General features: G+C 55.7%; 110 protein-coding genes, 2 tRNA genes and 5 pseudogenes (2 of these 117 only partly in view). 91 read left to right on the top strand and 26 right to left on the bottom strand.

Annotation, left to right across the window (positions count from 1 at the left end):
- The 11 genes from arcA to ACP7E3_RS12075 form a co-directional block, all read left to right on the top strand.
- Positions 1 to 748, top strand: partial view of an arginine deiminase gene (arcA, locus tag ACP7E3_RS12125; protein ID WP_017847148.1) — the 3' portion only. It extends 509 nt beyond the left edge of the window; only the last 748 of its 1,257 coding nucleotides appear in the window; its start codon lies off the left edge, out of view; its stop codon occupies positions 746 to 748.
- A 69-nt stretch (positions 749 to 817) separates the two neighbouring features.
- A complete protein-coding gene (locus ACP7E3_RS12120) occupies positions 818 to 1,828 on the top strand; it encodes an ornithine carbamoyltransferase (protein ID WP_017847147.1) in 1,011 nt (336 codons plus the stop codon).
- 185 nt (positions 1,829 to 2,013) lie between these two features.
- Entirely contained in the window at positions 2,014 to 2,943 is a 930-nt protein-coding gene (gene arcC / locus ACP7E3_RS12115; RefSeq protein WP_017847146.1) for a carbamate kinase, read from the top strand.
- A gap of 18 nt (positions 2,944 to 2,961) precedes the next feature.
- Complete coding sequence (locus tag ACP7E3_RS12110; protein ID WP_046382264.1) at positions 2,962 to 3,324, top strand: DUF5064 family protein; 363 nt, start codon at positions 2,962 to 2,964, stop codon at positions 3,322 to 3,324.
- 119 nt (positions 3,325 to 3,443) lie between these two features.
- Positions 3,444 to 4,952 (top strand): sigma-54-dependent transcriptional regulator, encoded by a 1,509-nt coding sequence (locus tag ACP7E3_RS12105; RefSeq protein ID WP_017847144.1) that lies wholly within the window; start codon positions 3,444 to 3,446, stop codon positions 4,950 to 4,952.
- 413 nt (positions 4,953 to 5,365) lie between these two features.
- Positions 5,366 to 5,749: a glycine cleavage system protein GcvH gene (gene gcvH / locus ACP7E3_RS12100; RefSeq protein ID WP_046490087.1), complete on the top strand. Its 384-nt coding sequence runs from the start codon at positions 5,366 to 5,368 to the stop codon at positions 5,747 to 5,749.
- 10 nt (positions 5,750 to 5,759) lie between these two features.
- Positions 5,760 to 8,600, top strand: coding sequence for an aminomethyl-transferring glycine dehydrogenase (gcvP, locus tag ACP7E3_RS12095; protein ID WP_169883607.1), 2,841 nt, complete (start codon positions 5,760 to 5,762; stop codon positions 8,598 to 8,600).
- A 165-nt stretch (positions 8,601 to 8,765) separates the two neighbouring features.
- Entirely contained in the window at positions 8,766 to 10,142 is a 1,377-nt protein-coding gene (locus tag ACP7E3_RS12090) for an L-serine ammonia-lyase (RefSeq protein ID WP_017847141.1), read from the top strand.
- 39 nt (positions 10,143 to 10,181) lie between these two features.
- A complete protein-coding gene (gcvT, locus tag ACP7E3_RS12085; protein ID WP_017847140.1) occupies positions 10,182 to 11,306 on the top strand; it encodes a glycine cleavage system aminomethyltransferase GcvT in 1,125 nt (374 codons plus the stop codon).
- 389 nt (positions 11,307 to 11,695) lie between these two features.
- A complete protein-coding gene (locus ACP7E3_RS12080; RefSeq protein WP_017847139.1) occupies positions 11,696 to 11,911 on the top strand; it encodes a cold-shock protein in 216 nt (71 codons plus the stop codon).
- Positions 11,912 to 12,016: 105 nt separating this feature from the next.
- On the top strand, positions 12,017 to 12,505 hold the full coding sequence (locus ACP7E3_RS12075) for an RDD family protein (RefSeq protein ID WP_017847138.1): 489 nt from the start codon (positions 12,017 to 12,019) through the stop codon (positions 12,503 to 12,505).
- 63 nt (positions 12,506 to 12,568) lie between these two features.
- Here the strand turns inward: ACP7E3_RS12075 and nadA are convergent, their stop codons facing one another.
- Both nadA and ACP7E3_RS12065 read right to left on the bottom strand, forming a co-directional pair.
- Positions 12,569 to 13,627: a quinolinate synthase NadA gene (gene nadA / locus ACP7E3_RS12070; protein ID WP_017847137.1), complete on the bottom strand. Its 1,059-nt coding sequence runs from the start codon at positions 13,625 to 13,627 to the stop codon at positions 12,569 to 12,571.
- A gap of 241 nt (positions 13,628 to 13,868) precedes the next feature.
- Positions 13,869 to 14,651, bottom strand: coding sequence for a hypothetical protein (locus ACP7E3_RS12065; RefSeq protein ID WP_426123243.1), 783 nt, complete (start codon positions 14,649 to 14,651; stop codon positions 13,869 to 13,871).
- 487 nt (positions 14,652 to 15,138) lie between these two features.
- Between ACP7E3_RS12065 and ACP7E3_RS12060 the strand changes: the two genes are divergently transcribed.
- The 63 genes from ACP7E3_RS12060 to ACP7E3_RS11750 all read left to right on the top strand — a co-directional run bounded on the left by ACP7E3_RS12060 (position 15,139) and on the right by ACP7E3_RS11750 (position 75,378).
- Positions 15,139 to 17,139, top strand: coding sequence for a hybrid sensor histidine kinase/response regulator (locus tag ACP7E3_RS12060; RefSeq protein ID WP_241561604.1), 2,001 nt, complete (start codon positions 15,139 to 15,141; stop codon positions 17,137 to 17,139).
- Positions 17,140 to 17,444: 305 nt separating this feature from the next.
- A complete protein-coding gene (locus ACP7E3_RS12055; RefSeq protein ID WP_056791357.1) occupies positions 17,445 to 18,305 on the top strand; it encodes a ParA family protein in 861 nt (286 codons plus the stop codon).
- A 1-nt stretch (position 18,306) separates the two neighbouring features.
- Positions 18,307 to 19,065 carry a hypothetical protein gene (locus tag ACP7E3_RS12050; RefSeq protein ID WP_056791353.1) on the top strand — a complete coding sequence of 253 codons (759 nt, stop codon included), beginning with the start codon at positions 18,307 to 18,309 and terminating at the stop codon, positions 19,063 to 19,065.
- Complete coding sequence (locus tag ACP7E3_RS12045) at positions 19,065 to 19,763, top strand: DUF2786 domain-containing protein (protein WP_056791350.1); 699 nt, start codon at positions 19,065 to 19,067, stop codon at positions 19,761 to 19,763. The genes ACP7E3_RS12050 and ACP7E3_RS12045 overlap by 1 nt, the downstream gene beginning before the upstream one ends.
- A complete protein-coding gene (locus ACP7E3_RS12040) occupies positions 19,760 to 20,479 on the top strand; it encodes an HNH endonuclease signature motif containing protein (RefSeq protein WP_056791347.1) in 720 nt (239 codons plus the stop codon). The genes ACP7E3_RS12045 and ACP7E3_RS12040 overlap by 4 nt, the downstream gene beginning before the upstream one ends.
- The gene (locus ACP7E3_RS12035; protein WP_056791344.1) at positions 20,463 to 20,681 is read left to right on the top strand and encodes a hypothetical protein; all 219 of its coding nucleotides are present in this window, start codon (positions 20,463 to 20,465) and stop codon (positions 20,679 to 20,681) included. The genes ACP7E3_RS12040 and ACP7E3_RS12035 overlap by 17 nt, the downstream gene beginning before the upstream one ends.
- The gene (gene dnaB / locus ACP7E3_RS12030) at positions 20,678 to 22,027 is read left to right on the top strand and encodes a replicative DNA helicase (RefSeq protein WP_020303016.1); all 1,350 of its coding nucleotides are present in this window, start codon (positions 20,678 to 20,680) and stop codon (positions 22,025 to 22,027) included. The genes ACP7E3_RS12035 and dnaB overlap by 4 nt, the downstream gene beginning before the upstream one ends.
- Positions 22,028 to 22,189: 162 nt before the next feature.
- The gene (locus tag ACP7E3_RS12025) at positions 22,190 to 22,711 is read left to right on the top strand and encodes a hypothetical protein (protein ID WP_056791341.1); all 522 of its coding nucleotides are present in this window, start codon (positions 22,190 to 22,192) and stop codon (positions 22,709 to 22,711) included.
- Positions 22,708 to 22,947, top strand: coding sequence for a type II toxin-antitoxin system HicA family toxin (locus ACP7E3_RS12020; RefSeq protein WP_082587753.1), 240 nt, complete (start codon positions 22,708 to 22,710; stop codon positions 22,945 to 22,947). The genes ACP7E3_RS12025 and ACP7E3_RS12020 overlap by 4 nt, the downstream gene beginning before the upstream one ends.
- Positions 22,947 to 23,948: a nucleoid-associated protein YejK gene (yejK, locus tag ACP7E3_RS12015; RefSeq protein ID WP_056791339.1), complete on the top strand. Its 1,002-nt coding sequence runs from the start codon at positions 22,947 to 22,949 to the stop codon at positions 23,946 to 23,948. The genes ACP7E3_RS12020 and yejK overlap by 1 nt, the downstream gene beginning before the upstream one ends.
- A 34-nt stretch (positions 23,949 to 23,982) precedes the next feature.
- The gene (locus ACP7E3_RS12010) at positions 23,983 to 24,219 is read left to right on the top strand and encodes an Arc family DNA-binding protein (protein WP_056791336.1); all 237 of its coding nucleotides are present in this window, start codon (positions 23,983 to 23,985) and stop codon (positions 24,217 to 24,219) included.
- The gene (locus ACP7E3_RS12005; protein WP_056791333.1) at positions 24,216 to 25,982 is read left to right on the top strand and encodes a ParB family protein; all 1,767 of its coding nucleotides are present in this window, start codon (positions 24,216 to 24,218) and stop codon (positions 25,980 to 25,982) included. The genes ACP7E3_RS12010 and ACP7E3_RS12005 overlap by 4 nt, the downstream gene beginning before the upstream one ends.
- 27 nt (positions 25,983 to 26,009) lie before the next feature.
- Positions 26,010 to 26,717: a DUF2857 domain-containing protein gene (locus ACP7E3_RS12000; RefSeq protein ID WP_056791329.1), complete on the top strand. Its 708-nt coding sequence runs from the start codon at positions 26,010 to 26,012 to the stop codon at positions 26,715 to 26,717.
- Complete coding sequence (locus ACP7E3_RS11995) at positions 26,714 to 28,024, top strand: STY4528 family pathogenicity island replication protein (protein ID WP_020303009.1); 1,311 nt, start codon at positions 26,714 to 26,716, stop codon at positions 28,022 to 28,024. Before ACP7E3_RS12000 ends, ACP7E3_RS11995 begins: the two co-directional genes overlap by 4 nt.
- Positions 28,021 to 28,890, top strand: coding sequence for a hypothetical protein (locus ACP7E3_RS11990; protein ID WP_146015252.1), 870 nt, complete (start codon positions 28,021 to 28,023; stop codon positions 28,888 to 28,890). Before ACP7E3_RS11995 ends, ACP7E3_RS11990 begins: the two co-directional genes overlap by 4 nt.
- Before the next feature lie 7 nt (positions 28,891 to 28,897).
- Positions 28,898 to 29,623: a PFL_4669 family integrating conjugative element protein gene (locus ACP7E3_RS11985; protein WP_056791325.1), complete on the top strand. Its 726-nt coding sequence runs from the start codon at positions 28,898 to 28,900 to the stop codon at positions 29,621 to 29,623.
- 5 nt (positions 29,624 to 29,628) lie between these two features.
- Positions 29,629 to 30,168 carry a DUF3158 family protein gene (locus tag ACP7E3_RS11980; RefSeq protein WP_056791646.1) on the top strand — a complete coding sequence of 180 codons (540 nt, stop codon included), beginning with the start codon at positions 29,629 to 29,631 and terminating at the stop codon, positions 30,166 to 30,168.
- Between the two features lie 15 nt (positions 30,169 to 30,183).
- Positions 30,184 to 30,639, top strand: a complete 456-nt coding sequence (locus ACP7E3_RS11975; protein ID WP_056791322.1) for a single-stranded DNA-binding protein — start codon at positions 30,184 to 30,186, stop codon at positions 30,637 to 30,639.
- A 103-nt stretch (positions 30,640 to 30,742) separates the two neighbouring features.
- Positions 30,743 to 31,186, top strand: coding sequence for a hypothetical protein (locus ACP7E3_RS11970; protein ID WP_056791318.1), 444 nt, complete (start codon positions 30,743 to 30,745; stop codon positions 31,184 to 31,186).
- Between the two features lie 60 nt (positions 31,187 to 31,246).
- Positions 31,247 to 31,444: a CrpP family ICE-associated protein gene (locus ACP7E3_RS11965; RefSeq protein ID WP_073451677.1), complete on the top strand. Its 198-nt coding sequence runs from the start codon at positions 31,247 to 31,249 to the stop codon at positions 31,442 to 31,444.
- Between the two features lie 97 nt (positions 31,445 to 31,541).
- The gene (topA, locus tag ACP7E3_RS11960) at positions 31,542 to 33,446 is read left to right on the top strand and encodes a type I DNA topoisomerase (RefSeq protein ID WP_056791315.1); all 1,905 of its coding nucleotides are present in this window, start codon (positions 31,542 to 31,544) and stop codon (positions 33,444 to 33,446) included.
- Positions 33,447 to 33,554: 108 nt separating this feature from the next.
- Complete coding sequence (locus tag ACP7E3_RS11955) at positions 33,555 to 35,435, top strand: hypothetical protein (protein WP_056791312.1); 1,881 nt, start codon at positions 33,555 to 33,557, stop codon at positions 35,433 to 35,435.
- Positions 35,432 to 37,387 (top strand): DEAD/DEAH box helicase, encoded by a 1,956-nt coding sequence (locus ACP7E3_RS11950; protein ID WP_056791309.1) that lies wholly within the window; start codon positions 35,432 to 35,434, stop codon positions 37,385 to 37,387. The genes ACP7E3_RS11955 and ACP7E3_RS11950 overlap by 4 nt, the downstream gene beginning before the upstream one ends.
- A 165-nt stretch (positions 37,388 to 37,552) precedes the next feature.
- Positions 37,553 to 38,695: a TcpQ domain-containing protein gene (locus ACP7E3_RS11945; RefSeq protein WP_056791304.1), complete on the top strand. Its 1,143-nt coding sequence runs from the start codon at positions 37,553 to 37,555 to the stop codon at positions 38,693 to 38,695.
- Entirely contained in the window at positions 38,695 to 40,503 is a 1,809-nt protein-coding gene (locus tag ACP7E3_RS11940; RefSeq protein ID WP_056791301.1) for a PilN family type IVB pilus formation outer membrane protein, read from the top strand. The genes ACP7E3_RS11945 and ACP7E3_RS11940 overlap by 1 nt, the downstream gene beginning before the upstream one ends.
- A 3-nt stretch (positions 40,504 to 40,506) precedes the next feature.
- Positions 40,507 to 41,838, top strand: a complete 1,332-nt coding sequence (gene pilO2 / locus ACP7E3_RS11935; RefSeq protein WP_056791298.1) for a type 4b pilus protein PilO2 — start codon at positions 40,507 to 40,509, stop codon at positions 41,836 to 41,838.
- A complete protein-coding gene (gene pilP, locus ACP7E3_RS11930) occupies positions 41,828 to 42,397 on the top strand; it encodes a type IV pilus biogenesis protein PilP (protein ID WP_073451680.1) in 570 nt (189 codons plus the stop codon). The genes pilO2 and pilP overlap by 11 nt, the downstream gene beginning before the upstream one ends.
- A 12-nt stretch (positions 42,398 to 42,409) precedes the next feature.
- Positions 42,410 to 43,969, top strand: a complete 1,560-nt coding sequence (locus ACP7E3_RS11925) for a GspE/PulE family protein (protein ID WP_056791293.1) — start codon at positions 42,410 to 42,412, stop codon at positions 43,967 to 43,969.
- Positions 43,959 to 45,101, top strand: coding sequence for a type II secretion system F family protein (locus ACP7E3_RS11920; protein WP_056791290.1), 1,143 nt, complete (start codon positions 43,959 to 43,961; stop codon positions 45,099 to 45,101). Before ACP7E3_RS11925 ends, ACP7E3_RS11920 begins: the two co-directional genes overlap by 11 nt.
- A gap of 20 nt (positions 45,102 to 45,121) precedes the next feature.
- Complete coding sequence (locus tag ACP7E3_RS11915) at positions 45,122 to 45,637, top strand: type 4 pilus major pilin (RefSeq protein ID WP_032905001.1); 516 nt, start codon at positions 45,122 to 45,124, stop codon at positions 45,635 to 45,637.
- A gap of 10 nt (positions 45,638 to 45,647) precedes the next feature.
- Positions 45,648 to 46,589 carry an ATPase, T2SS/T4P/T4SS family gene (locus ACP7E3_RS11910; RefSeq protein ID WP_056791287.1) on the top strand — a complete coding sequence of 314 codons (942 nt, stop codon included), beginning with the start codon at positions 45,648 to 45,650 and terminating at the stop codon, positions 46,587 to 46,589.
- A complete protein-coding gene (gene pilV, locus ACP7E3_RS11905) occupies positions 46,579 to 47,895 on the top strand; it encodes a shufflon system plasmid conjugative transfer pilus tip adhesin PilV (RefSeq protein WP_426123184.1) in 1,317 nt (438 codons plus the stop codon). The genes ACP7E3_RS11910 and pilV overlap by 11 nt, the downstream gene beginning before the upstream one ends.
- Positions 47,896 to 48,306: 411 nt before the next feature.
- Positions 48,307 to 48,747 carry a type IV pilus biogenesis protein PilM gene (pilM, locus tag ACP7E3_RS11900; RefSeq protein WP_073451684.1) on the top strand — a complete coding sequence of 147 codons (441 nt, stop codon included), beginning with the start codon at positions 48,307 to 48,309 and terminating at the stop codon, positions 48,745 to 48,747.
- A gap of 927 nt (positions 48,748 to 49,674) precedes the next feature.
- Entirely contained in the window at positions 49,675 to 49,980 is a 306-nt protein-coding gene (locus ACP7E3_RS11895; protein WP_073451686.1) for a hypothetical protein, read from the top strand.
- 304 nt (positions 49,981 to 50,284) lie between these two features.
- Positions 50,285 to 50,551, top strand: a complete 267-nt coding sequence (locus ACP7E3_RS11890) for a hypothetical protein (protein ID WP_056791280.1) — start codon at positions 50,285 to 50,287, stop codon at positions 50,549 to 50,551.
- Between the two features lie 97 nt (positions 50,552 to 50,648).
- Positions 50,649 to 51,155, top strand: a complete 507-nt coding sequence (locus ACP7E3_RS11885; protein ID WP_056791276.1) for an STY4534 family ICE replication protein — start codon at positions 50,649 to 50,651, stop codon at positions 51,153 to 51,155.
- A gap of 96 nt (positions 51,156 to 51,251) precedes the next feature.
- Entirely contained in the window at positions 51,252 to 51,569 is a 318-nt protein-coding gene (locus ACP7E3_RS11880; protein WP_056791271.1) for a hypothetical protein, read from the top strand.
- A gap of 110 nt (positions 51,570 to 51,679) precedes the next feature.
- Positions 51,680 to 52,015 (top strand): hypothetical protein, encoded by a 336-nt coding sequence (locus ACP7E3_RS11875; RefSeq protein ID WP_020302986.1) that lies wholly within the window; start codon positions 51,680 to 51,682, stop codon positions 52,013 to 52,015.
- A gap of 104 nt (positions 52,016 to 52,119) precedes the next feature.
- On the top strand, positions 52,120 to 52,773 hold the full coding sequence (locus ACP7E3_RS11870) for a DUF3275 family protein (protein WP_056791267.1): 654 nt from the start codon (positions 52,120 to 52,122) through the stop codon (positions 52,771 to 52,773).
- The gene (locus ACP7E3_RS11865) at positions 52,770 to 53,033 is read left to right on the top strand and encodes a hypothetical protein (RefSeq protein ID WP_056791264.1); all 264 of its coding nucleotides are present in this window, start codon (positions 52,770 to 52,772) and stop codon (positions 53,031 to 53,033) included. Before ACP7E3_RS11870 ends, ACP7E3_RS11865 begins: the two co-directional genes overlap by 4 nt.
- Before the next feature lie 77 nt (positions 53,034 to 53,110).
- The gene (locus ACP7E3_RS11860) at positions 53,111 to 53,716 is read left to right on the top strand and encodes a hypothetical protein (RefSeq protein WP_056791261.1); all 606 of its coding nucleotides are present in this window, start codon (positions 53,111 to 53,113) and stop codon (positions 53,714 to 53,716) included.
- Positions 53,717 to 53,738: 22 nt separating this feature from the next.
- Positions 53,739 to 55,196: a DUF6094 domain-containing protein gene (locus ACP7E3_RS11855; protein WP_020302982.1), complete on the top strand. Its 1,458-nt coding sequence runs from the start codon at positions 53,739 to 53,741 to the stop codon at positions 55,194 to 55,196.
- A gap of 101 nt (positions 55,197 to 55,297) precedes the next feature.
- Positions 55,298 to 57,538, top strand: coding sequence for a DEAD/DEAH box helicase (locus ACP7E3_RS11850; protein WP_056791258.1), 2,241 nt, complete (start codon positions 55,298 to 55,300; stop codon positions 57,536 to 57,538).
- Positions 57,539 to 57,699: 161 nt separating this feature from the next.
- Positions 57,700 to 58,410 (top strand): hypothetical protein, encoded by a 711-nt coding sequence (locus tag ACP7E3_RS11845; RefSeq protein ID WP_056791255.1) that lies wholly within the window; start codon positions 57,700 to 57,702, stop codon positions 58,408 to 58,410.
- Positions 58,411 to 58,450: 40 nt separating this feature from the next.
- Complete coding sequence (locus tag ACP7E3_RS11840; protein ID WP_056791643.1) at positions 58,451 to 59,200, top strand: TIGR03759 family integrating conjugative element protein; 750 nt, start codon at positions 58,451 to 58,453, stop codon at positions 59,198 to 59,200.
- Complete coding sequence (locus ACP7E3_RS11835) at positions 59,185 to 59,742, top strand: lytic transglycosylase (protein WP_056791252.1); 558 nt, start codon at positions 59,185 to 59,187, stop codon at positions 59,740 to 59,742. The genes ACP7E3_RS11840 and ACP7E3_RS11835 overlap by 16 nt, the downstream gene beginning before the upstream one ends.
- Entirely contained in the window at positions 59,739 to 60,242 is a 504-nt protein-coding gene (locus tag ACP7E3_RS11830; RefSeq protein WP_073451690.1) for an integrating conjugative element protein, read from the top strand. Before ACP7E3_RS11835 ends, ACP7E3_RS11830 begins: the two co-directional genes overlap by 4 nt.
- A 264-nt stretch (positions 60,243 to 60,506) precedes the next feature.
- On the top strand, positions 60,507 to 62,741 hold the full coding sequence (traD, locus tag ACP7E3_RS11825) for a type IV conjugative transfer system coupling protein TraD (RefSeq protein ID WP_056791246.1): 2,235 nt from the start codon (positions 60,507 to 60,509) through the stop codon (positions 62,739 to 62,741).
- 17 nt (positions 62,742 to 62,758) lie between these two features.
- Complete coding sequence (locus ACP7E3_RS11820) at positions 62,759 to 63,514, top strand: TIGR03747 family integrating conjugative element membrane protein (protein WP_056791243.1); 756 nt, start codon at positions 62,759 to 62,761, stop codon at positions 63,512 to 63,514.
- 9 nt (positions 63,515 to 63,523) lie between these two features.
- Positions 63,524 to 65,029, top strand: a complete 1,506-nt coding sequence (locus tag ACP7E3_RS11815) for a UvrD-helicase domain-containing protein (protein ID WP_056791239.1) — start codon at positions 63,524 to 63,526, stop codon at positions 65,027 to 65,029.
- Between the two features lie 164 nt (positions 65,030 to 65,193).
- Positions 65,194 to 65,508: a hypothetical protein gene (locus ACP7E3_RS11810; protein WP_056791236.1), complete on the top strand. Its 315-nt coding sequence runs from the start codon at positions 65,194 to 65,196 to the stop codon at positions 65,506 to 65,508.
- Positions 65,509 to 65,671: 163 nt separating this feature from the next.
- The gene (locus ACP7E3_RS11805) at positions 65,672 to 65,971 is read left to right on the top strand and encodes an RAQPRD family integrative conjugative element protein (RefSeq protein WP_232925741.1); all 300 of its coding nucleotides are present in this window, start codon (positions 65,672 to 65,674) and stop codon (positions 65,969 to 65,971) included.
- The gene (locus ACP7E3_RS11800; protein ID WP_056791233.1) at positions 65,968 to 66,207 is read left to right on the top strand and encodes a TIGR03758 family integrating conjugative element protein; all 240 of its coding nucleotides are present in this window, start codon (positions 65,968 to 65,970) and stop codon (positions 66,205 to 66,207) included. Before ACP7E3_RS11805 ends, ACP7E3_RS11800 begins: the two co-directional genes overlap by 4 nt.
- Positions 66,208 to 66,224: 17 nt before the next feature.
- A complete protein-coding gene (locus ACP7E3_RS11795; protein WP_056791230.1) occupies positions 66,225 to 66,563 on the top strand; it encodes a TIGR03745 family integrating conjugative element membrane protein in 339 nt (112 codons plus the stop codon).
- A gap of 12 nt (positions 66,564 to 66,575) precedes the next feature.
- A complete protein-coding gene (locus ACP7E3_RS11790; RefSeq protein ID WP_056791228.1) occupies positions 66,576 to 66,956 on the top strand; it encodes a TIGR03750 family conjugal transfer protein in 381 nt (126 codons plus the stop codon).
- The gene (locus ACP7E3_RS11785; RefSeq protein ID WP_056791225.1) at positions 66,953 to 67,606 is read left to right on the top strand and encodes a PFL_4703 family integrating conjugative element protein; all 654 of its coding nucleotides are present in this window, start codon (positions 66,953 to 66,955) and stop codon (positions 67,604 to 67,606) included. Before ACP7E3_RS11790 ends, ACP7E3_RS11785 begins: the two co-directional genes overlap by 4 nt.
- Positions 67,606 to 68,499, top strand: coding sequence for a TIGR03749 family integrating conjugative element protein (locus ACP7E3_RS11780; RefSeq protein WP_093235602.1), 894 nt, complete (start codon positions 67,606 to 67,608; stop codon positions 68,497 to 68,499). Before ACP7E3_RS11785 ends, ACP7E3_RS11780 begins: the two co-directional genes overlap by 1 nt.
- Positions 68,489 to 69,979, top strand: a complete 1,491-nt coding sequence (locus ACP7E3_RS11775) for a TIGR03752 family integrating conjugative element protein (protein ID WP_056791222.1) — start codon at positions 68,489 to 68,491, stop codon at positions 69,977 to 69,979. Before ACP7E3_RS11780 ends, ACP7E3_RS11775 begins: the two co-directional genes overlap by 11 nt.
- Complete coding sequence (locus ACP7E3_RS11770) at positions 69,957 to 70,400, top strand: TIGR03751 family conjugal transfer lipoprotein (protein WP_050513954.1); 444 nt, start codon at positions 69,957 to 69,959, stop codon at positions 70,398 to 70,400. The genes ACP7E3_RS11775 and ACP7E3_RS11770 overlap by 23 nt, the downstream gene beginning before the upstream one ends.
- Positions 70,400 to 73,363, top strand: coding sequence for a conjugative transfer ATPase (locus tag ACP7E3_RS11765; RefSeq protein WP_056791219.1), 2,964 nt, complete (start codon positions 70,400 to 70,402; stop codon positions 73,361 to 73,363). The genes ACP7E3_RS11770 and ACP7E3_RS11765 overlap by 1 nt, the downstream gene beginning before the upstream one ends.
- Positions 73,360 to 73,659 carry a hypothetical protein gene (locus ACP7E3_RS11760; protein ID WP_044275376.1) on the top strand — a complete coding sequence of 100 codons (300 nt, stop codon included), beginning with the start codon at positions 73,360 to 73,362 and terminating at the stop codon, positions 73,657 to 73,659. The genes ACP7E3_RS11765 and ACP7E3_RS11760 overlap by 4 nt, the downstream gene beginning before the upstream one ends.
- The gene (locus ACP7E3_RS11755; protein ID WP_044275375.1) at positions 73,659 to 74,291 is read left to right on the top strand and encodes a DsbA family protein; all 633 of its coding nucleotides are present in this window, start codon (positions 73,659 to 73,661) and stop codon (positions 74,289 to 74,291) included. Before ACP7E3_RS11760 ends, ACP7E3_RS11755 begins: the two co-directional genes overlap by 1 nt.
- A gap of 397 nt (positions 74,292 to 74,688) precedes the next feature.
- On the top strand, positions 74,689 to 75,378 hold the full coding sequence (locus ACP7E3_RS11750) for a hypothetical protein (RefSeq protein WP_052439838.1): 690 nt from the start codon (positions 74,689 to 74,691) through the stop codon (positions 75,376 to 75,378).
- A gap of 3 nt (positions 75,379 to 75,381) precedes the next feature.
- Here the strand turns inward: ACP7E3_RS11750 and ACP7E3_RS11745 are convergent.
- From ACP7E3_RS11745 to ACP7E3_RS11715, 7 genes and pseudogenes are all read right to left on the bottom strand, one after another.
- Positions 75,382 to 75,809: pseudogene (locus tag ACP7E3_RS11745) on the bottom strand (SOS response-associated peptidase family protein); the annotation flags it as partial.
- A 31-nt stretch (positions 75,810 to 75,840) separates the two neighbouring features.
- Positions 75,841 to 76,983, bottom strand: coding sequence for a nucleoside phosphorylase (locus tag ACP7E3_RS11740; RefSeq protein WP_044275373.1), 1,143 nt, complete (start codon positions 76,981 to 76,983; stop codon positions 75,841 to 75,843).
- Positions 76,980 to 77,429: a histidine kinase gene (locus tag ACP7E3_RS11735; RefSeq protein ID WP_044275371.1), complete on the bottom strand. Its 450-nt coding sequence runs from the start codon at positions 77,427 to 77,429 to the stop codon at positions 76,980 to 76,982. The genes ACP7E3_RS11740 and ACP7E3_RS11735 overlap by 4 nt, the downstream gene beginning before the upstream one ends.
- 131 nt (positions 77,430 to 77,560) lie before the next feature.
- A complete protein-coding gene (locus tag ACP7E3_RS11730; protein ID WP_426123173.1) occupies positions 77,561 to 78,523 on the bottom strand; it encodes an IS30-like element ISPpu17 family transposase in 963 nt (320 codons plus the stop codon).
- 91 nt (positions 78,524 to 78,614) lie between these two features.
- Positions 78,615 to 79,079, bottom strand: coding sequence for a hypothetical protein (locus ACP7E3_RS11725; RefSeq protein WP_426123171.1), 465 nt, complete (start codon positions 79,077 to 79,079; stop codon positions 78,615 to 78,617).
- Positions 79,080 to 79,179: 100 nt separating this feature from the next.
- Complete coding sequence (locus ACP7E3_RS11720; protein ID WP_010465834.1) at positions 79,180 to 82,209, bottom strand: Tn3 family transposase; 3,030 nt, start codon at positions 82,207 to 82,209, stop codon at positions 79,180 to 79,182.
- On the bottom strand, positions 82,193 to 82,795 hold the full coding sequence (locus ACP7E3_RS11715; protein ID WP_010465829.1) for a recombinase family protein: 603 nt from the start codon (positions 82,793 to 82,795) through the stop codon (positions 82,193 to 82,195). Before ACP7E3_RS11715 ends, ACP7E3_RS11720 begins: the two co-directional genes overlap by 17 nt.
- A gap of 191 nt (positions 82,796 to 82,986) precedes the next feature.
- Here ACP7E3_RS11715 and ACP7E3_RS11710 point away from each other — a divergent pair, with 191 nt between their 5' ends.
- From ACP7E3_RS11710 to ACP7E3_RS11685, 6 genes and pseudogenes are all read left to right on the top strand, one after another.
- Positions 82,987 to 83,364, top strand: a complete 378-nt coding sequence (locus ACP7E3_RS11710; protein ID WP_426123167.1) for a type II toxin-antitoxin system RelE/ParE family toxin — start codon at positions 82,987 to 82,989, stop codon at positions 83,362 to 83,364.
- Complete coding sequence (locus ACP7E3_RS11705) at positions 83,345 to 83,680, top strand: helix-turn-helix domain-containing protein (protein WP_001172026.1); 336 nt, start codon at positions 83,345 to 83,347, stop codon at positions 83,678 to 83,680. The genes ACP7E3_RS11710 and ACP7E3_RS11705 overlap by 20 nt, the downstream gene beginning before the upstream one ends.
- Positions 83,681 to 83,694: 14 nt before the next feature.
- On the top strand, positions 83,695 to 84,030 hold the full coding sequence (locus ACP7E3_RS11700) for a hypothetical protein (RefSeq protein WP_020303034.1): 336 nt from the start codon (positions 83,695 to 83,697) through the stop codon (positions 84,028 to 84,030).
- 23 nt (positions 84,031 to 84,053) lie between these two features.
- Positions 84,054 to 84,380 (top strand): hypothetical protein, encoded by a 327-nt coding sequence (locus ACP7E3_RS11695; RefSeq protein ID WP_000091614.1) that lies wholly within the window; start codon positions 84,054 to 84,056, stop codon positions 84,378 to 84,380.
- Positions 84,377 to 84,757 (top strand): hypothetical protein, encoded by a 381-nt coding sequence (locus ACP7E3_RS11690; RefSeq protein ID WP_001054412.1) that lies wholly within the window; start codon positions 84,377 to 84,379, stop codon positions 84,755 to 84,757. The genes ACP7E3_RS11695 and ACP7E3_RS11690 overlap by 4 nt, the downstream gene beginning before the upstream one ends.
- A 117-nt stretch (positions 84,758 to 84,874) precedes the next feature.
- Positions 84,875 to 86,154, top strand: a pseudogene (locus ACP7E3_RS11685) (HD-GYP domain-containing protein).
- 2,856 nt (positions 86,155 to 89,010) lie between these two features.
- On the opposite strand, the gene ACP7E3_RS11680 reads toward ACP7E3_RS11685, so the two are convergent.
- The 3 genes and pseudogenes from ACP7E3_RS11680 to umuC form a co-directional block, all read right to left on the bottom strand.
- Positions 89,011 to 89,208 carry a hypothetical protein gene (locus ACP7E3_RS11680; RefSeq protein WP_044275367.1) on the bottom strand — a complete coding sequence of 66 codons (198 nt, stop codon included), beginning with the start codon at positions 89,206 to 89,208 and terminating at the stop codon, positions 89,011 to 89,013.
- Between the two features lie 53 nt (positions 89,209 to 89,261).
- Complete coding sequence (locus ACP7E3_RS11675; RefSeq protein ID WP_044275365.1) at positions 89,262 to 89,897, bottom strand: SOS response-associated peptidase; 636 nt, start codon at positions 89,895 to 89,897, stop codon at positions 89,262 to 89,264.
- Between the two features lie 26 nt (positions 89,898 to 89,923).
- Positions 89,924 to 91,090, bottom strand: a pseudogene (umuC, locus tag ACP7E3_RS11670) (translesion error-prone DNA polymerase V subunit UmuC); the annotation flags it as partial.
- 448 nt (positions 91,091 to 91,538) lie between these two features.
- On the opposite strand from umuC, the gene ACP7E3_RS11665 reads away from it, so the two are divergent.
- Genes ACP7E3_RS11665 through ACP7E3_RS11650 form a run of 4 tightly spaced genes read left to right on the top strand, consistent with a single transcriptional unit; the run spans position 91,539 to position 95,259 of the window.
- The gene (locus tag ACP7E3_RS11665; protein ID WP_028692951.1) at positions 91,539 to 93,026 is read left to right on the top strand and encodes a SulP family inorganic anion transporter; all 1,488 of its coding nucleotides are present in this window, start codon (positions 91,539 to 91,541) and stop codon (positions 93,024 to 93,026) included.
- A gap of 14 nt (positions 93,027 to 93,040) precedes the next feature.
- Entirely contained in the window at positions 93,041 to 93,892 is an 852-nt protein-coding gene (locus ACP7E3_RS11660; RefSeq protein WP_028692952.1) for a universal stress protein, read from the top strand.
- A gap of 5 nt (positions 93,893 to 93,897) precedes the next feature.
- A complete protein-coding gene (locus tag ACP7E3_RS11655) occupies positions 93,898 to 94,251 on the top strand; it encodes a TraR/DksA family transcriptional regulator (protein ID WP_028692953.1) in 354 nt (117 codons plus the stop codon).
- Positions 94,252 to 94,296: 45 nt separating this feature from the next.
- Complete coding sequence (locus ACP7E3_RS11650) at positions 94,297 to 95,259, top strand: SdiA-regulated domain-containing protein (protein ID WP_028692954.1); 963 nt, start codon at positions 94,297 to 94,299, stop codon at positions 95,257 to 95,259.
- Positions 95,260 to 95,348: 89 nt separating this feature from the next.
- Here ACP7E3_RS11650 and ACP7E3_RS11645 read toward each other — a convergent pair whose 3' ends face one another.
- From ACP7E3_RS11645 to ACP7E3_RS11620, 6 genes and pseudogenes are all read right to left on the bottom strand, one after another.
- The gene (locus ACP7E3_RS11645) at positions 95,349 to 95,765 is read right to left on the bottom strand and encodes a TetR family transcriptional regulator (protein WP_079384160.1); all 417 of its coding nucleotides are present in this window, start codon (positions 95,763 to 95,765) and stop codon (positions 95,349 to 95,351) included.
- Positions 95,758 to 97,497, bottom strand: a complete 1,740-nt coding sequence (locus ACP7E3_RS11640) for a tyrosine-type recombinase/integrase (protein ID WP_223271185.1) — start codon at positions 97,495 to 97,497, stop codon at positions 95,758 to 95,760. Before ACP7E3_RS11640 ends, ACP7E3_RS11645 begins: the two co-directional genes overlap by 8 nt.
- 98 nt (positions 97,498 to 97,595) lie before the next feature.
- Positions 97,596 to 99,203 carry a hypothetical protein gene (locus ACP7E3_RS11635; protein ID WP_070087031.1) on the bottom strand — a complete coding sequence of 536 codons (1,608 nt, stop codon included), beginning with the start codon at positions 99,201 to 99,203 and terminating at the stop codon, positions 97,596 to 97,598.
- A 10-nt stretch (positions 99,204 to 99,213) separates the two neighbouring features.
- Positions 99,214 to 100,371 carry a tyrosine-type recombinase/integrase gene (locus ACP7E3_RS11630; RefSeq protein ID WP_028692960.1) on the bottom strand — a complete coding sequence of 386 codons (1,158 nt, stop codon included), beginning with the start codon at positions 100,369 to 100,371 and terminating at the stop codon, positions 99,214 to 99,216.
- Between the two features lie 119 nt (positions 100,372 to 100,490).
- Positions 100,491 to 100,628 (bottom strand): annotated as a pseudogene (locus tag ACP7E3_RS11625) (hypothetical protein); the annotation flags it as partial.
- Positions 100,625 to 101,059: a LexA family protein gene (locus tag ACP7E3_RS11620; RefSeq protein ID WP_044275361.1), complete on the bottom strand. Its 435-nt coding sequence runs from the start codon at positions 101,057 to 101,059 to the stop codon at positions 100,625 to 100,627. The gene ACP7E3_RS11620 and the pseudogene ACP7E3_RS11625, both read right to left, overlap by 4 nt.
- A 249-nt stretch (positions 101,060 to 101,308) precedes the next feature.
- Between ACP7E3_RS11620 and ACP7E3_RS11615 the strand changes: the two genes are divergently transcribed.
- From ACP7E3_RS11615 to ACP7E3_RS11595, 5 genes and pseudogenes are all read left to right on the top strand, one after another.
- Complete coding sequence (locus ACP7E3_RS11615; protein WP_056791637.1) at positions 101,309 to 101,689, top strand: TIGR03757 family integrating conjugative element protein; 381 nt, start codon at positions 101,309 to 101,311, stop codon at positions 101,687 to 101,689.
- Complete coding sequence (locus ACP7E3_RS11610; RefSeq protein ID WP_056791179.1) at positions 101,686 to 102,627, top strand: TIGR03756 family integrating conjugative element protein; 942 nt, start codon at positions 101,686 to 101,688, stop codon at positions 102,625 to 102,627. Before ACP7E3_RS11615 ends, ACP7E3_RS11610 begins: the two co-directional genes overlap by 4 nt.
- Positions 102,628 to 102,649: 22 nt before the next feature.
- Positions 102,650 to 104,008, top strand: a pseudogene (locus ACP7E3_RS11605) (integrating conjugative element protein).
- A 13-nt stretch (positions 104,009 to 104,021) separates the two neighbouring features.
- Positions 104,022 to 104,390 carry a hypothetical protein gene (locus tag ACP7E3_RS11600; protein ID WP_056791174.1) on the top strand — a complete coding sequence of 123 codons (369 nt, stop codon included), beginning with the start codon at positions 104,022 to 104,024 and terminating at the stop codon, positions 104,388 to 104,390.
- Positions 104,387 to 105,898, top strand: coding sequence for a conjugal transfer protein TraG N-terminal domain-containing protein (locus ACP7E3_RS11595; RefSeq protein ID WP_056791171.1), 1,512 nt, complete (start codon positions 104,387 to 104,389; stop codon positions 105,896 to 105,898). The genes ACP7E3_RS11600 and ACP7E3_RS11595 overlap by 4 nt, the downstream gene beginning before the upstream one ends.
- Before the next feature lie 65 nt (positions 105,899 to 105,963).
- Here the strand turns inward: ACP7E3_RS11595 and ACP7E3_RS11590 are convergent, their stop codons facing one another.
- Positions 105,964 to 106,317 carry a hypothetical protein gene (locus tag ACP7E3_RS11590; RefSeq protein WP_102643151.1) on the bottom strand — a complete coding sequence of 118 codons (354 nt, stop codon included), beginning with the start codon at positions 106,315 to 106,317 and terminating at the stop codon, positions 105,964 to 105,966.
- Positions 106,318 to 106,771: 454 nt separating this feature from the next.
- Here ACP7E3_RS11590 and mobH point away from each other — a divergent pair, with 454 nt between their 5' ends.
- Both mobH and ACP7E3_RS11580 read left to right on the top strand, forming a co-directional pair.
- Positions 106,772 to 108,655, top strand: a complete 1,884-nt coding sequence (gene mobH / locus ACP7E3_RS11585) for a MobH family relaxase (RefSeq protein ID WP_102643157.1) — start codon at positions 106,772 to 106,774, stop codon at positions 108,653 to 108,655.
- Complete coding sequence (locus ACP7E3_RS11580; protein ID WP_056791165.1) at positions 108,652 to 109,929, top strand: site-specific integrase; 1,278 nt, start codon at positions 108,652 to 108,654, stop codon at positions 109,927 to 109,929. Before mobH ends, ACP7E3_RS11580 begins: the two co-directional genes overlap by 4 nt.
- Positions 109,930 to 110,098: 169 nt before the next feature.
- Here ACP7E3_RS11580 and ACP7E3_RS11575 read toward each other — a convergent pair.
- The 7 genes from ACP7E3_RS11575 to tolB all read right to left on the bottom strand — a co-directional run.
- Positions 110,099 to 110,175, bottom strand: a tRNA-Pro gene (locus tag ACP7E3_RS11575).
- Between the two features lie 133 nt (positions 110,176 to 110,308).
- A tRNA-Lys gene (locus ACP7E3_RS11570) sits at positions 110,309 to 110,384 on the bottom strand.
- Positions 110,385 to 110,447: 63 nt separating this feature from the next.
- Positions 110,448 to 111,122, bottom strand: a complete 675-nt coding sequence (gene queC / locus ACP7E3_RS11565; RefSeq protein WP_162231531.1) for a 7-cyano-7-deazaguanine synthase QueC — start codon at positions 111,120 to 111,122, stop codon at positions 110,448 to 110,450.
- Positions 111,123 to 111,138: 16 nt separating this feature from the next.
- On the bottom strand, positions 111,139 to 111,786 hold the full coding sequence (gene queE, locus ACP7E3_RS11560) for a 7-carboxy-7-deazaguanine synthase QueE (protein ID WP_017847133.1): 648 nt from the start codon (positions 111,784 to 111,786) through the stop codon (positions 111,139 to 111,141).
- Between the two features lie 164 nt (positions 111,787 to 111,950).
- Entirely contained in the window at positions 111,951 to 112,781 is an 831-nt protein-coding gene (ybgF, locus tag ACP7E3_RS11555; protein ID WP_046382258.1) for a tol-pal system protein YbgF, read from the bottom strand.
- Positions 112,782 to 112,787: 6 nt separating this feature from the next.
- A complete protein-coding gene (gene pal, locus ACP7E3_RS11550; protein ID WP_003209827.1) occupies positions 112,788 to 113,288 on the bottom strand; it encodes a peptidoglycan-associated lipoprotein Pal in 501 nt (166 codons plus the stop codon).
- A gap of 52 nt (positions 113,289 to 113,340) precedes the next feature.
- Positions 113,341 to 114,523: the 3' portion of a Tol-Pal system beta propeller repeat protein TolB gene (gene tolB / locus ACP7E3_RS11545; protein WP_046382256.1), read on the bottom strand. 98 nt of this gene lie beyond the right edge of the window; only the last 1,183 of its 1,281 coding nucleotides appear in the window; its start codon lies off the right edge, out of view; the stop codon is at positions 113,341 to 113,343.

Raw genomic sequence — 114,523 nt, 5'->3', positions numbered from 1 at the left:
GATCTTTGGCGGCGTGACGCTGAACCCGATGTACTGGCCGGCGCGACGCCAGGAAACCCTGCTGGCCAGCGCCATCTACAAATTCCACCCCGAGTTCACCAACGCCGACTTCCAGATCTGGTACGGCGACCCGGACCAGGACCATGGCAACGCCACCCTCGAAGGCGGCGACGTCATGCCGCTTGGCAACGGCGTGGTGTTGATCGGCATGGGCGAGCGTTCGTCGCGCCAGGCCATCGGCCAACTGGCGCTGAACCTGTTCAAGCACAAAGCCGTCGAGCGCGTCATCGTCGCCGGCCTGCCGAAATCCCGCGCCGCGATGCACTTGGATACCGTGTTCAGCTTCTGCGACCGCGACCTGGTCACCATCTTCCCCGAAGTGGTCAGCCAGATCGTCGCCTTCAGCCTGCGCCCGGACGACAGCAAGCCCGGTGGCATTGATGTGCGCCGTGAAGACGCAAGCTTCCTCGACGTGGTCGCCACCGCCCTCAAGCTCAAAACCCTGCGTGTGGTCGAAACCGGCGGCAACAGCTTCGCCGCCGAGCGCGAGCAGTGGGACGACGGCAACAACGTCGTGGCCCTGGAGCCTGGCGTGGTGATCGGCTACGACCGCAACACCTACACCAACACCCTGCTGCGCAAGTCCGGCGTGGAAGTCATCACCATCAGTGCCGGTGAACTCGGCCGTGGCCGTGGCGGCGGCCACTGCATGACCTGCCCGATCATCCGCGACCCTATCGACTATTAATTTCCAGGCCTTGGCCGCCGCCCACAAGGCGTCGGCCAAGGGGATAACCTGAACACAAGGAGATCCACCATGGCTTTCAACATGCGCAACCGCAGCCTGCTGTCGCTGATGCACCACACCAATCGCGAGCTGCACTACCTGCTGGACCTGTCCCGCGACCTCAAACGCGCCAAATACACCGGCACCGAGCGCGCGCACCTCAAGGGCAAGAACATCGCGCTGATCTTCGAAAAAACCTCGACCCGCACCCGCTGCGCCTTCGAAGTGGCGGCCCACGACCAGGGTGCCCACGTCACCTACATCGACCCGGTGTCGTCGCAGATCGGCCATAAAGAAAGCATGAAAGACACCGCCCGCGTCCTCGGTCGGATGTTCGATGCCATTGAATACCGTGGCTTCGAGCAGGAAATCGTCGAAGAACTGGCCAAGTTCGCCGGTGTGCCGGTGTTCAACGGCCTGACCGCCGAATTCCACCCGACCCAAATGATCGCCGACACCCTGACCATGCGCGAACACAGCGACAAGCCGCTGCATGACATCAGCTACGCCTACCTGGGCGACGCACGCTACAACATGGGCAACTCGCTGCTGATGATCGGCGCCAAGCTGGGCATGGACGTGCGTATCGGCGCGCCGAAAGCCCTGTGGCCCCACGAAGACTTCATCAAACAGTGCCAGGCCTTTGCCGAAGAAAGCGGCGCGCGCATCACCATCACCGAAGACCCTCTTGAAGCGGTGAAGGGCGTGGACTTCATCCACACCGATATCTGGGTGTCCATGGGTGAACCAGTGGAAGCGTGGGACGAGCGTATCGAGCAACTGCTGCCGTACCAGGTCAACGCCAAGATGATGAAAGCCTCGGGCAACCCCCGGGTGAAGTTCATGCACTGTCTGCCGGCGTTCCATAACAGCGAAACCAAGGTCGGCAAGGACATCGCCACGCGTTATCCGAACCTGGCCAATGGCGTGGAAGTGACCGAAGAGGTGTTTGAATCCCCGGCCAACATTGCCTTTGAACAGGCGGAAAACCGCATGCATACCATCAAGGCGATCCTGGTGTCGGCGTTGGCGGATATCTGATTTCGACACAACGTCTACTGTAGGAACACGGTCAAAATGTGGGAGGGGCGGTGCGACGATTCGACTTGCCCCCGATAGCGGTGTATCAGTCGACACAAGTATTGAATGTTAGCCCGCCATCGGGAGTAAGCTCCCTCCCACACTTAGTCCTGTGTTCACACGCTGAACTCTAGAAGGATTGCATTATGCGTATCGTCGTTGCACTGGGCGGTAACGCCCTGCTCCGCCGTGGTGAACCCATGACAGCGGACAACCAACGCGCCAATATCCGAATCGCCACCGAACAGATTGCCAAGATCCATTCCGGCAACGAGCTGGTGATCGCCCATGGTAACGGCCCGCAAGTCGGCCTGCTGTCGTTGCAGGCAGCGGCCTACACCAGCGTCTCGCCGTACCCGCTGGACGTGCTCGGTGCCGAAACCGAAGGCATGATCGGTTACATCATCGAACAGGAACTGGGCAACCTGCTGGACTTCGAAGTCCCGTTTGCCACCCTGCTCACCCAGGTCGAAGTGGACGCCAACGACCCGGCCTTCAAAAAACCCAGCAAACCGATCGGCCCGGTGTACTCCCAGGCCGAAGCCGAGAAACTCGCCGCGGAGAAAGGCTGGACCATTGCCCCGGATGGCGATAAATACCGCCGCGTGGTGGCCAGCCCGCGGCCGAAACGCATCTTTGAAATTCGCCCGATCCAATGGCTGCTGGAGAAAGGCAGCATCGTGATCTGCGCCGGCGGTGGCGGTATCCCGACGATGTATGGTGAAGACGGCAAACTGCGCGGCATTGAAGCAGTCATCGACAAAGACCTGTGCTCATCGCTGCTGGCTTCGCAACTGGAAGCCGATTTGCTGGTGATCGCCACCGACGTCAACGCGGCGTTTATCGACTACGGCAAACCCACCCAGAAGGCTATCAGCCAGGCCCACCCGGACGACATGGAAAAACTCGGTTTCGCCGCCGGTTCCATGGGGCCCAAGGTCCAAGCGGCCTGCGAGTTCGCCCGCCAGACTGGCAAAACCGCAGTGATCGGTTCACTCTCGGACATCGAAGCCATCGTCCAGGGCACCGCCGGCACCCGTGTCAGCACAGCGACCCCTGGCATCCGTTATCTGTGAAGTTGAGGAGAAATGCCTATGGCTACCTTTGAACCCGGGCACTTGCACATCGAACGTCACGCGCTGAACAAAGACGACTACAGCTACAACCTGTGCATCGACTATGAAATCAGCCAGCATCCCAAGGAAGGCCAGGGGATGCTGTTCACGCTGCATGGGTCGGTGCAGGGCAAGGACCTCAAGGAAGAATTCTTCCTGCCCAAGGACCAGGCCTTCGACTTTGCCCGGCACGCGATGAATATCGCGCAGAAGTACGGGATGCCGAAGATCGCGACACTCAATGGCGAGATGCACAAGCAGTACGACTCGATGTTCGAAGATGTGCGGCATCAGTTGAATGTGAAGCCCGGCGACCCCGTCAAACCCGAACACCTCGCATAACTCGGTCCAAATGTGGGAGGGGCAAGTCGAATCGTCGCACCGCCCCTCCCCCATTTTTGATCTCCCCCCCTGTCTGGCATACTTGCCGCCTCTCGCTCCCCAGAATTGTCAGCCGCCCCATGCGTATCCACGTCAGCTTCATCGACCGCGTCGGCATTACCCAGGAAGTCCTGGCCTTGCTCGGTGGGCGCAATCTCAACCTGGACGCGGTCGAGATGGTGCCGCCCAACGTCTACATCGACGCGCCGACCCTGAGCGCCGAAGTCCTCGAAGAGCTGCGGGACGCGCTGTTCAGCGTCAACGGCGTGCAGGCAGTGACCGTGGTGGACATCCTCCCCGGCCAACGCCGCCACCTGCAACTCGACGCCCTGCTGGCGGCCATGACCGACCCGGTGCTGGCCCTGGACAGCGCGGGCAAGATCCTGCTGGCCAACCCGGCGTTGATCGCCTTGTACGGTCGCGAACCGGCCGGCGAAAGCATCAGCGAACTGTTCAACGATCCGGCCTTGCTCGACACCTTGCTGGAGCAAGGCTTTCGCTTGCCTCTGCGCGAGATCAGCGTCAACGGCCAGACCCTGCTGCTGGAGGCGACGCCGATCACCGATGCCGGTGCCCTGCTCAGCCTCTACCAGCCCAACCGCATCGGCGAACAATTGTCGGCGCTGCACCACGACCATGCCGAAGGTTTCGATGCGCTGCTCGGCGAGTCGCCGGCGATCCGCACCCTCAAGGCGCGCGCGCAGCGTGTCGCGGTACTCGATGCGCCGCTGTTGATCCAGGGCGAGACCGGCACCGGCAAAGAGCTGGTGGCGCGGGCCTGCCACGCCATCAGCGCACGCTGCAGTGCGCCGTTCCTGGCGCTGAACTGCGCGGCGCTGCCGGAAAACCTCGCCGAAAGCGAACTGTTCGGCTACGCCCCCGGCGCCTTTACCGGGGCCCAGCGCGGCGGTAAGCCGGGGCTGATGGAACTGGCCAACCAGGGCACGGTGTTCCTCGATGAGATCGGCGAAATGTCACCGTACCTGCAGGCCAAGCTGCTGCGCTTTCTCAACGACGGCAGCTTTCGCCGGGTAGGCGGCGACCGCGAAGTGAAGGTGAACGTGCGTATCCTCAGCGCCACCCACCGCGACCTGGAGAAGATGGTCGCCGAGGGCACCTTTCGCGAAGACCTGTTCTATCGCCTCAACGTCCTCAATGTCGAAGTGCCGCCCCTGCGCGAGCGCGGCCAGGACATCTTGCTGCTGGCGCGCTACTTCATGCAGCAGGCCTGCGCGCAGATCCAGCGCCCGGTCTGCCGCCTGGCCCCCGGCACTTACCCGGCCTTGCTCGGCAACCGCTGGCCGGGCAACGTGCGGCAGTTGCAGAACGTGATCTTCCGCGCCGCCGCCATCTGCGAAAGCAGCCTGGTGGACATCGGCGACCTGGACATCGCCGGCACCTCGGTCGCACGTCAGAGCGACAGCGAAATCACCAGCCTGGAACAGGCCGTGGAAGACTTCGAACGCAGCCTGCTGGAGAAGCTCTACGCCAGCTACCCCTCGACCCGCCAGTTGGCAAGCCGCCTGCAAACCTCCCACACCGCTATCGCCCATCGCCTGCGCAAATACGGCATCCCCAACAAACCCTGAGCAGCGCGCTGTCCACTGTAGGAGCGAGCTTGCTCGCGAAAAACCCGAGCGCACCGCGTTCATCCAGGCTTCCCACATCATCGTTGACGATCTTCGCGAGCAAGCTCGCGCCTACAGGGCTCGCATTCCAAATTGGGTCTGAGAACGACATCAACTGTACTGAAAGCGCTACAGCGTAACGATATCGCTACAACCCTGCTTTTTGCGCGCCATGCAAGGCTTTGATCCACATAGGCTTTTTTTCCAGCGCCGAACTGTAGCGAAATCGCTACAACCTCAGCCGGCAACGCATTCGTCATTTTTATCAAGTCATTGATTTATAAACACTTAATGACATTGGCCGCGATATTGCTAAGCAACTCCCCATTATTCCAATCCCGTCCACCAGACGAATCTGGCCCCGAGGAGTTTCCATGAGCGAGTTGCGTTTCACTGAAGATCACGAATGGCTGCGCGCCGAAGCTGACGGCAGCGTCACCGTGGGTATCACCGCATTCGCGCAAAATGCGCTGGGTGATGTGGTTTTCGTGCAACTGCCGGAGTTGCAGGCTTACGAAAAAGGCGCCGAGGCGTCCACCGTCGAGTCAGTCAAAGCCGCCAGCGGCGTGTACATGCCCCTGGACGGTGAAGTGCTCGAAGTGAACGCCGAGCTGGAGGGCCGCCCGGAACTGGTCAACGAAGACCCGATGGGCGAAGGCTGGTTCTTCCGCTTTAAACCCGCCGATGCCGACGCAGTGACTACGCTGTTGGATCAGGATGCGTATGACCGCCTGATCAAAGCCACCGCCGAAGCCTGAGGAGCGCGCCATGACGATCAACTTGAGCACCGCCAACGAATTCATCGCCCGCCACATCGGGCCGCGCCAGGAAGATGAGCAGCAGATGCTCGCCAGCCTGGGCTTCGACTCCCTGGAAGCCCTGAGCGCCAGTGTGATCCCGGAAAGCATCAAGGGCACCAGCGTGCTCGGCCTGGAAGATGGCTTGAGCGAAGCCGAGGCCCTGGCCAGGATCAAAGCCATCGCCAGCCAGAACCAACTGTTCAAGACCTACATCGGCCAGGGCTACTACAACTGCCACACGCCGTCGCCGATCCTGCGCAACCTCCTCGAAAACCCGGCCTGGTACACCGCCTACACCCCGTACCAACCGGAAATTTCCCAGGGCCGCCTGGAAGCGCTGCTGAATTTCCAGACCCTGATCAGCGACCTCACCGGCCTGCCGATCGCCAACGCCTCGCTGCTCGACGAAGCCACCGCTGCCGCCGAAGCCATGACCTTCTGCAAGCGCCTGAGCAAGAACAAGGCCAGTAATGCCTTCTTCGCCTCGATCCACAGCCACCCGCAAACCCTCGACGTGCTGCGCACCCGTGCCGAGCCGCTGGGCATCGACGTGGTGGTGGGCGATGAACGCGAACTGAGCGATGTCAGCCCGTTCTTCGGTGCCCTGCTGCAATACCCGGCCAGCAACGGCGACGTGTTCGACTATCGCGAGCTGACCGAACGCTTCCACGCCGCCAACGCCCTGGTGGCCGTGGCCGCCGACCTGCTGGCCCTGACCGTGCTGACCCCGCCGGGTGAGTTCGGCGCCGACGTGGCCATCGGCAGCGCGCAACGCTTCGGCGTCCCGCTGGGCTTCGGCGGCCCGCACGCGGCGTACTTCTCCACCAGGGATGCGTTCAAGCGCGACATGCCGGGCCGCCTGGTCGGTGTTTCGGTCGACCGCTTCGGCAAGCCGGCCTTGCGCCTGGCCATGCAGACCCGCGAGCAACATATCCGCCGCGAGAAAGCCACCAGCAACATCTGCACCGCCCAGGTCCTGCTCGCCAACATCGCCAGCATGTACGCCGTGTACCACGGCCCCAAAGGCCTGACCCAGATCGCCCAGCGCATTCACCAGTTGACCGCGATCCTGGCCAACGGCCTGCGCGCCCTGGGCCTGAAAGTCGAGCAAGAACACTTCTTCGACACGCTGACCCTCAACACCGGCGCCCGCACCGCCGCCCTGCACGACCAGGCCCGCGCCCAGCGCATCAACCTGCGTGTGGTCGACGCCGAACGTCTGGGCCTGTCGGTCGACGAAACCACCACCCAGGCCGATATCGAAACCTTGTGGGCACTGTTTGCCGACGGTAAAGCTCTGCCGGACTTCGCCGCCAAGGTCGAAGGCAGCCTGCCGGCCGCGCTGCTGCGTCAGTCGCCGATCCTGACCCATCCGGTGTTCAACCGTTATCACTCGGAAACCGAGCTGATGCGCTACCTGCGCAAGCTGGCCGACAAGGACCTGGCGCTGGACCGCACCATGATCCCGCTGGGCTCCTGCACCATGAAGCTCAACGCCGCCAGCGAAATGATCCCGGTGACCTGGGCCGAATTCGGTGCCCTGCACCCGTTCGCCCCGGCCGAACAAAGCGCCGGCTACCTGCAATTGACCTCCGACCTGGAAGCCATGCTCTGCGCGGCCACCGGCTACGACGCCATCTCGCTGCAACCGAACGCCGGTTCCCAGGGCGAATACGCGGGCCTGTTGGCGATTCGCGCCTATCACCAGAGCCGTGGCGATCAGCACCGCGACATCTGCCTGATCCCGTCGTCGGCCCACGGCACCAACCCGGCCACCGCCCACATGGCCGGCATGCGCGTGGTGGTGACCGCTTGCGACGCGCGCGGCAACGTCGACATCGAAGACCTGCGCGCCAAAGCCATCGAGCACCGCGACCACCTCGCCGCGCTGATGATCACCTACCCGTCGACCCACGGCGTGTTCGAAGAAGGTATCCGCGAAATCTGCGGGATCATTCACGACAACGGCGGCCAGGTATACATCGACGGCGCCAACATGAACGCCATGGTCGGCCTGTGCGCGCCGGGCAAGTTCGGCGGCGACGTCTCGCACCTGAACCTGCACAAGACCTTCTGCATCCCCCACGGCGGCGGCGGCCCAGGCGTTGGCCCGATCGGCGTCAAATCCCACCTGGCCCCATTCCTGCCCGGCCACGCGGCCATGGCACGCAAGGAAGGCGCGGTGTGCGCGGCGCCGTTCGGCAGCGCGAGCATCCTGCCGATCACCTGGATGTACATCAGCATGATGGGCGGCGCGGGCCTCAAGCGCGCTTCGCAGCTGGCGATCCTGAATGCCAACTACATTTCCCGCCGCCTGGAAGAGCACTACCCGGTGCTCTACACCGGCAGCAACGGCCTGGTGGCGCATGAATGCATCCTGGACTTGCGCCCGTTGAAAGACAGCAGCGGCATCAGCGTGGATGACGTGGCCAAGCGCCTGATCGACTTCGGCTTCCACGCACCGACCATGTCGTTCCCGGTGGCCGGCACCTTGATGATCGAGCCGACCGAAAGCGAATCCAGGGAAGAACTGGACCGCTTCTGCGACGCGATGATCGCCATCCGCGAAGAAATCCGCGCGGTGGAAAACGGCACCTTGGACAAGGACGACAACCCGCTGAAAAACGCCCCGCACACCGCGGCGGAACTGGTGGGCGAATGGAGCCACCCTTACAGCCGTGAACAAGCGGTGTACCCGCTGGCGTCGTTGATCGACGGCAAGTACTGGCCGCCGGTCGGCCGGGTCGACAACGTGTTCGGCGATCGCAACCTCGTGTGCGCCTGCCCTTCGATCGAGAGCTACGCATAACCTGGTCAAGAATGTGGGAGGGGGCTTGCTCCCGATGGCAGAGTGTCAGTTGATAAATCTGGTGACTGACACCCCCTCATCGGGGGCAAGTCGAATCGTCGCACCGCCCCTCCCACACTTGACCGCGTATGACCTCAAGAATAATAAGAACCTGGAGAACAACTCATGTCGTTAAGCGTGTTCGACCTGTTCAAGATTGGCATCGGCCCCTCCAGCTCCCACACCGTCGGCCCGATGCGCGCCGCCGCGCGCTTTGTCGAGGGCTTGCGCCGTGACGACCTGCTGAGCGCCACCACCTGCGTCAAGGTGGAACTCTACGGCTCACTCGGCGCCACCGGCAAAGGCCACGGCAGCGACAAGGCCGTGTTGCTCGGCCTGGAAGGCGAACACCCGGACACCGTGAACACAGAAACCGTCGCCACGCGCCTGGCACAGATGCGCAGCGCCGGCCGTTTGAACCTGCTCGGCGAACACAGCATTGTGTTCAACGAGAAAGAACACCTGGCGATGATTCGCAAACCCCTCGCCTATCACCCCAACGGCATGATCTTCCGTGCCTTCGACGCCGCCGGCATCCAGATCCGCAGCCGCGAGTACTACTCGGTGGGCGGTGGCTTTGTGGTAGATGAAGACGCTGCCGGCGCCGACCGGATCGTCGAAGACGCCACGCCGCTGACCTTCCCGTTCAAGAGCGCCAAGGACTTGCTCGGTCATTGCGCCACCTACGGGCTGTCCATCAGCCAGGTGATGCTGACCAATGAAAGTGCCTGGCGCCCCGAAGCCGAAACCCGCAACGGCCTGCTGAAGATCTGGCAGGTGATGCAGGACTGTGTGGACGCTGGCTGTCGCAATGAAGGGATCTTGCCGGGAGGCTTGAAGGTCAAGCGTCGTGCCGCCGCCCTGCATCGCCAGCTGTGCAAGAACCCGGAGTCGGCCCTGCGCGACCCGTTGTCGGTACTCGATTGGGTCAACCTGTACGCGTTGGCGGTCAACGAAGAAAACGCCAACGGCGGGCGTGTGGTCACCGCGCCCACCAACGGTGCGGCCGGGATTGTGCCGGCGGTGCTGCATTACTACATGCGCTTTATCCCCGGCGCGAGTGAAGACGGCGTAGTGCGCTTTCTGCTCACCGCCGCCGCGATCGGGATTCTGTACAAGGAAAACGCGTCGATCTCCGGTGCCGAGGTTGGCTGCCAGGGTGAAGTCGGCGTGGCCTGCTCGATGGCCGCCGGAGCGCTGTGCGAAGTGTTGGGCGGCAGCGTGTCCCAGGTCGAAAACGCCGCCGAGATCGGCATGGAACACAACCTCGGCCTGACGTGCGACCCGATCGGCGGCCTGGTGCAAGTGCCCTGCATCGAGCGCAATGCCATGGGCTCGGTCAAAGCCATCAACGCAGTGCGTATGGCCTTGCGCGGCGATGGGCAGCATTTTGTGTCCCTCGACAAGGTCATCCGCACCATGCGCCAGACCGGCGCCGACATGAAAAGCAAATACAAGGAAACCGCCCGTGGCGGTTTGGCGGTCAACATTATCGAGTGCTGACGCTTAGAAGCGCGTCCGCACGTTTTTCAGGAGCTGAATATGTCCACCGAAACCCTGTTGAAAACCCCGTTGCACGCGCTGCACATCGAACTCGGCGCGCGCATGGTGCCCTTCGCCGGCTACGACATGCCGGTGCAATACCCATTGGGCGTGATGAAAGAACACCTGCACACCCGTGATCAGGCCGGGCTGTTCGACGTGTCTCACATGGGCCAGATCCGCCTGACCGGCGCCAATGCCGCCAAGGCCCTGGAAACCCTGGTGCCGGTGGATATCATCGACCTGCCCGTAGGCATGCAGCGCTATGCCATGTTCACCAACGAGCAGGGCGGTATTCTCGACGACCTGATGGTGGCCAACCTGGGGAACGACGAGCTGTTCCTGGTGGTCAACGCGGCCTGCAAGGACCAGGACCTGGCGCACCTGCGCGCCAGGATTGGCGACCAGTGCAGCATCGAGCCGCTGTTCGAAGAACGTGCCCTGCTCGCCCTGCAAGGCCCGGCAGCGGTAAAAGTGCTGGCACGCCTGGCCCCTGAAGTGACCAAGATGACCTTCATGCAATTCACGTCCCTGCGCCTGCTGGGCGTGGACTGCTACGTCAGCCGCTCCGGCTACACCGGTGAAGACGGCTTTGAAATCTCGGTGCCCGCCGCCCACGCCGAAAGCCTGGCCCGCAGCCTGCTGGCCGAGACCGAAGTCCAGGCCATCGGCCTGGGCGCCCGCGACTCGCTACGCCTGGAAGCCGGCCTGTGCCTGTATGGCCACGACATGAACACCGACACCACCCCGATCGAAGCCAGCCTGCTCTGGGCGATCTCCAAGGCCCGTCGCGCCGACGGCGCTCGTGCCGGTGGCTTTCCCGGCGCCGACCGGATCTTTACCCAGCAGCAAGCCGGTGTGAGCCGCAAACGTGTCGGCCTGCTGACTCAGGAGCGCACACCCGTGCGTGAAGGTGCGGAAATCGTCGACGAACACGGCACCGTGGTCGGCAGCGTCTGCAGCGGCGGCTTTGGCCCGAGCCTCGGCGGCCCGTTGGCGATGGCCTACCTGGACAGCGCGTTCACTGCGTTGGATACCGAAGTTTCTGCACTGGTGCGTGGGAAAAAGGTGCCACTTCGTGTAAGTAAAATGCCATTTGTGCCGCAACGGTACTACCGTGGCTGATTGATTGTTTCTATAAGTAACGCGGTTGCGTTAACGCGCACTAATCTGTAACGCAACCGCCATAAAACAGTGCATTGACGATAGTCATTGTTATAGGGGTCAACCTATAACAAGTGACCATTTCTATCGAATAAGTCGTCCGCCCATTGTTCCCCCAAGTGCCACAAAGCCGAGCAAAAGCTGGGCTTTGCGCAGGGCTTGTTTTTTCTCCATTAGTTGACGTAGAGTTTGCTCACTGTGTTTGCATGGGTCGCTTGGAACCTGGACCTGGGCAGTAGCCAAAGTTTGCTACAACCCGTTCGACGTCTCTTACTTTCCTGCAACCCAGCCCAGTACTCTTTCATGCGAAAGGGGCTGTCATTCATTTTTAGCGTCAAGGAAATAAGAAAATGTCGGATAAACGTCAGAGCGGTACCGTCAAGTGGTTTAACGACGAGAAAGGGTTTGGTTTTATCACTCCAGAAAGCGGTCCGGATCTGTTCGTGCATTTCCGCGCTATTCAGGGCAACGGCTTCAAGAGCCTGAAAGAAGGCCAGAAAGTGTCTTTCGTCGCCGTGCAAGGCCAGAAAGGCATGCAGGCTGACGAAGTGATCGCCGAAGGCTGATCCCTCCTGCGACAAAAAGCCCCTGATGGTGACATCAGGGGCTTTTTTATGGGCGCGGTAAGGGCATTGCGCCGTAAAATGCTTTTTTTCTTCAGAGAGCCGGCCATGTCCAAACCCCTGCTGAGCCCCCAAGGCGACTTCCCCGCCGTTGGCCTGGGCCGTCGTCTGGCAGCGATGTTCTATGACTTCCTCCTCTGCACGGCGCTACTGATTGTCACGGCCTTTCTCTACAAGCTGGTGTGGATCGCATTCGTGGGCGAAGCCAAAATGCGTACTCTCACCGAATCCGGCGCGCTGGACGGCGACCCGCTGCTGTCGACGATTCTGTTCTTCGTGCTGTTTGGCTTCTTCGCCAAGTTCTGGACCCATTCCGGGCAGACCCTGGGCATGCAGGTGTGGGGCGTGCGCGTACAGAACGCCGACGGCTCGCGGATCAGCCTGTGGCAGGCGCTGTTGCGCTTTGTGGTGTCGATTGCATCGTGGTTGTGCGTGGGGCTGGGGTTTATCTGGTCACTGTTCGACAAGCAGAAACGCAGCTGGCACGACATTTATTCTGACACGCAGTTGGTGCAGGTTCCGAAGCGGAAAAAATAACGCCCTGCTGGTGCGGATCAAAATGTGGGAGGGGGCAAGCCCCCTCCCACATATTCGACCGGGTCAGGCGTTGCCGGCCAGCTTCAGGCGCGCGGCCTGAGTGAAGTCCAACATGCGCTTGAGCGGGCGCACCGCCTGCGGGATCACCGAAGGCTCGACGAAGATCTCGTTGCTGCCCTCACGCAGGCACTGCAGCGTGCGCTCCAGCGTATTCATCGCCATCCACGGGCAGTGCGCGCAACTGCGGCACGCCGCGCCGTTGCCGGCGGTAGGCGCTTCGACGAAGACCTTGTCCGGGCACAGCTGCTGCATCTTGTAGAAAATGCCGCGGTCGGTGGCGACAATGAACGTTTTGTTCGGTAAACGCTGAGCGGCGGCAATCAGTTGGCTGGTGGAGCCCACTGCATCCGCCAGTTCGATCACCGAGGTCGGGGATTCCGGGTGGACCAGGATCGCCGCGTCCGGGTACAGCGCCTTCATGTCTTCCAGCTGCTTGGACTTGAACTCTTCGTGGACGATGCACGCACCGTCCCACAGCAGCATGTCGGCACCGGTCTGGCGCTGAATGTAAGTACCTAGGTGCTTGTCCGGCCCCCAGATAATGGTCTCGCCGTTGTCCATCAGGCTTTCGACGATTTCCAGCGCGCAACTGGAAGTCACCACCCAGTCCGCCCGCGCCTTGACCGCCGCCGAGGTGTTGGCATACACCACCACCGTGCGTTCGGGGTGTTGATCGCAGAACGCGGAAAACTCCTCCACCGGACAGCCCAGGTCGAGGGAGCACGTGGCTTCCAGGGTCGGCATCAGGATGCGTTTTTCGGGGGTGAGGATTTTGGCCGTCTCGCCCATGAAACGCACACCGGCGACCAGTACGGTCTTGGCCGGGTGAGCAGCGCCGAAGCGTGCCATTTCAAGGGAGTCGGAGACACAGCCCCCGGTTTCTTCGGCCAGGGCCTGAATCACCGGGTCGCAATAGAAGTGGGCGACCAGCACCGCGTCCTGAGCTTTGAGCTCGGCGGCGATGGCGGTACGCAGGCTAGCCTCTTCCTCGGCACTGAGGGCCTTGGGCTGCTTGGCGTCGAGGTGGGCTTGAACCAGAAGGCGTTCGGAAATTTGCGTCATGTTCGCAAGACCTGCAGGCGCCGTTGCGCGAAAGTCGAGTGTACCACCGGCTCTGGAGCCCTTCAGGCGCCGCCGGACGAAGTGATGATGTCATCAAGCACGGGTTAAGGTGAAGCTGCGCAAGGCTACAGAATATCGAATGGATTCAAAAGCCTAATCTGGCATGGCGCGACGCATCTGTCGGGCAAAAAAAAACGCGAAGGCGCATCACTGGGGCTTCGCGCGTTGACCACGATGAACCTCAGCGCATCAGCACATCCGGATCATCCTGCAACAGGACTGAGTCATGCATCTTCGCCAATGCATCCTTCAACGTCGACTGCTCCAGCGCATCCTTGGATTTTTTGCTTTCCCTGCCCGCGTGTTCGAGCAGCGCCAAGTAGTCACGCTTGGATGAGCCTTCCTTCGGCACCACGGTGTCTTCTACCAGGTTGGCCATCACATACTTCTGCGTGTGGGTATTCTGGGAAGCCGACTGTGTGACGGAAGCACGGGTCAATTGGCTGTCTGTATAGGCAAAGCTCGCGGTGCTGCTGACCCTGTCCTGTACGTGCACATACAGGTAATTCTGCGATTCGCGACTGCCATCAAACACCGGCGGTTTCCCACCATCAAGGCCTTTGTGGAAGCTCGCCGAAAGCACCGATTGCTGGTTCTTGGTGACACTGCGATCCGCGCTGCTGCGGCCATTAACCTGGTTTTTTTGCGACACATTGTAAGAAAAGCTGTCGACCTCTGAAGGGCGCATCGGGTTGGAGCTGTCTACGGCCTGCTTGAGGGAAGCCTTGAAGTCCGCCAGACCGGTCAGCAAGCCTTTATCGCTCCCGGCCCGGTCGGCCGTGGTGTTGAGCACCGACTGTGAAATGTCCGCGCCGCCGCCTTTGGCGAACTGCGCCACCAATGCTGCCCCCAAGCCGCTGTAGCGACTGGCCGTGGAGGTCGAGTTAAAGCGGGTGTTGATGATCTTGCTGACTGCGTCCTGGCTGCTATTTTCCCAGGCCCGCACACTTTCCCGACCCGGCATCTGCCCGTCTCGGGAGTAGATATCAACGACATCGGCAGCCGGATTACCGAGGCTGACCACCGACGCAGGTCGCACCGGCAAGACATCGACAGTGTTCGCCGAAATGGCGAGCGGTGTGGCTACAGCGCGAACAATGAGGGGATTGCTAGCGATGATCGGAGTTAGCGTAGTCATGACAGTCCATGTCTTGAAAGCTTAGCCTCCAATCTAGCCAAGATACGCCGCGTATTGACAGCATTAAAGCCGAAATAAGTGGCAAAGAGCCACGTCAAAAAAACCGCCTCTTTGCCGCATCGCGCAGACTCAGGAGCTGTAAGTCAACGCCACACATACCGCGCGATCGCTCGTAGGAATATGTACAGAACGTGCCGGCATTATCCAATGCCTTCCCACAGCAAAAGCAGTGCAGTGCGCAAGGAAGTCGCTGGTGGGGGGAGGTATCTTAATGACATGATGAAGGCCATTTAACCCGCTCGGCCAAACTCAAATGAATAGCACCGTCGGGATGGGCTCTGAGGTCAGCGAACTGGCCACCTCCGGCCTGAGCCAAAACGAAGCGTTCACCGAGCGCGTACTGGCCAGCATCAACGATTGCATCCAAGTACTCGATCTCGATGCCCGCCTCACGTTCATGAGCGAAGGCGGCCAAAACATCATGGAGGTCAGTGACTTCAACACCATCCGTGGCTGCTCCTGGCCCGATTTCTGGCAGGATCAAGGCAACCTAGACGCCAAGGCCGCCGTACAGGCCGCCAGAAACGGCGAAAGCGCCAGCTTTATCGGCCCGGCCCAGACCCTGGCCGGTAACCTGAAGTGGTGGCATGTACAGGTGAGCCCGATCCTGGGCAGTAACGGCCGGCCGGAACAGATCCTCTGCGTATCCCGCGACATCACGGCCCTGCGTGAAGCCGAAGAAGCACTGCGCAAGCTCAACGAGTCCCTGGAACAGCGGGTGGTGGAACGCACCCGCGACCGCGACCGCATCTGGCGCCTGTCCCCGGACCTGATGCTGGTGGCCCAACTCGACGGCGTGATCTCCGCCGTCAACCCAGCCTGGACTCGCATGCTCGGCCACGCCGAACACGACTTGGTGGGCAGCCAGTTGCTGGCCCTGGTTCACCCGGACGACTTGGCCGACTCCGCATCGGCAGTCAGCCGCCTGGGAGACGGCAAGAACTTCCCCAACTTCAAGAACCGTTACCGCCACCAGGATGGCAGCTATCGCATGATCGCCTGGACCGCCGTACCCGACAGCGATTACATCCATGCGGTGGGCCGGGATATCCAGGCCGAAGAAGAAGCCAAGGACGCCCTGCGCCTGTCGGAAGATGCCTTGCGCCAATCCCAGAAACTGGAAACCATTGGCCAACTCACCGGCGGCGTCGCACACGACTTCAATAACCTGCTGACGGTAATCAAATCCTGCGCCGACCTGCTCAAGACCCCATCCCTGAGCGAAGTGCGGCGCATCAAATACATCGATGCCATCGCCAGCACCGTCGACCGCGCCGCCCGCCTGACCGCGCAACTGCTGACCTTCGCCCGCCGCCAGGCCCTGCGCCCGGAAGTATTCAATGTCGGCGACAGCGTGTTGCGGGTGGGCGAGATGATGGACAGCCTGACTGGCTCGCGGATCAAGGTCACCATCGAAGTGCCGGATGAGCCCTGCTTTATAAACGCCGATGAAAGCCAGTTCGATACCGCACTGGTGAACATGGTGGTTAATGCGCGGGATGCCATGGCCGGCAATGGCCACTTGACCATCCAGGTCACGACAGCCGCCTGGCTGCCGTCGGTGCGCGCCCACCCGGGGCGGGTCGCCGACTACGTGACCATCGCATTGAGCGACACCGGATCAGGCATTGCGCCGGAAAAACTCGACGCCATCTTCGAACCCTTCTACACCACCAAAGGCATCGGCCAAGGCACCGGGCTGGGCTTGTCGCAAGTGTTCGGTTTTGCCAAACAGTCGGGCGGGGAGATTCTGGTGCAGAGCGAACGCGGCAAAGGCAGCCAGTTTACGTTGTACCTGCCCAAGGTCGAGGCCAGCACGATCCCGACCGCCCAGGACAACCATCGCGTACCGATCATCTCGAACTTGTGCGTGCTGATGGTCGAGGACAATGCTGACGTTGGCCTCTACACCTCGCAGACCCTGGAACAGATGGGCTTTCACGTGTTGTGGGTGCCGGACGCCAAGAGCGCACTGGAAGCCCTGGCCCCCAACCCGGAAAGTTTCCAGGTGGTGTTCTCCGACATCTCCATGCCCGGCATGAGCGGCCTGGAACTGCTCGACGCGATCGAAACGCTCTATCCATGGCTGCCGGTGGTGCTCACCACCGGCTACAACGACGAATACGCGCGCATTGCCCAAGAAGAAGCCAAGCGTTTTGTACTGCTGCAGAAACCCTATGCCACCGAGACGCTGGCCTTGCTCCTGCAAAAGGTCGTCAAGGGCCGTCTGGGCGGCTTGATGGGGGTGGAGTAGGTCGACGCGACTTTAGGATCAGCACGCTGTCGCCTTTCAGCATCGGAAGGCGGGTTGCATGTGGTGGGACTTGGCAGCTTGCACGGGCTTTTCACAAGGCAAAAAAAAACCCGGAAATCCTCACTTGCGTGGGCCTTCCGGATTTTCTAAACCGCCAAAAATGGTGGGTCGTGTGGGATTCGAACCTACGACCAATTGGTTAAAAGCCAACTGGTTTTCAGGTCTCGAAACCAATTGGTTATGGGTCAGAATCTACCCGATTTTCGATGCAGCCTCTAATGAATTCACATTAGAGGCTCTAAACCATGAAAATCACTGCGGTCGTTTCGACCAAAGGCGGCGTTGGTAAAACCACCATTGAGGCCAACCTCGGCGCATTCTGCGCGGACGCGGGCCTTCGCACCCTCCTAATCGATCTGGATCCCGCCCAGCCTTCGCTTTCCTCGTATTACCAATTGGTCGAGGAAGCTCAGGGCGGCATCTATGACCTGCTCGCGTTCAATATCACCGACTCCCTCAAGATCATCTCCAGCACGACGATTCCTAATCTGTCCCTGGTGATCTCGAACGACGTAAATAACCAATTGAACAGCTTGCTCCTGCAGGCACCGGACGGCAGATTGCGACTGGCCAATCTGATGCCGGCATTCGAAGGCCATTTTGACCTGGTACTGATTGACACCCAAGGTGCCAGATCGGCCATGTTGGAAATGGTAGTTCTCGCGTCTGACTTGGTCATATCCCCTCTTCCACCCAACATGCTCGCCGCACGCGAATTCAGCCGTGGAACCATGCAGATGTTGGATGGCCTCCGTGCATATGGGCGCCTGGGTATGAAAATTCCTCCCGTGCGGATCGCAATTAACAACCTTGATCAAACCACCGACGCGCAGGTGATCGAGCAGTCAGTCCGCGAAATATTCCAAGACAATGAAGAAATCAGCGTTTTGGACAGCATTATTCCCACTGCAGTGGTGTTTCGTAGCGCTGCGTCCCAAGGCGTTCCAGCACACCGCCTGGAATATCGCCAGCCTTCCAACCGCAAATCCCCAGCAGCCCTAGTAGTCATCCGGCAATTGGCCATTGAGCTCTTTCCAGAATGGCGCGACCGCTTCGAGGCCATGACCGAAGAGAAGGTGGCAAAATTGCTGAGGGAGGATCGTTGAGATGGCAAAGCCCTCTATCACCGATGCTCGCAGCATTTCTGCAGACGTCATCCTTGAGATTGGCAAGTACTACAGCGCTCAACAATTACGCAGCTTGCAAGCCAAACTTAGTGGTACCGCTCGTGACATCCATTCCCTGACAAGTGGTACGCATCTACCCGGCCGTATAGGCGCTCACTTGAGCTTTGAACAGCGTCAGCTTTTGCAGGACGCCGCGAAGCTTATTGAGTCAGTAAACTCGAACATACGGCACGCAAAGGAGAAGCGCGGCCGCGACGAAAACGTGGCCAAGCGGCGTCAACAAGCACGAGATGCAGAAGCGAAGCGCCTTGTAGCTGAAACATATCTGGAACCTTTCGTCCCTGACCCAGCAGCTCTGGAACCTCTCCTCGATATTCTTAAAACAGCGCTGACGCTCAATCGCGCAGACGTTTTCAGGAATGGGTATTCCCCTGGTGAGTTCAATCTCAGGCTCCGTGATTACCTGTCGCCTGCCCGAACACGAAAGCTCATTGGCTGGACCAGCCCAAATGCGTTCTGGATAAGCACGGTGCTCTCCCTGCGCAATGACGTTGTGCAAGCTATCGAGCAGGAGATTGCTTACGACGATGGTTCCAGCGTCCAGGACCGTCTCAATGTGTTGAAACAGAAGGTTTCGGACTGTCGCGCCCAGGTTTATCTCTCAGCGGATGAAGAGGAAACACTGCGACTTTGGTCAGAGGCGCTCTCTCCTCGTGCCCAGCAGGAAGGGGGTGAGTGATGGATAAGCAAAGAGTTCTTGAAAAAGTTGCTAAATGCTTTGCACTGGCCAACTCCAACGGTGCATCGCCGAATGAAGTAGAAACAGCGCTTCGTCAAGCCCGAAACCTGATGAAGCAGTACAACCTCGAAGCCATCGAGGTTGCGGCTCATACGGTTGATGAAGCGAGCGTTGCCACACATACCCGCCGGGCTCCACAAGATTGGCTTCACCTGCTCGCTCAGACGTGTGCGCGAGCGTTCGATTGCCAACACATTGCCTACTACAACCCTTTACAGGGCTGGTCCTTCAAGTTCCTGGGCAAAGGTATTTCGCCAGAGCTCACTGCACACGCGTATTCCGCAATGCTTCACCAATTGGTGGCAGCACGCCGTGAGCATGTAGCCCAACAAAAGCGATGCCAACTGAAAACCAAGCGTCGTCGCGGCGCTCTGTTTGCCGAAGGTTGGATAAACGCCGTGAGTTACAAAGTGGCTCAATTCGCCGGCTCTATGGACAGTGAAGCAAGCGAAGCTATCAGCGCCTACTTGGAACACCACCATCCAATGCTGAAAACCTTCGAGATCCAGTCCCGTGAAGCCAAAGGCCACGATACCGGGTCGCTAACCGCAGGTTGGAATCAAGGGCAAAACGTTCGGCTCCACCACGGTGTAGGGAAAACAGGCCACACCGCTCTCATTTCCGGAGGTGGGCAATGACACGTCAATGTCTGTCCCCTCTGGCTAAGGCTACCTTGGAGCATGCGCGCTCCCGATTGGGTTTTGTGCCGGTTCAAAAGCATCATATTTGGAGTGAGGCTGAGGAGCGCATGCTCATTGCCCGCTATCCCAACGAAACGACCCAGGCCCTGGCCGATGAAATCGGACTCAGCGTCTATCAGGTCTATGCCAAGGCCAAACGCCTTGGCATATCCAAGAGCGCTGAATTCCTAAGCAGCAATCTCTGTGGCCGATTTGATGGTAGCTCAGGCTCGGACCACCGCTTTGCCAAGGGCATGACCCCTTGGAACAAAGGCGTCAAGGGACTCCCCTCAGTCGGCCGCATGGCAACAACACAGTTCAAGGCAGGAAACCGGCCCGAGAACTGGCTCCCGATTGGCAGCCTGCGCACAACACCAGACGGGTATCAACAGCGAAAAATCGCTGACACCGGCTACCCACCAGTTGATTGGCAAGGTGTGCACATCCTGCTGTGGGAAGAGCACTACGGTCCCGTGCCCATCAACCAATGCGTGTGCTTCAAGGACGGTAATAAGGCCCATATCGCTCTCGACAATCTAGAGCTGCTCACACGAGCGGAGCGTATGCGCCGCAACACCATCCATCGCTATCCGGAAGAGCTGAAGTCCGCCATTCGCGCCATCGGCAAACTCAAGCGCACCATTCGTGAGGCTGAACATGAAAAACAAGATTGAGGATCTCCGTAACCACCTGTTCGCCACTATTGAAGGCCTGCTGGATCCAGACAAGCCAATGGAGCTCGATCGCGCCAAAGCCGTGGCCGAAGTTGCGCAGGTGATGATCAATTCGGCCAAGGTCGAAGTGGCGATGGTGAAGGCTCTGGACGCGGTTAGTGGAAGCGGCTTTATGCAGATTGGTCAGGAGCCGTTGAAATGAACCACCTCGACCTCTCCCCCCCCCACTCCGTCGAGGCAGAACAAGGCGTATTAGGCGGGCTGCTGCTCGACAATAACGCCTGGGATCTCGTCGCAGACAAGCTGGAATACTCGGATTTTTTTCGGCACGACCATCGGTTGCTGTTCGGGACTATTGCCAGCCTGGCCGACAAAGCCATTCCATTCGATATCGTGACCGTACATGACGCATTGGAGAATCCCGACGAAGCGGGTGGCCTCGCTTACCTCGGCGAATTAGCCAAAAACACACCGTCAGTGGCCAACATAGAGCACTACGCATTCATCGTACGTAACCGCTCTCAGCTCAGGCAGCTCATGACCCTGGGCTACCAGTGCTCTCGCGAAGCTACAGATCCGCAGGCCGACGCCACGGAAGTTCAGGAGTCCATCGAGCAGCAACTCTTCGCGTTGGGGGAAGGTAAAAGCGCGTCGGAGTTCGTCAACATCAACAAGTGCCTGACGGCGGTCGTCGAGCAAATCGATGAGCACTTCAATGGTGATGTAGTGGTGACCGGCGTGCCTTCAGGTCTGGACGATCTGGACGAGATGACGTCTGGTTTCCAGGAAGCCGACTTGATCATCCTCGGCGCACGTCCGTCGATGGGTAAAACATCTCTGGCCTTGAACTTTGTGGATACAGCGCTGCAGGCAAAGCCTGATCGTACGGTCCAGGTTTTCAGCATGGAGATGCCCGCTAAAGCGCTGCTCTATCGACTGATGGCTATCCTTGGCCATCTCGACCTTGGCAAGCTGTTGAAGGGCAAGCTCGATGACGAAGACTGGCCGAAACTGACCGCCGCAGTTTCGCGCATCAATAGCTACGGTGAGCGCTTGGTCATAGACGACTCATCAGGTCTTACACCTGGTGCGATCAGGGCCAAATCCCGGCGTGCAGCTCGCCGGTTCGGCCACCCGAGCCTGATCCTTATCGATTATCTGCAGCTCATGCGCTGCCCAGGTCAAGAAAACCGGGCGAATGAAATCAGCGCTATCTCCCAAGCACTTAAAGCGCTGGCCAAGGAGATGAACTGCCCTGTAGTCGCCCTTTCTCAGCTCAATCGGGAACTGGAGCGCCGCCCAAACAAGCGCCCAATAAACGCCGATTTGCGTGACAGCGGCGCCATTGAACAGGACGCGGACCTGATCATGTTCGTGTACCGCGACGAGAAGTATCACCCGGAGACCGAACACAAAGGCATTGCAGAAATCATCATCGGCAAGGCTCGTAACGGCCCGACCGGAACGGTGCGCACCGCCTTTATTCCACACCAAACCCGCTTTGCAAATCTCAGTGCTAGCAGTGGCTGGCAAGGGGTTCAGCCATGAAAAAAACTCCCGCTATCTCTCATTGGTGCCGTAGTTGTGACGGTCACCATCCGATACATCAGGTGAGTGGAGTTGTACCGGCCTCCCCTGACGATGAAGTGGACGTGCTGATTTGCCCAACTTGCAATAGCTATGACATCGAGGAGCTTCTGGAGGTGCCAGATGCACAGTAACGCCTCACTTTTCCCAAACATTCATGCCGGTGCAGGATTCGAATCCTCGGCCGTGGTTCACGCTCATAAAACGGGGATCAACCCCATTGAACTGGACGCTCTTGCTCAATCGATTGGTCGCCTTGCTCGTGACCACAGCACAGTGGTCCCGTTGAGTATGCGTGGCGATCTTCTGGAGTTTCAGAAGCTCGGTTACATCGAGGTATCCGAAACAGCAAGTTCAACGCTCACCGTCGAACTGCTCTGCGCAGGTGCGTTGCTCTCAAGCTACTTCTGGTCGGTTTGGGTTCCCCGTCATCTCCAAAGCTGCTCGTTGAAAGTGGCTGTGATGTCCCACCTGCAACATCCAGAGCCAGTTCAACACTGCAGCGTTGTATTCCGCGTGCCAGGCGCACGTGAAGCAACACGTCAATTTCTACATGAGCTGGGTACCAAGTTTCCTGGTGATCAGGCTGAAATCATTGCGATTCAGGCCGGCAACGTTCTGGCAGACAAGGATGTTGATCAATGACCGTCAGCCGTTTACGTGGACAGCACGAGAACCTTCGCCACTTGGTGGAGTTTGCTGAGGCTAACGGCTGGACCGTCTCTCGAACTCACGGTGGCCACATCAAATTCACCAAAGCTGGGCTTGGGTCCATTTACACCTCATCGACCTCAAGCGATCACCGCTCAGGCCTCAACGCTAAGGCCCGACTTCGTCGCGCTGATCGGACTCAACCTCAACGTACTCAGGAAGCCATCTAATGCCTATTCGTCATTGCATCGTTCACTGGATCGACAAGAAGCCCGACGGCACACCTGCGGTCCTGGATGCCAGCCAACACGAATTGGCGAAGTCGCAAGCCCTAGAAAATATGCTGTCCGACTTCAACGAAGCCTACAACGCAAAACAAGGTAAAGCGTGGGGCTTCTTCCATGCAGAGTCCGGCGCATACCCTTTCAGTGGCTGGCTAAAGATGTACTTCGACGGTAACCAGGACTTCACGCAGTTTAGCCTGGAGGCAGTCGAGCACCTGCAACGATTGATGGAAGAGTCAAATCTGTCCACGGGTGGCCACGTTCTATTCGCGCACTATCAACAAGGCATGACCGATTATGTGGCGATCGCCATGCTGCAACACAGAGAAGGCGTCATGGTGACGGACGATTTGGACGTATCCCCATCGCGTCACCTAGACCTTGGCCAACTGCACCTGGCAGCGCGGATCAACGTGTCCCAGTGGCAGAACAACAAGCAATCCAAGCAATACATCTCATTTATCAAGGGCAAGAGCGGCAAGAAGTTTTCGGAGTACTTTCGCGAGTTCATCGGCTGCCAGGAAGGCGTCGACGGCCCGGGCGAGACCCGCACCCTGCTCAAGGCTTTCAGCGACTTCGTTGAAAGCGAAGACCTGCCGGACGAATCCGCACGCGAGAAAACCAAGACCCTGGTGGACTATGCCAGCAGCCAGGCCAAGCTTGGCGAGCCCATTGGCTTGGAAGAACTGTCGAGCTTGATTGATGAAGATCGGCCAAAAGCGTTTTACGACCATATCCGCAACAAGGATTACGGCCTGTCGCCGGAAATCCCGGCGGATAAGCGCACCCTCAACCAGTTCCGCCGTTTCACCGGCCGCGCCGAAGGCTTATCCATCAGCTTCGAAGCGCACCTCCTGGGCGACAAGATCGAGTACGACGAGGCTTCAAGCACGCTCACCATCAAAGGTTTGCCTACCCAACTCAGTGATCAGTTGAAACGTCGCTGAACATACCCCTGCCCGATAAGTAATGGAGAACGCTATGAGCAATGAAACCAAACGTCAGCTCGAAGAAAAATTCGTAGTCCGCCTTCCGGACGGAATGCGCGAGCGAATCGCACTGCAGGCACGTGAAAACACCCGGTCAATGAACTCGGAAATCGTTCACCGCCTGGAAGCGACCGCGGGGCTTGAAGCCGCTTTGGATCGAGCCCACAAGATCATTGACCAACTGATGGCTGCAGCTCCGGCCAATGAGCAAGCTGGGGCAAGAGTATGAAACCGTCATTGGCACAGACTATGAAAGAAAAGCTGCAGCTTCCTGGATTTGAATCCAAGTCGCCAGCTGCTGCTCGCTTGAGCGACCCCATCGTCGACACACCGATGTTGCTGACATTGGACGATACGCTGCCGTATGACGAAAACCCACGGACCACGCGCAACCCTAAATACGACGACATTAAGGAGTCGATCCGTCAGCGTGGCTTGGATACGCCACCGCCAGTGACCCGTAAGCCTGGTGAGGAGAAGTTCCGAATCCGGAACGGAGGCAACACTCGCTTGGCGATTCTCAACGAATTGTATCGTGAGACTGGGGACGAGAAATTCTTCAGGTTCCACTGCCTGTTTCGTCCATGGGATGCAGTCCGGGGGGAGATTATTTCTCTCACCGGGCACTTGGCCGAAAACGATCTGCAGGGGCAACTGCTGTTCATCGAGCGGGCAATTGGTGTCGATAAGGCAAGAGCGCTATATGAGGAGGAAGCAGGCGGATCGATATCTCAAAGTGAACTCTCTCGACGTTTGAAAGCTGACGGGTATCCGATCTCTCAGCCCCACATCAGCAGAATGCAAGATGCTATTCGCTACTTGCTTCCTGTAATTCCTGCAATGTTGTACTCCGGCCTCGGATTTGATCGAGTTATAAAACTGTTAGGTTTGAGAAAAACCGCCCTTCAGTGCTGGGAGCGTAATTATCAGCAGCATGGAAACGAGCTGCCTCTTGAATTCGAAACAGTCTTCCAAGATGTTCTGTCTCAGTTTGAGGGAGATGCCGAAGAGTTTCTGTTTCAGCGCTTCCAGGACGAGTTGATAGCTCAACTGCAAAAGCCACTGAATCTCGGGTACGAGAAAATCCTGCTGGAGATTACCCAGAATCAGGACCAATTGCGCAGATCCACACCGATACTCGAACTGCCTCAACCCAGCTTAACCTTGGGTGGTATTCCGCAGGGTGTTAGCTCGACCGAGATCGGTAACCCTCCCTCTCAAAATCCGGCACAACAGTCGCCCGCCCCCCAAACCGGGGGAGCGATTCAAACCAACACAGCACAACAAAAAAGCAAAGATCCAATCAAACCGCAGGTTACGCCACCTCCATTGGCGCACATGAGTCTCGAAGAGCAAAAGAGTCGGCTGGACGGGCACATTGCGAGTCCAGTGACGACTTCGGCAAGGGTCGAAAAGATGAAGCGCGAAGTCGCGGCGCTTGATGGGGAGATTCTGCCTGACTTCGCGGCCAATGCTTTGGTGGCCATCCCGGTTCAAGCCGGTGGACTGAATCCCATTTCTGACCTCTGGTACATCGAACGCGAGATCGATAATCCCGTCACCCTGCGTCAGCATATCGCTCAGTTGGCACGGGAAGTTGCGACCACAGTCAATGCACCTGGTGAATTCCTGGACCTCGACGGAGGGGTGGGCTTTAGCTATCGACATCCAACTGAAGACGTCGAAGTCACCGCTACAGCCCAGCACACTTTGACGCTGCTCCAATCATTGAGCGGCTCAATCGCCATCGCGCTGAAGATGATTCAGCAACAGCCTGAACAGGCTGGTTCACTTGCCGATTTCGAATTTGCTGCAGGTCTCGGCCAGATCCTATTGGGTCAGCCCTATGCCAAGGATCAATCTCCAGAGAACACGAATCGTCTGAGCGATGGCGCGCTGGTGAAGCTCTTTCGAATTATTCGTCTCGCAAGACGTTTGATCGACTTAGAAATCAAGTCAATGGCCAACAACAATCCGAGTTCACCTAGCTGATTGGGTCGATGGCAGGGAGAGAGTCGTATGTCCAAAACACCTATCAATGAAGCCATCCTGTCTCAGGTGCTGCACCACATGCGCAACGGCCAACTCCGTCGCTGCATAGAGATGGGATTGGAGCCCGAAATCTTGGCCCAGCTTCAACAACCTTCGGTGCTGAGCTTGCTGCTTAACACTCCCGTTTCCTGGTGCAGTGTCACGATAGATGGAGACATGGTGAAAAAGCTTCTGACCGGGGCTCAACGATCAGACGAGGAAGTGCGCATGATTGAACGTGCTCTTCGACTCGGGGCAACGACACAGATGCTGCAACAGTTCTTTGGCTTATCCCCCCAGGATGTTGCCCTTCAACGCCTGGTGATTGGCGTAACAGCACGCCGTGGCCGGTGGCGAGAGTTTAGCGAAGAGATGGATGCTCAGCTTTGGTACCGCTGGACCCATCTGATGAAAGAGCATCAGGTTGAGCTGGATGACAGCCTGGCGTTGCTGGACGTGGCCATGCTGGTGGCAGAAGAACTCAATGCTCCACAGGGCGCCGACTCAATTGAAGGCACGGAAAACCTCAGTTTAGCGATAATCTGGCACCGCGTTCAGTCATGGATCAGAGACGGCCTTTATCCGCCTTCGCATCCAAGCGCTGGATTTACAAAAGGTTTGAAGCTGGTGTCATCGGCCAACCATCAGTTGGCCCTACCAGTAGTTACACTGGGGCAAGGTGACAACGACCTATGAAGTTGTCCCGGCTCCCCTTCTCGACACTTCTGGACTCTGCATCAGGGCATCTTGAGGCTCATCTGCGTCAGAAAAAAGAGTCGATGCCCCCGGGGATTGAGGGCTCAGCGCCCTACTCCGGCATTATTTTCAGCGGTAACCCTCATGAGACAGTTCCTCGTCGATTGCTTCTGGATGATCGACTGTCTCCGCTTGAACGAAACGCCTGGCAGGTATTTCGCCTACTGATCAATGACGACGGCCTGACGGCGTTCCCCACCTATGAGCAGCTACGGCCATACCTGGGCATGCTACCCGGCAGACCGGCGTCCCGTGAAACGGTATCAAAAGCCTTGGTCACCCTTCGCCTGACTCGCTGGCTCAGCCTCGGTCGTCGCGTGCGTAATGACCTCAGTGGTCAGGTTCAAGGCAACGTCTACCTTCTTCACGATGAACCTGTAACGCCTGGTGAAGCGCTGGAGTTCGACAAAGACTATCTGCAGTTACTCGCTCAATCGATGGAGCATCAGACCAAGGCGATTCGTGAAGTTGCTGAAATAGCCTGGAAGGAGTTCGCCGCAGATCCGGAGGTTGGTCAGCGATTACCGACTCGGTTGAACATCATCGAAGCTCGCTTGAACAGTCAGCCATGGGTTCAGGCAACAGCCCTTCAGCCTTTGACTGCTCCCGAGTTCGGAATCCGAACTCAGCAAAATATAGCTGCCTCCACACTGAGTTCGGAATCCGAACTCAGTGAATCCAGCGGTAAGCGAATCGCTTTTGAGCTGAGTTCGGAATCCGAACTCAGCCGTAAATCACTGAGTTCGGACTCAGTTCGGAATCCGAACTCATATAGTACGTATACAGATACAAACAAAGATGTTTGTAAAAGCTCTGTACATGTACCGCCCACGTCAGATGACACGGCTGCAGACCTCCTGGATGCCCTGCACCGGCTGCCCACGGATCAGAAACAGAGTGCCCTTGTGGCGTTGCAGAAAGTCCCACCAGAGGTGAAGCCTGCGCTCATCAAGCAATGGGTGCACCGTTGTGACACGGGAGGCGTTCGAAACCCTTTTGGGTATCTGATGACGCTTGTCGCCACGGCGGTACGAGGTGACTTCAACAGCAATTGGAAGCCAGACGACAAACCACGTCTCAACCACATGAACACGGGTAGCCCGTCGACGGGCTCAAGCACCGTTGAAGTTGCTCAACCGGTGAAAGCGATGGTGACTCCACGCAATCCGGAATCGATACAAACCGCCAATCAAACACTGAGCGAGATGCTGCACCTGCTAAAGCCCAATCGGAGCACACATTCATGACTCCGGACGGAAATGTCAGTCAGCCAAGCTATGCCGCCCGCATGGCGCTGACCAGACTTGATACCGGTTATGGCAGAGAGCTGAGTGATTCGGGCCGAATCATTCAACCAGGATCCCAGGTCAGCGGCATAGCCGAGCTGAGTGTTGCTGCCCGCAACACCCAGCCAGGATTCGATATCGGTGGAGGCATTCAGCCAAGTGATGCGGCCCGCATCACCCTGACAGAATCCGTAATCTGTGGTGGCCGTCGGCTGAGTGCTGTGGCCCACACCACTCACCAGGGATCAGATACTCCAGGTGGCAACTCAAAGCTATGTGGGCCACATAACTACCGGCTGGATGATGCGGCCCGCATCACCCTGACAGAATCCGTAATCTGTGGTGGCCGTCGGCTGAGTGCTGTGGCCCACACCACTCACCAGGGATCAGATACTCCAGGTGGCAACTCAAAGCTATGTGGGCCACATAACTACCGGCTGGATGATGTGTCCCGCATCACCCTGACAGGAACCGTGATCTGTGGTGGCCGTCGGCTCAGTGCTGTGGCCCACAACACTCAACAGGGATTCGATACTCCAGGTGGCAACTCGAAGCTATGTGGGCCACATAACTACCGACTGGATGATGCGCACCGCATCACCCTGACAGGATCCGTAATCTGTGGTGGCCGTCGGCTCAGTGCTGTGGCCCACAACACTTACCAGGGATCCCGGATCGCTGACGGCAGTCAGACAGACAATGTTGCTTCTCTCCTTCTATATATAGACGCCTCAACAAATCCCCTTCCGTCTGACTATGGATTTAATGCTGCGTCCGTAGCAGCCCAATTGCAGCATGGCCATGTCAATCCTCTTTCCAAGGAATAACTGCACCATGGCTGACAATTACCGGCTCAATATTGGCTCACTACGCAGCGATGTGAAGCTCACCCTTCACACCCATCATGCTGCACGGATCTGGATGGGACGCCCAAAAAACGATCTCAAGGTCGGCATCATCGGATTGTCGGGCTTCTGCACTGTAGTCAACCGCATGTCACGTGGCGCCCAGCAGGATGATCCGTATTCAGACTGGTGGATGATCCAGCTTGAAGAGAAGATCCACGATTCAAAGGAGGCACTCAAAACCATCGAAGATCGTCTCGATACAGCCATGGCTTCCCTCCCCCCGGCCATCAGTATCAGCGAGAACCTGTCCATCCAGCCTGTCAGCCTCCCTCTATACATCGCCAATCCACTCGGCTTCCAAGCCGTGTACCTACTGACCAACTACGACGAAATTGTCAGGCGCATTTTGCTGGCCCAGCACGTCGGTCTGGTCGGTCGTCACGACATGGAAACTTGGATCGATGAAGGCGCTGCCGTGCTGCGCAGACTTTTTGGTCTGGCCCAGATCTATAAATACTCCGGCGCTGCACGCGATGACTTCGCCGCCAACAATGCCAAGGCTGAAGCAGCCCGCAAAATGTATGAGCGTTACGGAGAACTGCCGCAGGACATCCTGGAAGGCACCCGCCGCTCCAACTTTGCTCCCCCCATCATTCGCGGCCAACAGCAATCCGAGGCGAGTGATCACTTTGATGATGCCGAGGAAGGCTGATGGTCATGGGCCAGACGTCCTCAGAAGACGGCGTGCTGCAACAGACCGCCTTCCGACCACTGCAACAGGATGCCTTCCAACGACTGCAACAGGCTGCCTCACTAAAAGGCCTTTTAAAGCCTTTTAAAGGTAAGGGGGAGTTGAGCCAATTTGCCGATCTATGCCGGGTTCAAGAATCGGAATTGAAAGCACTTGCCCAGGAAGTGCTGAGCCAGGCTCGCCGGTATCCATTCACCCTTGTGCCAGTTCGACTGACAGAACAGAACACCCAGGCCGGAACCCAATTTCTGAGATGGCAGCAGGTGACGGACCGCCGAATGGGCGTCGGTGTTTGGGCAGACATGATGGGTTCATCCAGAACACCAGAAATCATGCTGCAGGACTTGTACGCAATGGAACTGCAGCGCATCACGCTGAACATGCAAATGAGCCTGATGCACTCAATTGCCAAACAGGCCGCCGATTGCGCCGAAAAAATGGGCCAGGCAGAGGCCGTGTACACCGCTCGACTGCAGAAGCTCACCAATCAAACGCAACATCCATAACCTCGGAGAATACTCATGTCCACACCCGTACAAGGCTGGGAAGGCAATATCGGCTCCACCCCGGAATTCAAAGAGTTCGCCAACGGCAACAAGGACCCACGGAGGCTCATGCGGGTCAACGTCTACTTCGACAACTCGATTCCGGACGGTAAAGGCGGGTATGAAGATCGTGGGGGGTTCTGGGCGAACGTCGAGTGGTGGCACAAAGATGCTGAACACTACTCGCACCTGTTTCAGAAGGGCATGCGCGTGATCGTTTCCGGCCGAGCCGTAATGGATCGCTGGGAAAAAGATGGGGAGGAAAATGCGGCTCTGAAGGTTCAAGCCTCGCGGGTCGCCATCTTGCCGCACAGGATTGCGAGCGTGACCCTGTCACCGTCGCAGGGCCAAGGCAGCCCGTCACGTGATCAGTCCAGTCCGCAACCTGCCCCTGATTTCGACGACTACCCGGACCCCGACCGTCCGTTCTGATTGCAGGGGCTTAATTTTGGCCCCCCAATCGTGAAGCTCGTGGTGGAGGGAAAAACATCAACGTCTTTCCCTCCCCAATCGTGAAGCCTTAAGGTGTATGACAATGCGGGACGATGATGAGGTGAGGTGTCCAGATGGATGGCTTCTGGTAGCAGCGGATCACCCCACGTTGGGACGGCTGTACTGGCGGTACTGTGATGAGAGCGACGTCAACGCAGCAGACTTCTACGGTATCACCGACAACATTCGACTCGCCTCCTGGATAAAAGCTGGTTGGCGTGATAAAGACGTCTGGGCTGATGACTACAGTGACATGAGCTCATTCGTTGCACGAAGATTCATACAAGAGCTTTTGAACCCTGATCGCTACGACACCAACTATTTCGAACTTTTCAACTGGGATGATGAGTCTGAGGATCTTGAGCTTCATGGCGATTTACACGATTTTCAACGACGAAGTGGTCAGTCCGTTGAGTTCTTCGTGCATTGGCTAAGGGCCACCAACTGGTTCGACATCCCGGCACCTGGCTGCAACACCCTCCCGTAAAAAATCGCGCCAAGCGCGGATCTGCTGGAAGATGAATTTGAGCATCGTGGAGCAACCGCCATGGGTGATAACGCTTTCTTGCCTAAAGCCACTGACAGGCGACGTTGCAACAATCCTCACCTGACGGTTTTTGCCACTGGTGCGGCCGCTGCGCGGAAAGGGCTACGGGTGTATGACTGCCCTTACCAACACCCCGCTATGCGTGCGTCATGGCTAAAGGGCTTTGCCCAGGCACAGCAGCTTTCGCTGGACCTATAGCCGCATAATGCCCTCCCCCACGCACTGACCATTTCCTATTGAAGCCCTACCCGCCTGACGCAACAGTCCCGCTCTGATTATCTGAGAGGGACACACCGTGAAGCTATTGATCATCGAGGCACCTGGTAAGCTGAAAAAGCTCCAGCCAATGATGAAGAAGCTACGCCCAGGGGAAGACTGGCAGGTGGTTGCCAGTGGTGGGCACATCCGCGACCTGCCGGCCAAAGGTCAGGACGACAGCATGATCACCACCGGAGTACGTAAAAACTACACGCCGGTGTACGAGATCCTGGATAAGAGCGCCAGGGCCGTCAAAACGATCAAGGCCGCAGCGAAACAGGCCAGTGAAATTTACCTCGCAACCGACCCTGATCGTGAAGGTGAAAGCATCAGCTGGCACATCCAGCAGGTACTGGCGGTCAAATCCTACAAACGCATCACCTTCAATGAAATCACCCTCAAGCGTGTCGCAGAGGCTCTAGCCAACCCTCGTCAAATCGATTTGAACAGGGTTGCCTCACAGGAGTGCCGGCGTGTTTTGGATCGCTTGGTGGGCTACCTGGTGACCCAAGAGTTGCGGCGCCTGATGGGCAAGCCTACTTCCGCTGGCCGCGTTCAATCACCCGCCGTGTTTCTCGTGGTCTTGCGCGAACGCGAGATCCGCAACTTTCAGGTGATCAATCACTTTGGCGTGCGTCTGTTCTTTGCCGATGTAAGTCGGGGCACCACTTGGTATGCCGAGTGGCAACCGGTACCGGATTTCGCAAGCAAGGACTTCCCCTATGTTCAGGATAGCAACCTGGCTCAACACGTCGCCGGCACTCGAAATGTGGTCGTGGAGTCCTGCGAGGATCGCAAGGCCGAGCGTCATCCTCCCGCACCATTCATCTCGTCGACCCTTCAACAAGCTGCCAGCAACGCCTTGAAATGGGATCCGGACAAGACCATGCAGGTGGCCCAGCGCTTGTACGAGCAAGGCGTGATCACTTATCACCGAACTGACAACCCAAACGTCCCAGATGAAGCCATGGTGGATATTCGAACGGTGGCCAACGCTCTTGGATTGAAAGCCGTAGATGACCGGCGCACGTTCAAAGCGGCCGAAGGCGCCCAGGAAGGCCACCCTGCCATCACACCCACCTATTGGTCCGAAAGATCCGCCGGCGAAAACGATGACGAACTGGCCCTGTACAAGCTTATCTGGGTTCGGGCATTGGCCAGCCAGCTCGAGGCGGCTGTCTTTGATGTTCGCACGGTGAAAATGCTCGCAGTTGGACCTAATGGTAAGGCGCTGAGATTTGGTGCGACAGGTGAAACGCTTTTTCATCCAGGTTGGCGGAAACTGCTCGGGGGCGATGACACTGACGATGATGAGGACACGAAGACTGACAACCCTGTTCCAGCACTAACCCCAAAACAGATTCTTTCGGTCCACAGCGGCGAACTGCTGAAGAAGAAAACACAACCACCGTCACGCTACACCAAGGCCAGCCTGATCAAAGAAATGGAACGTCGAGGGATCGGTCGACCCGGTACGTTTGCCTCGATCTTGAAGAACATCACCAGCAAAGGACTGATCGAGGAAAAGAGCCGCAAACTGGTACCGGCGCCTCTGGGGGAGGAAACGATCGCGAAGCTCGAAGGGTTCTTCAGTTTCGTGGAGCTGGATTTTACGCGGGAATTGGAGCGCGACCTGGACAAAATCGCCCAGGGCCAAGACACCTACGGCGCCGTCGTTGCACGTCTGCATAAGCGCCTGGAAGAGGAACTGTCTCAGCAACGTGGTATGCCAAGTGTGCCAATGGCGTCAGCTCCACGCCCAGCCACAGCCGGTGGCGCTTTCAACTGTCCCAAATGCAATCAGCCTCTCGCAAGGCGTCAGAAAAAAGGGGACGGCGGCTATGACTTCTGGGGCTGCACCGGGTACAGGTCCAACGGCTGCAAAGTCAGCTTTCCCTCACTGAATGGCAAACCAGACTTCGATAAACCCAGAGGGGTTTAACTCTTACTACCGAGAGCATAATTCACTACTAACGGTGTTATGCATTAACGCTGGAACCTACCTCTTCCGTACCTGACATTCCTCTGCGAATAGCGGAGGAGGTCACGGGTGAGCGAACAGAAAAGACAATCGGTGTTGGGACTGCGCATCTTAGCGCCGAAGCTGGAAAAGTTCTCAGATCGCCAGATTGAAGTGGCCCAGACTTGGGCTTTGCATTTTCAGATCTCACCTTCCCTCCTGACCTCGTTCATCGAGCACTACCTCAACTCTAATGTCCACTCCCGCTGCTGGTGTGTGGCATGGGGCAGTACCAATGCTCAAACGCGCCAGGTTCTGGCCAGGATCGGCAACCAGCTTCAGTACTTCGACGGCCAGCAATTAATGGCCTGCAAGATCGTAACTAAAGATCGCGTACATAAAAAAAAGCCGTCCGTCCAGGTAGCCCAGCAGCTGCTGCTGAGATTTAAGGGGCGTTGGTTTGCTGATGTGCTTCTGACGTCGTTTTGCAAGTCTGCACGAGCGGCAGCAGTTGCGCTCGCGGTTGAGGATCTGGGTAGTTTTATTCGCAAAGGCTCGGATGCGTCGGTAAGCAACAATCGTTACTTCAACCCGCGCACGCAGTTTTACTTGAAACAGATCGGCAGCACGCTGAAGCAGTATTGCCAGTGCCTGGACCAGGAACTTCTATTCGCTATTCGTTCAGCGCAGTGCCCTTCCCCAAAGCTCTATAACTGGCTGGCTCAAGGGGACCGCGTACGTCGACTACAAGCCCTCAAGGTTCAACCGGTGCTAATCCCTCTCTTAGTTTTGGCCAACCAATGGCCTTGGCCATGGGACGAAGAGCAAAAGATTTTCCTGGAAAGCCCATGGGATGAACTTCAAGAGTTTCGACCTATCTTGCGCGACGACGACTACTGCGTGGAATCCAGGGAATGCCTAGTGGGCCGTATCACGGACGCTGGCCTCCCCCTGAACGACATCTTGGCATGGCTCTTACAAGCTCCAAGAACATCAGTTCGGTACTTGGGCCAACAACGCGTTTTTGATACCGGCAGCGCATTGACGCGAATAAGCCGTGAAGGTCCGGATACTCCGTGGCATCGATTGCTGCTTGGAGCAGCAATGGTCAACCGCCGCCCTTCGACTAAGACGCACTGGAAAACCTTTTTTGCATTGCTGGATAAGATTCCCTATCAACTTTTGGAGCAGACAAAAGACTGGAGCAGGTTGTTCTCAGGATGTCCGACAGAGTGGTCCAACCCTGATTGGCTTCAAATTGCTGATAGGCTGCAAGATCTGAATGATGTTTTTAATAGCGTTGATGAAAGCGACGGACCCGACGCCCGTGACGCACTGCAAAAACTCAAAAGCTTCATAGGTACTGCTACCTATCACCAGATCGCCAACTTAGTGGATGGCTTTCACCTGGCACTGATAGACATACGTGAAGCTCTTGATGCCGCAGATCCCCAAACAAAAGCGGACTCTTCAACGCCCTGGAGGACGCTGCTTAATTCGAACGACACACTTCTCGTAAGCCCGAATGGGCTGCAAATTGTCGAGCTGAAATGCCCAGCGGACCTTGATGCAGAACATCGAGCGCTAGGCCATTGCATTGATGGTTACGACTACAGCGCTTATCGAGGCAACTGCCGTCTTTTTTCAGTACGCGAAAACGGACAATCATTGGCCTCTGCCGAAATCCAAATGGATGAGAGTGCCTGGGGCAAGACACCGGCAAAATTGACTTCTAAACACTTGGTCACGATACAGCTGAGAGGGCTCCGCAATCGCACACCTAGGTCGGGCTCAAGGGTTGACCGGGCTTACCAATGGTTTTGGGCAAAGATCAAATCAGGTGAGCTCGAGGTCAACCTGGAATGGCCCGACCACACACTATCCATGCCCCGCTATACAAATCGAAACCGGAAAAAGCTGCACGCTCAAGCGTGCACAGAATGGATCAACCAGCGTTTGAGTAAAACATGAGCCGTCCGCGCCTTTTGAATAGTCGGCCCCATCTGGTCGAGAAGGTTATTTTCGACGGTTATGACTTCGGGATTCTGCTGCAGTACGTCGAGGGGGCCAACCGCCTGTTTCTTGAGCGTGATGGGTTCTACATACGCCGTGCGGAGCATCCTCAACATCGCTACTGGCGAATGCCCAAGGGTAAATTGCTGGATGACCTGGATCTGCTCTTCCATCGTCTGATGGAGTTGACGGAAGGCCGTTTCAACGAGAGCTGGCAGACCTTCTCTGCAAAGCTTGCAGCAGCACAACAATCACCAGACCGGCAAGCATTCACCTGGGGTCTAACGTTTCGAATTGCTCCACTGGCTCAGGGCGGCATTCTGCTGTCGGGCGACTATCACCCTGGAGCCGTCGCGGTATCTCGACGTATGCACGGCGTGTTCCTTGGCCAGTCGAAGTCTTGGCGCATTGATTCGACCGCCGAACTGGTGCGTTCCAACCTCATTCTTGAGTTGGGGCTTTCTGAAGATCAGTTTGAGATCCTGGACACCGTGCAGGAGCTGCTGACCGACGGATCCATTGTTCCGGCCGATGAAGTCACCCGCATCAGCCTCGGAGGTCCGCCGCAAGAGCGCGCAGCCCCAATCGGAAATGAAGAGGTCTCAACAGACGTTTACCTTGCCGCTGTGCCATCCATCGAGCGGACCGAGTTCACTAGCGAGCAAATCGACCAGGCGTTGACGGGGCATTCATTGCTGGACCATCAACCGGCAGGCATCCGGCATCTGCTGCAACGGACTAGCGCTTTACTTGCAGATGATATGGGCCTTGGGAAAACGCGCCAGGCCATCATCGCTGCCGCAATTCGAGCGGGAGACAGCCCCATCCTCGTCATCACCTTGTCGACTCTGATCATCAACTGGCAACGTGAAATCCAGATGGTGTATCCCGAAGCCAGAATAGGCCAGCAGGTCTTCGATCCCTCGTTGCAGTGGACCATCATTAACTACGAGCGCTTGGGCGACTATGTCCTGCAGGCCGGCCATTTTGAAGTGATGATCATCGATGAGGCTCACCGCCTGAAAGAGCCCACCGCAGCGTGGACACGCCATGGCTTCGACATTGCCGCCAAGGTGCCCAATCGCTATTTGTTGACTGGTACACCCGTCCTGAATCGAGAGTCAGAACTTCACACGCTATTGCGGCTTTCCGGCCATCCCGTTGGGAAGCTGTCACTCAAAGAGTTCTGCGAACAGTTCGCCGGCAGCCCAGAGTTTCGCAAGAACCTTCGAGAGGCGATTGGCGACTGGATGCTTAGGCGCCGCAAAGACGTGCTCACGGAGCTCAAGGGTAAGCAACGGCAGACTTTGCCGGTGGAGCTTTCAGTCGAGGAACGTCGTGAATACGACCGTATACGCCTTGAAGACAGACCAAGTCTTGCCAGGCTAGGATCGCTGCGCCAGTTGCTGGAGCAGGTGAAGGTTCGGGTCGTTATGGAGCTGCTGTGCGAACTGGATGTGGAAGACAAAGTCATCTTGTTCTGTGAGTTCAAGGACACAGTCAGCACGCTGCGTGCTCAGTGCGAGCAAGCCGGATACAGTTGCGTCACGGTGGTAGGGAGTGACTCCGTCGGCAAACGCCAAAAAGCGATCGATCGTTTTCAAAGCGATACTGACACCCGAGTGTTCGCAGCAACCACCTCTGCCGCCGGTACCGGAAATAACTTGACTGCTGCCAATTATGTGATGTTTCTGGGGTTGCCCTGGACGCCTGGATTACTGGATCAGGCTGAGGATAGAGCCTACCGGAATGGGCAGCTACGCATGGTTGTGGTGAAAATCCCGCTGGTGGAGAACACCATTGATCAGATGCTCTGGCAAATGCTGCTTGATAAACGCCAACTGGCGAGTGACCTAATCGAGCCCGATGCAGCGGCCAAAACTAGATCCGAACTGCTGACTTACTTGTAAGCAATTCAGTAGGCTTTCTCCAAGACTGAATATCACAATGTTATTGGCAGACAGCTTGGTTTAGCGCTCGCATAAAAACCCTAAGACTCAGTTCTCTATTTCCTGCTGCGTCGTCAATGACTGGCTGTCACTGTGCCTCCATCATCAAAGGGGGCCTTTCGGCACATGATCAGGCACTTCACCACACTCTCCCTGCTCGCACTCGTTGCCAGCTGCGCAACCCATACGCCACAGACGCCTAAACCGGCGTTTGATAGCAGCCGTAACCCGGACATGTTGACGCCGGACCTCTACCCCAGCGGCGCCGTGCCTGAAAAAGAGCCCGTCGTGCGCTACGGCCGTTACACCCTGGTCAGTACCTTGCCTGACTCGGGTCAGCGTGACCTGATGGCTCAGATCATTGACATCAGCATTCCTGCCAACATGCACCCCAATGTACGCGATGCTATGCAGTACGTCGTGGACCGTTCCGGATACACGCTGTGCTCGCCCGACACCGGTCACGTCAACATCCTTTACACGCGTCCACTCCCCGCGGCCCAGTACAAGCTTGGACCCATGACACTGCGCAATACGCTGCAAGTACTCGCTGGTCCGGCCTGGCAGGTGAAGGTGGACGAAGTGAATCGCCAGGTTTGCTACGTGCTGCGACCTGGTTACCAGCTCCCGGAAACATCGCGCACTGCTCCAACCCAAGTGGCAGCCATCTCCGTACCTTCCACTCCATCGACTGCAGCTACTCCGAAAAACACTACCATCGGCGAAACGCCCAGCACCGTTGTGGTCGCCACCGTACCCTCACCGGCGCCGATCAAAACTGCTACTGCAGCACCTGCAACTGCAACCCCAGTATCTACCCCAGCAGTGCCCGCCAAGGATGGCCCTATTACGACCTTATCCGGGAAAACCACATCGAGCCCGGCAGTCGCCTCGCCGCTTAACGCTTCCACCACTCAGCCTGCAAGCATTGAGAAGTTTGGAAACGTTGCCCCAAGTACCTCAGTCGCGTCAAAGCCTGCTCTCGCGGTGGTAACCGCTCCAAAGCCGCTGGCCCAGATATGGACGGCGACCACTGGCTCAACACTTCGGCAAACCGTGGAAGCCTGGGCAGCAAGGGCTAAGTGGACGCTTATCTGGAAGGTCGACGACTTGGATTACCCGATTGATGCACCGCTTCGATTCGAAGGCAGCTTTGAGGATGCTATCAAAGAGATCTTTCCGCTGTACGACTCAGCCCCACGGTCATTCATCGTAGACGGCAGCCCGGCACCACAGCAGGTGGTTTACATCGCAGAGAGGAAAAAATGATGACTGTACGCCTCTGGATTCGAGGCACAGCCTCATTACTGGTCATGGCTCTGATCAGCGCCTGCTCGCTGCAGCGCGTGAATGAGTCGGCCAGCCGTGCCGAAAACGACGCAGCGACCGCCTCCCAATACAGCCGTTTCTTGCGCAATCAGCAACAAGAGCCGGCACGCGAAACCGTCGTTTTCAGCGACAAGCCATGGGTCTCAAAACAACCCCTGGTCGCCAAGCGCGGTTTGCCGCTGGCCATGGATTGCGACATTACTTATCGCCCTTCTTACAACGTTGGGATCGCAGAGGTCGCGAACTACATCACCAGCGAGTGTGGCGTTCCAGTCATCGTGGCTCCAGATGCGATCGATCCAAGCGTCCTGTCCATTCGCAATCAAGGTAACGCAGGATCTAATTCGCCACCGGTAATTGCTCCGCCGGATAACCTGTCCAGTTTCATGCCAGCCGGTGTCATCGGCACCATGCCGAGCAACGCCCGATCTTCGGGTATGGATGGGTTCTATGCACCGCGTACATTCCCAATTAAGTACAGCGGCAAGCTTTCTGGTTTGTTGAATCAGGTGACCGCTCAACAGGGCCTGGCATGGAACTATTTATCCGATGATCGCAGCGTGCACGTCACCTACTTCGATACCAAAACGTTCGATGTCTGGGCCTTTGGTGATGACCAGGTGATTGAAAGCACTGTCAAATCCGGTTTGCTGACATCCACGGGCAGCGGGAGCTCCGGAGGGGGTGGCGGATCTTCATCATCAGGTGCGTCGGGGGAGTCTGGCAGCAACCAGAGCACCACCGTCTCAATCAAAACATCACTGATCGGGGACATTGAAAAAAACGTCCAAGCGATGCTAAGCCAGCAGCCCCAGGGTCGTATGTTCCTTTCTCGGTCCACTGGGACCTTGACGGTAAGCGATCGCCCAGAGGTACTTTCCAACGTCTCGAAGTACTTGACCTCCCTCAACCGCAGTATTACCCGCCAGGTGCTGTTCAATGTCAAAGTCTTTGAAGTAACCCTCACCGACAAGGATCAAACAGGCCTAGATTGGTCTGCGGTTTACACTAATCTGAGCAGCAAGTGGGGCTTTTCCCTAAAAAATGCCACAACTGGAATTACCACTAATGCGGTCTCCAGCTCGTTCAATGTTTTAGATACCTCCAAGTCACCTTGGGCTGGCTCGAATCTGATCATTAAAGCGCTATCAGAACAGTATCGAGTTTCAAACGTCCGATCTCCCTCGATCACAACTTTGAACTTACAGCCTGCACCTATCCAAGTCGGTAACGTGCAAAGCTATATTGCCTCCAGCTCTACTACCACAACGGCCTCGGTCGGATCGTCCACATCACTGACTCCCGCAACGATCACCAGCGGGTTCAACATGATGTTGCTTCCTCGCATTATCGACCAGGACAACCTGCTGCTGATGGTCACTTTGAGCATGAGCAGCAAACCTACCTTCACCCCGTTCACCAGCAACGGCTCCAGCGTTCAGACAGTCGATTACGACACCAGGAACCTGTCTCCCAAAGTCAAATTGCGCAGCGGCCAAACGTTGGTTCTGACCGGCTTTGAGGAGAACAGCGAAAACGCGACCAAATCCGGTGTCGGTGATCCTGGATTCTTCGGCCTGGGCGGTAGTCGCATCCGCAGCACGGATCACAACGTGCTGGTCGTGCTGATTACCCCTGTTGTTGATAGCGACACTGGAAGCCCTAGCGCCCTGAGTTTTCCTGCCGCCAATGATCCGTGGGGCTCTTGCCCCAGCCCTTTGCTGCGTTGCAGCGCATTCAAGGGTTAAGCCATGGTCGCGGAAATCGCAAAAAGCACACGCTCAGCACGGGTCCAGGTCCTGCAGCACAGAGGAAAATCGTTCGTCACAGGCCTACGCTGGCATCCATTGGGCAGCGTCACCGGCCACATGAAAGAAGCACGGCAGTACGGCCGTGAACACCAGTTAGATATCGTCGCCATTCGCAGGACACCGGCCATCATCCAGGCCGGTTTCGTTGCGCGCAGTGACGAAGTCACAAAAGGCATGTACTCCCTCGCAGCGACGCTCGCTGGTCAATTGGGAGACTCGTGGATTGCGGCCTGGAGAACGGACGCTGACCTCGACCAATACGCCCTTGTCGCTGTGTATCAAGGAGGTGTGATTTCTGGATGCGACATGATCGGCACCGGTGCCGAGGTTCGTCGTAGAGTCGTTCAGCAACGCAGTCGCGGCATCAACTTCGACCAAGAGTACCTGCCCACAGAGTTTGAAATGGGTGGTCAACCACTGGACGTGGAAGAGCTACTGCAACCCTCGCACCTGAAACGCGAATACCGGCTTCGACCACTTGTCTTTGGGCTGTCCAAAGCAGAGTTGGTGCAACTGACGATTGTTGGTGCGCTGATCGCTGCCGGCATCATCGCTTGGGTTCAATGGCAGAGTCATCAGGACCGGATTGCCAAAGAAGCAGCTTTCCAGGCCGAACAACTTCGCCTGGCAGAGTTAGCCAGGCTGCAGCAAGAGTCTGGCGTCGAACAGCTGCCCCAGGCGTTGGAGCACCCTTGGGCTAAACGCCCTTCTGTCGACAATTTTCTGGAGCAATGCAGCCGCGTTATTTATCAACTGCCGCTTTCTATTGCGGGATGGGAATTCACAGACGCGCTTTGCAACGGCGCCCAGGTGGTTTCCTCATACAAGCGTTCCGGCAACAGCACAGCTGACAACCTCATCAAAGCAACCCAGGGACATTTCCCAGGCGGGCCAGCCTTTGACGAAAGCAAATCTCTGGCGCTCCTAAAAATCGACATATCGCTACCTGCTGCTGGTGACGAACCTCTCAAGGCGACTGATGACATGTTGGCGAACTTGTCATCGTGGCTACACAACTTTTCGCAAGAACCCACATTTAAGGAAATCCCTGTGGTGGTTCCAGTAAAGCCCGCAGTGCCAGGCCAACCTGCGCCACCTCCACCGCCACCTCCTCAGTGGAGACAGTTTGAGGTGCGTTATGAGACTGGAATAACGCCGCTGGACGCTCTCACGGGTGCACCCGCTCAAGGCCTACGGTTGAGCGAAATAAAGACCAAATATGAGACTGGCCACCTTCGTTGGACAGTGACAGGTGACCTCTATGCGAAATAAAACTGTGCGTTTTCTCTGTTCGGCAATTGCTATCGCTCCATCACTGGGCTGGACGGCAGAAGCCAATCTCTCAGGCATCAATGTCGGGGAGCTGGCTACCGTTCAGAGTCAGACAATTCTATTTAAAGCCCAAGCTGAGAGAGCAGCAGCTGAGCGGTCAATCAATGGCGAAGACAACCATTCAACCGCTCAGTCTCCAGCCTCATTCGTCCCTCAAGGCCTCCTCCCCCCCCCTATTACCGCCACACGCGCTACCGATACCCAGCAAGAACTGCCTGTCGTTAAAGCCATATTCGGCTCCGCAAGGCGGCTGCGTGCCACTTTGCTCTACAGCAGCGGATTTGAAGTGGACGCTGACGCCTCGTCGCGGGAACTCCCAGGAGGCTACCGCGTGGCGAACCTCACCCTGGATAGCGTGACACTTGAACGTGATGGCAAGCGCTTCCCGCTCGGGTTTTCCAATATTCCACCGGGAAGCGCCTCCAGTAGTAGCAACCCGGTCTCCAGTAGTATCCCGTCAGCCAGCACGCTGCCCGGGTTTATCCAAGGACAGCGGTGAGGGTACGAGCCAATGACGACTTTGACTGAAATACATACTGAAGCGGAACCAGTTCTCGATGAAGCCGCTGCCGCGCTGCTGAATTCACACCAGCAATTGCTCACCGCGCCTGGCGGAGCTTTCGAGCTTAGACCGGAGTTACGTCAGCTTTGCGCATTGACCAGCGATGGAATTCTGTATGTGTCCGCCCAGCACCAAACGGATGCCTATGTCATGGCATTCGAGGATGAGTTAGAACACAAGAATCATCAGTTTGAAGTCAAGATCTGCCCGATGAGCACGATCAAGGCGCTCTACCAGGCGAATGACGACGCCAATGGCAGAGCCCTCTCGACAACCGAAACCAAACGCCAGGCGCAGGTGGTGCAGCTGCTAGGCAAAGCCCATCGGGATAATGCCAGCGATGTTCACTTTGTGGTGGGTCAGGACATCACCAGGATCTTCTTTCGCATCCACGGGCTGTTGTGGGAGGCAGAGCAGCATCAAAGTCAGGTGGGCCTTGAGCTCTGCTCATCCCTCTACAACAGCATGTGTGATGTTGCAAAAGACCACTACCAGCCACAAGTCAGCCAGGACGCACGTATAAAACGATCCTATGTGGATCAACTTGGTCTGTTCGGTGCTCGGGTTGCGACCAGGCCGCTCGTAGAGGGTCCTTTGATGGTTCTGCGTCTGCTGTATGACGACAAAACCAAGATGACCCTTGAGGCCCTCGGTTTTCTCCCTGAGCAAATTGAGGCGTTCAGCCGTATCCGCAGTCTTCCTTATGGCGTGAACTTGGTCACCGGTCCCACAGGATCCGGCAAATCTAAGACTCAGCAGGTCAACTTGAACCTGCTCTATGAAGAGTGTGGTGGCACAAAACACATTTTGACCCTGGAAGATCCACCTGAATATCCAATCATGGCCAACCAGTCCCCGTTGGGCTCAGGGGAGACCTGGAGTGATGGCATCACCAATACGATGCGACTCGATCCGGATGTCTTGGTGTATGGGGAGATCAGAGACCTGGCCTCGGCCCAAGCGGCTTATCGTGGCGGTATGACCGGGCACCTGGTGTCTTCCACTTTGCACACCAATAACTCAGTGGCAGGGCTTCAGCGGCTAATCGACATGGGGGTAGACCGCTACCTTGTGACAGATCCCGCGCTGACGACCAGCATCGTCAATCAATCCTTGCTTCCCGTGCTGTGCCCTCACTGTCGTGTACCTGCCGCTGCTCATCTGGACCAGCTCAACGGTGCATTGGCGCAACGCCTCCACATCCTGGATGCGGTCGATCTGACCTATCTCAAAGGCCCTGGATGCCCACACTGCAAAGGTTTGGGCGTCATTGATCGTACGGTAGCCGCAGAAGCGCTCATCACAGACCTCAATTTCATGCACGTTTTCAATAAAAAAGGGGCCAGTGCAGCACGTCGTTACTGGGTGAAGGAAATGGGCGGCATCACCAAAACTGCCCACACAATCTTCAAGATCAAACAAGGTTTGGTAGATCCACGTCATGCAGAAATGATGGTGGGGCCCTTGGACTTTGACCGGCAAACCCTGGAGCTCGCTCATGATGAGTGACGTCAGAGCGATGCTGAACCGCTGGGCAGAAACCTTCTACGCCAAACAGTTCGGTAAGAACGAGCGAATCCAATTCTATGAAAGCCTTATGGGCATCCATGGGGATGGCGTTTCACTTGAAGATGCCCTGAATACTGTTGCGCGAGCATTCAGTGATAACGGCCAAAAACGGCATCCCGTATCGATTGCCTGTCGTGAAATCGCGCAATCGGTCAAAGGAGGAAAGTCGTTCAGCGTGTCATGCGAAGGCTGGGTGCCTTATGACGAAAACTCTTTAATCGCTTCTGGTGAGGAGACCGGCAACCTGGTGCAGGCCTTTCGAGACTGCGTGAGGATTATTGAAATACGCCAGAGGATCGGCAAGCTGGTGGCCTCAGCCACGGTTTACCCTTCGGTGGTATGGAGCGTTATGGCAGCACTGCTGTATGTGATCGCCGCGTGGATGGTGCCCTCCATGACACGTCGGTCTAACCCCGAAGCTTGGACGGGTGTACCGGCGTTTCTCTACGCCCTATCGAATTTCGTGACCCACTACGGACTGGTGACCCTGATCGCGGTCGTCATCTTCATCCTGGTATCGATCTTCACCCTGCCGGTTTTTTGCGGACTTCAGATCACGGCCGCCAGCCCGTCATGGAAGCTACAGTTGAACAAATTGCTCCAGGTCCTGAGAGTTCGGGCAGAGCGCCTTCCCCCTTGGTCGGTCTACAAGGCGCTTCACGGCTCCATCTTTTTGCTCAACATGGCCGTAATGTTGCGCTCAGGCATCAACCAGCTCGACGCATTGAAGTCGCTGCAGCGCAACGCATCTCCGTGGCTCAAGGAACGGTTGAGCGCCATTCATTACGGCGTCAGTGCCGGCAAGAACTTCGGTACCGCCTTAAAACTCGCGGGCCATGAATTTCCAGACCCCATGGCCATGCATTTTCTTGAAGTGCTCGCCACCCGCAAAGGCTTCGCCGAGTCGATGGAAAGGTTTTCCAACCGTTGGCTGGAGCAAACGCTCCAGCGTGTCGAGGCCATCGCGAAATCGCTTATTGGGGTGTCCTCGATGGCCATGGGAATCATGATGATTCTGGTGGTGATCGGCATCTTCCAGTTGGCCGGCAATGTGACAGAAACGCTTAAATAAACCCAAATGAGGTCGTAAAGATGAGAACAAATACCCGCCAAAACCAACGCGGATTTCTTTCCCTGGACGGGATGTTCTGGCTGATGCTGATCGCCGTGGCACTCGGTTTTATCGTGTTCATGGGGTACAGAACGTTCGGCAGCTCGGACGTCACCATTGAACAGAGCAACCTGGGAACCTTGCTGAGCAATACCAAAAGGCTGAAAAGCACAACCGGGTACGCAACAGCCGGTACCAACCTGGCCCCGTCCTTGATCAACCTGGAGGCCACGGGTGGTATGAGCATTAATGGCAACGCCTTATCCAACCGTTGGAACGGAGCCGTTACTGTGACCAGTAATGGTATGACCTTCACCATCACCGAATCCAACCTTCCAAAGAATGCCTGCATCACGCTGGCTTCCAACATGGCCAAGGACAAACAGACCACGACGGCGATCAACGGTGGTACTGCCATTGCCGGCGAAATCACAGCGGTAGCCGCTGCGACCAGTTGCTCATCGGATGCCAATACCATCGCCTGGACTTCATACTAAGGAGCGCCGAGTGAGCGTTATCTCCGAAGCTCAGTTCGTCGACCTGTATCTGGGCGATGGTTTTGCGGACGCTAAGGGTCTCCCTGGACAAGCGCGAAGAGTTGAGGCGCCCTTAGAATGGCGGGCTGATCTAGAACGAATCCGTCAACTATGCGCAGAGAAGTACGCCGCGACCCTGGATCCGGAGTTTGCGCTGCTCGAAGATGGCGTTGTCCTTCGAGTCACACAGTTGATAGACGTAAACAGCAAGCCGGTTTTTGTCCTCAGCAAGTCGTCGGTTCAAATTCGTCCGCTGGACATGCTAGGCCTGCCCGATCACATGCAGAATGCTCTGATGAGCGACACGATACGCGGCCTAATCTTCATCTGCGGAGAGATGGGTGCAGGGAAAACCTCAAGTGCTGCATCCCTTGTTAAAGCCCGCCTTGAGGCTTGGGGCGGCATCTGCCTGGCGGTAGAGGATCCACCCGAACCATTTCTACATGGTAGGCATGGAGAAGGTCGGTGCATACAAGTTCCTGTTTCCAGGCGTATGGGGGGCTACGAAGAAGCCTTAGTCCTTGCTCTGCGAACGAGGGCGGACTTTCTGTTTGTGGGTGAGGTACGTGATGGGCCAACTGCTGCGCAAGTCATCCAGGCCTCAATCAACGGTCATCTCATTATCTGTACTGGCCATTCCGGCAGCGTCACGCATGGCATTGAACGCTTAGCAGCCCTAGGCCAGCCCTTGTTGAAAAACGCCCGAGAGCTGCTTTCCAAAGGCCTGGTGGCTGTCATTCATCAGTCATTGTCCATGGATAGTGACGGGGGCCGGCGTTTGACGCTTCAAAGCCTGCTCTTTACGGGCGAGGACGGGCCTAGCATCCGCGAAAAAGTCCACTCAGGAAAGATCACCCTGCTCGGCCAAGACATCGCAAACCAATCTTCGCGGAGCCTCTGGAATGACCAGTAAGAATAAACAACAGGGCTTCTTGAGCCTGGATATGGCAATCGGGTTGCTCGTATTTGGTGTCGTGGTGACCTTGGCGATGGTTTGGCAAATCAAACAAATGGATGCCCAGGATTATCGAATTGCGGCCGATCAACAGCGCACTATTTCAGAGGCCCAGGCCAAGTACCTGAAAGACAATTTCAACGTAGTGCTCGCCAACGCGTCGGCGACCGTGCCAGTGCAAATTACGGTGCCGATGCTCATCAACTCTAATTACCTGCCTGCGGGTTTCAGCTCTACCAATGTTTTCGGGCAGACCATCCTAGGCCTTGCCCGTAAACCCAATCCTAATCAGCTGGAAGCGATTGTGGTTACTACGGGCGGACAGACGCTTCCAGAAATGGGTGTGCGTGCCATTGCTGAAAACCTTGGAGGACCTGGTGGTTTTATATCTACAACCAACCCTAACGTCATTCAAGGCATCCGCGGTGGCTGGCAAGTCGCGCTGAGTAATTACTCCATTACACCTGGGCCAGGCCACACTGCCAGTGCACTGTTTCTCATGGACGGCGCCTTGGCCAACGATTACTTATATCGAAATGCTGTGCCAAACCATCCTGAGCTCAACACGATGAATACTGACCTTGGTATGGGCAACCACAACATTAATAACGCAGGGAGCATCTCCGCCTCTGGCAACGTTACGACTGGTGCCGACGTGACAGCTCGCAACGTCACAGCCACCGCGAATGTAAACGCGGCGACCGCGAACGTCACGGGCGAAACCTACACGGGTGGATGGTTCAGAACTCGGGGCGACACTGGCTGGTACAGCGAAAAATGGGGAGGTGGTATCTATCAGAACAGCCCCGATTGGGTCCAGGTGTACAACGACAAAAACTTCTCAACCGGCGGCCAGCTCTGGGGTGGAAAGATCACTTCAACCGGCAAAATAACGGCCTACGATCGTATTGCCACCAACGAATATGTCTCGGTAGGTGGGCTTGCAACCGAAGGTACAGCGTGCAGTGATCGCACACTTATCGCAAAAAGTGCTGTTGGCATAATCTTATCATGTCAAAAAGGTATTTGGACTGCAAACAATGGGTGGGAATTTAAATTAATTCAAGGAAGTTGCCAGGCTCCCTACAAGGGAAGTCTAACTTGCACACTCGGCGATACAAGCTGGAAATCGTGTTCCCTTACCGGCGCACTCGGCGTTGGAGACAGTGAGGTCGGATACATCTTTCGCAATGATAGTGGGTGGTTTCTCAACACATCTCGCCTTACTTGGCCGGGACTCTTTTATTGGAGTTGCTTCAAATAATTCAACATAAACGCTCTGCCATTGAGCGCAATGTACGATAGAGAAGTGTGATGAAGAATAATTTGGAGAATGGTGCTCAATATAGTCGAGATGAGCTGCAAAGCTGGTTCGAGACTAGAAGTAGAATATGCTCCACTCCTTTATGGAGTAAGGCACTGCAAGGAAGAGAGACATTTGAAGTCGGCGCTTACACTTACAGTCTCAAACCTACGGCAAATGATAGGTATCTGCTTACCTACGTAGAAACATCCACGATGATTGCTTCCAAGCTACAATCTCGACGTAAAATTCGATTACGCCGACTTCTTTTGACTATAGGATTACTAGTAGCCGTCTTATCCACCTGCGCATATTTTTTGCTGTAATCGTAGGACACAAGCTTTTCACAGTTGATTCAAGGGGGACCAAACGATGACCTTACAATGGGCTATTCTCATGATACTGGTCATCGTCACCGGTATGTGGGCAGAAGATCGATACCAGACTCAAGCAGTTTCGGAATATGCGACGCTTGATTCACTCAGTAGAAATTTTTTAACTTATCGGTCAGCTGCTGCAGGATTTGCACAGTCCAACCCAGGCTTTAGCGGCATACCCAGCGATTCAGTTCTTAACCTACCGCTTTGGTTTGTCAAACCTTCAGGCGTTTCTTCCTTCATTAATGGTGGCACAGCCTACACCTTTTACAACGACACGGCGCCGGCAGGGATGCCATCGACGCTGGTCGATCTGACTCAGTCGACTACCGTTGGTGTAAATCGCGCGGGAGTGCTTGTCTCCCCGAAAGCGGGAGTGACCGGTATCCCCATTCCATCTGTTGTACCCGACGGTGCCGTCACTGCAGTGAACTGACCAAAGCCCAGGTCAACACTGGCTATGTTGCATATCGCCCAGCCTAACAACATAATGCACGCAACAACGTTTCCACCCCGTTGGCTACTGGCGGTCATCAGTAGCGCCCGGAGATGCGGTTCGCCTCATCTCCATCCCCAAAGCACGCTGAGCTCCGGGAAGGGCGTGCGGATCTGGTTCAAAGCTCTCCCTGTGTCTCCCTGTTCAAGCCAGACACGCAGCCGTCTAACTCGTGAATTGCGAGTTCAAAGGCACATAGAGCTTTGTTGAGGTTCGAAGCACAGTAATCTCAGGGCCACACTGGTGTTGTGGCCCATATTTTTTAAAGCTCACACAAAGGGTAGCCTGATAATCTTGCGAAGGATTATCAGGCTACCCTTTGGTAGCTGCTTTTCCCTGCCGGTGGCCCGCCGGCGAAACGCAGGGCTCCCTTTGTGCGCGGATGCGTGCCTTATGTTTGCTGGCCTCAGCCACGATAATCGGCCAGGTGTAGGAAGTGAGACGTTCAGATCACAGCCCAGGGATCGATGACGCCTTTATCCCACACAGGTGGTATTTTTTTCTGAAAGACGCTTAGTACTACATCCGAGAGTGACTGTTGACCCAGCTACTCTCGGTAGCTTCTCCTGTAAAATTCGATCTGCTTTGACCTCCCCGAAATATCCCTCCCCGCTTGACACATCACTATCCCCCCTTCGATGATATGTACGTGTTTTGCTGACGTCGTCGGCATCATGCCCAGGCAACCAGGATCTTCAAGGTTGCGACACGTCAATCGTGTTGATTCGCCCAAGACCGCTGAGCTTCTGGTAGCGCGGTCGGTCGACAATCGTCGATAGAAGCATCTGATGTTACTCACCTCGCGGGGAATCACTTCCCCGACAGGGCCAGTGCTTTCTCCGCATTTCAACCTGCAGGAGAATCACCATGTCCAAACTCACTTATAACTTCGGTTTTGCACTCGGCGTTGTTGCCCGAGAGTTTTTGCGTGCCATGAAGAAGTCGAACATACGTCCAGCAGATCAGCCACAGGCAAAGTCTCACGTCCAGCTTCCACCACCCTGCATTTCTGACAGCATGGTGCGTGATATGGATCACTTGCCAGCCATGGTCCGTGCCAAAGGTGTTGATCTGAATCTTTGGTACAACGCTAATACTCGTGTGGTCGAAAAGCCGGCACGCAAACCGCGCTCTCGAGGCAAGGCTCAACAGCTGACACCAGCTGTTTGCTAAACCTCTCCTCATTCACCCCAGCAGGGAATCCTCCCGCTGGGGAGGCTTCTCTGAATTTTTCACATGGAGCTTGACAACCAGCAATAGGCTTTTCATGCTGTACCCATGTATAGCTGACGTCGTCAGCAACATGCCCATGTAGTCTGGATCCGAAAGACTACGATGCGGTTTACCGCATTGATCCACTCCTAAGATCGCCATAGCTTCCGGTAGCGCGATCAGTCGACTCAGTCGATGGAAGCACCTTTCCCACCCATGACGGGCCTTTCCCGTCAGGGCAGGCCTCTCAATTTTTGGAGGTCTGATGAAAACCGAACTGGCTCTCTACCAAGCGCTGATTTCGATCAACGTTCCGGAACAGAAAGCAAACGCTGTAATTGATGCTTTGGAGGCTGATATGTTTTCACGTTTGGCCACTAAATCTGACATCGCAGCTCTTCGTACTGACCTGTCAGCTGATTTGAGAACAGAGATATCTCAACTTGAGGTTAAGTTGACTATTCGCATGGGCGTCATGATGTCAGCAACCGCTGGTGTGATGATTGCCGCTATGAAACTCATGCTGCACTAAGCTCCACTGTCTGCTCTACCCACCCTCGCGGGGAATACTTTCCCCCAAGGGCGAAGTGTTTCTCCGCTTTCTGCTATTTCGAAATTGGAGAATCACCATGAGCACTACTCAAACCAACGAAACCAAGTTTTTCGACCTGCACACCACTGGTATTGGTTATCTCAACCGTATTCGTGAAGTGAAACCACGCGGCAAAGGCAAGCCATTCATGGCTGTCACTGTTGCTGCATTACGCGGTTCGTCTGACGACACCGAGTACTCCTACATCGACTGCAATGTCGTCGGCGCCGAAGCTGAAAAGCTGATTCGTCGTAGCCAAGCTGCTGTTGATGCAGGAAAGAAGGTCCTTGTGAGCTTCCGTATCGGTGACATCTGGACCGACTGCTTTATCTATGAAAAGGGCGATAAGAAGGGTCAACCTGGGGCAAGCCTCAAAGGACGTCTTCTTTTTATCGGCTGGATCAAGGTCGATGGCGATACTGTCTACCAAGCCAAACCGAAAGATTCTGCTGAGCCCCTTCCTGCCCAGGATCGTGCTGCTGTAGATGACTCGGATGACAACGGCCAAGGACAGCCAGATCCTGAACAACGTCAATCAGCATGATTGAAATCATGGCGCCCCCTGGGCGCCTTTCAATATTCATATCGAAGGGAACGCCTCCCTTCGGGATTGGTGATTTCCGAACGCTGGAGATAAACCATGATGATGAATCCTCAACGACTGCCGCTGCTGACCGAAATCGGTCTTTTAGCTGCTCAAGCTAGTGTTTACAGCAGGTTGGATAAGCTACTGCCGAGCAACCCGACACTCGATCCCGATGAAGATCCGCGCTACACCCTTACTACTGATCTTTGGTTAGAAGTACTGGATGGGGTGATCACATTGGCAAAGATGGACCATCGAGATGAATTCAATCCCGAAAACAGCCCAATGTTGTCGGAGTTCGGACTTCTCAAGGAATATCGAAGGGCTCGTTGGGAGTTGGAAGATGAGCTTGTGCACCCCGAATACTACTAACCCGCCAGGAAACACTGGCTGACTCTCAAGCTGATTCCAAATCAGCATAAAGACCCATCGGGAAACCATCTCCCGAACGGGCCAGGTGGTTTTCGCACCTGGAGATTTACATGCTTACCACCAATAACCTCGTATCGTCTGACTTGCTCAAACTTCCGGTCGTTCTTACGCCTCGGGCCTGGCAAGAAGCGGTGCATATCGAAAACCCACAGGATGTATCAGTTATCAGTAACCGATTGGGCGATGTAGTCCTGGAGGCCTACCGTGAACTGCATATGCAGCCTGACTGTACACAAATCCATTTCGGGCTCTATCGATTGCTGCCTGCCGGCGACAACTCGGATCGAGTCTGGCTGGACCTAAAACTTGACCGCATAGAATCGCCACCAGGTTCATTCTATCTGTACATCTCACTCAAGGAGGAAACTCATACATCCTGCCCATAAACCTTTCTGAACTCACTGCACCACCCCAAGCCCGACACTGTCGGGCTTTTTTCATTGTGCGAGTAATGCACGTAGCCTTACACCCATGCAGTGTGGAGCTGACCATGATCAACATCCCAGGCCAACTGGCCATTCGTACCATCAGCGGCCGTAACGGCGAGTTCAACGTCGGACGACTATCAACTTCAATAGGCGAGTTCGTTATCAAAGACGCGCTTCTCGACCAATACGATGAAGGCAAATACAGAGGCGATTTCCTCATCACAGAAATACGCCCCTCGTACTACTCAACCGCTGGACGGTTAGTGGTTGAGATCCGGGCCAAGCTCGAAAGCATGAGCCTCGACGACGTAGACAACTTGACGGCGGAAGACGCTGCCAAGCTTTCACCAAGCGAGCCAGATCCCATAGATGAAGAATCATCTTCAACTCAAACAAAGCCTGCGCGACAGCGCAAAACGCTACCCTTCACGACGGCTGTAAGCAACGTCGATAAACCGTCATCACCAGAGGACGCCCCCTTTGGGATGCCACTTCCCAGTTCGGAAAATGCCACAGAGCTAGACGCGATTCTGTTTGGCACGATCTGGCCACTGGGGGATGCGGTAAAACTTGACACCACCGTTGACCGTCAGCGCCTACGTCATCAATGCACTCGCCTCGGCGAGCTTGGCTATGTGCTGGACTTCAAGCAACAAACCTGGAACTGCCAATCTCCCACCTTGCGGGAGCTCCACCACCAAGGAAGCACTCCATGAATCCGACTTTTTCAGACATCGGTGAGCACACTCTGCTGACCGTCGAAGACCAAATGACCAACAACGAAGTGTCCGATGATGACGAAATGCGCGAGCACTTCATCGAAATCGGACTGATAGAAACGCAAGCGAACGCTGCCTTACAACTGCGCCCTCTGTACCGGGTCAACCTCTACATGATAGGTCAGTCGCCGTTGTTCCAGGGCGACACGACCACAAGCTTCGATCCACACACCCGCTCATTCAAGCGCGATCGATAACCCACCAACCATTAACCCCGAGGGGCAGTGTCCTGCCCCTTCTGGGCGGGGCCTCCCTCCGATCCGGAGGATGCTCAATGTCCACACCTTCTCTCACACGGCTGTATCAGGTTGACGAATGTCCTGACCTTTACGTCGATGCTTTCGTCTGTGATGAACAACGCAACCTAGTGTTTTTCTCGGCTTGGGGACGTGACACGGCACTGCAGGAGTTCTTGGCCAGACTGACCCTCGGCTCCGCTGAAAACGGTCTGGACCAGTTTCATATCGTCGTCGACGGCCGGAGTCTTCCTGTCTTCCCCAACGTCGACCTGCTGGAAAAACGAACCACCCGGCAATTTCGCGGGACGTTATTCGGCAGCCTGGTACACCTTTGGCTGTTCGACCGACGTTGCGCGCAGCCCGACCGGGCCAATCACTTCTCCTACGCCCTTCTACAGGACGGGCAATCGCCTCATCAAAAGCTGTGGCCCCTGGTCATGGATACATGCCCATTACCGCTGCTACCGCATTGGCATAACCCAGTTATGGAAGTGCTCACCCAATACGACATGTTGCAGCCCCTACCCGGATCGTTAGGCGCTATCTCGGCCTGGCGTTTGTCGCTGCAGCTCGACGTTCTTGAACCCGCCCTGGGCGATCTGATTCGCCAAGGGCATCTCTCAACCCACGCTCACTTTTGAGCCTTGATTCAGGAGCCCCATCATGGCCTTGATGTTCCCACGCTTGGCACGCAACTTCGCTCGCAATGGCTACTACCCTACCGACGAAACGACTCTGGAACGGACCCTGCAGGCATTGGCCCCCTCTCCCACCGGCAAAATGCGGATCTGCGATCCATGTGCCGGCGAAGGGGTTGCCCTGGCCGAAGCAGCACATTTTCTTGGGCGAGACCGCACAGACACATTCGCAGTTGAATACGACCAGGAGCGTGCTGCGCATTGCAGGACGCTCCTGGATCGTGTGCTGCATAGCGATCTGATGGACACCATGATCAGCCGCCAGGCCTTTGGCTTGCTCTGGCTTAACCCGCCCTACGGTGACCTGGTCGCTGACCATGCAGGTGCCTCACAGTACCAAGGTAGCGGTCGCCGGCGTCTGGAGAAAATGTTCTATCAACGGGCGCTTCCACTGCTGCAGTACGGCGGGGTGTTGGTGTTCATCGTTCCACACTATGTGCTGGACGACGAACTCTGCAGTTGGCTATGCAATCACTTCACTGAACTGCGGATTTACAATGCCGCTGATCCAACCTTCAAACAGGTGGTGATATTCGGTATACGAATCCGCCGCCAAGACCTGGCTCGACCGCAAGAAGTCAAATACGTACGCGCACGCCTTCAGGCGATTGGCGCCGGGACGTTGAATGCAGAAGTGTTACCTGAGAGTTGGTCTTGGGAGCCCTATAGGGTCCTGTCGTCGACCAGCGAACTGGAGCACTTCTATCGCATCAGCCTCGAACCGGAGCAGCTAAGCGCTGAAGTCAAACAGCTTCGCGGCATGTGGCCAGACTTCACCCTGCACTTTGGTCAAACGGGTGTTCAACCACGACCACCAGTACGTGAGCTGTCCCGGTGGCACTTGGCATTAGCCCTGGCTGCCGGCGCAATATCGGGCGTCGTTACCTCGAAGTCCGGGCGAGTGCTGGTGCTCAAAGGCGATACTTACAAAGACAAGGTTCGCAAGACCGAGTTTACCGAAGACCAGGACGGTAACGTTTCTGAGGTAAGGATCCTGACCGATCGTTTCGTGCCTATCATTCGGGCATGGGACATGACGCCGGGATCTGCCAACCAAGGACGCGTTATCACCATCACCTCTTCGGCGGATCGACAACCTGAAACTGACGAGCCGATTGCACCGGCGGTCTCGGACACCACCTCACGCGTGACGTTTGAAGCTGGACAGTTGGTACTGACCCAATCGGTACACCACCTGGTGGAGCACGGCCATCTCGACCCAAGCACCTACTTGCGACGGCATTTCTCCGGTGACTGGGGAGAGCTGCCCCAGGAAGACTGGAGCAGTAACCAACGAGCCCTGGCTACTGGAGAGCGTCTGTTCTCTAGCTACGACATCGACGCCGAGGATGAAACCCGGCTCTGGATCATCACTGAAGCCGACCGAAGCGTAACAACCTTGTTGCTGCCATCGGACTACTGACCCGCTACCAATAAGGCATTCCCTTATCCAAACCTCAGGGTATTCACCATACCCCTAGGGGTGTCGTGCATGCCCTGTTTATCCTTCCAGGAGAAACAACCATGAACGACCTATCACATACCCCACTTTCACCACTTTCCATCGGTTTGACCGAATTCATCGACGAGTTCGGTGATGAGCTGCTGGACTCACTCAACCGATCAAACCCACCGGTCTACGCCGGTCACATCAACCCAGCACGGCAACGGGTGATGGATGAACTCAAACGTCAGCCCTTTTCAGCTCAGGCCGAAGTGGTACAAGCCGTTGCAGCGTTATTGTTGGATCGTAACGAGCAGGCTGCAGTGATCAACGCAGAGATGGGCACTGGCAAGACCATGATGGCCATCGCTGTAGCCGCCGTCATGCACAAAGCCGGCTATCGCCGCACCTTGATCGTTTCGCCTCCACACCTGGTCTACAAGTGGCGGCGAGAGATTCTCGAAACCATCCCAGACGCACGCGTCTGGGTACTCAATGGACCTGACAGCCTGGTCAAGCTGCTCAAGCTGCGCGACCAACTGAAAGAGCCTTACGACGGGCGGCAGGAGTTCTTCATCCTCGGGCGCGTGCGCATGCGGATGGGGTTTCACTGGCGCTCGGTGTGTTGGCCGCGCCGTGCGGTTGGTAACCATCACCTTGCCGGTTGTCCAGACTGCGGGCGCCTGCTGGAGGATCAGGAAGGCAACCGGGTTACCGTCGAAGAGTTTCACCAAGAGGAACGCCGTCGCAGCTGCCCTCACTGCCAAGGCCCACTCTGGACGCTGATGCGCCCAGGCAAAGCTGAAAGCGGCTCCCGACGAGCAATCATATTGAAGTCAATGTGCCGGATTCCGACCATTGGCCCAGTGCGCGCTGACAGGCTGCTGAACGACTTCGGGGAGGACTTCCTCGCCTCGATGCTGATCGATAACGTCAGCGAGTTCATCAACCTGATGGACGCTCAAGGCAATTTCATCTTCAACGACCGTCAGGCCAAGCGCATGGAACGTGCCATGGCCAACATCGAGTTTGGCTTTGGTGAAGGCGGTTACCAACCCACGGAGTTCATCAAGCGCCAGTTGCCTGATGGGTATTTCGACCTGCTAGTGGTGGACGAAGGGCATGAGTACAAGAACAGTGGTTCGGCCCAGGGCCAGGCCATGGGCGTTCTTGCGGCTAAAGCACGCAAATGTGTTTTGCTAACCGGTACGCTTATGGGCGGTTATGCCGACGACTTGTTTTATCTGTTATTTCGGATCCTTACCCGCCGCATGATCGAGGACGGTTATCGACCAAACGCACGCGGCAGCATGGCCCCTGCGGCCATGTCGTTCATGCGGGATCACGGCGTATTGAAGGATATCTACATCGAACGAGATAACGAGTCACACAAAACTGCCAAGGGAAAAAAACTCTCGGTGCGAACGGTGAAGGCCCCAGGCTTCGGTCCAAAAGGCATCCACCGGTTCGTGCTGCCATTCACTGTATTTCTGAAACTCAAGGATATCGGTGGGAACGTGTTGCCGGCGTACCAAGAGGAGTTCATCGACATAGCCATGTCTGCTGAACAGGCTTCGGCCTATCAGCAGTTAGCAGGAAAACTGACCCAGGAGCTTCGCCAGGCACTGGCACGCCGAGATACGACCCTTCTGGGGGTTGTCCTCAACGTACTGCTGGCCTGGCCGGACTGCTGTTTCCGGCCGGAGATTGTCAAACATCCACGCAGCAAGGACACGCTGGCTTTTGTGCCGTCGATCTTTGCAGATGAACAACGCATGCCCAAGGAACAGGCACTGCTCGACCTCTGCCTCGCGGAAAAAGCCAAAGGCCGCAAAGTTCTGGTCTACACCGTGTACAGCGGCACTCGTGACACCACTTCACGTCTCAAACGGTTGCTGGAACAGGCCGGTTTGAAGGTGGCGGTGTTAAGGGCGTCAGTCGATACCGCCAGGCGCGAGGATTGGATTCTCGACCAGGTAGATCGTGGGATCGATGTGCTGATCACTAACCCGGAGCTGGTTAAGACCGGTCTGGATCTGCTCGACTTTCCGACCATCGCGTTCCTGCAGACGGGGTACAACGTGTACACCCTTCAACAGGCAGCTCGGCGGTCTTGGCGGATTGGGCAGAAGCAAGCCGTGCGGGTGATTTTCTTTGGCTATGCCAACAGCTCTCAGATCACCTGTCTGCAGCTGATGGCCAAAAAGATCGCCGTGGCGCAAAGCACGTCGGGAGATGTTCCTGATTCGGGCCTCGATTCGTTAAACCAGGATGGGGACTCAGTTGAAATGGCACTTGCAAGACAATTAGTTGCTGCATGACTGTATGGCCACCTCCGGGTGGCCATTTTTATGGACATAAGATGTGATTCATTGATGTCTTGCTACAACTTTCGAAAACTATGCATCCCGGAAAATCTATTTCCTACTGCACCTAATACGCGGGTTTGAGAGGGTGTCTTCGCTTTTGCGCGAGGACGCTCATGAACCTACCACGCCCTTCTCGAACCACTGTGATACTCAGTCTCTGCCTCATCGCCCTGACGGGCATGTTGGCTTATGAACATCATCAACTGTCCCTACTCAGAATCAGCATGTCTACGACTGCTGATAAAGAATCCCTGGATGCAATGCTGACGCGACTGAGCAAAGTCGATGAACGGCTGGACACTGTGGATGGCAAGCAGTGGGTCAGCAACGATGACTTCCGCTCCGGACAACAAGCGCTGTCAAATCGGATCGATGCCGCACAGGCCTATGCGAAGCAAGCAACCGAATCAGTGCAGGATCTCTCCCGTAATGCCGCGTCTTCTGGTGAGCTAGTGGTGCTCAAGGCAAATGTCGAATCGCTCGATGGCCGTGTTCACGAATTAAGCCAAGCCCAGACCAAGCAACCTGCAGTTCCTCCGTCCAAGCCCAAAGCCGCTGTCCGCAAGCCTCGTCCCGCCCAGAAGCCCAATACCAGTGTTATCACACCACAAGCGCCGCCCTTCACCATCGTCGGTATTGAATACAGGGGCGGTGAGCGTTTTTTGTCTGTAGCACCTCCTGGCAGCACGCAGTTAAACCAGATCTACCTCATCCGACCAGGTGATGCCGTGGCGGGTACGGCCTGGCGCCTTAACGGGCTGGACGGCAAATCCGCACGTTTCGATGTGGCCGGAACGCCGCAAACCATAACCGTCGCGCAATAGGACCTCCTTTATGTATGGCCTTCGAACACTCTCAAAGAAAATGAATGCTTCAAACGCCTCGTTGATTATTGGCTTGGCAGCCATTGTGCTGGCTTATGGTTGCTCAGCTGCTCCAGGGCCTTCAACGTCCATCACCAGTACGCAGAACAGCGAAACCCAGAACTCTTCTCAAGGGACCAGCCAGACAGAACTGGCCCGCGAGTGGGGATTAACACCCCAAGAGTGGAGTCGCTATCGCACCGTCATGGAAGGTCCCCGGGGCATCTATTCACCAGGACTGGATCCTCTGACTGCACTGGGTATCGAAGCTAAATCAGCGGAAGAACGCCGGCGTTACGCTGAACTGCAGGTGCAAGCTGAACGGCAACGTATCGACAAGGAACTGGCTTATCAAAAGGCCTATGACCAAGCCTTCGCTCGCCTATACCCCAACGAAAAAGTCATTCAAATTTCAACAGAGCCGCTGTCTCCTAAAATTTCCGGCGCGACAAATGCTCTAAAAGGCTCAGGTCGATTAGCTGTTTTTGTTCAAGACAGTTGCACCAGTTGTATTGCCCGGGTGAAGGACCTTCAGGCTCAGAAACAACCCTTCGATCTGTACTTCGTGGGCAGCCAAGGTGATGACGAGACCATCCGCCGTTGGGCGATCCTGGCTGGCATCGAGCCAACCAGCGTACGCAGCCGCCAGATAACACTGAATCACGATGCCGGCCGCTGGCTTGGCCTTGGGCTCGGCGGCGAGCTACCTGCTGTGGTGCGCGAGGTGAATGGGCAATGGCAGCGACAGTAGTACGCGCCGTATTGGCTGGCTGTTTTATGTTGGCCGCGGCGTTGGCCAACAGTGCGGAGGTTCCTCCACCGGCCTATCAATTGATTGCCCTGCCTGCCGGCGTTCCGTCCGAGGTGCTCTATTCCGTCGCACTGCAGGAGAGCGGTACGCGACTACGCGGCCAAATAGTGCCCTGGCCATGGACATTGAATGTCGCCGGCGCCGGCTACCGGTTTGCGACCCGAAGCGATGCGTGCAGGGCATTGATGCTTGCGCTTCAAACCGCTGGTCCCAGTCGGGTCGACGTTGGTCTAGGTCAAACCAACATAGGTGCCAATGGCCACCGTTACAGCTCTCCCTGCGAAGGTTTGGATCCCTATAAGAACCTCTCGGTTACCGCCCAGATCCTGGCAGAACAAAAAGCCAAGGGGGGTGACTGGATCACTGCCGCCGGCCGGTACCACCGACCGGCTGGAGGTGAACCTGCCGCACGCTACCGCCGTGCCTTTGCCAAACACCTTAGCCGCGTAACCGGTATCAACCTGATGGCGAACAACCCATGAAGAGAATCTTAAGCTTAATGCTGTTGCTGTGTTCGATCTCGCCCATTGTGGCGAATGCCAGCTCATTGATTGTGGTGGAAGACCGTGGCGGCGTTTCCGCCCTGCCCTACTACCAAGACCTGGTCCCGGAACCTACCGGCCAGTCTGCACCGTTAGAAAACATCGGAGTGCGCGGTCAAGGGTCGTTTCCAGTGCGCTCAGACCGACTGACACCTGGAGAACTACAAGGCCGGGTAATCAATGCCCCGGGTCTGCAACCACTGTTCTTGGTTGGCGACGATGAGCTGTCTAGAAACTGGCTTTCACAACGCCGCGATCAACTGCAGCAACTACACGCAGTCGGAATCGTAGTGAATGTGGCCAGCGCCGAACGCTTTGCCGAGGTGCAGCGTTGGGCGGATGGTCTTCAGATGGTCCCAGCCCCCTCGAATGACCTGGCGCAACGTCTTGGAATCAAGCACTACCCGCTGCTCATCACTGCAACAGCCATTCAGCAATAAGAGGCAAGGATGCCACCACCTCAGTCACTCACCGTGGTGATCAGACAACCGGAAGACCCGCGAACATGCCAGCTCATCTTGGAGCAAGTGAGGTATGTGGTCTGGCTGTATGGCGGTCGTGTGACCTCGACAGAACAAGGTGATGCCATCGCAATGTGCTTGAAATTAGCTGATCGATTGGCTTCACACGAGATATCACAAGTTAGCCAGGAGCTGGACGAACAGTTCCCATTGAAAACCCCCTAGCTATAGAAGGCTCCAACCATGGCTGGTTCTTTCACCATTGAGGCATTGCTTCGTCCTGCCGTCGAGCTTTACACGGTCTGTGTCTGCGCCGCTGCAGCACTGCTCTGTATTTTTGCGCCCTGGGCCTTTGCACTGACTCCCTTATTTGGAGCGGTTTCCGCCTTTGGCTTTTTGATTCTTGGATATGTGCGCCTGAGACAGGCTTTGGTTGTATTGCGGTATCGACGCAATATTCGGCGTCTCCCCCACTACACCATGACCAGCAAGGACATGCCGGTCAGTAATGAACGCCTGTTCATCGGTAAGGGCTTTCGCTGGACTCAGAAACACACCCAGCGGTTGATGGACACCTATCTGCCCAAATACGCCGAGTATGTCGAGCCAACCTCGATCTATTCCCTGGCACGGCGCATCGAGGAGCGGCTGGAGTTCGCCCCCTTTCCACTCAGACTCCTGACCAAAGCCACCTCATGGAACGTAGCGATTAACCCGGTGCGGCCACTGCCGCCAGTGGGTGGATTACCGCGTTTACACGGTATAGAACCCCATGAAATTGACGTTAGCTTGCCGCTGGGTGAACGGGTTGGTCACTCCCTGGTGCTGGGTACGACGCGCGTGGGCAAGACCCGCCTGGCGGAACTGTTTATCACCCAGGACATCAGACGCACCCGTAGCCGAAGCCGGTCTCGGCGCCGCGTTCAGATGGGTCGACGCGTTCAGCCAGTCCATCGTAGCCAGCGCACAGCGGCACAAAACGAAGAGATGAACCTTGATCGGGAGGTGGTGATTGTCTTCGATCCTAAAGGCGATGCCGACCTTCTCAAACGCATGTACATCGAATGCATGCGTGCCGGCCGACTGGACGAATTTTATGTGTTCCACCTGGGTTGGCCTGACTACTCTGCACGCTACAACGCCGTGGGCCGCTTTGGCCGTATTTCCGAAGTGGCGACCCGAATAGCGGGTCAGCTATCAGGAGAAGGTAACTCAGCAGCGTTCCGTGAGTTCGCTTGGCGGTTCGTCAACATCATCGCACGTGCCTTGGTGGCCCTCGGCCGTCGGCCAGACTACGAGCAGATCCTCAAGCACGTGACCAACATCGATGCGCTTTTCATCGAGTATGCACAGAAGCACTTTGCCGAACATGATCCTAAAGCCTGGCAGACCATTGTCGAGCTTGAGGGCAAGATCGATCGCAAGAACCTCAGTTTCGCCATGAAGGACCGTCCACTGCGTGTAGTGGCCTTGGACATGTACTTGACTCAGAAGCGCATATCGGACCCTGTAATGGAGGGTCTGCGATCAGCAGTGCGCTATGACAAAACCTACTTCGACAAAATCGTTGCCAGCCTGCTGCCGCTGCTGGAGAAACTGACCACAGGACGCATTGCTGAGCTGCTATCGCCTGACTACATGGACCTTGAGGATCCGCGGCCCATCTTCGACTGGATGCAGGTAATACGTAAACGAGCGGTGGTCTACGTGGGACTGGATGCATTGTCGGATACCGAAGTGGCTGCGGCCGTTGGGAACTCCATGTTCAGCGACCTGGTGTCAGTCGCAGGTCACATCTACAAGTTCGGTATCGACGACGGTTTGCCCGGCGCCTCCGGCGCCAAGGTGGCGATTAACGTGCATGCCGATGAGTTTAACGAACTCATGGGCGAAGAATTTATACCAATGATCAACAAAGGCGGCGGCGCCGGCATGCAGGTCACAGCCTATACCCAGACCATGAGCGACATTGAAGCCAAGATCGGTAACCGGGCCAAAGCTGGCCAGGTCATCGGTAACTTCAACAACTTATTTATGTTGCGTGTGCGCGAGACCGCCACTGCCGAGCTGCTGACCAATCAATTACCCAAGGTTCAGGTGTTTACCAGCACACCGGCTAGCAGCGCCAACGATGCAATCAACGGCAAGACGGCCTTCACCTCCAACACCCACGACCAGATCCAAAGCGTCAGCGTGCCAATGATCGAGCCGGCGCATGTGGTTGCTCTGCCCAAGGGACAATGCTTTGCCCTGATCGAAGGCGGCAACCTCTGGAAAATCCGTATGCCGTTGCCGGCAAGTGATCCCGACGAGGTGATGCCTAAGGATCTGCAGGCCCTGGTTGAAGGAATGCGTAAAGGATCAGGAACCAACAGCGAATGGTGGCAAGCGCCGGGATATCAGTCACTAAGCGAATCGCTACCCGAAGACCTGGTCGACGATTTCCGCCTTATGGCCAACGACGACAAAGTCGCTTAGCGTAAAGGAGCAAAGCGATGGCCGATATCGCGGAAAAAGCCCAGCAACAGCAGGAAGGGCAAAAATCCTTTCTGGGCATGGTGATCTCAGCGCCCTTCCACTTTCTGGGGGTGATGTTCGGCTCACTGCTGGGCGCCATTCTCGTTGAGTGGCTGTGCATGTACGTGTTTTGGCATGATGCTGGATGGAGGCACGCCCAGCAGATGTTTGAGCATGAACTAGGCTGGCTGTCCCAGGACTTGTTACATAGCGTTGTCATCAAAGAACCGGGGCGCACCGCAACCTGGCTGGCAAAAACGACCTATGATTGGCTGATGGTAAAAAGCGGCCTGCAAGACAGCATTAACTCATTGACCCAATACGCTCGCTCCACGTCGCCGCAGCACGCCGGCATGTTCGACCTGCGCTACGAACTCGGTCGGGTCATGATCAAGTTCCAGGATTACGGCTTGGCCATGCTTTATACCGTGCTCACCTTTTGCGTACGAATGGTCATCCTGACACTGACAATCCCACTGTTTGCACTGGCGGCGTTTACGGGCCTGGTGGATGGCCTGGTGCGACGTGATCTACGCAAGTTCGGCTCCGGCCGTGAGTCGAGCTACCTGTATCACAAAGCACGCGGAACCATTATTCCGCTGGCCATCGTGCCATGGACAATTTACCTGGCTATCCCGATCAGCGTCAGCCCCCTGCTTATTTTGCTGCCGTGCGCGTTGTTATTGGGCGTATCGGTTTACATCACTGTCTCCAGTTTCAAAAAATACCTCTAGGAGCTGCCCATGCAGTGGACACAAGAACAGCAGCCCATCGTCGATTCAACAGCAGAGAAGCTACTGGTCCAAGCCTTCGCCGGCACAGGCAAAACCACAACACTGGTTGGTTATGCCACCCACCACGCCTCGGTGAAAATGCTTTATCTCTGCTACAACAAACCCGTCGAGCTCGCAGCCAAGGGACGCTTTCCTCGCAATGTGGTCTGCAAGACGGCGCATGGCCTGGCCTACGCGGTCTATGGCAGCCAGTACGCCGCCAAACAGACCAATAACTTACGCCTTACCGATATCGCCAGGGCCATCAACACGCAGGACTGGGAGCTGGTACGAGATGTACTGAGTACGCTGAACAACTTCATGGCCAGCGCCGATAACGAACTCGGCCGCGGACACTTTCCAAGGTTTCAGGGACAACGAATGCTCACCAGCGCGCAGGAACGATTTCTGGACAATGCGCTGGCTGTTGCGAAAGCGATCTGGAACCGGATGATCGACCTCCAAGACACGGGAATGTCTATCACCCACGATGGATATTTAAAGCTGTATCAGTTGAGTAAACCTGACCTGAGCCAGCGGTTTAAGGCGATTTTGCTCGATGAAGGTCAAGACGTGAACCCGGTCATTGCCGACTTGGTAAGGATACAGCGCATCTGCAAAGTAACCGTCGGCGACCCTCACCAGCAGATTTACCGTTTCCGTGGTGCCGAAGACGCTCTCAACAGCGATTGGATGGCCGATGCAGAGCGTCACTACCTGACCCAGAGCTTTCGCTTCGGTCCAGCAGTCGCGCATGTGGCTAACATCATACTTTTTTACAAGGGTGAAACTCGAAAGCTGCAAGGGTTAGGCCCCAAAACCCAGGTTAAACGTGCGCTTCCTGAAGACCTACCGCATCGCACATACATCCATCGCACGGTTACCGGCGTCATAGAGAACGCGCTTAGCTTGGTAGCGAGCAATCCAAAGATCTATTGGGTAGGTGGCATCGACAGTTATTCATTGCGCGACCTGGAAGACTTGTATCTGTTCAGCCGCAACCAAAACCAAGCCGTGCAAAACCGTAAGTTGCTGCGCGATTACCGGGACTTCTCGCAATACGTTGAAATTGCCGAGGTGAGCCAAGACACAGAGATGCTGCGATCGATCAAGATCATCGCTGCCTATCCCGATCTGCCTCAGCGCATCCAGACACTGCGCGCTCGGTCAGTAGACAACGAGTTGGATGCCACAATCACACTGACGACAGGGCATAAAGCCAAAGGGTTAGAGTGGGACTTTGTCAGCCTGTATGACGACTTTAGCGCTGACCCTCTGTCCCCCGATATCGATCAGGGGCGTAAAGACGATGAGCTAAATTTACTGTATGTGGCCGTGACGCGTGCAATGAAAATTTTGGCGCTGAACTCGATGGTTTTGTCCATCATGCAGCGCTATGTTGACGCTAGAACACCCAGCACCTCACAACTGATGGATAACAGAATAAACAGTGACAATTCGGTGTCGAGCAGCTAAAAATGTTTGGCCCGTCCGCTCTTGGACTGATACCGATCACCCTGGATCAAGATGTCGGACGGGCACCTACCATAGAAAATGTACAGGGTTCTAAATCTCATTTCTTATTGGCATGACCTGGTGTTTTCGAAAATCTGGCGGCTCCACACACCGAGAGCATCGCCATGAGCCACCGGGCATTTGAATACCATACCGAATTCGCTCCTCTGTACTACCTCGTCCGAACCAAAAAGCTCCTCATGTTCAAGTCCGAAGAACCAACCACCGATCCAGACATTCAAGGATTTCTCCAGGATCCTAACCATCAACAGCGCCTTGTCCAGCTAGGCCGAGAAGGTTGGGAACTGATCAGCGTTCAACCCGTGGTCAGAGGTGAGGTCAAAGTCGGCAATCAAAATGCTCAAGGCTGGGCCTATGGCATCGCTTTACCGACGGGCTACCTGCTGTTCTTCAAACGCACTATTCAAAGCGATTGCTAGGCCCGCTATGGCCTGAAGAAATCCTTGCGCCCCTGAATATGGTTTTCTTGCGGCGACCATAAATAGATCACGGCAAGCTGACGGCAACAGGAATGACTTGAGCCCAGCCGTGATCCAGACACTGCGTTCCACCGCACGTACTCGCCGACTTGCCCTAACAGGTTTGATCGTACTTTCAGGATTCGGCCTGCCTATCTCCCATGCAGCGGCCGCTTCTGCTTCCGAGCAGGCGAACCTGGACGTGATGATCCGCCAGTTGAACGCCCTGGAAGACACCGCACGTCGCAGCGCACAAATTGCTGATGAGCCGGGTAAACGCTACTTCTTCGATTACCAGCGCCTGGCGGGCGACATCGCCCGAATCCGCCATGGCTTGGAGGGCTACCTGACGCCAAGCCGAGCCCAACCTCGCGATCCAGCCGAGCTTTCGGGCCAATACACCACCGAAGGTCGCAAGCCATGAGCATGAACGGTACTCAGGCGTCCGCCTTTCAAGCGGCGAGTGGCTTCCCGGCCTCGTCGAGCTACCTATTTTTCGTCGGCGTGGCCGTGGCCATCATTTTCGTGTGGGGGGCTTGGGCCGTCTGGAGCTGCTACCGGGGATGGGCCACAGGCAACCTTGACCGGACGATTGCTTCGACCTCTTTGGTTCGCATCCTGCTGCTTTGCATGATCCTCACAGCCTTTGTTCTCAGTTGATTTATTGGAGATTCGTTATGACTTTGCATCAACAAACGCGCCGCTTGCTGATCGGCATTATTGCACTTCCACAGTTGGCCATGGCTGCCCTCCCTCAATCTCAGCCGCCCACACGCGGCGAAGGCTCTAACCTGATGCAAACCATGCAGAACTACGCCTTTGATGGTTTTTCTCTGCTCGGTCTGATCATCTGCGCCGTCATTTTCAGCGGGGTAGCGTGGCATGCCTTCGGCACCTATCACGAAATTCAACTCGGCAAGAAGAAATGGGGCGATCTCGGTGCCACGGCCGCTGTTGGTGTGGCCATCTTGGGTGTCGCCATTTTTCTGATCACCAAGGCAACTAACATTCTTTAACGAGCCTTGGCCATGACAGAACTCTCTGACGATGGGACGCTAATTTTCCTACCGGTGCGACTGAACAATCAGCCGGTCATCATGGGCGGCCTCACTGCCGATGAAATGTGGGCAACCCTAGCGATCAGTGCCGGCTCAGGATTGATAATTGGGATTCTGGCAGCAATTTTGACCCATATCTGGGCGCTGATTATCGCCACCGCCATGCTCTTTGCGATCCTTGGGCTGACCCTCTCCAGCCGTTTTTTACGGCGTTGGAAACGCGGCCGACCGGACACCTGGCTCTACCGCCAGATGCAACTGAGCATTGCACGATATCTTCCTACCTGGAACAAGGCCCACCTGATCACACGCACGGGTGCGTGGACCTGCCGTAGAACGGGGGCTCAATGACTTATCGAAAAAAAGTGGACGCCCAACTGTCCCATATCAACAGCCTGCGCCTGGTCATTGGCCTGCTGATCGCCCTGGGGCTGTACATGGCCTATGGCTGGCAGAGCGCACCGCGTGACCTGACTGTTCATGTACCTCCAGATCTACGTTCAGGTAGCACCCGTAAGTGGTGGGATATTCCACCGGAGACGGTATACGCCTTCGGGCTGTACATTTTTCAGCAGATGAACCGTTGGCCCGTTGACGGTGAAACCGACTACGAGGACAACATTACCCGCTTGGAAAGCTACCTGACGCCCAGTTGCAAAGCTTATCTGCAAAAAGACTTCGAACTGCGCCGCAACAGTGGGGAGTTGCGCAAACGCGAGCGCGGTGTATTCGAGATTCCTGGCCGAGGAATTGACGATAAATCAGAACAACATATTGAGCAGCACAGCATCAACGACTGGACGGTCAACTTGGATATCACCGCTGACGAGCACTACGGCGGAGAACGCGTGAAACGGGCACTAGCGCGTTATCCGCTGCACATCATCCGATACGACATTGATCCCGAGAAGAATCCTTTTGGACTCGCCTGGGACTGCTACAGCAGTAACCCTCAGCGCATCGAAGTCTCCGCAGAACCTGCCCGGTCGGGAGGCAAGTGATGATGCGTCGACTGCTGATTATCGGGTTGCTCATGCTCAACTTCTTCGGCATGGCCAACGCCGTCGAGATCTTACGCTGGGACCGAATTCCACTGGCACTGCCCTTGATCGCCGGCCAGGAACGCATTGTTTTTGTCGACCAAAATGTTCGAGTGGGTCTGCCCCGGAATTTGGTTGATAAGCTGCGCGTCCAGAGCACCGGTGGCGCACTGTACCTTCTGGCCAAAGAACCCATACCTCCGACTCGCCTGCAGCTCCAAAATATGAGCAGTGGCGAAATCATGTTGGTGGATATCATCGCTACAGAAGGTAAACCAAATCAGGCCGCGGCCGAGCCTGTAAAAATTGTTTCCGGAGAAGGTCCCTTGCCTCGTTACGGGCAGGCTAGCTCAAAGCCGACGAGCAGCCGCGCTCCGGCCCCCACGTCGGAGCCCAACGTTCAAGACGAGGATCCGCCGACTCCGCGCCGTGAGACGCCTCTGCCTGTGGTCATGACGCGCTATGCCGCGCAGATTCTCTATGCCCCTCTACGCACCGTTGAACCCGTGGATGGTATCGCCCAGGTCAATCTTAAGCGGGGCCTTAACCTCACCACTTTGCTCCCGACGTTGCCGGTCGAGGCCTCTGCATTAGGAGCATGGCGGTTAGACGACTACTGGGTGACGGCAGTGAAACTGCGCAACACCAGCACTCAGCACCTTGCACTGGATCCTCGGGAGCTGATGGGAGACTTCATCACGGCGACGTTTCAGCACCCTTACCTCGGCAACAAGGGTGATGCAAGTGACACCACAACGGTCTATCTGGTGACACGCGGCCATGGCTTGGCCGAATCGTTACTGCCGGCGGCCGTCAGCCAGATCGATCCGAAAGGAGGTCGCCGTGAAGAGTAATCCCCTGGTCAAATTCCTAGTCATCCCTTTCGCGATCCTGGCGTTATTTGTGGTGGTCAAACTATTCAGTAAGGACAGTTCTGAGAAACAGACTCAGGCTCCAGAAACGCTCGTGCTCAGTACGGGTGAAGCTAAAAAGCTTGGCGTTGACGGCGATACCCCCGGCGACACGCTTCGCACCATCGTCGTGGAAAGCAGACAGCTCAAAGACCAGGTCTCCAATGCGTTGAAGAACAATGATGAGCTGAAGCAACAAAACCTTGATCTACAAAGACGTTTGCAGTCGATCAACGACAATGTTGACAGCAAGCTGCAAAACGCCCAGCAAACAATGAAACAGGAGTCACAACAACAAAGCCAGACCATCCTGGATACGCTGCAGCAGCAATACAACACACTGAGTAACAAAGCTGCGAACGCAGGCTCTTCGAACGCTGATTTGCCGATCGGCTTTGGCATTCAGCCTGGTGATGGGCAGGACTTCAAAGGCGCGCCTGGACCGGATGTCGTCTGGATCGAGCCGCAGGACGCAACCCCTGTCGATATCAATGGAAAGCCCATCGCGGCCGGTTCCAATCAAACCGCCTCGGGATTCAACTTCCCAACCTCATTCGGCGAGTCAGTAGACCGTGGGCAAAATGCTCTGCGTACGGGCGCTCAGAACGTTGCGAGTGAGATCTCGCCACAGGAGGCCCGCAAACAGGTACGCAAGGTCTATACGCTGCCACAGAACTCCACATTGATGGGCTCTGTCGCGATGTCAGCTCTGATTGGCCGCGTGCCCATCGACGGTACAGTCAACGACCCCTACCCCTTCAAAGTGCTGATAGGTCCGGACAACCTCACCGCCAACGGTATCGATTTGCCCGACGTTGCCGGCGCCGTGGCCAGCGGAACAGCGTCCGGCGACTGGACTCTATCTTGCGTACGCGGGCAGATCAAAAGCCTGACTTTTGTCTTTAATGACGGCACGGTACGGACGCTGCCACAGCCACAAGAAGAAACGAATGGCAGTCAGAACAGCAATAACCAGAACAATGGCAACCAGAACACCATTCAGGGAGGTCTGGGCTGGATCAGCGACGCCTACGGTATTCCGTGCATCAGTGGCGATCGTAAAAGCAACGCCTCGCAGTACATCGGTTCCCAGGTACTGATTACCGCGGCCGGCGCCGGCGCTGCCTCCCTCATCAAATCTGATGGAAACAGCAGTTCATTTATAAATCCGCAGTCCGGGACCATCGGTTCTGTTGGCGGCTCGGGGAGTGATGCCATGGGCAAGATCATCGGCCAAGGCGTCAATGATGTCTCCAGTTGGGTGAACAAGCTCTACGGGCAAGCCTTCGCGGCAGTGTACGTGCAGCCCGGGGCGAAGGTCGCGGTGCACTTGGATCAGCAACTGACCATCGATTACGAACTCCAAGGCCGCAAGGTCAACTATCGCTCAGGAGCCCGTCATGCCTCGACTTCGCTTGACTAACTGCGGCCTCAAATTAGGTGCATACATCGTCATCTCACTCATTGCCTCGGGCTGCTCTACGAGCAAGGACGAACTACTCCCCCATGGCGACAACACGATGATGGATGTTTGGGATCAAGGTGCCAGTGGTTCAGGCAATAGCACGAGTAACCGTCAGTTGCTCGATGCACGACAGGATCTGCGTAGGCCTTTGCAACCTACCCAGACTGGGACCCTGGACGACACTGCCAAATTCACCCGCACAGCCCAAAACGAGATCTACAGCCAGTTTAAGCGCCTGCCCAATCCGGACCTGGTCATGTATGTCTTTCCCCATCTAGCGGGCTCAGACCCTGCACCAATTCCGGGGTACACAACAGTATTTCCACTGTACCAGCGCGTGCAATACGCCATGCCCGGTGAACGCACGGAGGCCTATTAATGAGGTTTTTTGAGCGGTTTAAAACACGACGTAGCTCAGACCGAGTCGAGCCGGACCTCGCCTCTAATGCTACCGAGCACGTCGACGTGCAGGCATCAGCGACTGAGTCTTTTGAGGCGGCGACCGAGCGGTATTTCGCACGCTTGGCTGCCATGGGCATTCCGTCGCCGAGTGACTGGCGTAACCCAAAGAAAAAACCAGCGACTACCGCTGACGTCGACCGAATGTACGACGTGAATCCCTCTTTCGTGGATCTTCTACCGTGGGTGGACTATCTGCCGGCGGAAAAAGCCATGCTGCTGGAAGATGGCGTGTCTCGTGCTGCGTTCTTCGAGCTGACACCGATCGGCACCGAAGGTCGAGATCCCGACTGGTTGCGCAAAGCCCGGGATGCCCTGGAAAACGCCCTGCAAGACTCTTTCGATGAGTTGGAGACCTCCCCGTGGGTCGTACAGTTGTACGCTCAGGACGAAACCAGTTGGGACAACTACCTGCAGCACCTGCACGACTACATCCAACCCCGGGCACAGGGCAGTGACTTCACTGAGCTTTACTTGAAGCTGATCAAGCAGCACCTGGAGGCTATTTCCAAGCCAGGCGGGCTATTTGAAGACACCAAGGTCAGCCAACTGCCTTGGAGGGGCCAGCAACGCCGTGTCCGCATTGTCGTCTACCGACGCACTCAGGGGGCACAAGCAGACGTGCGCGGCCAAGCACCTGCTCCCTACCTAAAAATCATCTGTGATCGCTTGGTAGGCGGCCTGGCGAACGCGGGCATTAAGACACATCGCATGGATGGTCACGCTATACGTCACTGGTTGATTCACTGGTTCAATCCACGGCCAGACCATTTCGGCCCTGCAGACGCTGATATTCGCCGTTTTTATGAGGTGGTTTGCAAGCAGGTGCCGGTAACGGAGGAAGGCGAGTTGCCGCTGGCCAGCGGGACCGACTTTTCGCAAAACCTGTGTTACCGCGAACCGCTGTCGGACACAGAGAAAGGCTTGTGGTACTTCGACGGTCTGCCCCACCGCGTGGTGATGCTTGATCGTCTGCGGGAAGCGCCCAAGACAGGACACCTGACCGGTGAAACACGCAAGGGTGGTGATGCGCTCAACGCGCTGTTCGACAAAATGCCAGAGGACACCATTCTCTGTATCACCCTCGTGATCACTCCCCAGGACATACTTGAAGGCCACCTGGAGCAGCTTTCACGCAAGGCTGTTGGTGATACCCAAGCCTCAATCCTGACTCGCGAAGACGTCGCTGTTGCCCGCCAGTTGCTTGGCCGCAAGCACAAGCTGTACCGGGGTAGCGTAGCGTTTTACCTACGCGGGAAAGACGACTTGGAGCTGCAGGAGCGCAGTCTGCAACTGAGCAGTGCCTTGCTGGGAGCGGGCATGGAGCCTGTGGAGCCCCGCGATGAGGTCGCCCCCTTAAACTCGTACCTCAGATGGTTGCCCGGCAATTTTGATCCCAATGAGCGCAAAGCACTGGAGTGGTACGCGCAACTGATGTTCGCCCAACACATTGCGAACCTGGCTCCTGTCTGGGGACGGTCGACCGGAACCGGGCACCCAGGCATCACGTTGTTTAATCGTGGGGGAGCGCCGATTACCTTCGATCCGCTGAACAAGCTGGACCGCCAGATGAACGCGCACCTGTTCATCTTCGGTCCTACGGGTTCAGGAAAGTCGGCCAGCGCAACGAATATCCTTAGTCAGATCGTTGCCATCTATCGGCCGCGCCTTTTCATCGTTGAGGCCGGCAACAGTTTTGGTCTGCTGGGAGACTTTGCCAAGAAGCTTGGTTTGACGGTTAACCGTGTCCGGCTCGCACCAGGATCTGGGGTTAGCTTAGCGCCCTTCGCCGATGCTGAAAAACTCATTGAGCCGACCGCGAACGTCAAAACGTTCAAGGCTGATGACCTTGAGGCCTCGGACGAACACCTGGCAAGCCAAACCGAAGACGAACAGCGCGACATTCTGGGAGAGATGGAAATTACGGCCAGGCTGATGATCACTGGCGGGGAGGATAAAGAAGATGCGCGCCTTACCCGGGCTGATCGCAGCGCCATCCGCCAATGCATTCTCAATGCGGCACAAAAATGTGTAGCGGAACAACGCATCGTGCTTCCAGAAGACATCTGTGATGCACTGCGAGAGATGGGGCATGAACCGGGTATACCGGCTGCTCGAAGCTCACGCTTTCTGGAGATGGCAGAAGCCTTGTCCATGTTCTGCATGGGCACTGAAGGCGACATGTTCAACCGCCCAGGTACGCCATGGCCCGAAGCGGACATCACCATTGTGGACTTGGCCACATATGCCCGAGAAGGCTACAGCGCACAGATGGCCATCGCCTACATTTCGCTGCTCAACACGGTAAACAACATCGCCGAGCGGGATCAATTTAAAGGCCGCCCCCTGATCTTCTTCACTGACGAAGGCCACATCCAGTTGAAGGTTCCACTGCTGTCACCCTACTCCGTCAAGATCACCAAAATGTGGCGAAAGCTGGGAGCCTGGTTCTGGATGGCCACTCAAAACGTTGACGACGTACCACCAGAGGCATCGGCCCTACTCAACATGATCGAGTGGTGGATCTGCTTGAATATGCCGCCTGATGAGGTGGAGAAGATCGCACGCTTTCGTGAACTGACCCCAGCTCAGAAATCGATGATGCTGTCCGCACGTAAGGAAAGCGGGAAGTTTACCGAGGGCGTAGTGCTATCCAAAAGCATGGAAATGTTGTTCCGGGTGGTTCCACCTAGTTTGTACCTGGCCTTGGCCATGACGGAACCGGAAGAGAAGAAGCAACGCTACGACATAATGCAGGCCAAAGGCTGCAACGAGCTCGACGCGGCCATTGAAGTAGCAGCAACGCTAGACCGCTATCGCGGTATCGAACCTCACATCATCACTTTTCCCGAGCAAGTCACGGCCTTGGAGCGCCACGTATGAGAACACTGAATTCCTTGACCCAAAACCTGATCGAAAGTCTGACCCAGTTGCTTGAACAGCCTGGTGAGGATGCTTTGCAGACTTTAGAGGTTTGCGCCCCCGTCCTGATAGAAGAACTGCAACAGGTCTTGATACGTGCAGTGGACCGTCGTGACATCGAGTCCCAGCTTCAAACGGCGTTGGCCAACTGGCTTCGGCAGCACCCGCAACCCGAGAACGCGGAGAGCGCGCTTCTTGAAGCCCTGCGCAAACAAGCGCTGCTGTCATCGAAATCCGCGGCAGAGGCTCAGAGCTGATGCGTCTTAGTAGGCGATGGGCAATTCCAGGTCTCGTTTTGGCAGGCGTATCGTTAGTATGCCTTGCCCTCATTAAAAGCGAGGCACAAATACCACAGCACACCGGACCTTGGGTGTTGGGGCCAGCCGATGCTCGCTGGACTGTGACAGAGTTTGCGGATCTTGAATGCCCGTATTGCAAGATCTATACACCGGCTCTGAAAGCCTGGGTTCAGAAGCAGAAGAGCGTGAACTTGCAGTGGCACCATCTGCCACTGGATTTTCACGGTTCGGCCGCGATAAACGAAGCCAAAATCGTCGAGTGCGCAGGAGAGCTGGGTGGCGCGCTGGCATTCTGGCAAGCCGTCGACCAGGTCTTTGAACGAACCCGTAGCAACGGCCTAGGCTTTAATGGTCAGTTGGACGTCAACGACGTTGGTCACCAGGCACTGATGGCCTGTGCTGCAAACAATAAACAGATCTCTCTACGCATCAGTCGGCAGGCAGAAGAAGCGATGAAGTCTGGGGTCACATCGACACCCACTGTGCTGATTAGAGACAACAAAACCGGCAGGTTTCTAAAACTGGAAGGCCCTGCCGATGATGTGATGTTGCTGTCGGCAATTGACTTGTTGATTCAGAAAAAAAACTAGTTGCGCACCTTATTTGCCCCATGTACACACGCGGCCGGCAACTGCCACTCATGTGCGAAAGGTGAAATGTTGGTTGTGTCGAGCCCAGGCGATTTAAACGACCGCCCACGCCGGCGTATAGAGTAGAGCGAGCCAACCTGCAGCAGCCTGGTACGGACCAAAGGAACAAGCGCTGCCTTCCATAGTTGACAAGTGCTTCAGGTCGTTTGCCGCATACGATGCAGGACGCAGCAGTTTTTTGTACCACATACACAAAGCCCACCTTTCGGTGGGCTTTGTGTGTACTGTCGTACATCCCTCGGCGAAATCAATCCTGCTGTAGGTTGACTCCTATCCAAGTGGTTAGTGGAACAATAGTATGGCTAAATGACGGCTTCGTCAACTTCGGCCCAATTTCATGTCTTTCACGTCGCCTGATCTTGCCAAGCAGACTGCCCTTTCCATGCCAAGGATGGGCACCTACTTGACCGCTTGCAGCAACAAGCCTTCGCCGCTGAGCGCCGCCATCCACTTATACGCTTGGAACGCAGCGATTTCGGCTGCTTTCATCCATCCTCTTCATTTCTGTGAGGTTGTGGTCCGAAACGCCGTATCTGAAGCTTTGACTGCTACCTATGGCGCTCACTGGCCCTGGAGCCAAGGTTTTTTTCTGAGTTTGCCTGACCCTGGTGGTTCAGCGTTTAAGCCGCGTCAAGCTCTGTTGGCGGCCAGGCAGAAAGCAGAACAAAGCGCTGGTGGTAACCCGCCGTCTGCGGACAAGGCGATTGCCGAAATGAGTTTTGCTTTCTGGGAGTCCATGTTTACTGCGCGTTACGATCACGGGCTCTGGGATAACCATCTTAAGCGCCTGTTCCCACACGCTCCGGCTGCTCTTCCTTATCACAAGCTACGCGCGGAAATTCGAAACGCCTTGGAGGCGACCCGAAAATTTCGCAATCGCATTGCCCACCATGAGCCCATCTTCGCACGCCAACTCGCGCAGGACTACGCGCTGATATATAGGGTCGTCAGATATCGCTGCGACCAGACTGCTGCCTGGATGTCCCAGACTCAGACGGTCAATGCGGTGTTGGCTACCAAACCCTGACGATCACATCGCGACTTTCATCCGGTCTGCCGGGTACTGACGCATGAACTCCATGCTTTCGCCTGCAGGCGCTTTAAGCTAATCGCCGTAAAGTCCCTGGGGCAGGATCACCACCATGCGTTTTTCATCCTCGGGCTTGTGGTAGTTGCGAATGAACGGGTGATTATCCGAATTGATGGTCAGCATGGTGACGCTGTGTACAGTCTCCCCGGTACCGGGATTGCGCCACTGCTCCCACAGGCCGGCGATGCCCATTGTCTCACCGTCTGCCCGCGCAATGCGTGTGGCGATCGCCTTTCCTGATCGCCAGTCAGGCTCATAAATGCGGCCGGGATAATGCAGTGCTACGCTTTTCGCCAAGCCGTACAGAACGACGCTTTTTGACTGGCCGTCTCCGATCGGCAGTTGTACGCAGCCCGTGCCGAGGCCGAGCCGCTGGGGGTGCGGTACCGTACGCGAATCTTAAACTTCGCTCTTGAAAAAAGTCTCCAAGCCCATCAAAACAAATCGAGCGGAAACAAACGCTCCATAAGCATGTATCTTATCTGACTTTTCAGCATTGCATAGATCTACCACAGTCTTGGCGCATAGGCATATAGGCTTTACAGACGACAATTCAGCAGCACGCTGGACGGCAAAAATCTCCATATCGAGACCTTGAACTTTTCGATGAAATTTTTCGATCTGACTAATATATTTACTGTCGGCAATCACTGCCGATCCGCTGGTGAATATGGCCGTCGCAGGGGCAGTATATTTGGTAGGCCGATCGCCGCGAAATTTCTTCTCAAGCTCCTCTAACAAATTTTCATCATCCAGCAAGCTCTCTATATGACCCAAGAAATGTGAATCCGTGGGTACTTGGTATGGTTCATTTTGAAAGCCTTCGTCGGACCATTTTCCGCTTTGATATTCATAAACCATCTTGGACACAAGAAGCTGGCCGAGCTCTGTCTGATCTTTGAAACCGCCGCAAATTCCACTCATAGCAATAATCTTTGGTTTGTAACGATCTATGCAAGTTGCTGCAGTGATCGCGGCATTGACTAGCCCCATTTGCGGCATCTGTATTATTGAACCCCTCTTGCCAGAAATCTCAAAATCCCAGCAGGTGACACCTCCACGATTAACACCCCGACCATTAACAAAGGTAGCGTAAGGTTTACGTTCTTCTTTAAGGGCGCAGAAAATTAAAAAATCAAACCTGAAGCTTTTTTTTAACTGGGTGAGCAAATGGTCGAGGGTAGACTTCCAGCTGTCACTATTCTTGAAGTCCGACAAAATGCAGCCGTGTGCTTCAAATTGTTCTCTAACCTCAGGAAAATCGACAGGATACGAGCTAATAGCGATCATTAAAGCGTCGTTTTTACCGGATTTTATGATTGCCTCCAAAATCGCCTTACCATTTGGTATCGCGGTGCCACCGTCATAGCTGGGTAGCTTGAAATCTATAATAAACAGGCCAATTTCGTGGTTAAGAAACGCTGCGAAGTCTGTCATATTTTGCGCATGTATAATATCTGCTGCAGGAACTCCCTTGACAATAAGATGATCAGTGATGCAGCCAGCCTTACCCGGATTGTCTTCAATTAGTAGAATTTTCAAGAAAGTGATCTCAAGATTGATGTAATTCTTTGAATTGTCGGTTTAGACTTATACGTGTACAAAATTGCACCCACGACCCTTTGAGAATACTTTTCGCTAATTATTTTCGGTGAGTTTTTAAGCTTGACTTTTATTCCACCAATGAAGAAGTCAGGATATTGAGTGACTATGAGGATATTCGATTGCTTTCGATAACCCTTTAACGCACGCAAAACCTCTATACCACCTTGGGCTTGGTCATGTCCTTTCTTGTTGTCACCTGCACTTTCTCCAAACGTGGAGAGAGCCATGTCTAGGATTATTAAGTCATAGTCATTAGACTTGACCTCTAAAACGGCGCTACTCACGCTATCTACCATGACTGGCAGATTACCAAACACCTCTAGAACGCAACTGTTTATCTCGTCTTTCTTATGTATTTCATCTTCAACTAGTAATATTCTCATCATGCGACTCCAACAACGTTGTCCTCACTCACTGTTTCTGAATGCAACGTAAAACTCAATGTCAGCGATCGATTTTCATCATCAGCCTCGCATTTAAGCGTATGAAAGTTTTCGCTTTTTTGGGCCTGAATTCAACACATAAGTGCAACGCTCACCCCTGTATGCACTTCGTACGGCGTCTTCCAGCCCAAGCGCTTGCGCGGGCGTAGATTGATCCTCGCTACTGTCCGATTGACGGCTTCGACGGTCAGCTTGCTGAAGTCGCTGCCCTTGGGGAAATACTGGCGGAGCAGACCGTTGGTGTTTTCATTGGTGCCACGTTGCCAGGATGAATAGGGGTCTGCAAAAAAGACCTGGCACTGGCTCCGTAGCGCGATGCGTTCATGCCCGGCAAACTCCCTTCCGTTATCCAGCGTCAGCGTGTGAGCGGCATGGCCCTGAAGCATCAGATTGATCGCCCGCGTTACCTGCCGGCGCGTTCTGCGCTTGACCGGATAGGCGCTCAGATAGCCGCTTTTGCGATCAACCAGGGTCACCAGGTTACCGCCCAGTCCATGTACCGTATCGCCCTCCCAGTCCCCCAGGCGCTCGCGGCTTTCGACCTCGGCTGGGCGTTCACTGATTGACACGCGATTACGCAGCTGCCCGCGCCGATCGTGGTTTCCATAGCGTTTCCGGTAGCGCTTTCGGCGATGTCGCAGATAGGTATAAAGCTCACCACCGGCGCGCTGTTCGGCGGCAATGAACCGATAAATCCACTCATGGCTGACCGCCCGGCTTGGCTGCTCCTGCTTCAACCGCTGGGCGATCTGCTCCGGACTCATGCCATGCTTGAGCCACACCGGGAGATGATGGCTGAGCCATGTCGCCGGCTTGCAAAACTTGCGCGCACCCGCTCGACGAGCATCACTTTCATGGGCCGCAGAAACAGCCTTGTAGATATTCTGGGTGCTGTTGCGGCGAACCTCGCGACTGATCGTCGAGGGATGCACGCCGACCCGCTTTGCAATGCTCGCCTGGCTCTCTGCGGCGCTCAAGCCAGCCTCAATCTGGTAACGTTGTCCCTGAGTCAGCTGCCGGTAATGCGTAGTCATCTGCGCTTGAATCCTTCGGTGTGAGAGCCTGGATTCTACCGGTGGCTGGCTCTCTGCCTCTCGTTTCAAGCGTTGCGCTTATTCTATGAATTCAGGGGGTAATGAATTTGACTTTTTTTATGCCCGTATATCCCTCAGTTACCATGTCTATGCCTCCTTCAATGGACCGTATCGCTCGTTCAATGCGCAGCTTCGAATCCTCATATTTACTACTTGAAACCACAGACATTATTTGGACGGTCACAACATCTAGGATTTGGTTGGTTTCAGCCTTTTTCGCTGTTACGCAGACATTGACCTTCTGTCCTTCTTCACCGTGGATTAGCGCGTTTTGGAGCAGGACCGCTACGCAGTCATACAGACGATGTACGCTGATACCCGTATATTTATTTTCAAGAGCGCCACCTGTGTAGTCCACAGCCTGAGGACGATTCAAATCGTATAGGATGATGTCACAAAGCTCCCTAACCGAAGCCGAAATGAAACCTGTCTGTGGAACTCTAAACCAGTCAGCTACTTTCATGAACACGCCGCTTACAGCTTCATGTAGCTCCATTTTTAATTGCTCTTCAACACTGCCAAACGAGCCTGAGAAGTGCTTACTAATGCTGCCTGTAGCCTCTTGGGGTTGTACGCCGGAATCCCAGAAATTTCCGTCAGCCCAGCTCCAGTCCCGCCACGAGCGCATCCAGGTCGATGAACTTGCCGTCAGTCTGGAAGGTGTAATGCCCGTTCAGCAGGATGTGCCGCCAGGCCGCTGGCGACATCTGCGTGATCAACGCCAGCGCCTTGGCATTGCCAGCTGCCTCGTACTTCGTCAGCAGCAGGGACAGGATCGCCGAGTTGTAGAAGATGATCGCGTTGCCGATCAGCCTGGCGCACTGGTTGCTGATCTCGATTTCGATGTCGGTGCGGCCGGTCAATTCCTTCTTCCCACCGACTTGGGCGATGGTCGAGCGTAGCTGGTGATAGGACTCAATGCGGTTCTGCGAGCGGTGAACATTACGCTCCAGTTGCGGGTCGCGCAGGTAGCGCAGTGTGTAGATACTGCGGATGAGCTTGTCGAACTCGAAGATTGCGCGCCGCGTCGGGTTCGGCGCCGTATAGGTGCACAGCTTGCGGATCAGCGTGCCCTGCGTCATTTCCTTCAGGCCCAGTGTGGCGACGATTCGGTCGATGTTCGCCTTCTCACCGACGATGAGTTGCCGGTCGATCTGGCCAGCCGGCCGGATCAGGCATTTCTCGTACAATGCCAGATCATCGGCGCAATACAGCTCCTGCAACTGGTCGTCGAGGTCGGTGAAGCGCGGCTCGAAACGAAGTCCGAACCAGTGCAGGATGGCGAAGTTGGCCTTGTTGATGCTGTGCATGTCGCCGGTGATCGCGCTCGGCACGATGTCCGACGTGTTGCGGTACCAGATGTCGAACACGTGGTGAGCCTCGTACTCGTGTGCGCCTATCAGGTAGCCGTTCAACGGCACGTGATTGCACAGCAGCGTGTAGGCGACGACGCCCTTGCCGCGGCCGAAATATTTGCGCGAGTAGCGCGCCTTCACAGTTGGTCGCTCGACGCCGAATTTCTGCCCATCAACGGCACCGTACAACGAATCGAGGTCGAACGAGTAATGCGGGAAGATCGGCAGTGCGGCGATGGCGTTGCTGATGCAATCGTTGGCCACATGTAGCGTCGCCTGGCGCAGGTACTGCTGGTAGGTACTCTCCAGGACGTGGTACGGGATGTCGCTGGTACGTGCCATAACCTGGTTGCCGTGGTTCATGGCTTGGGCAATGATCACCGCCATCAGACTGTCGGCGTCGGCTACCTTCTTCGCATAGCGTGGCTGCAATGGTGTCAGCGCCGACAGGAACTGGCACTGGCCGTTGACGAAGCGAAACACGTCGGCGACATCGCAGTATGGCAGTTGCTCGTAGAGAGCTTGCTCGCGCGCCTTCTGGTTCTCCCCCTTGGGCTTGCGCCAGGTCAGTCTCTGCGTGTCCTTGTCGTATTCCAGGTGCGTCAGCTTGCCCTGTTTCAGCTCGCGATTGAACGCCACCCATTGCGCACGCAACTCGGCCGCCAGTGCATCGAGCTGGGCACTGACCGGCTGCCGCAGGAAGGGGATGTCCATCTGCGCGAGCACGGCGGCTTTCTCGTCCATCGAAACCAACTCGTCGGACAAATGCCGGTGCTGCAAGCTATCGTCAATGTAGAGCTCGCCCGCCTGGAAGCGTTTCCTGACCTGACGGTAAAGCCAGAATTCGTAACGATCGGCATGCAGGCCTGTCGGCGTGCCTTCGGCATCGAACATCAGCAGGTACGGACGCAAGCGTTTCGGCAGCGTTGCCGCCGGACATTCGTCGAGTGGCCGTTGTGATAGGCGCTGCTGCTTGGCGAACACGCTCTTGGCCCAAGTCAGCGCCGCGAGCCATGGGTTATCGGGGGCCGTGCCGGCGAAGTCGAGCGCGACGTACAGCGGCCGTAGATGGCGTCGAATGCGTTCGGCCAGGCCGTCCACCGCCTGCCAGTGCAGCGCCAGTTTGTTCAGTGGCTTGACGCTCATGCGCTGCGCCGTGTTTTGCAGCAATTCCCTGGACATGATTTTGTAGGCGCGTTGGCGCACCTCGCCGAACGGCGTCGGATCGGCCACGCTGTCGTCCACGTACAGCGACAGCAGGCGGCCAACCTGCGGCGTTTCCTGATGGCGTCGCAGCTGTTCGGCGACAAAGGACTGTTTCGCACCCGTGCGGCTCTCGTCCTCAAGTTTTTTCATGTGGAAGGCCATCGCGTCGACCAGGTTGTCGGTGAGCTGCCGGTAACGTACCCAGGCATAGCACAGCAGGTAGAGCCGGGTCTGCTCCGCCTTCAGGTGGCGCAGGTCATGGACGGTATAGAAGTTCGCCAGGCTCGCGTAGTACAGCAGGTTCTGCTGCGAGATGCCGAGCTTGGGCAGCAGCGCCTTGGCGATCCCGTGCAAGGACTTCAGCGTGGCGCGCTTCTCGCGCTCCCCTGCCATCTGACGCCAGCCGAAATCTTTAGCGTCCTGCTTGAGCGCTGCCAGTTGAGACAGGGTGTCGTCACGCACCAGGAGCTGGCCCAGCGCAGCTTTGGCCGATTCGTCCAACACTTCTGCCAGCAAGCCGCCCAAGCGCCTGCGTTCGGTGGACAGGGCTTCACTGACCAGCTCTTGTAAGGTGGTGTGGCCGGGCCGGATGATTTTGTGCTCGCTGAGCCAAACGATCAGTTCGGCGGCCACGAATCCTGGCATTACGTCGCGCCGCACGATCTGTTCAGCCTGCTGTGCCAGTTGCGGCAGGAAGCTAGCCGCCCACGACCGGTAGCCGAACAGTTCGGCGATCTGACCCCTCTGGCTGTAGTGCTCATGCTTGGTGATCGCCTTGCGTTCGAACGCTTCGCCGTGGAAATAGCGACTCAGCACGAAGGCGCAATCGTCCTCGACCTCATGCCAATCGAAGCGGAAGAAAGCATGCTTGGCCTTGAAGTAGCCGATCTGCAAGACGCAATAGACTTGGGCCTGCAGGCTAGGCCGGCTGCTGGCGAACGCCAGTTCAGATTCGGCCAACGCCAGGTATTCCAGCCGCTGAGCATCGTCGAAGTCCGGTAGGCGGTACAAGGCTTCCTGCTCTGCGTCAGAAAAGACGGTGAGTAGCTTATTCTTGTTGCTCATCGACCGTCCTTCCCGCACCACGCCAACCTGCTCGCGTCAATGTTTCGATCAACGTAGTGCGCTTGACATTGAAGTTGCGGCACACCGCCGCCTTAGACATGCCGCCATCGAGCGCGGCGACGATGGCGTCCAGCTTCTCACCAGTGATCGCCTGCGGCCGGCCGCCGATCCGGCCGCGTTTGCGTGCGGCGGCCAAGCCCGCGACGACGCGCTCCTGAATCAAGGCGCGCTCGTACTGCGCGAGCGCACCGAACACCTGGAACAGGAATTCGCCCGAGGGCGTCGTAGTGTCCAGGTTCTCTGTCAGCGAGCGGAACGCCACCCGCTTGTCCTTGAGCGAAGTCACAATGGCGAGCAGGTGCGACAGCGAGCGACCGAGCCGGTCGAGTTTCCACACCACCAGCACATCGCCGGCTCGAACGAACTCAAGCGCCCGCGCCAAGCCGGCACGGTCATCCTTCGCGCCAGAGGCACGATCCTCAAACAGGTGACGCGGATCGACGCCGGCGGCGAGCAGCGCGTCGCGCTGCAAGTCCGTGCTCTGGCGGTCGGAGTCCGACGACACGCGCATGTAGCCAACCAACATAGGCGGATAACCATCAAAAACAGGTTTCCGCATAATAGTGAATGGCGATAGAGTTTTCCGTACATTTTTGAGGGGGTGTTGCACAGGTAGCACAGCGGCGGCTGACAGCCTGTCGCAAAACAAATGTTTTACGACACCTCCTTGAGGTTGCCGCGTTTACATCATTACCTGAACAGGTATAAAATTCCGTCATGACAAACAAAGAAAAACCGCTCGAATGGATCGCGAGCAGCCACAAGGATTTGATGGCGTTGCCGTCCGACGTGCGTCGCCATTTCGGTTACGCGCTCTCGTTGGCGCAGATAGGCGATCAGGATGACGCAGCAAAGGTGCTCAAGGGGTTCGGTGGTGCCGGCGTGCTGGAGGTCGTCGAAGACGATGCCGGCGGCACCTATCGAGCGGTATACACGGTCAAGTTTGCGGAAGCGGTGTTCGTCCTGCACTGCTTCCAGAAGAAGAGCAAGAGCGGAATCGCCACGCCAAAGGCCGACATGGACATCATCCGCGCTCGGCTGAAGGTGGCCGAGGTATTGGCACAGGAGCTACGAAATGCAAAAACGAATCATTGAAGGCGTCGAGGTTCAGCGCAGCTCGGGCAACGTCTTTGCCGACCTTGGACTGCCTGACGCTGAAAAGCTCAAGATCAAGACCGGCCTGGTGGTCGAGATCAGGAGGGCCATGCGCGCCCTTGGGCTGACTCAACAAGCGGCGGCCAAACGCATGGGCATCCCGCAACCGAAGGTGTCGGGCATGATGCGCGGCGACTTCACCAATCTATCCGAACGCAAGCTGATGGATTGTCTGAATCGCCTCGGCTACGACATCGAAATCAAGGTACGGCCAGCAGCCGAGCCGATCGGGCATCTAACGCTCGCAACCGCTTAATCGGAGCCCTCCTGATGGCAGCCCGCATCACCGACGACGAATGGGACGAACTGACTCCCGAGAATTTCGATACCACGGCACTGCTGCGTGCAGTCGATGCCGTGGACGTGCTGCGCGGCGATTTGAATGACAGCGCAGACGGCGCACCTCCGCAACTGCGCACCGACCTGTTGAAGCTGCATCAACTGGCAATGGCCGCGTTCAACGAGAGATCACGCAGCCGAGTGGCTGAGCTATTTGATCTCGCCGTGGATCTTCAGGATCAGGTTGATCATCTGATGACCTCGCTGGAACAAGTGCAAGAAACCCTGTCCCGGTTGACGGCGCTCTACCCAGAAAGCCTGTCCTGAATGTTCTTGGAGACAACCACATCATGAGCCGCAGCCGCCGCAAAACGCCCATCGTTGGGCACACGACCTGCCGTAGCGAGCGCGAGGACAAGAAACTCTGGCATCAGCGCTGGCGAACCCACGAGCGCACCGCGCTGGCCAGCGCGTCGCCGGAAGCTCTATGCGCCCATCTGCCTCTACTGGAAAACCAGGTCAGCAACGTCTGGTCGATGGGTAAGGATGGCCGCTCCTACTGGCCCATCAAGCGCCAGGCCGCCACGGCGGATCGCATTGCCAACCACAAGGGACGCAATCCGCAAGAGCGCGCCTCCCTGAAAAAGCGTCTGCTGCGCAAGTGGATGAGCAAATGAACCTGTCCACCATCGAGGCGCTGGCTATCGCTTGGGCGCGAATCGCTGAAGAAGCAGAACTCCCAGCCGGCTACGAGGGCACGGCGACGCCAGAGGCGCATCGGGCCTGCGAGGTGATCCAGGAGCGGATTCGAGAGCACGTCGTCGCCACCAATGACATGCGGCTGTTCGGCCTGCTGCACCTGCTTGGGCAGGCGTCGCTGCGCATGGAGCAAGCGCTGTGGCCGGAAGAATATGCGCGGATGACCCGCGAGGTCGAGGAAGCTCTCCGAGAGGCCGACGACCCCAACGCCAAGTCGTACACCCACGAAGAAGTCATGCAGGCGATGCAGGAACGCATCGACCGAGCGCGAGACAAAGCCATGTTGATCGGCTGACGGAAATTTCGGCGGTTCCGGCTGATCCAAGAATCTTGGCGTGACCTTACCTCCGCTCTACCGCTGGGTGCCAGCCTCGGCGCACGCCTAACCACCCAACTCAGAAAGGAAAATAAGTTGGTAAAACGCATTCCCGTATCCGAGCTTCGTCTCGGCATGTACATCCACAAGCTCGCCGGCTCTTGGGTTCGACACCCATTCTGGCGCGGCAGCTTCCTGCTGACCGAGCCTCAGGATCTCTCTGCCATTCGAGAATGTGGCGTCGGGGAGGTCTGGGTCGACTTGGCCAAAAGCCAAGTCGACCCAGAGAGCCCAGAGAGCCCAGAGAGCCCAGAGAGCCCAGAGAGCCCAGAGAGCCCAGAGCCCAGAGCCCAGAGCCCAGAGCCCAGAGCCCAGAGCCCAGAGAATTGTCGGAGGAGCAATCTCTGCCGTCTAGTCCACTAAGCAAGAAAAGTGACGGCGCAACCTCAATGGAGAGCGAAATGTGTTATGCACGGAAACTCTGTCTTGCGGCCAAGTCCCAAGTCATGGACATGTTCCAGGAAGCCCGGCTTGGCAAGGCCGTCGACCCAAGCACGACGTTGCCGCTGGTCGGAGAAATCGCTGCCTCGGTGCTGCGCCAACCTCATGCCCTCATCAGCGTCGCACGCATCAAAACGCACGACGATTACACCTACCTGCACTCGGTTGCCGTCTGCGCCCTGATGCTATCGCTGGCCCGGCATCTCGATCTAGACGAGGAGCAAACGCGCCTGGCTGGCATCGGCGGACTGATGCACGACCTAGGCAAGGCCGCGATGCCGCTGGAAGTGCTTAACAAACCAGGCAAGCTCACCGATGCCGAGTTCGCCATCATGAAGCGCCACCCTGTGGAGGGCGCAAAGATGCTGCGCGCAGGCGGGGCCGAGCCCGGGGTGGTGGACATTGCCCTGCACCATCACGAGAAGATCGACGGAACCGGCTACCCGGATCGCTTGGCCGGTGACGCCATTTCACTCCTGGCCCGCATGGGCGCAATCTGCGACGTCTATGATGCCGTGACGTCGGAGCGAGCCTACAAAAAGCCGTGGGACCCGTCCGCGGCGATGCGGCAGATGGCCAAGTGGGAGGGCCATTTCGACAAACGCATCTTCCACGCCTTCGTCAAGGCCGTGGGCATCTACCCCGTCGGCTCCTTGGTTCGCCTGTCCTCTCAGCGTCTGGCCGTTGTCGTTGAGCCGGGAATGGAATCACTGCTGACTCCCAAGGTTCGCGTGTTCTTCTCGCTACGCTCGAGAGAGCCGATCCCGATGCAGACCATCGACCTGGCGGCCACGAGTTGCAAGGACAGTATCACTGGCCCCGAAGACCCGACGCTCTGGAACTTCAAGAACCTCGACGACTTGTGGATGGAATAGCCCCCACAAAACGACGGCCCCGTGAGGGAGCCGTTGAACATCGTCGAGCGATGCCCGTCCAGGGAGGGATGGCCGAGCTCGATTCTCCAGAAGGTAGCTGGTGACACGAGTGTTGAGCCCACCCAACTAGGGTGACGGAAATTTCTGGGGTTCCGGCTTACATCCCCCTCTTGCAGCAGCTCTGTTTTGATGTAGCGAGCCGCACTTTCTAGCTGGGGGGAGATCTGCTTCCAGCAGAACGATATGACTAAGTCGTTGAGAAGCTGGCTTCCAGCAACTCGAAGGCTGCTCGAAAGCAATCGAATATTTTCCCGAGTCGCGAAGTCTTCTAAATCAACAACCGAATTGAAGAGGGAGGTGGGTGACTTGAACTGCAACCGCTCTTTTCTCAGTTTGTCGATAATGGCTCTAAATTGCGAACGCCATGCATCGGCCGTACGCTTCATACTTTGTCCGGCCATTATCATACGGTAGTCAGATTTATTAAAAACAGCATCAACAGACTCAGTCATAACTCCATCTAATGTGTTATGGCGAATTCGTCGCCCTAAATAGGACTCGATCCCAAATTCAGTATTCAGACAAAATTGATCAAACGCGTCCTTAGCTATCTGCGCGATCATGCCCTCACTTTGCTCGTTTAGCGTTATAAAATATATATCTTCGCTTTCGCCCGATTTATTTTCAATAGTTCTAAGTGTTGCTTGGATACTGGGGTAGGAAGTACGAAACTGTTCAGTGGAAACAGAGGGATTACCATCAAGCCACTTCTTCATGGCAAAACTGTCGACGTACATTCGACTGCTATCGAAATAGCTCTGCAAGGTAGCTAATTTTGATCGAGTCTCGATAGCATCCGCCTCGATAACATAGTCAATACGGTTGAGTTTTTTTCCTATAAGTTTGAGGATATCTCTACGGATTTCGGATGCTTGAGAGGAACTCTTGATAACCTCATAGAGTTTCTCAATAGTCACTTCATCTAGCGAGTCGGCTATGTAGCTAGCGATTTGCGGTGAATCAGTCACCAAGTCATCGATAAATTCAAGTATTAAACCATTGTAGTTCGCTTTGACATGATCTATTAAATCTGACCTAAACTCATAATCTACGTCGGGGTCTATGGATTTTTTTCTAAATAGGGCAAGAGCTAATACTGCTACAAACTTCTGGGTCTCATCTGGAACTATGCTGTAAATGGCTCTCAGCTCAGCTTCGGTCAGTAAAACCTCTAGAGCAAGTGTCTGTTCAAAGATGTATTTAATATCTTCGTCGGACAACGCTAGCAAATTAGTACGTTGCTCGATAAACCTAAGGAACAAAAATGTTCTGTAAAAGGAGTCTAACCTGATGTTTGGAGACTTCCTAACAATAGTCCCTTCATCATTCAGCAGAGCATCCTTATCTTCGTAGAAATCGCGCTCTCCAAATTTAAAATCTTTTACGATTTCAGCTAACAGACGAGCGCCAATCACGCGGTCTATTTCGTTTCGAAATTCAGCCAAATTTGGTCTTTCAAGAAAACATGAGGAGATCCGATAAAAATCAAGAGATCGGTCATTCTCTTCGTCACTATCTAGATAGTGCTCAGGTATCAACTGCGCATCATCCCCGTTCGTTGACTGATGGATGACGGCTTCTAATTCAACCCATATCTCAGTGGTTAATCTAAGTTGCAATTCGCGAGCCTGACGCTTAAAAACGTTGAGGTTCATGATTACTATAACTGCTTGAAGCGTATCGATCAACGATGACTCGGTTGCACGCAATAAATATTTCGCCAAATCCTCGTCATTCAATGGCGTTGGTATGAAATTACTAATTGTATATGATCGTCTAATATCGCCGTCAACCTTGCCAACTAAGGCACTGACACGTCGCTGCGCGATCAAAAAAAGAGATATCCTTGGGCTCAAGTTCTCCATTGCGCTAAAATGAAATGCGGGCTTTTCCTTGTGCCCCATTTCAGCTTCAATATCGCTGATTTTCGCTAATTGTGGAGCGGTCAGCTTCCTGGTCACTCGTATATAGCCTAGCTTGTAAGATAGATAGTTTGAGGCACCATATATCTTGGCCATCAAATATATGAACTCTAGTGCTTCATCAGTGTTAATTTTCTCAAGCTTAGCTAACTGTGCCATGTGCTTCAATGCGGCTGTACAATCGTCTTGCGCTGAATTCAAATAACCACAGGTATATCTTACCTCTTCCTGCCAGTGCAGCGCCGTCAACATTGTAAACCTGAAAAGATCACTGCTCGTCTTCTTTGTCTCACCGGCGATCAACCCTTTGGGGCCCTTTAATAGAGCTCCAATTGTCATAATATCATCGATGGTGTTCCCTTTCCGGATGTCATCAATTGCGCTTTTTATCCTTAACTCTTGAGAAGCGTAACCTCGAAGCAGATTTCTTTTCTTAAGAGACTTAAGGGACGCTACAAGCTTAAAAAAGATCGGGAGACGTAAAGAATTTTTGGCTTTAGTAAAAGACGACATGCTGGCACTTACTCCTTTTTTAGAAACCTGCTATCGAGGCCGTTTTCTTCCTTACCCGGACGATATCAGAAAATTCGGAGCTTACGTAGGGCTTGATGGGTTTGCCGAGCTTGTGGTTTTAGAGAACTTTCCCCGTCCTGCTGGTCTCAGACGCGGTTAAGTGATTTGCCAACCTGGACAACCGTCGGCCACAACCTGCCTATCAAAATGTCTTGTGAAGCCAATGTCGCCAAAGTTCAAGCTTGGCTGGGTCATGTCAAGCACACGAAGGACATGGACTCAATTCGACGTAAGTCCCGTTACTACTACACCTAGCGCACCAGCTCGCCTCGACGCTGCTTTTCTTTCATAACAGGGAATGTTAGACCTTGCCCTGCAACTCCCTCTCAATCTGCGCCAGGTCTTGGGCAAATGCCTGATCGAGCAAACTCGGTTTCTTTTTCCACGGCTTGGTTTCCGGCTCAGGCACGGCCGCGTAAAGCGTCACCGCGTCAGGATGCACCTGCAGATGCTGATCAAGCTGCGCCTGCAGCTGCTGTCGTAGTTCTTCTTTTGTCATTCCATCACGCTCTTTTTTAGTGGCTCAGGGCAGGGCGTAGCCGCTGTCCTGCATTACAGGGCGACAGCCAGGCGGTCGGCCGGGTACTGACGCATGAACGCCATGCTGTCGCCGGCGCCGGCATTCAACCAATCCCCATACAACCCTCGAGGCAGGATCACCAGCATGCGCTTTTCGTCCTGGGGCTTGTGGTAGTGGCGCATGAACGGGTGATCATCCGCATTGAGGGTCAGCATGGTGAAACTGTGCAGGGTCTCCCCAGTACCGGGATTGCGCCACTGCTCCCACAGGCCGGCGATGCCCATTATCTCACCGTCTGCCCGCGCAATGCGCGTGGCGATCGCCTTTCCTGATCGCCAGTCAGGCTCATAGATGGCTGCGGCCGGGATAATGCAGTGCTGCGCTTTTCGCCAAGCCGTGCGGAACGATGGTTTTTGACTGGCCGTCTCCGATCGGCAGTTGTAGGTGCTGCGCACGATTTTGGTGTCCTTGCTCCAGGTCGGGATCAGCCCAAACGCACCTTGCAGCACCTCCACCGGCGCCGGCGATTCGTCGTCGACGTGCTCCACACCGCGAATGAAAGGCCCGCTGTATCCTGGGTACAGATCCAGCTTGCCCTGTTCAAACAGCTCAACGCCAAATGTCTCGGCCACCCGCTGCGGCGCCGGTGCTTCGTAATGACTGCACATACACACTCCCTCCAGATCCTGACGCCTCAATTGGCGTTGATCGTCCACAACTGGTCAAGCCGGGTGGTGTAGCTCGGGCTCATCAACTCACGGCGCATCGCCCAAGCCGGCGCCGCCGGCACAGCCGCCGCGCGCAGCGTACCGCGTCCCCATCGGTTGTTGATTTCGTCCAGGACGCTCATCACCTTGTCGGCCGCCGCCGGCTGCGTGTGCGCAAACAGATCATCGGTGAACTCACCCGGTTGACGCAGATCCATCAGCAACACTTCGGCCTTGCTGTATCGGAACCCAGGACGGAATAGACGTTCCACGGCCTGCGTCGCAGCCTTGGTGATCAATCGCACGTCATTAGTGGGATAGGGCAGCTCCACCAGCACGCCGTTAGCGTAACGCGCCTCGTCGGGGTTAAACATGCCGGTCCGAATGCTCACGCGGATCTTCTTGCACAGCGAATGCTGGGCCCTAAGCTTTTCCGACGCACGCTGCGCGTAGGTGGCCACCGCCTCTTTGATCGGCTCGATCGTCTCCAGGCGCACGCCGAACATTCTGCTGCAGCAGATCTCCTGCTTGGCCGGTGCGGCCTCTTCCAGGGCCAGGCACGAAGTGCCGGCGAGCTCGCGCACCGTTTTCTCCAGGACAACGCTGAATTTACGCCCGAGCAAGACAGGATCAGCCTTGGCTAAGTCCATGGCGGTGTGAATGCCCAGGGCGTGCATATGCGCCGTCATGCGTCGACCAATACCCCACACCTCTTCCACGGCGGTGTTGCGCAATACCCAGTCGCGTTTGAAGGGGTCGCACAGATCCACGACGCCGCCAGTCTGCGCCTGCAGGCGTTTTGCGGTGTGATTGGCCAGTTTGGCCAGGGTTTTGGTGTGGGCAATGCCCACACCCACCGGAATTCCGGTATGTTTTAAGACTTTGGCACGGATCTTTCGACCGAATTCGGTGAGGTCACCGGGCATGCCGGAGAGGTCACAAAATATTTCATCAATACTGTAAATTTCTGAATCGCAAACCATTGATTCTACAAGGGTCATGACCCTTTCAGACAGCTGCCCGTACAGCGCGTAGTTGGAAGAAAACGCCACGATCCCATGACGACGCAGCGTGTCTTTGATCTGAAAGAAAGGCGCGCCCATTTTCACAAAGGGCTTAGCGTCGTAGCTACGCGCAATCACGCAGCCGTCGTTGTATCTGAATGACCCTAACAGTTAGTTGAGTGTAAGATATTGATTTATAAGCAAATTAACTCCCTAACATTTTTTTGATTATTTTCCTTCGTTCCTGATGGCGATACTCCTCGACTAAGCCTATTTCAGACGTGGCTTCGCAAAGCAGGGCGGCGGATCGCAATCGACGATAGCTTCACTGTATACTTTTGGCTCCGCATACCCCTTGAGCTACAGGAACACCAGCATGACTGTACTCCAAACGCTCTACTGGCAGCCTACGCCGCCTTAGCGCTACGCCCCCTCGCAACAACCTCGCCTCCGCCAGTTTCGCTGGCGGCTGCGTACTGCTGTATGCCCGGTTCTTACACCCAAAGCGCACAGCAAAATAATCCTCACAATTTGAATTCGTATCGACGCGCTCGCCATTTTCCTGGCATGCGTGCGGTGCATTGCTTTGGATATTCTGATGCTACAAACACTCAAACAAACGTGGTTTTCCAACGTCCGTGGCGACGTGCTCGCGGGGATCGTCGTCGCACTTGCGCTGATCCCTGAAGCCATCGCTTTCTCTATCATTGCGGGCGTCGACCCCAAAGTTGGTCTCTACGCCTCATTCTGTATCGCCGTGGTGATCGCCTTTGTCGGTGGCCGCCCAGGCATGATTTCAGCCGCGACAGGGGCCATGGCACTGCTGATGGTGACCCTGGTCAAGAACCATGGTCTTGAATATCTGCTGGCCGCCACGCTGCTGTGTGGCGTGTTGCAAATTGGTGCTGGCTACCTGAAGCTCGGCTCGCTGATGCGCTTCGTTTCGCGCTCGGTGGTGACCGGCTTCGTCAATGCACTGGCGATCCTGATTTTCATGGCTCAGCTGCCCGAGCTGACCAATGTCACCTGGCACGTCTACGCCATGACAGCCGCAGGCCTCGGCATCATCTACCTATTTCCCTATATCCCCAGGATCGGCAAGCTCATCCCATCGCCACTGGTGTGCATCATCGTGCTGACCGCAGTCGCCATGTCGGTTGGGCTGGATATCCGCACGGTCGGTGATATGGGGGAACTGCCGGATACGCTGCCAATCTTTCTCTGGCCTGACGTGCCGCTGACGTTCGAGACGTTGGCCATCATCTTCCCTTACTCGGCAGCGCTGGCCGTGGTCGGTCTGCTGGAGTCGATGATGACCGCGACTATTGTCGACGACCTGACCGACACCCCCAGCGACAAGAACCGCGAGTGCAAGGGCCAGGGCGTGGCCAACATTGCTTCGGGTCTGATCGGCGGTATGGCCGGCTGCGCGATGATTGGTCAGTCGATCATCAACGTGAAATCCGGCGGTCGTTCTCGTCTGTCCTCCCTGGCCGCAGGTGTATTCCTGCTGCTGATGGTGGTGTTCCTCGGCGACTGGCTGAAGCAGATCCCGATGGCTGCGCTGGTGGCAGTGATGATCATGGTGTCCATCGGCACCTTCAGTTGGGATTCGCTGCGCAACCTGAAGAAGCACCCGTTGTCGACCAACATTGTCATGGTCGTCACCGTTGTGGTCGTGGTGGCCACCCACAACCTTGCCTTCGGCGTGTTGGCCGGCGTGCTGCTGGCCGCGATGTTCTTCGCCAACAAGGTTGGCCATTACATGGCGATCAGTTCTTCGCTGGACGAATCCGGCGAGCATCGTAGCTATAACGTCACTGGCCAGGTGTTCTTCAGCTCGGCAGACAAGTTCGTCGCGGCCTTCGACTTCAAAGAAGCCCTGAACAAGGTAACCATCGACCTGAATCGCGCCCACTTCTGGGATATCACCGCAGTTGCTGCCCTGGACAAGGTGGTTATCAAGTTCCGCCGCGAAGGCACCGAAGTTGAAGTGTTAGGTCTCAACGAAGCGAGCGCCACTATCGTGGATCGATTCGGAGTTCACGATAAACCCGACGCCATTGATCAACTCATGGGCCACTGAGAAGGAGAACAACGATGACCCAAGTAATTGCCTGTATCGACGGTTCCACCTCGGCTCCAGCTGTGTGCGACTACGCAGCCTGGGCCAGTCTGAGCCTGGAAGCCCCGCTGACCTTCTTGCATGTGCTGGATCAGCGCCAGTACCCAGTTGCGGCCGACTTGAGTGGCAATATCGGCCTTGGCAGCCGCGAGCATCTGCTCGATGAGCTTGCTTCCCTGGATGAACAGCGCGGTAAGTTGGCCCTGGAGCAGGGGCGGATCATGTTAACGGCCGCGAAAGAGCGGGCCATGACGGATGGTGTGACCGCGCCGGAGTCCAAGCAACGTCATGGCGATCTGCTGGAAAACCTGCAAGAGCTGGAAAGCGAAACGCGCCTATTGGTCATCGGTCGCCAAGGCGAGTCTAGCGGCGGTCTGAGTCAGCATGTCGGAAGCCAGCTGGAGAGCGTGATTCGTATCATGCACCGGCCAATCCTGGTCACCCCGGCCAACTTCCAAAAGCCCGAGAGCGCGATGCTGGCCTTCGATGGCAGCGCTACTACCCGCAAGGGTGTGGAGATGCTGGCGGCCAGCCCCCTGCTGAAGGGGCTGCCGATCCACCTGGTGATGGTTGGGCCAGTGAACGACGAATCGTCCGCGCAGCTGGACTGGGCGCAGAAAGTGCTGCTCAACGTCGGATTCACTGTTCGCGCCGAGACCCTGAACGGCGAGATAGAGCCTACCTTGCACGCCTATCAGAAAGAGCACGGCATCGACCTGCTGGTGATGGGGGCCTACGGTCATTCGCGCATCCGTCAGTTTCTGGTCGGCAGCACCACGACCAGCATGCTGCGCACCACCACTGGCCCACTGTTGCTGCTGCGCTAACGGCCATGGACGACGCCCTCGATCTTGCCCATTTCAAGACCCTACTGGAACAGCGGGCTGCCGAGCTGGATCGGTTGCTGGAAGACGCTGAGTCTCGCTCGCAATCGGTGGAGTTGGATCAAAGCAAGGTAGGGCGTCTGTCGAGGATGGACGCACTCCAGCAGCAAGCGATGAACGATGCCATCCGCAGTCGGGCGCAGCATGAACGCGTCCGCCTCCAGCTGGCCCTCAAGCGTTGGCACGAGGGCGAGTATGGCTGGTGTAACCAATGCGGCGAGTTGATCGCCTCGGGCCGCCTGGAATTCGATCCGGCCACGCCGTTGTGCATCACCTGTGCGAGCCGCGCCGAGTCGGATTGAAACCATGACAGCTCGTGACGTCAGTCCCAATTAACGAGGCTTCTAATGTATTTGATGGCTAAAAACTGGTTGGGCCGAACACAGAAAACAAGTGCCTGGATGTGGGCACTGCTGTGCTTTGTATTGCTTACCGTATTCCAAGTCCGCACCCATCACCTTGATGATCGGTTGTACTTCTGGATCAAGACCCACTGGCACACCGACGATTGGCAGGAGCGCTCTGTGTGGCTGCCTGACTATCGGGTTGAGCTCGATGCTAAGCCGGTTCCCGGTGTGGACAACAACCTTTCGGGCCTGACCTTCGACCCTGACCTGAACCTGCTATGGGCGGTTACCAACGGCCCAAACGAACTATTGGCCCTCAGTCGTGACGGTGACGTGGAAAGGCGCTATAGCCTGGACGGTTTCCACGATGTGGAGGCGGTGTCCTATGCCGGCAACGGCCAACTGGTAATCGCCGAGGAGCGCCGGCAGAGCCTTGTTATCGTGGATGTCCCCCTCGCCGAAGGCAGTAAGCTTTCTCCCGGTCGCTCATTGAGCCGAGACCAGTATCCAGCTCTGACCTTGGCACTTGGCAAGGCGGACAACAAAGGCCTTGAAGGGCTCGCCTACGACCTGAAAGGTGATCGCTTGTTTGTGACCAAGGAGCGTGACCCTCGCCAATTGCTGGAAGTGGGCGGCCTTCGTGCCAGCCTGGCAGGAGGTTTTTCCCTGCACGTGCGCGACCTGTCCAACTTGGTAAAGGACAAGGTATTTGCCACTGACTTGTCTTCGGTCGTCTTCGATCAACAGAGTGGCCACCTGATATTGCTCAGCGACGAGTCGAAACTGCTGATTGAAATCACCGATGAGGGCAAGGTGGTGAGTTTCCGCTCCTTGGCGAGGGGGTTTGCTGGTTTGCTGAAAGGCATACCCCAAGCCGAAGGCGTAACCATCGACGATGAAGGGTATTTGTACGTGGTCAGCGAGCCGAACTTGTTCTATCGCTTTACCCGCGAGACAGACTGACCAGTCAACAAGCTACAGTCAGGCGTGGCCGGGACGCTTGAACTGTTAGCGTGCGATTTTTACGAATTCTGCGGGTTCCCCATCAGGGCCTAGTTGGGCCCTGGTTTCAGAGGGAGTGCGGTGACCTTACCGTTGGCAACCGCCTTCAGCTGAATCATCTCGAATATTAGTCGCTGGTTAACCGAAGCCAGCCGAGCTACCTCCGCTAAAAGCTGATCATTCTCTGCACGGAGCACCCTGTTCTTTTCTTTCTCGCTCATCAACGCTTGATGCTTAGAGTCTCGCTGGGCTCGCACCGACTTGCCAACGATGTTGCGAATCCTTTCCGCTATGCTTGGGTAAGTGTTATGGATGAGTCCCGGAGTCACACCTGCGGCACGGGCAACGGATGTGATGGAAAGCTTTCCGTCACCAGCAATGAGATCGTCGACGACCTTGTTGAGCGCGGCGAGTGTCTTCGACCTGGAGCGAATAGGAGAGTCAGGGCCCACCGCCTGTCTAGTCATTTGCCGCCTCCTCCATTTCCTCAACTGGAGAAAGGCCAAGGCTGGTAATTACATCTAGTGCAACCTGCAAGTCGCGTTCTGCGCGCTGCCTAACAGCCGGGCCTGCATCCTCAATTTTTATCAGCTCTCGCTGTTGAATGTAGATGTCCTGCCAAGTGCTGGCGAAGACTTCATCGATCACCGAATTTTTGCACCCTGGACACCGTGTGGCTTCGTATAGACCAGCACCTCCGCAGCCCCGCTCTGTGGCGATGCACCAGCCGTGTCCAGTCGCACGAATGTTGGCATGTGGGGCGGTCTGGGCAAGCAAAGCAGCTCTATCCTTGATTGGAATTGCCCGCAATTCCACAATCTTTTCGCCAGCGCCCCCTGCCAGTGGCTGATCATCGAGCCATGATTCGATCAGGTCAATTTTAAACTCTGTCATCTGCTGGAAGATCTCATCAAAGAGAGTCAGGTCTTGCTGCGGATTGGATGCATAGAGTTGGGTCATACTCATGCTGCTGTGTTTGAACTGCCATTTGAGGTAGATCAATGAAGTGCGGCCCATACGGGATTCTACAAAGCATCTTGCATATGTTCGCCTGCATTGATGCGTCCTCAACGGCCAATCGCTTCCAGCGGCTTTAGCTATACGGTCAAACGCAGCATTGGATGCTTGCCCGCTGAGAGCCTCAACATGATGGCTTTCCTGAACTTTCCCTCCTTGTGTGTTTCGTCCCAAAAATAGTTTATTCGCGTCTTTTCGGGCTTTTTCGAGCCTAAGGAGATGTTCAGTTGAATACGAAAAATCCCGATTGCTTGCAAGCTGTCTAATCTCTTCATCCAGCTCTTTTCTGATGGGTGCTGAATATTTTGCCAAAAGACTTAAAGCTTCAATCGTTAGTTCTGGCACAAGATATTCGACTTGGCCTTTACCTGTCTTGTGCTCGACTGTGGTCACCCAGCAAAAATTAATTCCATTTCTTAACTCTTTGCGCCAAGCGCCAACCTCAATTCCAATTGCCTCGTCATTGCGCATGCCGCTAGTGATTGAAACTATATACAGAACAGCATCTCTGCAACGAATTGCCATCCGTTCATCACTAGGATGATATCCAATACCATTGACTGCCAATTCGGCCTTCATCTCCCGGACAATGCTTTCGCAATAGTTGAAAATCCTAGATTGTTCATCATGAGGAATGATATCTGTTCGCCCGACGTTTTTAGTGGCAGCACCCAACCCTTTTACATTCGCGACCCCACAAATCCGCCACAATGTCGAATTACCCCAAGGATAACTCTGAATGGGGAACATCGTGTCGACAGAAAACACCCAAAGAAAATCAATAACCCGTAATCGCCCATACAGCGGGAGAGGCCTTAACTTCAATTCATATTTGCAATGATGAACGTAATTGCTGACATGGATCGGACGGACATCTGCAAAGCTTGAAACTCCTAGATTGTTTAACCAGCGAACAAAAGGCATCACGCTGACGACGGCGAAAGTAGTAATGCCCCGTGCGATAGGAGGTTTGGATCTAGGCATTCCTCTTTTAAACCAAGCATAAGCAACAGCTTTGCAGTCATCAATAAGCGCCCGAGGCATGCCCATATCCCAGTTGATGAATTTATAAGAATGAGCAATATTGGCCTGATCAAAAAACGGGCGAAGATCCCACTGTGCATCGCCAAACCTGCTAAGAACGAAGGTTTCTCCATCTTCATTAACGATAGCGCTGATCACGATTGCATCCCGCTCTGCGGGACTTAGACCATTCGCTGAAACTGGCTGTGCGATGAGGACATCATATGCCTTTAACACCGCATTCGTGGTTCTTATGCTCAAATTTCGCCGCCCAATTTTTTCTTCATGAACTCGATTTTTTTAGCCCAGAACAAGTGCGGAGATGACTCAGCCTGAGCCCTTGCTTGCGAAACCAATGCAAGATCAAACTTCTGGGTGAAATCATCTATCAATCGAATATAGTCAAACTGACGCTTGCGCCATGCGCCCCACTCGTCCGTGAGAAAGTATTCGACTTCTGCATACAAGAATTGTTGGTAGCTGAACAGCCGGTATAAGTCCTCCAAGGTGCCTACAATTGCATAGCTAGGGCAACCGAGGCAGTGGATGAATTCAGAACAATGATTGACGCCATCCTTTGGTGCCAGACTACCGTAAAGGCTATCTTTGCAGCCGCCTGGTGGGGTTGGTATAACGTTTATGCCACGTAGTTTGTCCGGAAAAGCCTCCCCAACAAATGTCGCCCCGTCGACCTTGATCTCATCGTTGATTTTCAAATAGTGATTATCGGCGACACCAGGGGTATGACCCATAACGGAGGAAACTTCTATAATGTCGCCACCGCTCAGTTTCCACAAACGGCTTTCCATAGTCTTTCGCAGCCGACTAAGCGTGACATTTAGCCGATTGCCTTGATCATCCTGAAGCGCATGACGCTCACAAATGCTTTTTGCCGTGACATATAAAGCACCGGGTGTAAGGGTAACGATGTCGTTCGAGCGGCCAGGCTGGCCCGAGCGATATAACCACACACATGAAGATATTTCATCAGGTGCCAGTGCTACGAGTGGCTTAGAAATCTCCAGCGCCTTATTGAGGACTGCCACCCCATCCAGGGGAATAGCACTGTACTCATCTAGCAGATTAGTCTGACGGATTGTTTTGCTCTGTGCGCCTTTACCTCGACGTTTGACGGTAGTAATCAACCTGAGATTAGGAATAAATGGGTGAGGCTGTAGGGCATCCCTTTTCATCTCCAAGAGCGGCGTAGTATTGATTCCAGACCTTGCCGCAGTAATTAGTAGCAATACAGCCATCGCCTCCGCGCCATTTCCAAGGAATGTACCCTTATGGATGGCAATAAGATCTGACTTCAAAGCGCCAATCAGCCTTTGCATTTCACCCAAGGTGAGCGGATCTGCATCTTTAGTGCTCTGCGAATTATTAGGAAATGGATTGAGGGGCAAAAGATCGTCAAGATTAACTTCAATAAATCCATATTCAGCCAAAACAACAACTAACGACTTGAAGCTAGTATAGTAATTCTTGGCTGTCGAGCCGTTAGGGTATTTTAGCCTCAGCCAAGAGATGTATCGATCCAAGTGGCTTTTGGTAAGACTGTTTGGCGTTGCAGGTGGCGACTTGACCGAACCTCCACTCAAGAAATTTATAAAAAATCTCAGCCCGTTCGTAGAGTAACCAATCAAGGTCGTCACTGAGAAGTTTCCTCCTTGTAGCAAAGCTTTGATAACGTGAAGACTTTGAATTGCCCAAGCGTCGAAGCCCAAGCCTAAATATTTCGTATGATCGAGTTGCCTGTGGTTTCTCGGGTTTCTCGGCAGGTCAATCTTGATATCATCTTCGACAGCCTCGAATCCTTTTGTAACCGACCGCATAACCGCCTTGTAGCTTTTTTGCCGAGCCAATGGTGCTACCTCAAATACGCGAAACCGAATCAGTCATAAACATCATGTCAATTTCGTCCTCGTGAGCAAGGACGGATTGGGCTTCAAGCTGGTTTATGAGATGCAAATAGATCATAGTTGTTTGCACATCTGAATGCCCCAGCCTATCTCGGACATACAACAATGGCTCACCTTCAAACTCTTTGCTTTTTCGAAGAGCAAGCAAGGTATAAGTCCCATAGGTGTGGCGTAGCATGTGGGCCCGAACATAGAAACCGCACTTTCTTTCATAGGACTTCATAACGTCCACTACGGAATCTTTTGAATAATGCCTGCCTTCATTAGTCAGCAGCAGCGCGGTAACACGTCCATCACCATTGGACTTACGAACCTCTCGTTGGTGAAGGGAGTAAGACCACATGCTCTCCATCAACGACCATGGCACGTCGATAGTTCTAGGCCGGTCGTACTTGATATGCATGTCTGAAGGATCAAGAGCAACACTGATCATTTGCCTTGGGCGCAGTCCCTTCTTCAACCTGGGGTTGAACACATATTTGAGAGGAAAAGACCTCGCTTCACAGGAGCGAAGGCCGGTACGCACCATGAGGTGGAACAATATCTGGTGGCTTGGATCGGTATCCAGGGCAAGGCATACCTTGACTTGATCCTTGGTCAGGAATTTGGTCAAGCGCTTTCGGTCGCGAACCATCACCGAAACTTTCGTGCTCTCGGCTCCGGGCAGAGCGATATGACTGAGAAGACCGGAATGTTGGGCAACTCTTACCCTTTTCTCACCGAAGGGCAGCACAGTTATCAGGTTGCGCTGCTTAGCCCATCGGTAGAACCTCACGATCAAGGCCAGACGATTGTTCACCGTGCCGGGATCAAGTGCTAATTCTCCGCTCGACCAATCCCTGTACCTCGACAGAGCACTCAGACCGTGAGCCGGGCTTTCCTCGTCCCAGCCCAATCCATTGGCTTCCAGGAAGGCAAAGTAATCGTACAGACGCCGTCCATAGGCTTCCCAAGTCAAATCGCTTAGGGCCTCACCTGACTCGATAAGCGTGTGCCAAAGGAAGGATTGAGCTGGCTCGACTGGCCATCCCTCTGACCCAATCAGCAACGGAAAGCCTTCAAAGGATCGACCTGCTAATGCTAGGTCTTTTGTTGCGAATACCAGCCTCATGCCGCTGCCCTAAAACACTTCCAATGGATTGCCTTATGAAGCCTGGAAACTGCTGTTCCAGAGGGGTTCAGAAGGTGGCGCGGACTCTACAGGATTTACTAACGATTCCCACCCCTCAGATCATTGTTACTGAGTACCACAATGGGCGTGCTGGCCAGATCCGGCCGAAAAACACGCTCACAGCTGGCATAGAAGCTGTTGCAATCTGCCAATGCAAAGACTGGCTGGTCTGGATGGGATGCACCTTTCACGTTCATGATGATCGCTCATGATCGCGCACGCTGTAATTGACCACACCCCAAATCACCAGATCGTCACCTTCCATCACGTATCTGGGCGGAAACTTGGGATTTTCGGCCATCAACACCACTTGGCCATCTCGATGGTGCAAACGCTTGCACACGCACTCGGCATTGAGCGCCGCAATGACGATGTCGCCATGCCGCGCCGTTTTGCTTCTGTCGACGATCACCAGGTCACCGTTGAAAATACCGGCACCCTGCATGCTGTGCCCAGAAATCTTGGCCAGGTACACGTGCGGTGCCCTGATTTCGAACAGCTCATCCAGCGATATCAACCTTTCGAGGTGATCCGCTGCCGGCGATGGAAAGCCGGCAGACACCTGGGAGGAATACAGTGGGAGTGATACACCACCACTGGCAATGGGACCAAGAAGGGTCACGCTCATATACCTGGCCTGAACAAATAACTGTATGGATACACAGTTAACTGCGCCGCGGAAGTCGCGTCAATTTGAGCCGACCAAATGCCCTCCAACCTGAATTGAGCCCTACCGAAAACCTATACCACTCGAACTCCTATTTCTTACTGCACGGAACGCGGCCATCCGGTTTCCTGTACCTGAACTCACTTTAGGTACGGTGCGATGCCCCATATCCATAAGCCTTCCCCCACGACGAAGCATTGGCTTGCTTCCATGGCCTTCACGTTCCTGTCTGCCACAGCACACGCGGAAACGTGGGTCATCACTGATCAGGCACATCCTGTGTCCGTACCTACTGGCGTGCGCATCATTCGTCTCGACGATCAGCAACGCCTCGAAGAGCTGCTGTCTCAACAGCTTCCTAACGATCAACGCCAGGCTGAAGTAACCATTCAGCGTTACTTGGCAAGTCCAGCCGGCAAACGTCTTCAAAGCGACCTGGTTCAAGCACAGCAGGGCATTACAGATGCCTGGAGTGTTGGGGTTGAAAAAATCCCCGCAGTTGTCGTCGACCGCCGCTACGTTGTGTACGGGGAGGCGGACGTGGCAAAAGCCATAGCGCAGATTGATCGAGCTAGGAGCCTGTCACGATGAGACGCTCACGCTTAGCGATCCGCCCGCTGTCACTGGCCATCGCCTTCAGCTTGTCCTGCAGCGCATCAGCGGCGATCACCTCGGCCACAATCATTGCTTCGACACTGTCGCCTACGTGCCTGGAATACAAGGTGGTCGGCATTTGCTATTGGCTCCTCTGCACGCCCTTCGGCTGCAAGGTCAAAACGTCCACCAAAGTTCGTCACTATGTGCCGGACGCTGTGGTGTCGGCCTACTCAAACACGGGAGCCAATCCGTGGATTGAGATGTCACCGCTTGGCTCTCCAAACCCTATGGCCCAAGCCGGTAATGACGGCACTACCAACCACGTCGCCGAAAACAACATGATCAAGTTCAAGGAAGCCGACGTCATTGGCCATCCAGGTGGCGCGACGTTAAGCCAGTTCGCCAGCGCTTCGGGATATGTATGCAAAGGCGCAGCGTTACCTCTTGTGCCTTACTTCCTCAGTACCCTGGACCCGATCGCCTGGCGATATGGCGTGCCCGAGGCCGTATACCCCGAAGCACTCATTCCTGGTCTGCGCGAGGTCGGTAGCCTGCTCACTGCAAGCAGCTGGGGGAATGTCTACCCCCGTAGCGGCTTCCTCAACCAGACCGATGACTACAAGACCGGTGCCGTCATTGCACAGCGTGCCGGCGACGTGGTCACCCGTTTGGGTCAAGTACATGTCTATCTGCCAATGCTTGCCATTCCCTACCCCGGCTACTGGCCTGCAGGGCCACTACGCGAAGGTGACGCCTCCACCGGCAAGTGGCAGGAACTGACCCCGGTGCTCAATCCCACCTGCGCAACCTTTCCAACCATCCCCCCCAATATCGATGCCCAGGACGGCGGATACGCCTGGGCGCTCTGGCGTCCGTATTCGTGCTGCCAACGTCGTGGCCAGACCTTCCTGGGCAGTACGGACTTCCAATGAACTTCAGTGATCGGAGCACCATATGAAACTCACCCCCTTGGCGATCTGCCTCATCTGCTGTTTTAGCAGCGCAGTAGCTCAATCTGCAGACCCAATCAATGTCTCCTCCTCTGGCAGCGTCATTGGCGACGACGTGCTCTACAACATCGGCGGGGGGAACGCCGTGACAATGGGGAGCGCCGGCAACATGGACAGTATTTCCGTCGGCGGTGGCTGGAACAACAACCTGGTCTGCGGAAACATGAGCATGAGCAACACCCTGCAAAACCAGTTGAATGGTGCCACCTCTGGGTTCCAGAACATCATGAGCTCGGTGGTGCAGAACGCCACCAGCGCCGTCGCCTCGCTGCCAGCCTTGATCCTCCAACGCGCAAATCCAGCGCTGTACAACCTCATCACGAACGGCATCTTGCAAGCTCGATTGGACTTTGACCGGTCCAAAGGCACCTGCAGGGCCATTGGCGAAAAAATGGCGGATATCGCCGGCAATCAAATGGGTTGGGGCAAGCTCGCTGAAGGTCAGGCAATGAGCCAGGCGCTGACGTCAAACACGGACGCAGTCTCGGCTGTGGAGCAGGTCGAATAGAAAGGTGGCAACGATGGCGTCACCTGGGTTGGAGGTGATCGAGCAGGCGGCTCCGGTCAGAAGCCCATTCGTATCGTGGGGGACGTTACCAAAGCAGGCTACAACCTGCTGAACAAACGTGCGGCCGGTGACACCGGCTCGATAAGCAAAGACAGCTGCAACAATGGCATGGTCTGCAATGTCTGGTCATCGCCCCAGGAAGCCACTACGTTCGCCAATCGTGTGCTGGGAGAACAGCAACAACAAACCTGTGACAGTTGCCCTAAAACGGTGACAGCAGCGGGTGTAGGCCTCACACCACTGATCCAGGAAACCTACGACACCAAGCTTAAGGCACTGCAGGAGCTGCTGACTGGAAGCAAAAGTTTATCGGTCGAAAACCTAGAAGCCGCAAGCAGCAACTCTCTGCCCATCACCCGTGGTGTTGTGGCGGCTCTCAAGGATGAGCGAGATCAAGACGTACTCGCTCGCAGACTTGCCTCCGAAGTCGCGCTGTCGGATGTACTGGAGAAAGCCTTGACCCTTCAACGTACCCTGATGGCAGGTAGCCGAGAACCAAACGTCGCGGCTAACGACCTAGCCGTTCAGGCAGTCGGTCAGCAGAGCTCGTCGCTGCAACAGGAAATCAGCAACCTGAAAATGGAGCTGGACATGCGTCAGCAGCTCGCGAAGAACTCACCACTGACCATCATTGAACGCGGCAAAGCTCGGGCCGAAGACTCACGCGGCGTGTTTCCAGGCGATCCAGAAACGGATCGCCTGAATCAGTTGCAATCACCTGCCAAAAGCAAATAGTGAGGTGTAGGCCATGACTGATATTCAAGATCCTGCCGCCGCCCCCAACCGCTCGCTGACTCGACGAGTCGGGCGGGGCATTCTCGTTGTTCTAGGCACTCTGCTAGCCGCTACAGCACTCGTGGTATTACTCAACGCCGTATTGATGAGCATGTTCGACAGTGCTGAGCAATGGCAAGCATGGCGTGTCGACAACTACTGGACGCTGCTCACCTGGCGACTGATGCTTTATATCGCATTGACGGTTGCCTGGCTCAAGCTCAAGGCTCGTTTGCCGCAATCGAGGCGCAAAGGCTTGCTGAAGATCGAGGTCATGGTGGCTTTATTGTTTGCCATGGTTGAGATGAGCAAAGTGCTGTATCAGGGAGGAGGTGTCCAGTGACGCTCTACACCAATGACTATCTGGAGTACTACCTCACCCTGGTGGGCTGGATCATCAACAACGGCATCTGGGACATGATTTCAGATACCGGCCTGTTCGCCCTGCCCTTCTGCATAATCGTGATTCGAGAATGGCTCAAGGTCCGTGGCGAAGGGGCTGATGAGGGTAACAAAGGCGTGCTTTCACTGGCCCGGATCGAGACCAACATCTACGTTGGGTACGTCGTCGTCGCATTCTTCGCAGTCCCGGCCGTCAATGTGAGCTTCGATACTTTGGCGTTCGATCAAAGTAGAGCCCAGCAATGCCAGTACAACTTACCCAAACCAGCTGACACCGGCTGGAACACGACATTCAGCTCTCTGGCTGGAAAGAGTGCGCAGATGCCCATGTGGTGGGCTTTCATGCATGCGCTGTCAAAAGGGTTAACCAACGGAGCAGTCGCAGCCATCCCTTGTGGGACCGACCTGCGACAAGTCCGCATGGAGGTGAACAACACCAAGATCAACAACCCACTGCTGGCCCAGGAAATCGGCGACTTCACCCACGACTGTTACGGGCCTTCACGCGCCCGTCTCTTCATGCGTCAACCAGACATGGGCACTAAAGCCAATGATCCCCAGTTCCTGCAGGACCTTAGTTGGATCGGCTCCCACTTCTTGCTGAACACCTCGGGCTACTACGACACGGACTACTCCAAAACACCCAGAACATCCTGGCCATACAACGCTTCGCGTGATGTGGGGTTGCCACAGGTGAGCGGAGGTGGAGGATATCCAACCTGTAAACAATGGTGGTCCGATAGCGGAGTAGGCTTACGAGATCGTATCAAAGATCAGGTATCTCCTGACCTCATGACAAAAATGCTTGGTTGGGCGAAGTGGCTGTCCCAGGACGAAGTGACCGACTCACTTGTTCGGCAACTGGTCTCGCCTTCGAACCAGGTGAAAGGGGATGTTTATACGGACTACGGTGGGCAAATTAACGGGACGGTGTGGAATGGCGCAGCCCGTGTCACCGGCACCCTAGGGGTAGCACTGGGCTCATTGGCATACTTCCCGGCTATGGACATGGTTCGTCAGGCGCTACCAATGATTATGGCGTTCTTGAAGATGGCGATGGTGATTTGCATCCCGCTGGTACTGGTAGTGGGTGCCTATCAACTGCAGGTGGCCATGACCATGACGGTGGTATTTTTTGCGCTGATCTTTGTGGACTTTTGGTTTCAACTGGCGCGGTGGGTAGACACAACTATCTTGGACGCTCTGTATGGAGCAGGCTCACCCCATTTGTCTTTTGACCCTGTCATGGGACTGAACTCAACGGTCCAGGATGCGATCCTGAACTTCGTCATGGGAGCCATGTTCATCATCCTACCCATGTTTTGGATAGGCGCACTGGGCTGGGCTGGAATAAGTGCAGGCAAGGCGCTGGAGGGGCTCACACGTGGGACGCAACCTGTTGAAAAAGCAGGTTCAGCAGGAGCAGACATTATCAAAAAAGCAATATAATAAACTCAGGAAGTTACGGATCCATTCATTCTGGATAGATCCGTAAGCGGGTTCAATACCTTAAATCACCGGGAAAAATTATCCTCATCAGAAATTTCACCCTCAACATTACCCCATGGGTCTAATGGTTGGCCGAATACGTTTCGCCCGTACGGAGCATCTCGATCCTCAGAATTGCCTATGGCACGTAGTCTGGAAAAGTCTCCTACAACCAAAGCCAGCAAGATTAGCCCAACAGTCAGCACTGCAACGAACGCGTGAGCCAACCATACCCAGGAATATACAGCTAATGCTATTAGGGCAAGACGTTTGACCCAGCGTAAAGTGCGGTTCTCGCTGCACCAAACGATGCGCACCGCACGACCAAGGCTATAGCCCAAGCGGCTTGCAACGGTCTGTGAGGTGTAGGCGGTCATCATGCTTCTCCTAGCCCTCCTTAAACTGGAGGCGCTTTGACATTATTTATAATCCTGATTTCACGCCGCCGCAAGACCAATGGATAAACGGATGCGCCGTCATGCGTTCGCGGACGCCCTACTCCTGCCCACCGCCAAATGGCCCAAAAGGGTAAATGGTCTCTAAAAGCGAATGGAATGGTTCACAAGGGTAAAAGCCCTACCCGAAAGGGCTTGCTACGCAAAAAGGTCATCGCCCTCACCTGCAGTTAGTCGCAACTCCTGGAGCGACACTCAATAAAAAAGGGTTCGGAACCTAGTCGTGCAACTGTTCTGCGCAGGCGAAGTCACCTAAAGCGTCACACTGATGGCGTAACGCCTCTCGAAATACCCTAATGCAGCCGGTGACCTTTTCCCATTGAAGTAAACCCACCAGATAGCGGAAAAGCCAGTCCATGATTCATTGATGGAGCTGGTGATGTTCTCATTTTTCCGCCGCAGCAAACCTTTACCTGCTGCAGCCTCTTCACCAAACGGTTTTCTGAAACCTGCCCAGGGACAGGATCTGCTGGCGACCCCACGGCGTCAAAAATTGCTGGAGAACATCTGGCAGCGTGCTTCGTTATCACGCTCACAGTTTGTGGAGCTCTATCGGCGCCCACTGGAGCGCTACGCAGAGTTGGTCCAGCAGCTCCCTGCCTCGCAGAACCACCACCATGCACACCCAGGCGGCATGCTTGATCACGGCTTAGAGATCGTCGCCTATGCGCTTAAGATTCGACAGACCTACCTCCTACCCATAGGTGCACCACCGGAGTCTCAATCGGCCCAGGCCGAAGCATGGACTGCCGCAGCCGCTTATGGCGCTCTGATTCACGACCTCGGCAAGATTGCCGTCGACGTACACATCGAACTTGAGGGAGGTAAAACCTGGCACCCATGGCATGGCCCAATCAATCGCCCTTATCGCTTTCGCTATGTGAAAGGACGCAACTACCAATTGCACGGAGCCGCTGCCGCACTGATCTACGCGCAGATCCTTTCCTCGGAAATCCTAGACTGGCTCAGCGGCTTCCCCGAAGCCTGGTCGCAACTGATCTTTGTGCTGGCCGGCCAGTATGAGCACGCCGGCATATTGGGCGAGATTGTGGTCAAGGCCGACCAAGCCTCTGTCGCGCAGGAACTCGGCGGTAACCCTGCTCGTGCGTTGTCAGCGCCAAAACAATCCTTGCAACGTCAACTGGCGGACGGTTTGCGCCACCTGGTGCGTGACACGTTCAAACTGAATCAGCCTGATGGCCCCTCAGATGGGTGGCTGACACAAGAGGCTCTATGGCTCGTCAGCAAACCGATTGCCGATCAACTACGCGCTTACTTGCTGACCCAAGGCGTTGAAGGTGTACCCAGCTCGAACGCGCCCTTCTTCAACATGCTCCAGGACCAAGGTGTTATCCAGACCAATGCCCAGGATAAGGCCATCTGGAAAGCAACAATCGACAACGGTCGTGGCTGGCGAAATACCTTCACCCTGCTCAAGCTTTCACCCTCACTGATTTGGAGTGATCCCAACGAACGGCCCACCGTTTACGCAGGCACCCTTGAGGTTGAGGCTGGCAATGCAGTGGATGAGCTGGCGGCGCAAAGTCCCAGCGCTGCTCCAGTGAAAAGCTCACCTCAAGCGGCTGAAGCTAACGCTGCACCAGCGCCATTAACGCCGGCACCAACGGCATCCGCTGATACACCACAACGCCCTTCGGATGATCGCGCTGAATTTGACGCGCTACTGGCACTTCTAAATAATGTCAATGAGCCACTAGAAGACACCCAAAGCAGTTCCATTTCACCAATACAGAGCGCGTCGTCGAAACCCTATGATAGCGAGCCCCTCCACTCTCCTAACCCAGAAGGCGTGCCTGCAGCAACTGATAAAGAAGTCATTGCAATGCCCAGTAACACCGAGCTCGGCCAGGGATTTGTTGAATGGCTTAAACAAGGGATCGCATCTCGGAAAATCATTATTAACGACACCAAAGCACTGGTACATACCGTAGCGGGGACCGCTATGTTGGTGACGCCAGGAATATTCAAGCGCTACGTCCTTGAGTTCCCCCATATTGAACAGCAAGCCAAAGCACAGCAAGTCAACGCTTGGCAGTTGGTTCAACGAAGTTTCGAGAAGCAAAAACTTCATCGAAAAACCCTGAAGAGCCTGAACATCTGGAACTGCGACGTAATCGGCCCTCGCAAATCAAAACAGCTGAAGGGTTACTTACTATTGGACCCCCTCACCATTTTCTCAGAAGTACCTCTCGATAACGCAAGCCTTTCTTTAAAATTAGAATCAATGGAGTCCCAACAATGACCACCGCCTTGCAACTCACGGAGGAATATATCTTTGCGCGTGACCTTCGGCCAGCATCTACAAAGACTTATCTGTCCTCAGCCAAAGCGATGCTCGCACATTTCGGGGCCACCCCAATCGAACAGATTGACCATCGGTCGATCCTCTCGTGGCGAAAGGAGTTTCTGGCAAATGGTAAGGCTAAACGCAGTTGGAATACTTATTCGAGCCACCTACGTACTGTATGGAAATATGCGTTAAAACACGAAATGCTTATACATACGACGGTCAACCCATTCAAAGAAACCTGTGTAACTCCCCCAAAACGCCCTAGCAAAATACTCGATGCAAATTTAATTCAAAGATCTAGGAATTGGCTCGAAACGCTAGAGGCAGAAGAACGCTGCACAAATGAGCGCAGCCAAGTAACACCTGCTTGGTTTTGGCTTGCTGTGTTCGAGGTTTTCTACTACACCGGCATACGACTCAATGCTTTATTGCATTTGCGCTACAAAGACGTCGATCTTGATAAGCAGATGATTCTAATCCGTGGTGAAACAGAAAAAACACATCGAGAGTTCTCTGTGCCCATCATGGAAGGTCTTGCGCCCCACCTAAAACTAATTATGGATAAAGCGAAGCGCGCTGGCTTCACCTCAGATGACCAATTGTTCAACGTAAACCGTTTTTCAATGCATTACCGTGGGCGAGTAATGACGTCGGATCAGGTCGAAGCAATGTACCGTAAGCTAACCCAAAAATTTGGAGCCCGAATTACCCCCCATCGTTTTCGTCATACCTTAGCCACAGATCTGATGAAAGAACCAGATCGCAATATCCATCTCACGAAAAATCTCCTGAATCATTCAAACATCGCGACGACGATGAGCTATGTCGAGGTCGACTACAGCCACATGCGCACGGTCTTGCATGAGCGTAGCGTGATGCAAGGGGCATTAAAGCGTATCCGGCGCGAAGACTCGAGCGGAGCGTCACCACGATCATATGGGACGGTCAGAAGACTAGATAGACCAACTGTGAAGCTGCCCTCTTCCAAAGCCTTGGAAGAAATAGCTATAGCCATGGAACTGTCGACGAATCCAACGCTTAAGCAAGCTTTGAATCACGTAGCTAATTGCTTTGGTGAAATACAGGAACCTCAGAGCGCTCAGGAACATCCGCCTGGAGAAATGAATACCCTAGCTGCTCTCATGTCTTCTGCAATCAGAAGGCCAAGCATGGCATCAGGGTATTCGAGCGCTGCATTAGCGAGACCAACCAAATTATCACCATGACTAACGATCAGGGTTAAGCGCGCCGACGGAGCAGCAGCGCCCTACCGCTTACAAGCACGTATCGAGCATGCCAACGTCGCGTTAGTAGAGGCATCTGCGCGCAAAAAATATGAACGCACAAAAAAAAGGCAAAAAAAAGACGCCTAAATGGCGTCTTTTTTAGCGGAAATGGTCGGGGTAGGGGGATTCGAACTCCCGACATCCTGCTCCCAAAGCAGGCGCGCTACCGGACTGCGCTATACCCCGGCATGTGCAACGAAAAGCCGTTGCACATTGACATCATGCGACAACAAAACTACTGTTTGCCGCAGACGGCTGCATGTCGATCGAGTAGATACTGCTCAACTCCGCCCTACTTAACACACATCCGCTTTGAAAATGGTGGGTCGTGTGGGATTCGAACCTACGACCAATTGGTTAAAAGCCAACTGCTCTACCAACTGAGCTAACGACCCGCTGTGTTGTGGCGCGTATAATACTGATTTCTAAGGATTATTCAACACCTTATTTTAAATAAATCAAAAATAACGCGTTGGGTCCGTAATTCCGGCCATTTTGAAGCCTTCTGCACGCAGTCGGCAGCTGTCGCATTTCCCACAAGCACGGCCGTCATCGTCTGCCTGATAGCAGGAAACAGTCAGCGAATAATCGACGCCAAGCCCTACGCCAGCCTTCACGATATCGGCCTTGCTGAGGTTTTGCAGCGGCGCCAGGATACGGAAGCCCTGCCCCTCTACCCCGGCCTTGGTCGCCAGGTTGGCCATGCGTTCGAACGACTCGATGAACTCTGGGCGGCAATCCGGGTAGCCGGAATAATCCACTGCGTTGACGCCGATGAAGATATCGCGGGCATTCAGCACTTCCGCCCAGCCAAGGGCCAGGGACAGGAACACGGTGTTGCGCGCCGGGACGTAGGTGATCGGGATGCCTTCGCTGGGTGCTTCCGGCACGTCGATGCTGCTGTCGGTGAGCGCCGAGCCGCCGATGCCGTTGAGATTCAGGCCAATGACCTTGTGCTCGGCCACACCCATGTCGCGGGCGACGCGGGCAGCGGCGTTCAGCTCGGCGCGATGGCGCTGGCCGTAGTCGAAGCTCATGGTGTAGCAGGTGTAGCCTTCAGCCTGCGCCATGGCCACCACCGTGGCGGAGTCGAGGCCGCCGGACAGCAGGATTACCGCACGTTTTTGATCAATCGGTTGTTCAGTCATTTCAGCGTCCTGGCTCGTCGTTCCAAAGGTATTTATGCAGTTGCAGTTGCAGACGGACCGGTAGGTTATCAGCCACCACCCAGTCGGCCAGGTCGCGTGCGTTCAGGTCGTGATGGCTTGGAGAGAACAGCACCTCGCCCGCGCGGCGGTCCAGGCCGTACTGGATCAGCTTGGAGCTCGCCCAGTCGTAATCGTCGCGGGAACAGATCACGAACTTGACCTGGTCGTTGGCCGTCAGCAGGTCCAGGTTCTCGTAGAGGTTGCGATGTGCCTCTTTGGAACCGGGGGTCTTGAGATCGACCACTCGGCTTACACGCGGGTCCACCGCGGAAATATCCAGGGCGCCGCTGGTTTCCAGGGACACCTCGTAACCGGCGTCACACAGCTGCTTGAGCAAAGGGATGGCGTTGGGTTGCGCCAGCGGCTCACCGCCGGTCACGCAGACGTAGCGCGGCCGGTAACCGGCAACCTGTTCAAGGATGTCTTCAAGGGTTCGCACGGTGCCGCCACTGAAGGCGTAGGCGCTGTCACAGTACTGGCAACGCAGGGGGCAACCGGTCAGGCGCACAAATACTGTGGGCAGGCCGGCCGTTCGCGTTTCACCCTGTAACGAGTAAAAAACTTCGGTGATGCGTAATGTGTCTTGCATAGTCGCCACGGGCGTAACAGCTAAACAGGCTGTCCGCCTCCGTCAGGCACTTCAAGGAATTCCGCCAACGCGTAAACCCCAGGAAGCGTGTTTCATAAAAGGGCGTGGATTCTAACGAAAAAACCCGCGCCAGGCGCGGGTTTCTTCTAAACGGACAGCATCGCTTACAAGCGCTGCAGGTCGCGTTGAGCCAACTGGGCAGCGGAAGTCCCCGGATACTGGGCAACGACCTGCTGCAGAATGCCTTTGACCTTGTCGGTGTGACCCAGGCGGCGTTCTACGTCAGCGAGTTTGTACAGCGAATCCGGCACCTTGGCATGCTTGGGGTACAGCTGGCTGACCTTGGCAAATGCCTGGCCCGCCCCCTGCAGATCACCCTTTGCCAGGTTTACCTCACCCAGCCAGTACTGGGCGTTGCCCGCGTACTGACTGTTTGGGTAACGACCGAGGAATGCGGTGAAGGCCTTGCTGGCCTTGTCGAAATCCTTGGCCTTGATCAGGTCGAAGGCTGCATCGTAATACAGTTTTTCCTTCGCCGGATCACCCGGTTCGCTGCTGGCGGCAGGGGCTGCGGCGGCGGCCCCTGCTGCTGCACCACCGGCGGCGGCACTTGGCGCGCCACCGGCAGAAGAATTATCAGGAGTAGCGGCAGGTGTAACGCCGGCTCCTATGCGTCGATCAAGATCCTGGTATCGCTCCAGGCCTTCTTGCTTCAGCTGGTTCACTTGATTCTGCAGAACTTCAATGGCGCCTTGCTGCTGCGACAATTGATCCTGCATGCGTTGCAACTGGTTGAACAGTTCGCCCTGTGCCGAGGGAGCGGACGTAGCCGCCCCCCCAGCATAGGCGCCGTTCGTGCCATAACCTGCTGGCGGATAACTGCTCCCGCTATTGTTATAGCCTGAGTTGCTATCTTCCACAGGAACCGCAGCCCACACCGCAAGCGGCGCGAGGCTGAGAGCCAATACAGTTAGAGCACGACGGCACGTTCGCATGACGAATTACTTACGCAGTTCGACGCGACGGTTTTGAGCCCAGGACTGCTCGTCGTGGCCAGTAGCAACTGGACGCTCTTTACCGTAGGAAACCAGTTCCAGTTGGCCTGGAGCAACACCTTGCAGTACCAGATAGCGCTGAACGGCTTTCGCACGACGCTCGCCCAGTGCCATGTTGTACTCGCGAGTACCACGTTCGTCGGTGTTACCTTCCAGAACAACGCGAGCGCCGTTAGCTTTCAGGTCCTTCGCGTGAACGTCCAGAGCGCGCATGGCTTCTGGTTTCAGGTCCGAACTGTCGTATTCGAAGTAGAAAGTGGTGATTGCGCGCAGAGCAGCTTCTTCGCTCAGGGAGCCGTCAACTGCACCAGTGTTGGCGCCATAACCAGCGTTTGGATCAACAGCTGCGCCTTCACCGGCATTGTCGCCGCCTTTAGACGAGCAACCAACGGCTACGGACAGAGCCAGAGCCAGAGCAGCAAACTTACCAAACTTCAGCATTTCCATCGTGAAACTCCTAATGAACCCCAGTGTGTTAAGCAAATCATGTAGCGCCGCGTCAGTTCAGGTAAGGGGACCAGGATGGTTCTCTGACTTCGCCTTGTGCGGTAGGAAGCGGGAGCCTTACGCGTCCATTAATGGACACGAGCATCAAGACTCCCCGGCCCTGCTGGCGGGTGGCGTAGATTACCATGGTGCCGTTGGGCGCAACAGTGGCTGACTCATCTAGGTTGGTATCTGTAAGGATTTTTACGGTTCCGCGCTGCAAATCCTGGGCCGCAACCCGGAAATTAGTGAAACCATCCTGACGGTGAATCATCACCAACGTCTTTTCATCAGCCGAAAGCTTAGGGTTGGCGTTGTAGTTACCAATAAAGGTCACGCGTTCCGCGCCACCGCCACCCACGCTCGTTTTATAAATTTGAGGCTTGCCGCCACGGTCGGAGGTGAAATAGATGGTCGAACCATCTTTACCCCAGAACGGTTCGGTGTTGATACCAGGACCGCTGGTCACGCGGCTGATCTGGCGCGAAGCCATGTTCATCACGTAGATATCCGGGTTGCCGTCCTTGGACAGCACGAAAGCCAGGCGCGAACCATCCGGCGACCAGGCTGGCGCACCGTTGAGGCCTTCGAAGTTGGTGATCTGCTCACGACGGCCAGTGTCGATGTGCTGGACGAAGATGCGCGGACGCTTCTGCTCGAAGGACACGTAGGCAATGCGCTTGCCGTCCGGCGCGAAGCGCGGCGACAGGATCGGTTCACGCGATTGCAGCAAGGTCACAGCGCGCGCGCCGTCATAGTCGGAACGCTGCAGCGTGTAGCGCGTGTTGTCTACGGAGAAACGCTCGGCCGTTACATACAGCAGACGTGTCGAGAAAGCCCCTTTGATACCGGTGAGCTTTTCAAACGACTGGTCCGAGATGTAGTGGGCCATGTCGCGCAGTTGTTCGGCGGTGCCCGATACGCTGCCGGTCAAGACCTGCTGCTCGGTCGCCACGTTGAACAAGGCGTACTGGATCTGCAGGCGACCGCCGGCCGGCACGATGCTGCCGACCATCAGGTACTGGGCACCCACGGCTTTCCAGTCGCGGAAGATGACTTCGCTGGCCTGGGTCGGCTGGCTGATCATGTTGCCTTTGGGAATCGGCGCGTAGTAACCGGAGTTGCGCAGGTCGTCGCTGACGATCTGGGCCATGTCGTCCGGCAACACGCTGCCGCCCTGCCAGCCGAACGGTACA

The organism is Pseudomonas sp. PSPC2-3 (genome assembly GCF_049898265.1).
Classification (GTDB): Bacteria; Pseudomonadota; Gammaproteobacteria; order Pseudomonadales; family Pseudomonadaceae; genus Aquipseudomonas; species Aquipseudomonas veronii.
The sequence above is the reverse complement of the archived record's forward strand: the minus strand, read 5'-3'. Positions and strand labels throughout refer to the sequence as shown.

Bases quoted from the DNA above. Each gene is read 5' to 3' on its own strand.
- ACP7E3_RS12120 (WP_017847147.1), top strand. From the start codon at position 818: ATGGCTTTCAACATGCGCAACCGCAGCCTGCTGTCGCTGATGCACCAC.
- arcC (WP_017847146.1), top strand. From the start codon at position 2,014: ATGCGTATCGTCGTTGCACTGGGCGGTAACGCCCTGCTCCGCCGTGGT.
- ACP7E3_RS12110 (WP_046382264.1), top strand. From the start codon at position 2,962: ATGGCTACCTTTGAACCCGGGCACTTGCACATCGAACGTCACGCGCTG.
- ACP7E3_RS12105 (WP_017847144.1), top strand. From the start codon at position 3,444: ATGCGTATCCACGTCAGCTTCATCGACCGCGTCGGCATTACCCAGGAA.
- gcvH (WP_046490087.1), top strand. From the start codon at position 5,366: ATGAGCGAGTTGCGTTTCACTGAAGATCACGAATGGCTGCGCGCCGAA.
- gcvP (WP_169883607.1), top strand. From the start codon at position 5,760: ATGACGATCAACTTGAGCACCGCCAACGAATTCATCGCCCGCCACATC.
- ACP7E3_RS12090 (WP_017847141.1), top strand. From the start codon at position 8,766: ATGTCGTTAAGCGTGTTCGACCTGTTCAAGATTGGCATCGGCCCCTCC.
- gcvT (WP_017847140.1), top strand. From the start codon at position 10,182: ATGTCCACCGAAACCCTGTTGAAAACCCCGTTGCACGCGCTGCACATC.
- ACP7E3_RS12080 (WP_017847139.1), top strand. From the start codon at position 11,696: ATGTCGGATAAACGTCAGAGCGGTACCGTCAAGTGGTTTAACGACGAG.
- ACP7E3_RS12075 (WP_017847138.1), top strand. From the start codon at position 12,017: ATGTCCAAACCCCTGCTGAGCCCCCAAGGCGACTTCCCCGCCGTTGGC.
- nadA (WP_017847137.1), bottom strand. From the start codon at position 13,627: ATGACGCAAATTTCCGAACGCCTTCTGGTTCAAGCCCACCTCGACGCC.
- ACP7E3_RS12065 (WP_426123243.1), bottom strand. From the start codon at position 14,651: ATGCCGGGTCGGGAAAGTGTGCGGGCCTGGGAAAATAGCAGCCAGGAC.
- ACP7E3_RS12060 (WP_241561604.1), top strand. From the start codon at position 15,139: ATGAATAGCACCGTCGGGATGGGCTCTGAGGTCAGCGAACTGGCCACC.
- ACP7E3_RS12055 (WP_056791357.1), top strand. From the start codon at position 17,445: ATGAAAATCACTGCGGTCGTTTCGACCAAAGGCGGCGTTGGTAAAACC.
- ACP7E3_RS12050 (WP_056791353.1), top strand. From the start codon at position 18,307: ATGGCAAAGCCCTCTATCACCGATGCTCGCAGCATTTCTGCAGACGTC.
- ACP7E3_RS12045 (WP_056791350.1), top strand. From the start codon at position 19,065: ATGGATAAGCAAAGAGTTCTTGAAAAAGTTGCTAAATGCTTTGCACTG.
- ACP7E3_RS12040 (WP_056791347.1), top strand. From the start codon at position 19,760: ATGACACGTCAATGTCTGTCCCCTCTGGCTAAGGCTACCTTGGAGCAT.
- ACP7E3_RS12035 (WP_056791344.1), top strand. From the start codon at position 20,463: ATGAAAAACAAGATTGAGGATCTCCGTAACCACCTGTTCGCCACTATT.
- dnaB (WP_020303016.1), top strand. From the start codon at position 20,678: ATGAACCACCTCGACCTCTCCCCCCCCCACTCCGTCGAGGCAGAACAA.
- ACP7E3_RS12025 (WP_056791341.1), top strand. From the start codon at position 22,190: ATGCACAGTAACGCCTCACTTTTCCCAAACATTCATGCCGGTGCAGGA.
- ACP7E3_RS12020 (WP_082587753.1), top strand. From the start codon at position 22,708: ATGACCGTCAGCCGTTTACGTGGACAGCACGAGAACCTTCGCCACTTG.
- yejK (WP_056791339.1), top strand. From the start codon at position 22,947: ATGCCTATTCGTCATTGCATCGTTCACTGGATCGACAAGAAGCCCGAC.
- ACP7E3_RS12010 (WP_056791336.1), top strand. From the start codon at position 23,983: ATGAGCAATGAAACCAAACGTCAGCTCGAAGAAAAATTCGTAGTCCGC.
- ACP7E3_RS12005 (WP_056791333.1), top strand. From the start codon at position 24,216: ATGAAACCGTCATTGGCACAGACTATGAAAGAAAAGCTGCAGCTTCCT.
- ACP7E3_RS12000 (WP_056791329.1), top strand. From the start codon at position 26,010: ATGTCCAAAACACCTATCAATGAAGCCATCCTGTCTCAGGTGCTGCAC.
- ACP7E3_RS11995 (WP_020303009.1), top strand. From the start codon at position 26,714: ATGAAGTTGTCCCGGCTCCCCTTCTCGACACTTCTGGACTCTGCATCA.
- ACP7E3_RS11990 (WP_146015252.1), top strand. From the start codon at position 28,021: ATGACTCCGGACGGAAATGTCAGTCAGCCAAGCTATGCCGCCCGCATG.
- ACP7E3_RS11985 (WP_056791325.1), top strand. From the start codon at position 28,898: ATGGCTGACAATTACCGGCTCAATATTGGCTCACTACGCAGCGATGTG.
- ACP7E3_RS11980 (WP_056791646.1), top strand. From the start codon at position 29,629: ATGGGCCAGACGTCCTCAGAAGACGGCGTGCTGCAACAGACCGCCTTC.
- ACP7E3_RS11975 (WP_056791322.1), top strand. From the start codon at position 30,184: ATGTCCACACCCGTACAAGGCTGGGAAGGCAATATCGGCTCCACCCCG.
- ACP7E3_RS11970 (WP_056791318.1), top strand. From the start codon at position 30,743: ATGCGGGACGATGATGAGGTGAGGTGTCCAGATGGATGGCTTCTGGTA.
- ACP7E3_RS11965 (WP_073451677.1), top strand. From the start codon at position 31,247: ATGGGTGATAACGCTTTCTTGCCTAAAGCCACTGACAGGCGACGTTGC.
- ACP7E3_RS11950 (WP_056791309.1), top strand. From the start codon at position 35,432: ATGAGCCGTCCGCGCCTTTTGAATAGTCGGCCCCATCTGGTCGAGAAG.
- ACP7E3_RS11945 (WP_056791304.1), top strand. From the start codon at position 37,553: ATGATCAGGCACTTCACCACACTCTCCCTGCTCGCACTCGTTGCCAGC.
- ACP7E3_RS11940 (WP_056791301.1), top strand. From the start codon at position 38,695: ATGACTGTACGCCTCTGGATTCGAGGCACAGCCTCATTACTGGTCATG.
- pilO2 (WP_056791298.1), top strand. From the start codon at position 40,507: ATGGTCGCGGAAATCGCAAAAAGCACACGCTCAGCACGGGTCCAGGTC.
- pilP (WP_073451680.1), top strand. From the start codon at position 41,828: ATGCGAAATAAAACTGTGCGTTTTCTCTGTTCGGCAATTGCTATCGCT.
- ACP7E3_RS11925 (WP_056791293.1), top strand. From the start codon at position 42,410: ATGACGACTTTGACTGAAATACATACTGAAGCGGAACCAGTTCTCGAT.
- ACP7E3_RS11920 (WP_056791290.1), top strand. From the start codon at position 43,959: ATGATGAGTGACGTCAGAGCGATGCTGAACCGCTGGGCAGAAACCTTC.
- ACP7E3_RS11915 (WP_032905001.1), top strand. From the start codon at position 45,122: ATGAGAACAAATACCCGCCAAAACCAACGCGGATTTCTTTCCCTGGAC.
- pilV (WP_426123184.1), top strand. From the start codon at position 46,579: ATGACCAGTAAGAATAAACAACAGGGCTTCTTGAGCCTGGATATGGCA.
- pilM (WP_073451684.1), top strand. From the start codon at position 48,307: ATGACCTTACAATGGGCTATTCTCATGATACTGGTCATCGTCACCGGT.
- ACP7E3_RS11895 (WP_073451686.1), top strand. From the start codon at position 49,675: ATGTCCAAACTCACTTATAACTTCGGTTTTGCACTCGGCGTTGTTGCC.
- ACP7E3_RS11890 (WP_056791280.1), top strand. From the start codon at position 50,285: ATGAAAACCGAACTGGCTCTCTACCAAGCGCTGATTTCGATCAACGTT.
- ACP7E3_RS11885 (WP_056791276.1), top strand. From the start codon at position 50,649: ATGAGCACTACTCAAACCAACGAAACCAAGTTTTTCGACCTGCACACC.
- ACP7E3_RS11880 (WP_056791271.1), top strand. From the start codon at position 51,252: ATGATGATGAATCCTCAACGACTGCCGCTGCTGACCGAAATCGGTCTT.
- ACP7E3_RS11875 (WP_020302986.1), top strand. From the start codon at position 51,680: ATGCTTACCACCAATAACCTCGTATCGTCTGACTTGCTCAAACTTCCG.
- ACP7E3_RS11870 (WP_056791267.1), top strand. From the start codon at position 52,120: ATGATCAACATCCCAGGCCAACTGGCCATTCGTACCATCAGCGGCCGT.
- ACP7E3_RS11865 (WP_056791264.1), top strand. From the start codon at position 52,770: ATGAATCCGACTTTTTCAGACATCGGTGAGCACACTCTGCTGACCGTC.
- ACP7E3_RS11860 (WP_056791261.1), top strand. From the start codon at position 53,111: ATGTCCACACCTTCTCTCACACGGCTGTATCAGGTTGACGAATGTCCT.
- ACP7E3_RS11855 (WP_020302982.1), top strand. From the start codon at position 53,739: ATGGCCTTGATGTTCCCACGCTTGGCACGCAACTTCGCTCGCAATGGC.
- ACP7E3_RS11850 (WP_056791258.1), top strand. From the start codon at position 55,298: ATGAACGACCTATCACATACCCCACTTTCACCACTTTCCATCGGTTTG.
- ACP7E3_RS11845 (WP_056791255.1), top strand. From the start codon at position 57,700: ATGAACCTACCACGCCCTTCTCGAACCACTGTGATACTCAGTCTCTGC.
- ACP7E3_RS11840 (WP_056791643.1), top strand. From the start codon at position 58,451: ATGAATGCTTCAAACGCCTCGTTGATTATTGGCTTGGCAGCCATTGTG.
- ACP7E3_RS11835 (WP_056791252.1), top strand. From the start codon at position 59,185: ATGGCAGCGACAGTAGTACGCGCCGTATTGGCTGGCTGTTTTATGTTG.
- ACP7E3_RS11830 (WP_073451690.1), top strand. From the start codon at position 59,739: ATGAAGAGAATCTTAAGCTTAATGCTGTTGCTGTGTTCGATCTCGCCC.
- traD (WP_056791246.1), top strand. From the start codon at position 60,507: ATGGCTGGTTCTTTCACCATTGAGGCATTGCTTCGTCCTGCCGTCGAG.
- ACP7E3_RS11820 (WP_056791243.1), top strand. From the start codon at position 62,759: ATGGCCGATATCGCGGAAAAAGCCCAGCAACAGCAGGAAGGGCAAAAA.
- ACP7E3_RS11815 (WP_056791239.1), top strand. From the start codon at position 63,524: ATGCAGTGGACACAAGAACAGCAGCCCATCGTCGATTCAACAGCAGAG.
- ACP7E3_RS11810 (WP_056791236.1), top strand. From the start codon at position 65,194: ATGAGCCACCGGGCATTTGAATACCATACCGAATTCGCTCCTCTGTAC.
- ACP7E3_RS11800 (WP_056791233.1), top strand. From the start codon at position 65,968: ATGAGCATGAACGGTACTCAGGCGTCCGCCTTTCAAGCGGCGAGTGGC.
- ACP7E3_RS11795 (WP_056791230.1), top strand. From the start codon at position 66,225: ATGACTTTGCATCAACAAACGCGCCGCTTGCTGATCGGCATTATTGCA.
- ACP7E3_RS11790 (WP_056791228.1), top strand. From the start codon at position 66,576: ATGACAGAACTCTCTGACGATGGGACGCTAATTTTCCTACCGGTGCGA.
- ACP7E3_RS11785 (WP_056791225.1), top strand. From the start codon at position 66,953: ATGACTTATCGAAAAAAAGTGGACGCCCAACTGTCCCATATCAACAGC.
- ACP7E3_RS11780 (WP_093235602.1), top strand. From the start codon at position 67,606: ATGATGCGTCGACTGCTGATTATCGGGTTGCTCATGCTCAACTTCTTC.
- ACP7E3_RS11770 (WP_050513954.1), top strand. From the start codon at position 69,957: ATGCCTCGACTTCGCTTGACTAACTGCGGCCTCAAATTAGGTGCATAC.
- ACP7E3_RS11765 (WP_056791219.1), top strand. From the start codon at position 70,400: ATGAGGTTTTTTGAGCGGTTTAAAACACGACGTAGCTCAGACCGAGTC.
- ACP7E3_RS11760 (WP_044275376.1), top strand. From the start codon at position 73,360: ATGAGAACACTGAATTCCTTGACCCAAAACCTGATCGAAAGTCTGACC.
- ACP7E3_RS11755 (WP_044275375.1), top strand. From the start codon at position 73,659: ATGCGTCTTAGTAGGCGATGGGCAATTCCAGGTCTCGTTTTGGCAGGC.
- ACP7E3_RS11750 (WP_052439838.1), top strand. From the start codon at position 74,689: ATGTCTTTCACGTCGCCTGATCTTGCCAAGCAGACTGCCCTTTCCATG.
- ACP7E3_RS11735 (WP_044275371.1), bottom strand. From the start codon at position 77,429: ATGAGAATATTACTAGTTGAAGATGAAATACATAAGAAAGACGAGATA.
- ACP7E3_RS11730 (WP_426123173.1), bottom strand. From the start codon at position 78,523: ATGACTACGCATTACCGGCAGCTGACTCAGGGACAACGTTACCAGATT.
- ACP7E3_RS11725 (WP_426123171.1), bottom strand. From the start codon at position 79,079: ATGGAGCTACATGAAGCTGTAAGCGGCGTGTTCATGAAAGTAGCTGAC.
- ACP7E3_RS11720 (WP_010465834.1), bottom strand. From the start codon at position 82,209: ATGAGCAACAAGAATAAGCTACTCACCGTCTTTTCTGACGCAGAGCAG.
- ACP7E3_RS11715 (WP_010465829.1), bottom strand. From the start codon at position 82,795: ATGTTGGTTGGCTACATGCGCGTGTCGTCGGACTCCGACCGCCAGAGC.
- ACP7E3_RS11710 (WP_426123167.1), top strand. From the start codon at position 82,987: ATGACAAACAAAGAAAAACCGCTCGAATGGATCGCGAGCAGCCACAAG.
- ACP7E3_RS11705 (WP_001172026.1), top strand. From the start codon at position 83,345: ATGCAAAAACGAATCATTGAAGGCGTCGAGGTTCAGCGCAGCTCGGGC.
- ACP7E3_RS11700 (WP_020303034.1), top strand. From the start codon at position 83,695: ATGGCAGCCCGCATCACCGACGACGAATGGGACGAACTGACTCCCGAG.
- ACP7E3_RS11695 (WP_000091614.1), top strand. From the start codon at position 84,054: ATGAGCCGCAGCCGCCGCAAAACGCCCATCGTTGGGCACACGACCTGC.
- ACP7E3_RS11690 (WP_001054412.1), top strand. From the start codon at position 84,377: ATGAACCTGTCCACCATCGAGGCGCTGGCTATCGCTTGGGCGCGAATC.
- ACP7E3_RS11680 (WP_044275367.1), bottom strand. From the start codon at position 89,208: ATGACAAAAGAAGAACTACGACAGCAGCTGCAGGCGCAGCTTGATCAG.
- ACP7E3_RS11675 (WP_044275365.1), bottom strand. From the start codon at position 89,897: ATGTGCAGTCATTACGAAGCACCGGCGCCGCAGCGGGTGGCCGAGACA.
- ACP7E3_RS11665 (WP_028692951.1), top strand. From the start codon at position 91,539: ATGCTACAAACACTCAAACAAACGTGGTTTTCCAACGTCCGTGGCGAC.
- ACP7E3_RS11660 (WP_028692952.1), top strand. From the start codon at position 93,041: ATGACCCAAGTAATTGCCTGTATCGACGGTTCCACCTCGGCTCCAGCT.
- ACP7E3_RS11655 (WP_028692953.1), top strand. From the start codon at position 93,898: ATGGACGACGCCCTCGATCTTGCCCATTTCAAGACCCTACTGGAACAG.
- ACP7E3_RS11650 (WP_028692954.1), top strand. From the start codon at position 94,297: ATGTATTTGATGGCTAAAAACTGGTTGGGCCGAACACAGAAAACAAGT.
- ACP7E3_RS11645 (WP_079384160.1), bottom strand. From the start codon at position 95,765: ATGACTAGACAGGCGGTGGGCCCTGACTCTCCTATTCGCTCCAGGTCG.
- ACP7E3_RS11630 (WP_028692960.1), bottom strand. From the start codon at position 100,371: ATGAGGCTGGTATTCGCAACAAAAGACCTAGCATTAGCAGGTCGATCC.
- ACP7E3_RS11620 (WP_044275361.1), bottom strand. From the start codon at position 101,059: ATGAGCGTGACCCTTCTTGGTCCCATTGCCAGTGGTGGTGTATCACTC.
- ACP7E3_RS11615 (WP_056791637.1), top strand. From the start codon at position 101,309: ATGGCCTTCACGTTCCTGTCTGCCACAGCACACGCGGAAACGTGGGTC.
- ACP7E3_RS11610 (WP_056791179.1), top strand. From the start codon at position 101,686: ATGAGACGCTCACGCTTAGCGATCCGCCCGCTGTCACTGGCCATCGCC.
- ACP7E3_RS11600 (WP_056791174.1), top strand. From the start codon at position 104,022: ATGACTGATATTCAAGATCCTGCCGCCGCCCCCAACCGCTCGCTGACT.
- ACP7E3_RS11590 (WP_102643151.1), bottom strand. From the start codon at position 106,317: ATGATGACCGCCTACACCTCACAGACCGTTGCAAGCCGCTTGGGCTAT.
- mobH (WP_102643157.1), top strand. From the start codon at position 106,772: ATGTTCTCATTTTTCCGCCGCAGCAAACCTTTACCTGCTGCAGCCTCT.
- ACP7E3_RS11580 (WP_056791165.1), top strand. From the start codon at position 108,652: ATGACCACCGCCTTGCAACTCACGGAGGAATATATCTTTGCGCGTGAC.
- queE (WP_017847133.1), bottom strand. From the start codon at position 111,786: ATGCAAGACACATTACGCATCACCGAAGTTTTTTACTCGTTACAGGGT.
- ybgF (WP_046382258.1), bottom strand. From the start codon at position 112,781: ATGCGAACGTGCCGTCGTGCTCTAACTGTATTGGCTCTCAGCCTCGCG.
- pal (WP_003209827.1), bottom strand. From the start codon at position 113,288: ATGGAAATGCTGAAGTTTGGTAAGTTTGCTGCTCTGGCTCTGGCTCTG.